This is a genomic window from Streptomyces sp. SM18 (genome assembly GCF_002910775.2).
Taxonomy (GTDB): Bacteria; Actinomycetota; Actinomycetes; order Streptomycetales; family Streptomycetaceae; genus Streptomyces; species Streptomyces halstedii.
Window position 1 is genome coordinate 2,746,788 of sequence record NZ_CP029342.1, and the last position, 115,343, is coordinate 2,862,130.

Sequence of the window (115,343 nt, forward strand, 5' to 3'; positions counted from 1 at the left end):
TGACCGGCGAGCGCAACGTCGTCCTGGGCGGGCTGGCCATGGGGATGACCCGCGCGCAGATCCGGGAGCGCTACCAGGACATCGTGGACTTCTCCGGGATCAACGAGAAGGGCGACTTCATCACGCTGCCCATGCGCACCTACTCCTCCGGCATGGGGGCCCGGCTGCGGTTCTCCATCGCCGCCGCCAAGAGCCACGACGTCCTGCTGATCGACGAGGCGCTCTCCACGGGCGACGCGAGGTTCCAGCGGCGCAGCAAGGACCGGATCATGGAGCTGCGCGAGCAGGCCGGCACGGTCTTCCTGGTCAGCCACAGCAACAGGTCGATCACCGACACCTGCGACCGGGCGCTGTGGCTGGAGGCGGGGACACTGCGGATGGACGGCCCGGCCAAGGAGGTCGTCGCGGCGTACGAGGAGTTCACCGGACCGGTGAAGAAGCCCAAGAAGAAGTGACCGCGAGGAAGTGACCCCGCCGCGGGCCGGTCCGGCTCCGTCCCCGCAGCGGACACGACGAAGCCGCCGGACCGATGGGGGCACCATCGGTCTGGCGGCCGGGAGCGGCGGTGGCCCGCCGCTCCCCGATCACGCGGGCAGGGGCCGCGCGATCCGACCCGCCGTCACGCGTGCGTACGCAGCAGGGTCCGCATCGTCCGCATCGCCACCGACAGGTTCGCCAGGTCGAAGGACTCCGAACTCTGGATCTCCTCCAGGGTGGAGCGCGACCGCGTCAGGATGGCCGCGTTCTTCTCCTCCCAGGCGGCGAACCGGTCCTGCGGCGTCGAGGTGCCGTTGCCGACGGACAGCACGTCCGACGTCAGGGCCGCGTGCGCCGCGTACAGGTCCTCGCGGATGGAGGCGCGGGCCATGGACTGCCAGCGGTCCGCCCTCGGCAGGTCGATGACCCGGTCCATCAGCTGCGCGATGCCCAGTCGGTCACCCAGGTCGTAGTAGACCTCGGCGACCGCCAGCGGCTCCTTGCCCGTACGGTCGGCGATGGCGACGATGTCCAGCGCCGGGAAGGCCGAGGAGAACCCGGCCACCCGCGACGCGAGCTCCTCCGGGACACCCGCCGTGGTCAGCTCGTCGAGGATCGAGCCGTACCACTCCAGGTCGGCACCCTTGAGCAGCTTGGGCAGTTCGCCCCAGACCCGCTCCACACCGGACCGGAAGAAGTCCACGGTCTCCCCGATCGCGACCGGCTGCGGGCGGTTGCCGAGCAGCCAGCGCGAACCGCGCTCCACCAGCCGGCGCGAGTGCAGCCTGATGCGGGTCTGCACATCGGCGGCCACCTGGTTGTCGAGCGCCTCGACGGCGTCCCACACCGCGGACAGGCCGAAGATCTCGCGGGCCGCGTACTGCGCCCGCACGATCTCGTCCAGCGACGCCCCGGTCTCCTCCCGCAGCCGGTGCAGGAAGGTCGAACCACCGCTGTTCACGGTGTCGTTGACCAGCACCGTCGTGATGATCTCGCGGCGCAGGGCGTGCCCGGCGACCGCCTCGGGGAAGCGCTCGGTGAGCAGCGCGGGGAAGTAGGAGTGCACCAGCTTCTGCAGGTACGGGTCGTCCGGCAGGCTGGTGGTGATCAGCTCCTCGGCCGCGGTGATCTTGGTGTAGGCGAGCAGCACGGCCAGCTCCGGCTGGCTGAGCCCCTTGCCGTGGTTGAGGAGCTCGCGGATCTGCCGGTCGTTGGGCAGGAACTCCAGCGCCCGGTTCAGCTGTCCGTCACGGCCCAGCCGGCGCATGAAGCGCTGGTGGGCGTGGAGGAGGGACGGCGCCTGCGCGCAGGCGTTGGCCAGGGCGACGTTCTGCGCGTAGTTGGTGCGCAGCACGAGGCGTCCAACCTCGTCCGTCATCTCGGCGAGCACCTTGTTGCGCTGCTTGACGGTCATGTCGCTGTCCCGGACCAGCCCGTTGAGCAGGATCTTGATGTTCACCTCGTGGTCGGAGGTGTCCACACCGGCGCTGTTGTCGATCGCGTCGGTGTTGATCCGGCCGCCGGTACGCGCGAACTCGATCCGCCCCAGCTGGGTGGCGCCGAGGTTGCCGCCCTCGCCGACCACCCGGGCCCGCAGGTCCTCGCCGTTGACCCGGATCGCGTCGTTGCCCTTGTCGCCGACGTCGGCGTTCGACTCGGCCGACGACTTGATGTAGGTGCCGATGCCGCCGTTCCACACGAGGTCGACCCGTGCCTTGAGGATGTTCTGCATCAGCTCGGCGGGCGTCATCTTGGTGACGTCGGCGTCGAGGCCGAGCGCCTCTCGGACGTGGGCGTTGACCGGGATCGACTTGGCGTTGCGCGGGTGGACCCCGCCGCCCGGCGAGAGCAGGTCCTTGTCGTAGTCGGCCCAGGAGCTGCGGGGCAGGTCGAACAGCCGGCGCCGCTCCGCGTACGAGGCGGCGGCGTCCGGGGTCGGGTCGAGGAAGATGTGCCGGTGGTCGAAGGCCGCGACCAGCCGGATGTGCTCGGACAGCAGCATGCCGTTGCCGAAGACGTCACCGGACATGTCCCCGACGCCGACGACCGTGAAGTCCTCGGTCTGCGTGTCGTGTCCCAGCTCGCGGAAGTGCCGCTTCACGGACTCCCAGGCACCCCGCGCGGTGATGCCCATGCCCTTGTGGTCGTAGCCCGCGGAACCGCCGGACGCGAAGGCGTCCCCGAGCCAGAAGCCGTACGACACGGCGACGTCGTTGGCGATGTCGGAGAACTTCGCGGTGCCCTTGTCGGCGGCGACGACGAGATAGGTGTCGTCCTCGTCGTGCCGGACCACGTCGGCGGGCGGCACGACCTCGCCCATCACCAGGTTGTCGGTGATGTCCAGGAGCGCCGAGATGAACGTCTTGTAGCAGGCGACCCCCTCGGCGAGCCAGGCGTCACGGTCCACGGCCGGATCCGGGAGCTGCTTGGCGACGAACCCGCCCTTGGCCCCGACCGGCACGATCACGGTGTTCTTGACCATCTGCGCCTTGACCAGGCCGAGGATCTCCGTACGGAAGTCCTCCCGCCGGTCCGACCAGCGCAGCCCGCCGCGGGCGACCTTGCCGAAGCGCAGGTGGACGCCCTCGACGCGCGGCGAGTACACCCAGATCTCGAACGCCGGGCGGGGCGCCGGGAGATCGGGGATGGCCTGCGGGTCGAACTTCATGGAGACGTAGTTGTGCGGCTCCTGGTCGTCGCCCGGCTGGAAGAAGTTGGTCCGCAGGGTGGCCTTGATGACGGTGAGGAAGGACCGCAGGATCCGGTCCTCGTCCAGCGAGGCGACCTGGTCCAGGGCCCCGTCCAGCTCCTCCAGGATCCCGTCGGTCAGCTCCGTGCCCGCCTTCTGCCGGTTCGGCGCCATCCGGGCCTCGAAGAGGGAGACGAGCAGCCGGGTGGTGTGGACGTTGTTACGGAGGGTGTCCTCCATGTAGTCCTGGCTGAACGTGGCCCCGGCCTGGCGCAGGTACTTCGCGTAGGCGCGCAGCACCATGGCCTGACGCCAGTCGAGCCCGGCGCCCAGCACCAGCGAGTTGAAGCCGTCGTTCTCCGCCTCACCGGTCCAGACGGCCGCGAACGCCTCCTGGAAGCGGTCCCGGGTGTCGTCGCCCAGGTGGTCCACGCCGCCGCTCGCCTTCGGCATGCGCAGCCCGAAGTCGTAGATCCAGGCGTGCGCCCGGTCGGCGCAGCGCAGCTCGTAGGGCCGTTCGTCGACGACCTCGACGCCGAGGCGCTGGAGCGCGGGCAGGACGGCGGAGAGGGAGACCTGCTCGCCCGTCCGGTAGATCTTGAAGCGGCGCTCGCCGGGACCGACGCCCACCGGTTCGTACAGGCTGAGGGCGAAGTCCTTGTCGTCCTGCTCAAGCGCCTCCAGGTGCACCAGGTCGGCCACGGCCGCGCGGGGCGAGTGGTCGGCCTTGTAGCCCTCGGGGAACGACTGGCCGTACCGGCGCAGCAGTTCGGCGGCGCGCTCCTCGCCGCACTCGGCGTTCAGCGCCTCGTGGAAACCGTCGGCCCAGGAGCGGGCGGCCTCGACGAGACGGGCCTCGATGCGGTCCGCCTCCCCGTCGGTCAGGTGCGGCAGCTCGGTGCCCTGCGGGACGCGGACGACGAAGTGCAGCCGGGAGAGGATCGACTCGGTGTTCCACGCCGTGAAGTCGACGCTGGTGCCGCCCAGCTCCTCCTTGAGGATGTCGATCAGGCGGAGCCGGACCCCGGTGGTGTAGCGGTCGCGCGGCAGGTAGACGAGGGCGGAGTAGTAGCGCCCGTACTCGTCCTGGCGCAGGTACAGCCGCAGCCGGCGGCGCTCCTGGAGGTACAGCACGGACGTGGCGATGGACCGCAGTTGGTCGACGGGCGTCTGGAACAGCTCGTCGCGCGGGTACGTCTCCAGGATCTGGAGCAGGTCGCGGCCGTCGTGGCTGTTGGGCGTGAAGCCTGCGCCCTCCAGCACCTCGGCGACCTTCTGCCGGACGACGGGCACCCGGCGCACCGACTCGGTGTACGCCGCGGACGAGAACAGGCCGAGGAAGCGCCGCTCACCGACGACGTTGCCGTCGGCGTCGAACTTCTTCACCCCGACGTAGTCGAGGTAGCCGGGCCGGTGGACGGTCGCCCTGCTGTTCGCCTTCGTCAGGACGAGCAGCCGGTGCTCGCGTGCCTTGGCGCGGGCGTCGGCGGGCAGCCGGTCGAAGGACGGGCTGACGGGGTGGGCCTCGTCGGCGGCGTGCTTGGGGTCGGAGCGCAGGATGCCCAGGCCGGTGCCGGGGACGGCCGTCAGCGCGTCGCTGTCGCGCAGCTCGTACTCGCGGTAGCCGAGGAAGGTGAAGTGGTCGGCGGCCAGCCAGCGCAGCAGCTCGCGGGCCTCCTCCACCTCGACGTCACCGAGGTCGTCCAGGGGCTCGGAGGGGAGGTCGTCGGCGATCCGCAGGGCGGAGTCGCGCATCTTCCCCCAGTCCTCGACGGCCTCGCGCACATCGGACAGCACACGGAGCAGATCGGTGTTGATCTGCTTCAGGTCGGCGCGGTCCGACTCCCGGTCGATCTCGACGTGGATCCACGACTCGACGACCGCGTCGTGCGGCAGTTCGGCGCGGACCTCCTTGCGGCCCTTGGAGCGGCGCGGCACGTCGCCGTGCGGCCGGTCGTCGGCGAGCACCTCGATCAGCCGGCCGGCGACGTCACGGCGGACGACGACCTGCGGGTGGATGACGAGGTGGATGCCGCGGCCCTGCCGGGACAGCTCGTTGGTCACCGAGTCGACCAGGAACGGCATGTCGTCGGTGACGACCTCGACCACGGAGTGGCTGCACGTCCAGCCGTTCTCCTCGACGGTCGGGGTGTGCACCCGGACGTTGGCCGTGCCCTGGGGGCGCTCCTCGGCGAGGCGGTAGTGGGAAGCCGCCGCACCGAAGACGTCGACCGGATCCCGGCCCGCGACGTCCTCCGGAGCGGTGTGCAGGTAGTAACGCTGGAGGTAGGCGAGCATCTGGTCCTCGACCGGCCGCTCTTCCCCGTCGCTCCCGGCCCCGGTGTCCTCCGCGAGGCGGACCCGTGGGGCCCCGCCCGGGCCATCGACACCACCGCCCGGACTGTTGTCAGCTACCCGTGCCGCCCGTGCGAGCAGCTCGGCCTTGGCTTCGTCCAGCTTGGTCTGCATGTCCTCTGGCTCCTGTCGCGCGCCGTTGCGTGACGTAGGTGTAAAAGGCGACGTACCGCCACGGCACGGAGTATCCGGTCCGGTCCGACGCTGTGCCGCCTCGGAAGACCCCCGGGACCGTACGGGCCGTTTCCGGCGGACGGTCCGGGAGGTGGACAGCGCTGATCGCCCGGGTGCGGTGGCACTCCGGGCCGGTGCCGGGGGCTTCGCTGCCCCCGAGGCGTATCGCGCTGATCACAGCACCAGGCTATCTCTCCCGCACCCACAACCGTCATGAGCCGCATATGTACAAAAGAACGGCCCGAACTTTGACACTCTGGACATCGCCACGGGTCGCTCCCGGCACGTAACGGGACAGGGCCGGTCACTCCCCGCCGACCCGTCGCGCCGCGGGCGGGCCGTCCATCGACTCGGCCAGCGCGACCGCCTCCGCCAGGGTGTCCACCACGGGCACCCCCACGGCCTCCAGGCTGTCCCGGCTGTGCGAACCACCGGTGTAGAGCACGGCGCGCGCCCCGACGTGGGCGGCGGCCACCGCGTCGTCCACCGCGTCCCCGATGACCACCGAGCGTTCGGGGTCCACCCCCTCCCCCTCCAGCTCCGCGAAGTGCCGCTCCATGTGCAGGGCCTTGCTGCCCCCGGAGGGACCGGTGCGGCCGTCCACCCGCACGAAGTGCGGCTCGATGCCGTAGCCCCGCACGGTGGGAACCAGCTGTTCGTGCCCGTACATGCTGAGCAGGGACTGGCTGCGGCCCGCCCCCGTCCACCGGGCCAGCAGCTCCTCGACGCCCTCGGTCAGCCCGCAGGCCGCCCGCCGCTCGGTGTAGTGGCGGTGGAAGAGGCCGTCCATCCGCTCCCACTCGGCGTCCGTGGGCAGCCGGCCGAGCAGCCGCTCGTAGAACCGGGGTATCGGCACGCAGTACGTCTCCCGGTACCGCTCCAGCGTGAGCGGTGGCAGGTCCACCTCCGCGAACGCCGCGTTCGTCGCGCCGACGACCGCGCCGATGTCGTCGAGCAGTGTGCCGTTCCAGTCCCAGACCAGATGCGTGGTGCCGTGCTTCCCCCGATTCGCCATACCGGAAACGGTACGCGCCGGGTACGACAACGGCACCGGCCCGGCCGCCGGGGCCCGTGGAGCTGGCCGGGATGGTGAGGTGCTCGGAGGCGCCCGTGGGGCTCTGGGGGCCTTGTGGGGCCTTGTGGGGCCTTGTGGGGCCTTGTGGGGCCTCAGCCGATGAGGCCGGGGATCTCCTGGACCCCGAACCACAGCAGCTCGTGGTCCTCCGCGCCGTCCACGGTGAACCGCGCGTCGTCGTCGCCGAGATCCGCCGCGCCCAGTGCCGCCGCTGCCGCCGTGACGTCCTTCTCCGCGTCGTCGGCGTCCACGTGCACCGCGGCGGCCTTCGCCAGGGCCACGGCCCGCGCGATCCGCACCTCTCCGAGCGACGAGGCGTCCAGGATCTGGTCCGGGTCGGCCACCGCCTCCCCGTCCGGCACGTCCACGGCGACGACGACGCGCCGCCGGGCCTCGTCCGGCCTGCCGGCGATCAGCCGCAGCGAGGCGGAGGCGGCCCGGTTGAGCGCCGCGTACTCCAGCTCCTCGATGTCGTCGGACACGTACCACTCACGCAGTGAGGGGGTCACCGCGTAGGCCGTGAGCGGGCCCGGCCCGATCTCGCCCGCGCCATGAGCCGTGGCGAGGCCGGAGAGGGTCAGAGGGACGTACACACGCATGGCTGACCGCTTTCGTCGTCGACAACGCCCCTCAGGATACGTGGGGCGTCCCCGATCGGGGCCCGTGAGCCACCCCCGGCCGTCCACCCCGCACCGCCCGTCACCCCCGTCGGAGCCCTTGCGGGGTGGGGCCCGCCACCCGGATAGGTGATCCTTCCCGGCCGCCCCTACCGGCCCCGTACCGGCTTGCGGCGCCCTCGGCCGCCCCCGTAGAAGATCACCGACGCGCGGATACCGCCCGGCACGCGCACGGGCAGACGACATCAGCCACGGGGGCCAGCACATGAACACGGACAGGACGAGGCCGGCCGGACGACGCGACCGTACGCGGCCCGGCACCGTGCCGACGCGGCGGACACCGCACCGGCCCCGGCCGCCGCTGCGGCCGCACCAGTGGTTCGCCGAGCGCCTGCTCGCGGTGCTCAGCGGCCAGCGCCCGGTGCACTGGATGCTGGGGCACACGATCGGCGAGGCCTACGACCAGCTGGCGGAGCTCGCCCCGGCCTCCCCGCTCGGCGCGGGATGCCGCCGCCCCGTCGTCCGCGCCTGCCACGGCACCCAGCCCGCCACCGGGGTGGTCGAGGCCTTCGCCAGCATCGCCACGGGCGAACGGGTACGCGCGATGGCCTTCCGCCTGGAACAGGGCCCGGACCTGCGCTGGCGCTGCGCCGCCGTGGACCTCGGCGGCGAACGCCTCCCGGCCGTCCGCTGACCACGCGGCGGTCGGGGCCGGGGGCGACGCGCCCACGGGACCGTGAACAGGAGGGCCGGTCCCGGACGAGGGCCCGCCATCAGGCGCCCCAGAACCTCCGCCGGGCCACCTGCCGGGTCCCTTCACGGAACCGTCCGCACCGGGCCGCCCACCGCACCGCACGCGGCCGCGCGGCCCCGGACCCCACGGACACGCCTGGGCCGGACACCCCACGGTGTCCGGCCCAGGCACGACGCGTCGGCGCCGACTCCTTCTCGCCGCGGCTACTTCCCGCCGCGGCTACTTCTTACGGCGGTCACTTCTTGCGGCGGCGGCCGCCGCCCTTCTGCGCCTTGCGCCGCTCGGCCCGGGTCATCCCGTCACCCGAGGAACGCCCGCCGTCACCGTCCTCGTTGGAGAAGTCGCCCTCGACGACCCCGCCCTCACCGTCCACCGTGGGCGCGGAGAAGTGCAGCCGGTCGGGCCGCTGCGGCGCGTCCAGGCCCTTGGCCCGGATCTCCGGACGCCCGGACCCCGCGGCCACGGGGGCGTCCTCCTTGGCCGGCGACGGCCGCTCCGCCTCCTCCGGGAGCGGCACCTCCTCGACCTGCTGCTCGACCTGGACCTCCAGGTTGAACAGGTAGCCGACGGACTCCTCCTTGATGCCCTCCATCATGGCGTTGAACATGTCGAAGCCCTCACGCTGGTACTCGACCAGCGGGTCCTTCTGCGCCATGGCACGGAGGCCGATGCCCTCCTGGAGGTAGTCCATCTCGTAGAGGTGCTCACGCCACTTGCGGTCCAGGACCGACAGCACCACACGCCGCTCCAGCTCGCGCATGATGTCCGAGCCGAGCGTCTTCTCGCGCTCCTCGTACTGCTCGTGGATGTCGTCCTTGACCGACTCCGCGATGAAGTCGGCGGTGACCCCGGCGAGATCGCCCGCGGCCTCCTCCAGCTCGGCGACCGTGACCTTCACCGGGTAGAGCTGCTTGAACGCGCCCCACAGCCGGTCGAGGTCCCACTCCTCGGAGAAGCCCTCGGCCGTCTCCTGGCGGATGTAGTCGTCGATCGTGTCGTCCATGAAGTGCCGGATCTGGTCCTGGAGGTCCTCGCCCTCCAGGACGCGGCGGCGCTCGCCGTAGATGACCTCGCGCTGCCGGTTGAGCACCTCGTCGTACTTCAGGACGTTCTTACGCGTCTCGAAGTTCTGCTGCTCCACCTGCGACTGCGCGGACGCGATCGCCCGGGTCACCATCTTGTTCTCGATCGGCACGTCGTCGGGGACGTTCGCCATGGACATCACACGCTCGACCATCTGCGCCTTGAACAGCCGCATCAGGTCGTCGCCCAGCGACAGGTAGAACCGGGACTCGCCCGGGTCGCCCTGACGGCCGGAACGACCACGCAGCTGGTTGTCGATGCGCCGCGACTCGTGCCGCTCGGTGCCCAGCACGTACAGCCCGCCGAGGTCCTTGACCTCCTCGAACTCCGCGCGTACGGCCTCCTCGGCCTTCTCCAGCGCGGCGGGCAGGGCGGCGGCCCACTCCTCGACGTGCTCGACGGGGTCCAGACCCCGCTGGCGCAGCTCCGCCTCGGCGAGATCGTCCGGGTTGCCGCCGAGCTTGATGTCGGTGCCTCGGCCGGCCATGTTCGTGGCGACCGTGACGGCGCCCTTGCGGCCGGCCTGGGCGACGATCGTCGCCTCACGGTCGTGCTGCTTGGCGTTGAGCACCTCGTGCTGGACACCGCGCTTGGAGAGCTGCTGCGAGAGGTACTCGGACTTCTCGACCGAGGTCGTACCGACGAGGATCGGCTGACCCTTCTCGTGCTTCTCCGCGATGTCGTCGACGACGGCGGCGAACTTGGCGACCTCGGTGCGGTAGATCAGGTCCGACTGGTCGGCGCGCTGCATCGGCCGGTTCGTCGGGATCGGCACGACGCCCAGCTTGTAGATCTGGTGGAACTCGGCGGCCTCGGTCATCGCCGTACCGGTCATGCCGGAGAGCTTGCTGTACAGGCGGAAGAAGTTCTGGAGGGTGATCGTGGCGAGGGTCTGGTTCTCGTCCTTGATGTCCACCCCTTCCTTCGCCTCGATGGCCTGGTGCATGCCCTCGTTGTAACGGCGGCCGGCGAGGATACGGCCGGTGTGCTCGTCGACGATCATGACTTCGCCGTCGATGACGACGTAGTCCTTGTCCTTCTTGAAGAGTTCCTTGGCCTTGATCGCGTTGTTGAGGTACCCGACGAGCGGTGTGTTGACCGACTCGTAGAGGTTGTCGATCCCGAGCCAGTCCTCGACCTTGGAGACACCGGGCTCGTGGATGGCCACGGTCCGCTTCTTCTCGTCGACCTCGTAGTCGCCGGTCTCCTCGACGCCCTTCAGCGGGTTGCCCGCCTCGCCCCTGGTCAGGCGGGTGACCAGCTTGGCGAAGTCGCCGTACCACTTGGTGGCCTGGTCGGCCGGGCCGGAGATGATCAGCGGTGTACGGGCCTCGTCCACGAGGATCGAGTCGACCTCGTCCACGATGGCGAAGTTGTGTCCGCGCTGGACGAGCTCCTCCTGCGACCACGCCATGTTGTCGCGGAGGTAGTCGAAGCCGAACTCGTTGTTCGTGCCGTAGGTGATGTCGTGGGCGTACTGCTCGCGGCGCTGCGCCGGCGTCATGTTGGCGACGATGCAGCCGACCTCCAGCCCGAGGAACTTGTGTACGCGGCCCATCATCTCGGAGTCACGCGAGGCCAGGTAGTCGTTCACCGTGATCAGGTGGACGCCCTTGCCGGAGAGCGCGTTGAGGTAGGCGGGCAGCGTACCGACGAGGGTCTTGCCCTCACCGGTCTTCATCTCGGCCACATAACCGAGGTGAAGCGCGGCACCGCCCATGATCTGGACGTCGTAGTGGCGCTGTCCCAGGACGCGCTTGGCGGCCTCACGGACGGTCGCGAACGCTTCGGGAAGCAGGTCGTCCAGGCTCTCGCCGTCCGCGTACCGTTCCTTGTACTCGTCGGTGAGCGCCCGCAGCTCGGCGTCGGAGAGGTTGACGAAGTCCTCTTCGATGGAGCTGACCTGGTCCGCGATGCGGTGCAGTTTGCGCAGGATCTTGCCTTCGCCTGCACGCATGAGCTTGTTGAAGACGGACACTGAGGCTGGTCTCCTTGCCGGTCGGGCCTGGGCACTGGGTCGTGTGATGGACTCTGGCGCGGGCACGGCAGGTGGGCCCCACCGCATCGGCCATCGTAAGCGAGGACCACGCCGCGCCGGGAGGGCTGCTGCCGCGTTGAACCGCGGCACCCTCCTCGGAACAACGGCCGGAAGGTACGGAAGGTGCCGGGAAGCCGGAAAAAGTGCTCGCCCCGGGAGCCCTGGATCACCACAATCCCTTCATGGAGCCCCTCACACTGACCACCGAACGCCTGCTCCTGCGCCCGTTCGGGCCGCAGGACGCGGAGGACACCCACGCCGCCTGCCAGGACCCCGGGATACAGCGCTGGACGGTCGTTCCCTCGCCGTACACCCGCGCCGACGCGGAACTCTTCACCGGGACGCTGTCCCCGCGGGGATGGGCGGACGACAGCATGTACAACTTCGCGGTGGTGCTGCGGGAGGGCGGCGCGCTGGTCGGCGCGCTCGGCGTGAACAGCCGCCTCCTGACCGGCACCTACGAGGTCGGCTTCTGGACGGCCAGGGAGCACCGCGGCCGCGGCTACACCACCGAGGCCCTGCGCGAGGCGGCGCGCTGGTCGTTCACGGACCTCGCCGCGGACCGTCTGGAATGGCGGGCCGAGGTCGGCAACGTCCCGTCGCGGGCCGTGGCGCTGAAGGCGGGGTTCCGCATGGAGGGCGACCAGCGCTCGGCCCTGCTCAACAAGGGGACGCGGCGGGACACCTGGGTCGGCGCCCTGATCCCCGCCGACCTGGGGCTGGCGGGCACCCATCCCTATCTTCCCGCACCCGGTGTCAGTGCGACGCCCTAAGGTTCCACGCATGACGCCCGTGCCGCCGCCCGTTCTGGAAATCTCCGCCGACCAGGCCCGCCGGATCGCCCTGCGCGCCCAGGGACTCCTGGGCGCGCCGGACCGCCGCGGCGGAGTCGCGGGAGTGCTCCGCCACCTCGGGGCCGTCCAGCTCGACACGATCTCGGTCCTGGCCCGCTCGCACGAACTCGTCCCGTACGCACGGCTCGGCGCCGTCGGCCGCCGCACGGTCGAGGAGGCGTACTGGTCGGGCGGGCGCTCGTTCGAGTACTGGTCGCACGCCGCGTGCGTCCTGCCGGTCGAGGAGTGGCCGCACTTCGCCTTCCGCCGCCGGGCCTTCCGCACCCGCCCGCACTGGAACCACACGCTCCCCGACGGGGCGTACGACACGGTGATCAAGCAGTTGCGCGCGGAGGGGCCGCTGACGGCCACGGAGCTGGGCGGCGCGAAGAACGGCGGCGAGTGGTGGGACTGGTCGGCGTCCAAGGTCGCCGTCGAACGGGCCCTGATGTACGGCGAAGTGGTCTGCACCGAGCGGCGCGGCTGGAAGCGCGTCTACGACCTGGCCGAGCGCGCCATCCCCGACGCCCTGCTCCACGACGACCTGGACGACGCGGAGTGCCTGCGCCGGCTGGTCGCCCTCGCGGGCGGTTCGCTGGGGATCGGCACCCGGGCGGACATCGCCGACTACCACCGCCTCAAGGCGGAGGAGTTCGACGCCGTGGTGGCGGACTCCGGGCTCGTCCCGGTGGCCGTGCGCGGCTGGGCGAAGCCGGCCTGGGCCGACCCGCGGGCGTTGGCGTCGGAGCCGCGCGGACGCCACCGTACGACGCTGCTGTCCCCGTTCGACTCGCTGGTCTGGGAACGCGCCCGCACCGAGCGGATCTTCGGCTTCACCCACCGCCTGGAGGCGTATGTGCCCCGGCTCAAGCGGGTCCACGGCTACTTCGCGATGCCCCTGCTGGCGGGCGGGCGGCTCCAGGGCCGGGTGGACCCCGCCAGGGAAGGCACCACGCTGGTGGCCCGGCAGGTGTCGCTGGACGGCGGGAAGGCTGTGACGCCGATGGCCGAGGCGCTGGTGGAGGCGGCCTCCTGGGTCGGCTGCACGGCGGTACGGCTGGAGAAGGTGGACGCCCCGGAGCTGCGCGAGCCGCTCATGGCGGAGATCGCCCGCGCCCTCTCCTGAGCCCCGCTCACGGCCGCGAGGCGCCTGGCGCACTGCGGCGGGAGGCGCGGGGGCGTGGGGCGGGGTGCGTGGGGCGGGGTGCGTGCCGCCTCGCGGCGATGTGCGGGGCGCCGCGCCCGCCGCGATCCGCTCCGGCGGTTCGACCGGGCGCCCGGGGCCGTCACGCGGCGCCGGGGACCGCGGGCCTCATCTCACCGGATCTCCAGAATCTTTTCCCGCATGGCATAGACGACGGCTTCCATGCGGGAGTGCAGCTGGAGTTTCTCCAGAATATTGCGGACGTGGTTCTTCACCGTGTTCTCGGAGATGAACAATTCCTTGGCGATGTCCCGGTTGTTCATCCCGGTGGCGACGAGCTTGAGCACTTCCAGCTCCCGTTCCGTGAGACGCGGGGCGGGAACGAGCCGGCGTTCGTCGGTGCGCTGGATCATCGACTTGAACTCGGTGAGGAGTTTCGAGGCCATCGACGGACTGATCTGGGACTGGCCGTCCGCCACCGCGCGAATGGCCGTGGCCACCTCGTCGGTGGAGATCTCCTTCAGGAGATAGCCCGTCGCACCCGCCTTGATCGCCTCGTAGAGGTCCGCCTCCTCGTCGCTGATCGTCAGCATGATGATCTTCGCGCTGGGCGCCACTTCCTTGATCGAGGTGCATGCCTCGATGCCGCCCCTCCTGGGCATCCGGACATCCATCAGCACGATGTCGGGCAGCAGGTCCGCGGCCTTGTCCACCGCCTCCGCGCCGTCCCCCGCCTCGCCGATGACCTGGATGTCCTCCTCCTGGGCGAGGACGATCTCCAGGCCTCTGCGGAAGAGCGCGTGGTCGTCGACGACGAGGACCCTGATGGGCTCCTCGCGGGAACCGCCGTCGTCGGTCCCGCGCTCCGCCACCGCGGCGTCATGGGCACCGTTCGTCCTGCGCACCGGTCCGAAGGTGTCCGCCATCGTTCCTCCCCCTGAAGGCCACGGCCTGAGCTCACAGGCTGTCCGCCAACGGCAGTTCTCGGAACGCCGGTTGGCTTGGGACACCATGCTTTCATGCCTGGAGGCCGAAACGGTGTTCCCGCCGCGGCGCACGCGGTGCCCCCGGGGCGCACAGACGCTTCCGGGGGCACCGCGCGTACGGGCTAAGTGGACGGCGTCAGCCCCCGAGCGCACCGCCCGCACCGCCCGCCTCGTCGGCGGCCAGGGGGTCGGTCCTCAGGTGGATCACGCCGTAGTCGTACGCGTGCCGTCGGTAGACGACACTCGGTTCCTTGGTCTCGGAGTCGACGAACAGGTAGAAGTCGTGCCCGACCAGCTCCATCTCGTAGAGCGCCTGGTCGAGCGTCATCGGTGCTGCGACGTGCGTCTTCTCGCGCACCACGAGCGGCCCGTCGCCCTGTACGTCGAGCGAACCGGCCTTGGTGGCGGGTACCGGCGGCGGCGTCTGGGCGCCGACCAGCTCGCCGTCCCCGTTGAACGAAGCGGCGTCCGGCACGACTTCGCCCACCGCGGCGGCGGACAGCCTGCCGTTGCCCCGGCGGCTGTACCGCTTGTCGTGTTCCTTGCGCAGCCGTGCGTCCAGCTTGTCGGTGGCCAGGTCCAGCGCTGCGTACGGGTCGCCTGCTGCCGCCTCCGCCCTGATGACCGGTCCACGCGAGCGGAGCGTGATCTCCACCCGTGCCGCACGGTCGGCCTGACGGGGGTTCAGCTCCTTGGACACCTCGACGTCCAGGCTCATCACCTTGCCGTCGAACTTCTGGATCTTGTCCAGCTTCAACTTCTCGGCCACGTGCTTGCGGAACCGCTCGGGCACCTCGGTCTTGCGGCCCTTGACGACGATGTCCACGCAGAACTCCGTTCCCGGATCGCCCCGCTCAGAGACGGAGCATCTCCTTTTTCGCACCAGGCTCCGATGATCACCGGAGCCGCGGACTCGGTGACTTTCACCTCCTCCCCCTGCGGCGAGATCTGCGCCCCACCGCTTTCCGTGCTTCTGGCCTACTGGTGGGTTACCTGCCCGAAACCTGGTGGTGCATTCATCGAGGTCCGGCATTCACCGTGCCTCACAACCGAACATAGCCTGCTCGGCCCCCTGTCGGCACCCGCTACTCGTGCGTACCTCCGATCAGGGCCCTGTACCCCCTCCCCACCTGCAACAACGAAACATTTCTGTCAGTTCCGGTTTAATTCGAAAGCGGAGGGGGATGCCGAGACCACAGCGGCGCTCAGGGGCACCGCCCGGTCCCCGGCCGGCCGTGCCGTGCGCACGGCACGTGCCGCCTCGGCGAGGGTGGCTCCGGTCGTCAGGAGGTCGTCCACCAGCACCACCCGGCCGCCGCTCAGCAAGCGCCCGCCCCGGACGTCCACCTCCAGGGCCCCCGCCAGGTTCTCCTGCCGCTCCCTGGCGCCCAGCCCCGCCTGGTCCGCCACCGCGCGCCGCTGCCGCAGCACGGCGGTCACCCGGGCCGTCAGACCCCCGCGCCGTAACTCCGCCGCCGCGGCGAAGGCGATCCGGCGGGCCGGATCGTGCCCCCGCGCCGCCGTGGCCACCCGCGACGACGGCATCGGCACCAGCAACAGCGGCCCCTCACCCCCCATCCACCCCGTCCCGGCCCGTACGGCGCCCGCCAGCGCCCCGCCGAGGGCCCCCGCGAGGCCGAGTGCGCCTCGCTCCTTGTGGGCCAGCAGCACCGCGCGTACCGCGTTCTCGTACGGGGCGGCGGCGTGCACCACCGGGAGCCCGGCGGGCTCCGGCATCGGCCGCACCCGCTCCGGCGCCACCGCCAGCTCCGCCGCGCACCCGCCGCACAGCTCCGTCCGGGGCCTGCCGCAGCCGCCGCAGGCCGCCGGCAGCACCAGCCCGGTGATCTCCCGCCACCATCCGCGCACAGCCCCACTGTGCCCGTACGGCAGGAACCGGACCACCCCTGTGGACAACGCCCTGTGGACAACTCCGGCCGCGCCCACGCCCCCGTTCCGGCAGGCCAGGGCCGGCCGCCCGTACGGTCAGCCGGGATAGACCAGCGAGGAGCCCTCCTTGAGGACCGTCTGCCAGTTGTCCCCGGGCGACAGCTTCACTATCCCGTCGCTCTCGGTGTCCGCCATCAACGGCAACTGCTCGTCGTCCGCAGCCGCGACGGCCGTCACCTGGTTGACGCCGGGCAGCACACCGGAGGACGACGTGGACCCGTCGGCCTGCACGTACCGCACCTGCTGGACCCCGCCCTCCTCCTTGCCGACCACCACCAGGCGGCTGCGGCCCGACCAGGACACCGCGGTGACATCGGTCAGCTGCGGCGCGGCGGTACGCAGGTCCTCCACCGAGACCCGCTCCGCGTCACCCGAGCCGTGGCGCTCCACCCGCCCGATCCGCAACGTCGTGTGCTCGCCCTCGGCCACCCGCAGGGCGACCCGCACCCCGTCGGCCGACAGCCGCAGGGCCTCGATACGGCCCTTGCCCAGGTCGGGGACCGTGACCTCCTGCGGCTCGCCCTCGCCGCCGACCAGCCGCAGCAGCCGGGGCCCGGACGGATTCCGGTCGGCGACCCACAGATCGCCCCGGCCGTCCCAGCTCGGCGCCGAGAGCCCGTCCTCGGCCTTCTTGGCGTGGCTGGTCACCACGGGGGCGGCCGCCTCGTCCTCCGACACCACGGACGACACGTACAGATCGCGCTGGTCCGCCGAGACCGCGGCGCCCTGCTGCTCGTCCCGGGACACGCCGACCGCGCCCATGGCCACGTGTCCGGCGCCCAGCGGGCCCGCCACCGGCTGCGGATCGCCGAGGCCCTTGCTGCCCGAGGGAATCCGCTGTACCCGGCCCTTGTCGTCCACGAAGTACTGGCTGTCGGGGGTGGAGGAGCCCCGGTCCCCCTCGAACTCCTCCGACTCGTCGGCCGCCAGGGAGCACAGCGGACCGTGCTCGCCCTGGAGCTCCACCTGCCCCACCCGGGCGGACGTCAGGTCCCGCAGGGTGAAGAGCACCTGGGCCGCCATCATCCGGCACTCCGCCGGCCCCGCCTTGTCCGCCTGCTTGCTGAGCCGCACCTTCAGCACGTTCTGGTCGTCGGGTGCCAGGGTGACGTCTCCCTTCCTGAGCGTCGTCCCGGCGGGGAAGCTGGACTCGACCACCGGCCGCAGCCAGTTCGAGGGGCCCTCCAGGAGCGTCCGCACGGTCTGCGTGGCGGTGTCCATCCGGGTGACCGGGTCCGTCCGGTTGCGCACGTAGACGGGGTCGGCGACGAGCGAGGGCTCGCTCCCCGCCCGTGCCGCCGCGAAGTAGTACTTGTTCACGGGCCGGTACAGCCGCTTGAAGTCGGACTGCCCCAGCACCAGGCCGTCCGGCACGACGTCGATGCGCCACTCCTGCTTGCCGTCGGGGCCCTTCTCCAGGACCAGGTGCAGGGCCTGGGAGTAGTCCGTGGGCGCCAGCGGCCGGTAGGAGCTCTGCGCGTCGACCGCCGCCACCTGTTCACCGGTCAGCGTGTACGTGGTCTCGGTGGCCTTGCGCTCCTTGTCGTGGAACGAGGGCCCGTTGCGGTTGGGCGCCTTCGCGAGCACCGTGGTGCCCTCGCTCGGCTTCCAGGAACGCCCCGCCTGCTGGGTCAGATAGGTGCGGGTCGTCGCGAAGCCCGGGTCGTCACTCGTCATCGACTCCAGGAAACCGTCGACGATCTCCAGGGGGGCGGCGCCCTCCCTCGGCGGCACCGCGTACACCTGCACCTGGGCGTCACCGGCCCGCGAGGCCTCGACCGCCTTCACATCACCGGTCTCCGGCATCGCTCCGCAACCGGCCAGCACCAGGACGGCGCAGCCGAGCGGCACGGACACCCGCGCCGCCCGCCCGCGGCCGCCTCGCCGACGCTCAGTGTCCACGGGTCCTGTCCTCCTGCTCCGGATCCTGCGTCCTGGTGTCCGTGTGGCTCTCCGGCCGCTCCCCGGCCGGACGCGGCACCACACGCGCGCCGTTGCCCGGCAGGGCCGCCGGGTCGACCGAGGCCGGAGCCGAAGGCCGTGCCAGGGGCCCTTGGGACGGCACGGGCAGTTGCTTCCGTGTGGTGGCCCCGCTCTGGCTCGGCAGGGACACCAGCTGATGCTCGGCGGTCACCGAGGCAGCCTCGGAGCGCTCGCGGGCCTCCCGGTTGCGCCGCGAGTCCTCCGGCTCCAGCGGTATCGGAGACCCGCGCAGCGGCTCGTCCGCCGTACGCGGCAGAGTCAGCCGGAACTGCGAACCGCCACCGGGCTCGCCCCAGGCCTGCAACCAGCCCCCGTGCAGCCGGGCGTCCTCGACCGCGATCGACAGCCCGAGCCCGGTCCCACCGGTGGTACGGGCCCGCGCCGGATCGGCACGCCAGAAGCGGTTGAAGACCCGGGTCGCCTCGCCGGGCTTGAGGCCCACGCCGTAGTCCCGGACCGCCACCGCCACCGCGCCCTGGGCCACGCCCATCCGTACGACGACGTCCCGGCCCTCACCGTGCTCCACGGCGTTGACGACCAGGTTGCGCAGGACCCGCTCGACGCGGCGCGGGTCGGCCTCGGCGACCACGGGCTGTTCGTCGCCCACGACGAGGATCCGGCTCCCCTTGCGCTCCGCCAGCGGCTCGGCACCGCCGATCACCCGCCGGACGACCGTCCTCAGGTCGATCGGCTCGGCGTCCAGCGCCGCGGCCCCCGCGTCGAACCTGCTGATCTCCAGCAGGTCGGACAGGAGGGACTCGAAACGGTCGAGCTGGTCACCGAGCAGTTCGGCGGAACGCGCGGTCACCGGGTCGAAGTCGACGCGTGCCTCATGGATGACGTCGGCGGCCATCCGTACGGTCGTCAGCGGTGTCCGCAGCTCGTGGCTGACGTCCGAGACGAACCGCCGCTGCATCCGCGAGAGCTCTTCGAGCTGCTGGATCTTCAGCTGGAGGTTCTGCGCCATCTTGTTGAAGGCCTCACCGAGGCGGGCGATGTCGTCCTCGCCGGTGACCTTCATCCGCTCCTGGAGCTTCCCCGCCGACAGCCGTTCCGCGATCCCCGCGGCCATCCGCACGGGCGTGACGACCTGGCGTACGACGAACCAGGCGATGGCGCCCAGCAGGACGACCACGAAGAGGCCCGCCGTCGCCAGCGTCGTCGTGACCAGGGTCAGCGACTTCTCCTCCTGGGTGAGCGGGAAGAGGTAGTACAGCTCGTACGGGTTGTGGTCGATGTCGTAGAGCCGCTTGCCCACGACGAGCCCGGCCTGGGGCTCCTTCCCGTACGAGTACTTGATCAGGGAGTACGTCTGGAACGCCCCGGGACCCTTGTCCACGGCTTCCCGCAGCCTCTGCGGCACGCTGGACGCCTCGACGCTGCCCGACCCCCGGGGGGCGCGGCTGGTGGCGCCCTGCTCCACGGAGTCGGCGCTCAGGGCCACCACGTTGAACGCGCTCGTACCGCCGCTGGCGAGCTGGTCAACCAGCTCGGTACGCCAGGAGGTGTTCGCCGTCATACCATCGGCGCCCTCCTCCTCGCCCTGGTCGCCCGGGGCGGCCGGCGCGTTCGCGTTGGCCTGGGCCGCCGCGAAACCACCGGCCGCCTGCGTCTGCGCGGCCTTCGCCTTCGCGTCGAGCAGGCCGTTCTTGACCTGCCCGATCACGACGAAGCCCAACAGCAGGACCACGGCGATCGACATGAGCAGCGTGCCCGCGACGACGCGCAGCTGCAGATTGCGGCGCCACAGACGCACAGCGGGCAGCAACGGCCGCCGGACCCACCGCATCAGCAGCCGGAGCACGGGAACGCCCGGCGCCCGGTCGGTGAACACCCGGCCGTCCCGCAGGATCCGGCCGAACCGGGAAGACCTCCGTGCCGACCCGGCAGCCCCCTCCGCACGGACTCCCGGGCCCCCGGGTTTCGGAGCAGAGCTGCCCAGGGTCATGTCAGCTCGGTCCGGCCTTGTAACCGACACCGCGGACGGTCACGACGATCTCCGGCCGCTCCGGGTCCTTCTCGACCTTGGAGCGGAGCCGCTGGACGTGCACGTTCACCAGACGGGTGTCGGCGGCGTGGCGGTAACCCCAGACCTGTTCGAGGAGCACCTCACGGGTGAAGACCTGCCACGGCTTACGGGCCAGGGCGACCAGCAGGTCGAACTCCAGCGGGGTGAGCGCGATGGACTGGCCCTCCCGCTTCACCGAATGACCGGCCACATCGATGACCAGGTCACCGATCGCCAGCTGCTCCGGCGCCGGCTCCTCGGACCTCCGCAGACGTGCCCTGATCCGGGCGACCAACTCCTTCGGTTTGAACGGCTTGACGATGTAGTCGTCGGCCCCTGACTCCAGGCCCACCACCACGTCGACCGTGTCGCTCTTGGCGGTGAGCATGACGATCGGCACACCCGACTCGGCCCGGATCAGCCGGCAGACCTCGATGCCGTCCCGTCCGGGCAGCATGAGGTCCAGCAGCACCAGATCCGGCTTGGCCTCACGAAATGCGGCCAGTGCCTTGTCGCCGTCCGCTACGAACGACGGCTCGAAACCTTCTCCACGCAGCACAATGCCGAGCATCTCGGCCAGCGCGGTGTCGTCGTCGACGACAAGGACGCGTCCCTTCATAAACGACATCATCCCATTAGCTAATCGTTACCTGCGATGATCTGGCACACAGCTCTGCCAGTCCGACCCCCGTGACCGGGGAAACCACACCCTCCTCCGTGACGATCGCCGTGACCAGTTCGGGCGGCGTGATATCGAATGCCGGGTTGTACGCCTGGGCTCCCACCGCCGCCGAGGCCTCCCCGTCCTTTTCCGCCCCGGCCGGAACAGGCCGGGGAAATGTGAACTCCGTCACTTCACTCGCGGAGCGCTGCTCCACGACGACGGCCGCCCCGTCCGGCGTCCCCGGATCGACGGTCGAGGTCGGCGCCACCACGACGAAGGGCACATGGTGGTACTTCGCCAGCACCGCCAACGGATAACTCCCCACCTTGTTGGCCACCGAGCCGTCCGCCGCGATGCGGTCCGCACCGATGAGTACGGCATCGACCTCCCCGGCGGCAAACAGGGAGCCCGCCGCGCTGTCCGTGAGCACCCGGTAGGGCAGCCCGTTCCGCGCGGCCTCGTACGCCGTGAGCCGGGCGCCCTGGAGCAGCGGACGGGTCTCGTCCACCCACAGCTGCCGCAGCCTGCCCTCGCGGTGCGCCCGCAGCGCGACCGCGAACGCGGTCCCCTCGCCACCGGACACCAACGCCCCGGTGTTGCAGTGGGTCAGCAGCCGGTGCGCACCCTCCGGGAGAAGCTCCGCCAGCAGCTGGGACCCGTACCGAGCCATCCGGGCACTGGCCGCGGCGTCCTCCCGGTGCAGCGCCCGAGCCTCGGCCAGCGCCGCACCGGCGGCCCGCTCCCGGTCCGCCCCCTTCGCCTCGGCGCTCCGGTAGGCCTCCGCCACCCGCCGCGCACCGTATCCGAGGTTCACCGCGGTGGGCCTCGCCCCCTCCAGCAGCTCCACGGCCCGCCCGACGTCCTCGCCTCGCGCCGCGGCCAGGGCCACTCCGTAACCGCCGGCGATCCCCAGCAGGGGCGCGCCGCGCACCGCCAGCGTCCGGATCGCCCCCACCAGCGCGGGAACGTCCCCGCACACCAGCTCGACCTCCTGCGACGGCAGCCGCGTCTGGTCGAGGAGCACCACCACGGGGCCTCCCGGCGGCTCGTCCCAGCGAAGTACGGAAAGGGCCGGAGGTTCGATACCCACCGGCGAACGCGCGTCCTGATCAGCCATCCGCCCAGTCTGCCCGCTGAACGGCCCCGGCCAGAAGACACGAAGGACACAGAGCGCCCGGTCCGCGCCGGGGCGGCGCGTGACACGATGGCTGCCAACCTGCCGCCCCGACGAGCGGTCAGGACCGTGAAGGAGCGACGATGAACGACTCTCCGGGCTGGGCTTCGCCCGGATCCGCCCCCTCCGACGACCAGGACGGGACGGCCGGCATCCCCCGGCCCTCCACACCGGCCGACGGGGACCGCCCGGACGGTCGGTGGTCCCCCGCCCAGCCCCCGGCCGGGCAGTGGTCCCCGCCGAGCGCACCGGGCCGCGGGCCCGGCACCGGACCCGGCTTGCCTCCGACCCCGCCGGGCTGGGGCGGCGCCCCGGGACCGGGCTGGGGCGGTCCGCCCCCGGCGGCGAAGCCCGGAGTCATCCCGCTCCGCCCGCTGGGCGTCGGCGAGATCCTCGACGGCGCCGTCTCGACGATGCGCACCCACTGGCGCACCGTGCTCGGCGTCAGCCTCACCGTCTCCGTGGTCACCGAGATCCTGGTCATCCTCCTCCAGCGCTACGTCCTGCCGGAGCCGGCCTCGATCGACCCGAACGCCGTCGGGGCCGAGGCCGTGCGACAGGCCGGCGACTCGCTCCGCTCGGAACTCTTCTCCACCGTGCCGGCCTCGGTCATCGCCATGATCGCCACCCTGCTCACCACCTCCGTCCTCACCGTCGTCATCAGCCGCTCGGTACTGGGGCGGAGCGTGACCCTGCGCGAAGCGTGGTCCGAGGCCCGCCCCAGGCTCCTGCCACTGCTCGGACTGACCGTGCTGCTCAGCGCCATGGTCGTGGCGATCATGGCGGTCGGGCTGACCCCCGGACTGCTCCTGCCCGGCGGCCTGGGTGCCGCGCTGGCCTTCCTCGGCTTCGTCGCCGCCTGCGTCGTCGCGGTGTGGCTCTGGGTCCGCTTCACACTCGCCGCACCCGCCCTGATGCTGGAGCGGCAGCCGATCCTCACCTCGCTGCGCCGCTCCGCGAAGCTGGTCAAGGGCAGTTGGTGGCGGATGTTCGGGATGCTGCTCCTGACCGGCGTGCTGATCTTCGTCCTCACCTTGATCATCGCCATTCCGTTCGGCATCATCGCCGTGACCGTGGACAGCAACGGGCTGAGCGAATTCCTCAACAGCGACGCCACCGACTTCGGCTGGCCCTTCCTCATCATCACGGGCATCGGCGAAGTGATCGTCTCGACACTCGCCTACCCCTTCACCGCGGGAGTGATGGCGCTGCTCTACGTCGACCAGCGCATCCGGCGCGAAGCACTCGACCTGGACCTCGCCAGGGCCGCCGGAGTGCCCGGATACGACACCCCTAGGAGCTGATGCGGTGTTGGCAGCGGGGGGCGCCACAACGGCGGCACGGTTCGTCGGCGCGGGGGACGGGACACCCCTCGACGTCCCGCGCCTTCCCGCCCGGGAGGCGGCCGAGGACGAGCTGTCCGACCCGATGTACCACCAACACGACCCGAACCTCCTCGAACGCGCCATCGACCGCTTCTGGTCCTGGGTGGGTGACCTCTTCGACGGAGCTGCGGGGGCCGCACCCGGTGGCGCGCTCGGGCTCGTGGTGATCGTCCTCGTCGTCCTCGGCCTGGTCGCCGCCCTCTGGTGGCGGCTGGGAACGCCGCGGCGCGTCCACCGTCCCACGAAGACGCTCCTCGGCGGCACCGCCCGCAGCGCGACCGACCACCGCGAGGCGGCACAGGCGCACGCCGACGCCCACCGGTGGACGGAAGCCGTCCAGGAACGCATGCGCGCCCTCGTCCGCTCGCTGGAGGACCGGGCCGTACTCGACGCCCGCCCGGGCCGCACCGCGGACGAGGCGGCCGCCGAAGCCGGCCGGGTCCTGCCCGAGCAGGCCGCCCGGCTCCGCACCGCCGCCCGGGTCTTCGACGACGTCACGTACGGAGGACGCACGGCCGACCAGGCCGCGTACCAGAGCATGTGCGCACTCGACCGCGACATCGAGACCGCCAAGCCCCTGCTCGGCACCGGCCCGACCGGAGCCGCCCGATGACCGAGACCTCCGTGCCCGCCCCCGCGCCCGCCACCCCCCTGGGTCCGGAAACGCCGTCTCCCGCGACGTCGGTCTCCCGCGCCCCCCACCAGATCTGGCGGAGGGTACGCGGACTGCTGCTCGCCGCACTGCTCCTCGCGGTCGCCGGCATCACCTTCGCCGCCCTCACCTCCGGTGGAGCCCACGGGCGTCTCGACCCCCGCTCCCCCGACCCGTCCGGCAGCCGCGCCGTCGCCGAACTCCTCAAGGACCGAGGCGTCACGGTCGACGTCGCCACCACGCTCGACGAGGCCACCGCCGCCGCCGGCCCCGACACCACGCTCCTCGTCGCCGGCCCCAACGTGCTCACCGCCTACCAGCGGCACGTCCTCCGGGCGGCCACCGGCGACTCCTCGGGACGCACGGTCCTCGTGGCACCCGGACGCTCGTCCGTCGGGGCACTCGCCCCCGGTACCCACGCCGACTCCGCGGGCCCCGTGGCGTCCCGGCCGGCCGACTGCGACCTGCCCGCCGCGCGTTCCGCGGGCACCGCCGACACAGGGGGCTTCCGCTACCGCACGGACGCCCACGACGCCATCGCCTGCTACCCCGCCGACGGCCTCCCCACCTTCCTCGTGCTCCCCGAGCACGGAACCGGCGACACCGTGCTCCTCGGCTCCCCCGACCTCCTCCACAACGACCGTCTCGACCAGCAGGGGAACGCGTCGCTCGCCCTGCAGACCCTCGGTTCCCGCCCTCATCTCGTCTGGTACCTCCCCTCTCTCTCGGACCCGTCCGCCATGGGCTCCGGCGACGGAAGCGGCAGTGGTGACGACGGCACGGCGGGCGAGAGCGGGTTCCTCGACCTCGTCCCCTCCGGCTGGCTCTGGGGCACCCTCCAACTCGCCCTCGCGGCAGTCCTCGCCGCGATCTGGCGCGCCCGCCGTCTCGGCCCGCTGGTCACCGAACGACTCCCCGTGGCCGTCCGGGCCTCCGAATCCACCGAAGGCCGGGCCCGCCTCTACCGCAAGACCAACGCCCGCGACCGGGCCGCCGAAACCCTGCGCTCCGCCACCCGCGACCGCCTCGCTCCCCTCGTCGGAGTGGCGGTCCGCGACGCCCAGTCCCCCGAGGTCCTGCTCCCCGCCGTCTCCGTCTGCCTCGGCACCTCCTCGGACAGCAACGCCGCCGCACTGCTCTTCGGCCCGGCTCCGGCCGACGACGCCACTCTCGTTCTCCTGACCGACCAACTCGACGCCCTCGAAAGAGAGGTACGCACCTCATGAGCGCCCCGACCCCGGAGCCCACCGAGCACGTGGACACCGAAGGGAACCCGACGGCACCCGTCTCGTCCGACCGGGCCCGCGCCTCCCTGGAATCCTTGCGCTCGGAGATCGCCAAGGCCGTGGTCGGCCAGGACCCCGCCGTGACGGGCCTGGTCGTCGCCCTGCTCTGCCGGGGCCATGTGCTGCTCGAAGGCGTCCCGGGCGTGGCCAAGACGCTCCTTGTCCGCGCCCTCGCGGCTGCCCTCGAACTGGACACCAAGCGCGTCCAGTTCACGCCCGACCTGATGCCGAGCGATGTCACGGGCTCACTCGTCTACGACGCCCGTACCGCCGAATTCTCCTTCCAGCCGGGGCCGGTGTTCACCAACCTCCTGCTCGCGGACGAAATCAACCGGACCCCTCCGAAGACACAGTCCTCCCTCCTGGAGGCCATGGAGGAACACCAGGTCACCGTCGACGGTGACCCCCGTGCCCTGCCCGAGCCGTTCCTGGTCGCGGCCACCCAGAACCCCGTCGAGTACGAGGGGACCTATCCGCTCCCCGAGGCCCAGTTGGACCGCTTCCTTCTCAAGCTGACGGTGCCGCTGCCGTCCCGCGAGGACGAGATCGCGGTCCTGACCCGCCACGCAAGCGGTTTCGATCCGCGGGACCTCGACGCCGCGGGCATACGGCCGGTGGCCGGCCCCGCCGACCTGGCGGCCGCACGGGAAGCGGTGGCCAAGACCCAGGTGTCCGCCGAAATCGCCGCCTACGTCGTGGATATCTGCCGTGCCACGCGTGAATCCCCCTCACTCACTCTCGGCGCGTCCCCTCGCGGCGCGACCGCCCTGCTGTCCACCGCACGTGCCTGGGCCTGGCTCACCGGCCGGGACTACGTCATCCCGGACGACGTGAAGGCCCTGGCGCTCCCCACACTTCGTCATCGCGTCCAACTGCGGCCGGAAGCCGAGATGGAGGGAGTCACCGCTGACTCCGTCATCACCGCTGTCCTCGCCCATGTGCCCGTCCCCCGATGAGGCGGTGACCATGGCCCTCACCGGACGAACCGCACTGCTGGCCGCCTTGGGATCACTCCCCGTAGGCATTCTGGCCCCGAGCTGGGCAGGCCTGCTCGCGGTCAATGTGCCGCTCTCGTTGGCAATTCTGTGCGACTACGCCCTGGCAGCGCCAGTACGTACGCTGCGGTTCACCCGAACTGGTGATACATCTGTTCGACTCGGTGACACGGCGAACGTGCGACTCACCGTAACCAACCCCTCGGGCCGTCGCCTTCGCGCCCAGCTCCGCGACGCCTGGCCGCCCAGCAGTTGGTCGTCCGAGGCCGAACAGGCCGCGTCCCACCACCGATTCACGGTCCCCGCCGGAGAACGCGGCCGCCTCACCACACTCCTCCGCCCCTCCCGGCGGGGGGACCGCCAGGCGCAGCGGGTCACCGTCCGCTCGTTCGGCCCCCTGGGGCTCGCCGCCCGCCAGGGGCGCCACGACGTCCCGTGGACGGTCAGGGTCCTACCGCCGTTCACGAGCCGCAAGCATCTCCCCTCCCGTCTCGCCAGGCTCCGCGAACTGGACGGCCGTACCAGCGTGCTGACCCGGGGAGAGGGCACCGAGTTCGACAGCCTCCGTGCCTACGTCCCGGGGGACGACACCCGCTCCATCGACTGGCGGGCCACCGCACGCCAGTCGTCGGTGGCCGTGCGTACCTGGCGCCCGGAACGGGACCGCCACATCCTCGTCGTCCTCGACACCGGCCGTACGTCCGCCGGCCGGGTCGGGGACGTACCGCGACTGGACGCGGCCATGGACGCCGCCCTGCTCCTCACCGCGCTGGCCACCCGTGCGGGTGACCGGGTGAACCTCCTCGCCTACGACCGGCGGGTGCGAGCCCGTGTCCGTGGCGGGGCGGCCGGGGGCGATGTCCTGTCGGCCGTCGTCGCCGCCATGGCCCCTCTGGAACCGGAGCTCGTGGAGACGGACGCCCGGGGCCTGAGCACCACCGCCCTGGCCCACGCGCCCCGGCGTTCCCTGCTCGTGCTGCTCACGAGCCTGGACGCCGCTCCGGTGGAAGAGGGCCTGCTGCCGGTCCTCCCCCAACTCACCCGCCGTCACACGGTGCTGGTGGCCTCCGTCGCGGACCCTCACGTCGAGGCCATGGCCCGGGGCCGGGGGTCGATCGAGGCGGTGTACGAGGCCGCGGCGGGCACACGGACGGCCGAGCAGCGCCGCCGGACCGCCGATCAGCTCCGCCGACACGGTGTGACCGTGGTCGACGCCACTCCCGACGCGCTCGCTCCCGCGCTGGCCGATGCCTATCTGGCTCTGAAGGCCGCCGGCCGCCTCTGACGGCCCCTCCCGCACCTCCGGGCCGTCGCCGTTCGCGAGAGGGTCGTCACACGGCACGACGTTGACCTTCGAGTGGGTTGAAGCCCAATGATGGCGGCGTGCCACATTCCGACTTGATGCCCATCGGGCTCTTCGCCCGCCGCAGTGGTCTGACCGCCAGCGCGTTGCGCTTCTACGCGGACTCAGGACTGCTGCGCCCTTCCGAGACCGACCCGGTGACGGGATACCGCTACTACGGCTCCGCCCAACTCACCCGCGCGACCACGCTGCGTCGGCTCCGCGAACTGGAGATGTCTCTCCCCGCCGTCGAGACGGTTCTCGACTCCGGCGCCGAGGAGGCGTCGCGGCTCATCGACGCGCACGTGGCGAAGGTCGCCGGGGACGCGATGGCGGTGCGGCACAGAGCGGGCAGGCTCAAGGCGTCGTTGGCCGGTGCGCCCGGTCTGCCGATCGGTGTCCTGAACGGGCCCGTGCTGGCCGACGCGGTCGAGCAGATCCTGACGGCGACGACGCGGGACCCGGGGATGCCCGTACTCGGTGGTCTGCGTATCGAGACCGGCCCCGAAGCGGTCACACTCACCGCCACCGACCGGTACCGGCTTTCCACCCGCACGCTGGTTCCGGCCGAAACCCCGGCACAGACCGAGACACCGCCACAGACCTGGGCTGCCACGGTCAGGGGTGACGAACTGCGGGCGGCGGCCGCCGAGATCCGCCGCAGCGCGTCCGTCCGCATCGAGGCGACGCCGTACGGGGTTCTGCTCCGCACCGCCGACCGCGAAGACCAGTTCTGCGGGTTGCTGACCGAGGAGTTCCCCGACTACCGGCTGATGCTCGCGTCGCTGGGCGACGTCACGACCCGGGTGACGGTCGCGAAGGGGCTGCTCCTGCGATCCCTGGAGAACCACTCCACCGACCGCGTCGCGCTGGATGTTACCGACGGCCGCCTGGGCGTGCTGTCGACCGGCGGGGGCGCATGTGAAGCCTCGCTTGCCTCCACCGTGACCGGGCAGAGCCTTCGGGTCTGGTTCGAACTGACCACGCTCTATCCGGCCGTCAGTACCGCCATCGGCCCGGACGTGATGCTCGATCTCCGGGGCCCGCGGCGCCCTGCCACGGTCCGCTCCGCCGGCCGAGGCGATCTCACCACCCTGGCCATGCCCGTCAAGCCCGACCACCCCGCCGGAATGCCACATGACAAGGACCGCCTCCATGACCACTGCCCCCACCAGCGCTGATCCGACCATGACCGCCATCGGCGAAGCCGTCCTCGAAGGCCGGGCCGGGGACCATACTTCCGCTCGCCGGAAGCTCCTGGCCCTCTGGTCCGCGTGCGGCGCCGGCGGCGACCCACTGCACCGCTGCACCCTCGCGCACTACTTGGCTGATCTGCACGAGGATCCTGCCCAAGCCCTGGCCTGGGACATTCGCGCCCTGGACGCGGCGAACGCCCTGACCGAGCAACGCGTCCAGGAGCATCACGCGGGTCTGCACATCGCGGGGTTCTACCCGTCCCTGCACCTGAATCTCGCCGACAACTACCGTCGGCTGGGCTCCTTCGAGGCTGCCGCCGAGCACATCACCGCGGCGGCGGCCCATGTCCCTGATCTGCCCCAGAGCCCTTACGGCGATCTTCTCCGCGCTGCCATTCCTGAGGTGGCCGAAGCCATCGCCCGTCGGGAGACCGCCCCTCGTGCGTCCGCGCCCGGCGCCGGTCCGAAAGACACGGCACCAAGCGGGACTAACAGCGGCTAACACAATGAGGTGGATCGGGCCTGTTGGCCGTGTCCGTGTCCGGAGTTGGGCGTTGTCTGGGCATGGGGGCTTCGCCGTGGATCGTGTCGGATGCTCTGTGGGAGCGGATAGAGCCGCTGCTGCCGCGCAAGGAACGCCGGTTTCGGCACCCTGGACGGAAGCCGCTGCCGGATCGGCAAGTGCTGTGCGGCATCCTGTTCGTGCTGCACACCGGCATCCAGTGGGAGTACCTGCCGCAGGAGTTGGGCTTCGGTTCGGGCATGACGTGCTGGCGGAGGTTGCGGGACTGGAACGAGGCCGGCGTCTGGCAGCAGCTGCACGAGGTGCTGCTGGCCGAGCTCAACGCGGCGGCCCGTCTCGACTGGTCGCGTGCCGTGGTCGACTCCAGCCACGTACGGGCCATAAAAGGGGGAGCCTCACGGGACCGAGTCCGGTCGATCGTGGCCGAAGCGGATCGAAACACCACCTGATCACCGACGGACAAGGCACACCGCTCGCCGTGATCCTCACGGGCGGCAATCGCAACGACGTCACCCAGCTCCTGCCCCTGCTCGACGCCGTCCCACCCGTCAGAGGCCGGATCGGGCACCCGCGACGCAAGCCAGACTCACTCTTCGCCGACCGCGGGTACGACCACGACATCTACCGCGACCAGGTCCGCCAGCGCCGCATCGTCCCTGCCATCGCCCGCCGCGGCACCCTCCACGGCACCGGACTGGGAACCTACCGCTGGGTCGTCGAACGCAGCTTCGCCTGGCTCCACGGCTTCAAACGCCTCCGCATCCGCTGGGAACGACGGGCCGACATCCACGAAGCCTTCCTCAAACTCGCCTGCTGCCTCATCACCCACCGACAGATCAACTCATTGTGTTAGCCGCTGTAAAAGCCTCTGAAACGCAGAAAAGCCCCGTGCCACAAGGGCACGGGGCTTTCCCGGAATAATAGTTCGGCGGCGTCCTACTCTCCCACAGGGTCCCCCCTGCAGTACCATCGGCGCTGAAAGGCTTAGCTTCCGGGTTCGGAATGTAACCGGGCGTTTCCCTAACGCAATGACCACCGAAACACTATGAAATTAACCAACACCGGACAACAACACGGCAGTTCGTTATTTCAGAACCAACACAGTGGACGCGAGCAACTGAGGACAAGCCCTCGGCCTATTAGTACCAGTCAGCTCCACCCGTTACCGGGCTTCCACATCTGGCCTATCAACCCAGTCGTCTACTGGGAGCCTTAACCACTCAAGGTGGTGGGAACACTCATCTCGAAGCAGGCTTCCCGCTTAGATGCTTTCAGCGGTTATCCTTTCCGAACGTAGCCAACCAGCCATGCCCTTGGCAGAACAACTGGCACACCAGAGGTTCGTCCGTCCCGGTCCTCTCGTACTAGGGACAGCCCTTCTCAATATTCCTACGCGCACAGCGGATAGGGACCGAACTGTCTCACGACGTTCTAAACCCAGCTCGCGTACCGCTTTAATGGGCGAACAGCCCAACCCTTGGGACCGACTCCAGCCCCAGGATGCGACGAGCCGACATCGAGGTGCCAAACCATCCCGTCGATATGGACTCTTGGGGAAGATCAGCCTGTTATCCCCGGGGTACCTTTTATCCGTTGAGCGACAGCGCTTCCACAAGCCACTGCCGGATCACTAGTCCCGACTTTCGTCCCTGCTCGACCCGTCGGTCTCACAGTCAAGCTCCCTTGTGCACTTACACTCAACACCTGATTGCCAACCAGGCTGAGGGAACCTTTGGGCGCCTCCGTTACTCTTTAGGAGGCAACCGCCCCAGTTAAACTACCCATCAGACACTGTCCCTGATCCGGATCACGGACCCAGGTTAGACATCCAGCACGACCAGAGTGGTATTTCAACGACGACTCCACAACCACTGGCGTGGCCGCTTCAAAGTCTCCCACCTATCCTACACAAGCCGAACCGAACACCAATATCAAACTATAGTAAAGGTCCCGGGGTCTTTCCGTCCTGCTGCGCGAAACGAGCATCTTTACTCGTAGTGCAATTTCACCGGGCCTATGGTTGAGACAGTCGAGAAGTCGTTACGCCATTCGTGCAGGTCGGAACTTACCCGACAAGGAATTTCGCTACCTTAGGATGGTTATAGTTACCACCGCCGTTTACTGGCGCTTAAGTTCTCAGCTTCGCACACCCGAAAGTGCACTAACCGGTCCCCTTAACGTTCCAGCACCGGGCAGGCGTCAGTCCGTATACATCGCCTTACGGCTTCGCACGGACCTGTGTTTTTAGTAAACAGTCGCTTCTCGCTGGTCTCTGCGGCCACCCCCAGCTCAGGAAGCAAGTTCCCTCACCAGAGATGGCCCCCCTTCTCCCGAAGTTACGGGGGCATTTTGCCGAGTTCCTTAACCATAGTTCACCCGAACGCCTCGGTATTCTCTACCTGACTACCTGAGTCGGTTTAGGGTACGGGCCGCCATGAAACTCGCTAGAGGCTTTTCTCGACAGCATAGGATCATCCACTTCACCACAATCGGCTCGGCATCAGGTCTCAGACTATATGCACGACGGATTTGCCTACCGTGCGTCCTACACCCTTACCCCGGGACAACCACCGCCCGGGCTGGACTACCTTCCTGCGTCACCCCATCGCTTACCTACTACAAGTCTGGTTCATCGGCTCCACCACTACCCTCAACTCCGAAGAGATCAGGCCGGCTTCACGGACTTAGCATCGCCTGATTCAGTACTGGGCGTTTCAAAGCGGGTACCGGAATATCAACCGGTTGTCCATCGACTACGCCTGTCGGCCTCGCCTTAGGTCCCGACTTACCCTGGGCAGATCAGCTTGACCCAGGAACCCTTAGTCAATCGGCGCACACGTTTCTCACGTGTGTATCGCTACTCATGCCTGCATTCTCACTCGTGAACCGTCCACAACTCGCTTCCGCGGCTGCTTCACCCGGCACACGACGCTCCCCTACCCATCCACACAGGCGTTAGCCCTATACGTATGAATGACACGACTTCGGCGGTACGCTTGAGCCCCGCTACATTGTCGGCGCGGAATCACTTGACCAGTGAGCTATTACGCACTCTTTCAAGGGTGGCTGCTTCTAAGCCAACCTCCTGGTTGTCTCTGCGACTCCACATCCTTTCCCACTTAGCGTACGCTTAGGGGCCTTAGTCGATGCTCTGGGCTGTTTCCCTCTCGACCATGGAGCTTATCCCCCACAGTCTCACTGCCGCGCTCTCACTTACCGGCATTCGGAGTTTGGCTAAGGTCAGTAACCCGGTAGGGCCCATCGCCTATCCAGTGCTCTACCTCCGGCAAGAAACACACGACGCTGCACCTAAATGCATTTCGGGGAGAACCAGCTATCACGGAGTTTGATTGGCCTTTCACCCCTAACCACAGGTCATCCCCCAGGTTTTCAACCCTGGTGGGTTCGGTCCTCCACGAAGTCTTACCTCCGCTTCAACCTGCCCATGGCTAGATCACTCCGCTTCGGGTCTAGAGCGTGCAACTCAAACGCCCTATTCGGACTCGCTTTCGCTACGGCTTCCCCACACGGGTTAACCTCGCTACACACCGCTAACTCGCAGGCTCATTCTTCAAAAGGCACGCAGTCACGACTGACAGCACAAGTGCTGCCAGCGACGCTCCCACGGCTTGTAGGCACACGGTTTCAGGTACTATTTCACTCCGCTCCCGCGGTACTTTTCACCATTCCCTCACGGTACTATCCGCTATCGGTCACCAGGGAATATTTAGGCTTAGCGGGTGGTCCCGCCAGATTCACACGGGATTTCTCGGGCCCCGTGCTACTTGGGTGTCTCTCAAACGAGCCGTCAATGTTTCAGCTACGGGGGTCTTACCCTCTACGCCGGACCTTTCGCATGTCCTTCGCCTACATCAACGGTTTCTGACTCGCCTCACAGCCGGCAGACTGTGAAAGAGAGATCCCACAACCCCGCATGCGCAACCCCTGCCGGGTATCACACGCATACGGTTTGGCCTCATCCAGTTTCGCTCGCCACTACTCCCGGAATCACGGTTGTTTTCTCTTCCTGAGGGTACTGAGATGTTTCACTTCCCCTCGTTCCCTCCACACTGCCTATGTGTTCAGCAGCGGGTGACAGCCCATGACGACTGCCGGGTTTCCCCATTCGGAAACCCCCGGATCAAAGCTTGGTTGACAGCTCCCCGGGGACTATCGTGGCCTCCCACGTCCTTCATCGGTTCCTGGTGCCAAGGCATCCACCGTGCGCCCTTAAAAACTTGGCCACAGATGCTCGCGTCCACTGTGCAGTTCTCAAACAACGACCAGCCACCCATCACCCCGTCCTCACGGACGAGTGCACTGGGGCCGGCAACCGAAGGCGACCATACGGCCGTACCTTCAGATACCCAACAGCGTGCCCGACCCGACCTGTCCCTCACCACGTTCCACGCCGAAGCAGTACTAGCAGTAATGAACCTGTCGTGCCGAGTAGTCAACGTTCCACCCATGAGCAACCAGCACCGAACATTCGCCGGTGTACTGGCCTCTGACCCAACCGAAGCCGGGTAAGAAATGCTCCTTAGAAAGGAGGTGATCCAGCCGCACCTTCCGGTACGGCTACCTTGTTACGACTTCGTCCCAATCGCCAGTCCCACCTTCGACAGCTCCCTCCCACAAGGGGTTGGGCCACCGGCTTCGGGTGTTACCGACTTTCGTGACGTGACGGGCGGTGTGTACAAGGCCCGGGAACGTATTCACCGCAGCAATGCTGATCTGCGATTACTAGCAACTCCGACTTCATGGGGTCGAGTTGCAGACCCCAATCCGAACTGAGACCGGCTTTTTGAGATTCGCTCCGCCTTGCGACATCGCAGCTCATTGTACCGGCCATTGTAGCACGTGTGCAGCCCAAGACATAAGGGGCATGATGACTTGACGTCGTCCCCACCTTCCTCCGAGTTGACCCCGGCAGTCTCCTGTGAGTCCCCATCACCCCGAAGGGCATGCTGGCAACACAGAACAAGGGTTGCGCTCGTTGCGGGACTTAACCCAACATCTCACGACACGAGCTGACGACAGCCATGCACCACCTGTATACCGACCACAAGGGGGGCACCATCTCTGATGCTTTCCGGTATATGTCAAGCCTTGGTAAGGTTCTTCGCGTTGCGTCGAATTAAGCCACATGCTCCGCTGCTTGTGCGGGCCCCCGTCAATTCCTTTGAGTTTTAGCCTTGCGGCCGTACTCCCCAGGCGGGGAACTTAATGCGTTAGCTGCGGCACCGACGACGTGGAATGTCGCCAACACCTAGTTCCCAACGTTTACGGCGTGGACTACCAGGGTATCTAATCCTGTTCGCTCCCCACGCTTTCGCTCCTCAGCGTCAGTAATGGCCCAGAGATCCGCCTTCGCCACCGGTGTTCCTCCTGATATCTGCGCATTTCACCGCTACACCAGGAATTCCGATCTCCCCTACCACACTCTAGCTAGCCCGTATCGAATGCAGACCCGGGGTTAAGCCCCGGGCTTTCACATCCGACGTGACAAGCCGCCTACGAGCTCTTTACGCCCAATAATTCCGGACAACGCTTGCGCCCTACGTATTACCGCGGCTGCTGGCACGTAGTTAGCCGGCGCTTCTTCTGCAGGTACCGTCACTTTCGCTTCTTCCCTGCTGAAAGAGGTTTACAACCCGAAGGCCGTCATCCCTCACGCGGCGTCGCTGCATCAGGCTTTCGCCCATTGTGCAATATTCCCCACTGCTGCCTCCCGTAGGAGTCTGGGCCGTGTCTCAGTCCCAGTGTGGCCGGTCGCCCTCTCAGGCCGGCTACCCGTCGTCGCCTTGGTAGGCCATCACCCCACCAACAAGCTGATAGGCCGCGGGCTCATCCTTCACCGCCGGAGCTTTTAACCCCGTCCCATGCGGGACAGAGTGTTATCCGGTATTAGACCCCGTTTCCAGGGCTTGTCCCAGAGTGAAGGGCAGATTGCCCACGTGTTACTCACCCGTTCGCCACTAATCCACCCCGAAAGGCTTCATCGTTCGACTTGCATGTGTTAAGCACGCCGCCAGCGTTCGTCCTGAGCCAGGATCAAACTCTCCGTGAATGTTTTCCCGTAATCGGGATGAACACCACGAGAGCGGAACAACCAGGTCGGAATAAGACCGGTCGTTCACAGCGTCCTCGCTGTGTTTCGCCTACCCGCACCCCCGAAGGGATCGGGCAGGTCTTTTCAAAGGAACCACCAACCTGCCGAAGCAGGCCGGGGTATCAACATATCTGGCGTTGACTTTTGGCACGCTGTTGAGTTCTCAAGGAACGGACGCTTCCTTCGGTCCCGTTTTACCGGGGCCCTCCGGGCGCTTCCCTTCGTTCTTGCGTTTCCGACTCTATCAGACTCTTTCGTGTCCGATTCCCGGTCGAAGCGGGTTCCGCGTCTTCCGCTTTCCAGTTCTTCGCTTTCGCGTTTCCCTTTCCGGCGGCTCCAACCTTACCAGACTCTTTATCCGTTCCGTTTCCGGTTCGCATACTGAATCCAATGGCCATGGAAGGGCCTTCGCCTTTCGGCTGACTCGACTTTATCAGAAGCAATTCGGCCGAAGTTAATCAGCCTGGCTGCTCGGAAGAGAAGAATCGATCGGCTCTGCGGGAGAACATGTCTCCGGCTTGAGCGAGATGAACTTTAGTTGGCTGCTACCGGACTTGTCCAGTCCCTCGCAACCGTTAAAACCTACCTCCCCGCAGCAGCCGTGTCAACAGCTCTGGTGGGCGAGGATGAGACTAGCAGGCCGACACAGGCCGGCGCACATCGGGGCCGTCATGCCGCGGAGGGCAGCTCGGCACTCCGTCCGTCGGCCTCCAGGTCGCCGGTGTCGCCGGCCCGGGACGCTCGGCCGCCGAGGATGTACACGTAGGCCAGAAAGGCCAGTTCGGCCACCACCCCGATGGTGATCCGCGCCCAGGTGGGCAAGCCGGACGGGGTCACGAAGCCCTCGATGACACCGGAGACGAACAGGATCAGGGCCAGCCCGACCGCCATGCCCAGTGCGGCGCGGCCTTGTTGCGCCAAGGCGGCACGTCTCGTGCGGGGCCCCGGGTCGATCACGGTCCAGCCGAGGCGCAGCCCCGTTCCGGCTGCGACGAACACCGCGGTGAGTTCGAGCAGGCCGTGCGGGAGTACGAGTCCCAGAAAGGTGTCCAGGCGCCCCGCCGAGGACATCAGACCGATGCCGACGCCGAGGTTGAGCACGTTGAGGAAGAGGATCCACACGACCGGGACGCACAGGAACGCGCCCAGCACCAGGCACATCGCCGCGGCCTGAGCGTTGTTCGTCCAGACCTGGGCGGCGAAGGACGCGGCCGGGTGGCTGGAGTAGTACGTCTCGTACTCACCGCCGGGCCGGGTCAGGCTGCGCAAGTCGTCGGGGGCGGCGATCGACGCCTGGACCTCAGGATGGGTGCCGATCCACCAGCCGATGACCGCCGCCAGAACGGTGGACAGCACCGCCGTGGGTATCCACCAGTGCCGCGAGCGGTAAACGGCTGCCGGAAAGCCCGCGGTCAGGAAGCCCACGGCGTCCCGCCACGAGGCCCGCCGGGTCCCGGTCACGGTGGAGCGGGCACGGGCGACGAGCTGGGTGAGGCGAGCGGTCAGCTGGGGATCAGGCGCACTGGACTGGATCAGCGAGAGATGGGTGGCCGTGCGTTGGTACAGGGCGACGAGTTCGTCGGCCTCCGCGCCTGTCAGGCCGCGCCCTCGGTGCAGAAGGTGGTCCAGGCGGTCCCACTCGGCGCGGTGGGCCGTCACGAAGACGTCGAGATCCATGGTCGACTGCTGCTCCAGGCGTGGGTGCGTACGGGTCCGTACTACTGCGGCGCGCTGCGGGTCAGCTTGGCAGACTGAGCTGCCGAGGGGCGGACAAGGGCGGCGGAGGGCAGGCGGCGATGAGTGAGCTCGTGACCGGAGACGCGGTCGTACTGGGATTGCGGCCGGCGAAGTTGCCGAGCCGGGCATTGGCGATCGCGATCGATCTCGCTGTCGTTCTGACTGTATTCATGCTGGTATCGATCGGCCTTGCCGTGGCGACCGTGTCGCTGGACGAGGCGGCCCGCGCCGCTGTCGCGGTCGGCGTCTTCCTGCTGGTGCTGGTGGGCGGGCCGATCGCGGTCGAGACGCTCAGCCACGGCCGGTCGCTCGGAAAGCTGGCCTGTGGGCTGCGCGTCGTACGGGACGACGGCGGTCCGATCCGTTTCCGGCACGCCTTGGTGCGGGGGGCGATGGGCATGGTCGAGCTCCTCGGGACGTTCGGCGTCGTCGCCTGCGTCTCGTCGTCGGTGTCGGAGCGGGGCCGGCGGCTCGGCGACGTGTTCGCGGGCACCCTCGTCGTACGTGAACGGGTGCCGGCCGGTCGCGGCCTCGCGGTACCGCCGCCCCCGCCCTGGCTCGTGGGGCGCTTCACCCAGCTGGACCTCTCCGCCGTGCCGGACGAACTCTGGCTGGCCGTACGGCAGTACCTCACGCGAATGCATCAGCTCGACGCGGCCGTGGGGTGGTCGATCGCCGAGCGCCTCTCGGCTGATCTCGTCGCCTGTACGGGGACTCCGGCGCCGCAAGGGGTGCCCGCGGCGGCGTACTTGGCGGCGGTGGTCAACGAGCGGCAGACACGCGATGTCCGCCGGGTCGTCGCCACATCGGCCGGAGGTGCCCAGCTGTACACGCCGACCGGGCATCCGCAGCAGGGGTTTGGGGTGCGGGACGCCCGGCCGACAGGCTCCTACGCGCCCACGGGAACTCACTCGACCGCGCCTGCGGGAACCCATGGGGCGGGAGGGCCCGTAGGCCCAGCCGGCACAGGTCCCTCAAGCGCCGCAGGCCCCACCGGTCCTGCGGACAGCACCGGCTCCGTGGACCCCGCCGGGCCGGGGGGATCCGGCGCCCCGGCCACGAAGGGTTTCGCGCCGCCCGCGTAGCCACTTTCCCCGCACCGGTCCGGTCGGCCTGCTCACCCCGCCTCGCGGGGCGCCGGGGAGGGCGGCGACTCCAGTTCCTCCAGCTCGATGCCGGGGGCCGCGAGAACCACGTCACCGGCCAGGTGGACGGTGTGCCGTTCACCGGTGTCCAGTGCGCTGACCTGGTATTCGTCCACGATCAGGGGCCCGTTGTCAGTGGCGTGCGCTTCACTGTTCACCAGGGCCCAGGACTGATCGACGGTACGGGGCGCGAGGACCGGGTCCGTGAAGGTGACCACGCGGACACGGGTCTCGGGGGAATCGGGGGTGAGGCGCAGGAGTCGGCTGGTGGCGACCAGAAACGCGGGGGAGGTTCCGGAGAAGGTGTGGGCGCGGACATTGCCTTCGGTCGCGTACGCGCCCGTCGGGTCCGTCCGTACCCAGGTGACGCCTTCGAGTGCGGCGCCGCGCACCTGCCAGCTCGCGGCGTGCAGTTCGAGGCGGATCGGACGGCCGAGCTCGTCCAGGGCCAGATCGACCGAGCCCAGATGGGCGCCGGAGGGCGCCGTGGTCTGGGAGACGTAGCGCCAGCCGGACGGTCCGGGGGCGCAGTGGAAGTGTTCTTCGCCGAGGGGGGTGTGGTCGTGGAGATCGTGGAGCGAATATCGGCCGCGGGGCATGGGGTCCTTCGAGTCCTCGGGGTTCCTCGGGCCGTGCGCGTGCGGTGACGAGCCGGACCGTCAGACGCGGGTGTCGGGCCGGCACGCACGGGCGCCGGGCGTCGGACCAACGGGCACAGGGCTGCCGGTCGGGCCCCGTCGCCGAGCCGGCAGGCACGGGTGCCGGGCCGAGCCGTCGGACAGGGTGCCGAGCCGGGCCGCCGGACGCGGGGGTCGCGCAGTCGGGCACACGGGTCGGGCATACGGGTCGGGCACAGGGCCGACCAGGTGCACGAGACGGGGCAGGCCCCCGGCACGGGGGTGCGGGGGCCTGCGCTCGGATCGCTGCCAAGGACGGCTGCCGGACCGGGACCGACAGGGCGCTCGGGCTCGGGTGACACACCCTCACCCGGCCGCCAGCCGCTCGGCCGGCAGGTGGTACCCAGCCGCTCGGCCGGTGGTACCCGGCCGCCGGCCGCTCGGCCGGCAGGTCGTCCGGTCGGCGGGTGGCTCAGTAGCGGTAGAGGTCGGACTTGTAGGGGCCCTCGACCGGTACGCCGATGTAGTCGGCCTGCTCGGGGCGCAGGGTCGTGAGCTTCACGCCCAGCGCGTCCAGGTGCAGGCGGGCGACCTTCTCGTCCAGGTGCTTGGGCAGCACGTAGACGTCGGTCGGGTACTCCTCGGGCTTGGTGAACAGCTCGATCTGGGCCAGGGTCTGGTCCGCGAACGAGTTGGACATGACGAACGAGGGGTGGCCGGTGGCGTTGCCCAGGTTCAGCAGGCGGCCCTCGGAGAGCACGATCAGGACCTTGCCGTCCGAGAACGTCCAGGTGTGGACCTGCGGCTTGACCTCGTCCTTGACGATGCCGTCGATCTTCGCCAGACCGGCCATGTCGATCTCGTTGTCGAAGTGGCCGATGTTCCCGACGATGGCCTGGTGCTTCATCCGGGCCATGTCACCGGCCATGATGATGTCCTTGTTGCCGGTCGTCGTGACGAAGATGTCCGCGGTCTCCACGACGTCGTCGAGGGTGGCGACCTGGTACCCGTCCATCGCCGCCTGCAGGGCGCAGATCGGGTCGATCTCGGTGATGATCACGCGGGCGCCCTGACCGCGCAGGGACTCCGCGCAGCCCTTGCCCACGTCGCCGTAACCGCAGACGACGGCGGTCTTGCCGCCGATCAGTACGTCGGTGGCGCGGTTGATGCCGTCGATCAGCGAGTGGCGGCAGCCGTACTTGTTGTCGAACTTCGACTTGGTGACCGCGTCGTTGACGTTGATCGCCGGGAAAAGGAGGGTGCCGTCGCGGTGCATCTCGTACAGCCGGTGCACACCGGTCGTGGTCTCCTCGGTGACACCGCGAATCTCGGACGCCAGCTGGGTCCACTTCTGGGGGGACTCGCCGAGGGTCCGGTTCAGCACCGTGAGGATGCAGGCGTACTCCTCGCTGTCCGCGGTCGCCGGGTCCGGGGCCGCGCCGGCCTTCTCGAACTCGACACCCTTGTGCACGAGGAGGGTGGCGTCACCACCGTCGTCGAGGATCATGTTCGGGCCGCCGGTGGGGGTGTCCGGCCAGGTCAGTGCCTGCTCGGTGCACCACCAGTACTCCTCCAGGCTCTCGCCCTTCCAGGCGAAGACCGGGATGCCGGCGGGGGCGTCGGGGGTGCCCCCGGGGCCGACCGCGATGGCCGCGGCGGCGTGGTCCTGGGTGGAGAAGATGTTGCAGGAGGCCCAGCGGACGTCGGCGCCGAGGGCGACGAGGGTCTCGATGAGCACCGCGGTCTGCACCGTCATGTGCAGCGAACCGGTGATACGGGCGCCGGCCAGCGGCTGCGCGGCGGCGTACTCCTTGCGGATCGACATCAGGCCGGGCATCTCGTGCTCGGCGAGGGTGATCTCCTTGCGCCCGAACGGGGCGAGGGAAAGGTCGGCGACCTTGAAGTCCTGGTGCTGGGCGGCCGTCGTCATAACGGGCTGCTCCTCGTGATGGGTCGAGGGTGGGCTGGCTGGCTCTGCGGTGGCGGCGGGCACACGAATGCCCGGGTCATCACAGTGCAGTCCGTCGGAGGCCCTCTCTCCCTCGGCCGGCCCGCGACCGCGGGCCGATCGACCGCCATCAGCAGCGACGTCTGGTACTGCGACGAATCTACACCGATCGGCCCGGCGGGCCCCAGCCCACCCGGGGATCCGGGTGGGACGCGGAGCCGATCCGGGCCGAAGGTCAACGGTTCAGTGGCCGGAATCGTCCGGCGGGGCCGAGGCCTCGGAAGCGGCCGAGGACGGCGAGGAATCACTCGCCTCCGAAGAGGCCCCGGCACCCGACGCCGTACCACCGCCCATACCGCCGCCCGTACCGGTCCCGCCGGGCGCGTCCGAGGTGGCGGGCACATCCGGGGCGTCCGGAGTAGCGGGCGCGTCCGGGGCGTCGGGCGCCTCCGGGGCCTTGCCCGGGTTGGTTCCGGCCGCGGCCGCCCGCTCGTTGTAGATGTCGGGTTCGAGGTAGATCACCCGCGCGATCGGGACGGCCGCGCGGATCCGGGACTCGGCGGCGTTGATGGCGTCGGCGATCTCCGCGGCGGACTCGTCGTGCCGTACGGCGATCTTCGCGGCGACCAGCAGTTCCTCCGGGCCGAGGTGGAGCGTACGCATGTGGATGATGCGGGTGACGGTGTCACCGTCGACCACGGATGCCTTGATCTTCTCGACGTCCTCCACCCCGGCCGACTCACCGAGCAGCAGCGACTTCGTCTCCGCGGCGAGGACGATCGCGATGGCGATGAGCAGGACGCCGATGCAGAGGGTGCCGATGCCGTCCCAGACTCCGTTGCCGGTGCCCAGCGCCAGACCGACGCCGCCGAGGGCCAGGACGAGACCGACGAGCGCGCCGAAGTCCTCCAGGAGGACGACGGGCAGCTCGGGCGCCTTCGCCCTGCGGATGAACTCCGTCCAGGAGAGCTTCCCGCGGGTCTGGTTGGACTCCGCGATGGCCGTCCGGAACGAGTAGCCCTCGGCGATGATCGCGAACACCAGCACGCCGACGGGCCAGTACCAGGCCTCGATCTCGTGCGGGTGCTTGATCTTCTCGTAGCCCTCGTAGATCGCGAACATGCCACCGACCGAGAACAGCACGATGGAGACGAGGAAGGCGTAGATGTAGCGCTCGCGCCCGTACCCGAAGGGGTGCTCGGGGGTGGCCTGCCGCTTCGCCCTCTTGCCGCCGAGCAGCAGCAGGCCCTGGTTGCCCGAGTCCGCGACCGAGTGGACGCTTTCCGCGAGCATCGACGACGAGCCACTGAAGAGGAACGCCACGAATTTGGCCACTGCGATCGCGAGGTTGGCGGACAGTGCCGCCACGATCGCCTTGGTTCCGCCTGACGCGCTCATGGGTGGGTGGTGTCCCTTCCTCAGTGCTGCGGCTCGGTCGCCGCGGTTCGGCGGGACATTCTTGCAGCCGCTGTCGGGGACGGTGTGTCAGATGACCACGGTCGCGCGGAACAGCGTGCCCGTACCGGTCACTTCGACCGTTTCGTCTGCCGGGACGAAGACGGCCTCGCCGGGAGCGAGGGTGAGTTCACCGGTCTGCGGGCCGCCCGCCGTGCACAGGAGGATCTGCGGGGCGGCCGTCGTCAGGTCCACGGGCGTTCCACCGGTCGGCAGGACGTAGCGCGACAGACGGAATTCGTCGACCGGGGTGTCGTAGAGCTCCTCGCCGGTGGGCGAGGCCTCGGGGCGCAGGATGTCGGGATCGGTGGCCTCGAAGCGGACGATGCGCAGCAGTTCGGGTACGTCGACGTGCTTGGGGGTCAGTCCGCACCGCAGGACGTTGTCGGAGTTGGCCATGACCTCGACGCCGAGCCCGTCGAGGTAGGCGTGCGGCACACCGGCGCCGAGGAACATGGCCTCGCCGGGCTGGAGCCGCACGTGGTTCAGGAGCATGGCGGCGATGACGCCCGGGTCGCCGGGGTAGTGGCGGGCGATCTGGGCGTACGGGGCGTGGGCACCGCCGAGCCGTTCGGCCGCCTCCGCCGCCTCCTCGACGGTACGGGCCATCGCGTCCGGTTCCGCCGAGAGGATCGCCGTGAGGACCTCGCGCAGGGCAGCCTCTTCGGGGTGGGCCCGGAGGAGGTCAACGTACGGCTTGAGGGAGTCGACGCCGAGGGCTCCCATCAGCGCGGCCGTCTCCGCGGGCCGGCGGAAGCCGCACAGGCCTTCGAAGGGGGTGAGCGCGCAGACCAGTTCGGGTTTGTGGTTGGCGTCCTTGTAGGTGCGGTGCGGTGCGTCGACCGGGATGCCGCGGCTCTCCTCGTCGGCGTACCCCTGGCGTGCCTGCGTCAGGTCGGGGTGGACCTGGAGGGAGAGGGGGGCGCCGGCCGCGAGCAGCTTGAGCAGGAAGGGGAGCCGGGGGCCGAAGGCGCGGACGGCCGCCGGGCCCAGCTCGCGTTCGGGGTCCGCGGCGATGATGTCGGAGAGCGCCTGTTCGGTGCCGGTACCAAGTCCGTTGCCGGTGGGGCGGGTGAGGCGGGAGGGGGCTCCGGGGTGGGCTCCCATCCACATCTCGGCCTGGGGTTCGCCGGTGGGTGCGGTGCCGAGCAGTTCGGGGATCGCTGTCGTGGAGCCCCAGGCGTAGGGGCGCACGGTGTTGGAGAGCCGGTCCATGGAATGTCGTCCTCGTGGGGTGCGCGGGGGCGGGTGGTGCGGGAAGGGGAAGCCGGATCGTTCGTCGGAGGAAGGGAGCCGAAGCCGGAGCCGAAGTCGGAGCCGGAGTCAGAGGCCGAGTCGGAGGCCGAAGCGGGAACCGGAACCACCGGACCGGAACCTCCGGACCCGAGCCACCGGACCGGAACCGGCCACCGGGCCCGTCGGCCCCGGACCCGGGGGAACCGGACCCGTCGGAACCGGAATCCTCAGCTCTGATGCTCGGAGGCGGAGGCCAGGGAGAGGTACACAGCGGCGAAGTCGGTGATCGCCAGGAGTTCGGCGAGTGCCTCCAGTTCGCCGCCCTCCTGTGGTTCGAGTTCGCTGATGGCCGTGTCATGGCTGAGGGCGAGTTCACGGGCGGCCGGTGCCGCGCTGAGACCGCCCGTCGGCCGGTCGCGGAGGAGGACCACCCTGGCGCGCATCGCCTCGGGCTCGTCCACACGGTCGCGGAAGAAGTCGTCGGGGTCGGCCGCGGCGGCGAACGCCCCGGCGAGCAGCCCCCCGTGGGCGGGCAGCGCCTGTGGAAGCTCGGCCACGAGCGCCGGGCGTCCGGCGAGTTCGGCCAGGACGGCGGCGAACCGGCGCCCGACGGGTCCCGCCGCCTCGCCCTCCGTCCAGACCAGGGGCAGGCTGCCGGCGAGCTCGGCCGCGAGGGTCTTCGCCGGGTTGCTGTACGTGGCGATGGCGGGTCCGCACCGCTGGGCGGCTGCGTCCAGGCGGTCCGCGACCTTGTGGAGGACGTCGGGCGGCGCCTCGACCAGGCCGACCCGGTCCAGCAGGGCCAGCAGCGGCGTCAGCAGGGCCCAGAGCGTGCCGGGACCGGCGGCCGCGGTCTCGGCGTCGTACTCGCCGTACGGGGCCGCCGCCATCGGTACGACGAGTCCGTGCACCCCGTCGACCGTCTCGCGCAGCGGCGAGCGTACGGGGGCGACCGCGACGACCGTGCAGCCGCGCCGGTACGCCTGCTCGGCGAGCAGCGCGAGGCCGGGTTCCGAACCGTCCGCGGTGGCGATGAGCAGCAGGTCCACGGACCCCGCCCAGCCCGGCAGGGCCCAGCGCAGCGCCCCGGCGGCCGCCGCCACCCCGGTGGGCCGGATCGGCGTGACGGGCGCGGCGGCGCCCGCGAGCGCGCCGATCAGGTCGGCGACGCCGGTCGCCGCCGTACCGGGGCCCGCGACGAGGACGGCGCGTGGCCGGCCCTCGGGGGCCAGCGCGCCGATGCCCGCCTCGTCGGCGTGCCGGGCGGCGGTGCGGACGCGCGCCCCGGCCTCGGCGGCTCCGCGGAGCAGTCCGCGCCGATCGGCTCGGGCCAGGTCTTCCGGGGCGTCGAGCAACGACTCGTCGAGCATGGCGGTGGGCCTCCGATCACCGTGCTGATCAGGGTGCGGGATACGTGTGCCGGGGGTCAGGCGGGGCGGCGGGCCTCGTCGACGAGGAGGACGGGGATGCCGTCGCGCACCGGGTAGGCGAGCGCGCAGTCCGTGTTCGTGCAGACCAGCTCGGGGTTCTCGGCGGCGGACCGGTCGTCGAGCGCGGCGTGGCAGGCCGGGCAGGCGAGGATGTCCAGGAGACCGGCTTCGAGCGGCATGGGGTGGGTCCCTTCGAGCATGGCGTACGGATCAGGTCGGGCACGGGGCGCGGATCGGGTGTGAACCGGTGCGATCCGCGGCCCCCGGGGCCTGGTCAGCCTACCGCCGGGCCGACACCGGCGCGGCGCGGCGGGCCCACGGGCCCCGGTCCCGCCTCTCTACGCGCGCACCAGGGCCAGTACCTCGTCGCGCACCGCGGTCATCGTCGCCGCGTCCCGGGCCTCCACGTTCAGGCGCAGCAGCGGCTCGGTGTTGGACGGGCGGAGGTTGAACCACCAGTCGGTGCTCGTCGCCGTCAGTCCGTCCAGCTCGTCCAGGGTCACGTCGTCCCGGCTCGCGTACCGTGCCCGGACCGCCGCCAGCCGGTCCGTCTGGTCGGCGACGGTGGAGTTGATCTCGCCGGAGCCCGCATAGCGGTCGTACCGGCCGACGAGCCCGGAGAGCGGGCCTTCCTGGCCTCCGAGGGCGGCCAGGACGTGGAGGGCGGCGAGCATGCCGGTGTCGGCGTTCCAGAACTCGCGGAAGTAGTAGTGCGCGGAGTGCTCGCCGCCGAAGATCGCCCCGTGCCGGGCCATCTCCGCCTTGATGAAGGAGTGTCCGACGCGCGTACGGACCGGGGTTCCGCCGTTCTCGCGGACGACCTCGGGGACCGACCAGGAGGTGATCAGGTTGTGGATGACGGTGCCCTCGCCGCCGTTGCGGGCCAGTTCACGGGCGGCCACCAGGGCCGTGATCGCGGACGGGGAGACGCCTTCGCCCCGCTCGTCCACGACGAAGCACCGGTCGGCGTCGCCGTCGAAGGCGAGGCCGAGGTCGGCCCCCTCCGCCACGACGCGTGCCTGGAGGTCCAGCAGGTTCTTCGGGTCCAGGGGGTTGGCCTCGTGGTTGGGGAAGGTGCCGTCGAGTTCGAAGTACAGGGGGACGAGGTCGAGGGGCAGGCCCTCGAAGACGGTCGGGACGGTGTGCCCGCCCATGCCGTTGCCCGCGTCCACGACGACCTTGAGCGGGCGCCCCGCGCTGACGTCGACCAGGCCCCGCAGATGGGCCGCGTAGTCGGTGAGGACGTCACGCTCGGTGACCGTGCCCGGTACGGTGCCGGGGGCCGGGGCCGGGGCGCCGTGCTCCGACCACCGCTCGACCAGGGTGCGGATCTCGGTGAGGCCGGTGTCCTGGCCCACGGGCGCGGCACCGGCCCGGCACAGCTTGATGCCGTTGTAGCGTGCAGGGTTGTGCGAGGCCGTGAACATCGCGCCGGGCAGGTCGAGGGCGCCGGAGGCGTAGTACAGCTGGTCCGTCGAGCAGAGCCCGATCAGGGTGACGTCGGCGCCGCGTGCGGTCGCCCCGCGGGCGAAGGCCCCGGCCAGCGCGGGCGAGGAGGGCCGCATGTCGTGGCCGATCACGATCGCGTCCGCGTCGGTGACCTGGACGAAGGCGGCGCCGAAGAGTTCGGCCAGCGATTCGTCCCACTGGTCGGGCACGACGCCGCGTACGTCGTACGCCTTCACGAGCTGCGACAGGTCAGCAACCACGGCCAGTCCTCCTGGGATCTCTACGGACCGCCCAAACTACCCGCCGCGCTCCGGGAGACGGGCAGGGGAGCGTCCGGCCGCGGACTTCCTGTACACGCCCGGCCGCGGACCCCCCGTACCCGCGTGCGGGCCCGGACGGATGCCGTCGCCCGAGTGCCCGTCAAACCCGCTGCGGGGACGGCGCGTTGGGCCGCACGAAGCCAAAGGCCCCGCACCCACCCCAAAACCAGGCGTCGCGGAACGGCGGCCTGACGCACAGGGAACAGCGGCCAGGAGCGGGAACGGCGGATCAGGACTCGGGGGAACGCAGCACGCGCAGGTGGCCCCGGCGCGCGACCTCCACCGGATCCGCGGTGCGGGCCCCGCGGCCCCGGCCCTCGGCCTCGCGGCTCGGCGGCCGGGCCGCCTCGCGGACGGCGTTGGCCAGTGCTTCGAGGTCGTCACCGCTGGGACGCGTGGGCGCCGAGGGATCGGCGAGCCTGACGACCTCCCAGCCGCGCGGGGCCGTGAGCCGTTCGCCGTGCTCGGCGCAGAGGTCGTAGCAGTGGGGCTCGGCATAGGTGGCGAGCGGGCCGAGGACCGCGGTCGAGTCGGCATAGACGTACGTCAGTGTCGCGACGGCGGGACGGCCGCACGCGGTTCGCGAACAGCGACGTACAGGGCTCACGATGTTGGACGGTACCGCACTCTTGAGCGGGCTGCGACGACTGTCCCCGGGGTCACGCCTCGTGTCGTCCGCCGGACGGCTCCCGTGAAGCCTTGGGCGCGACCGCGCTGACCTGCGTCGCAGCCCGTTCCGTACGGGTGCGGGCGGGACGGGTACGGGGCGTCGGCGGGCAGGTGAGGGGGCGTCCGGCGCCGGGCCGGCCGTCGCGGTCGGGGCCGGATCCGGACCCCCTGTGGCCGGAATCCTCGCCCCCGGGCACCGGGTCCGCCGGGGTCCGGCCGGCGAGGTGGGACTGGTGTCCGGCCACCGAGGGGAGACATCCGGCGACCTGCGCGGGAAGCCGTGATCGTCCCGGCCACCGGAGGGTTACGCTGCGTCGGTGATGGACAGTCCCGTACCGCCCCGCCCGTCCGAGCCACGGCCCCGCCACCGCGACCGGCACGGCCGCGGTATGCGCGGACCGGTCGCGCCACCCCAGGTGCCGCTGTCGGTCAGCAGGGCGGACACGTTCCGCGATCTCGTCCAGGACTCGGTGGAGCGGCTGGAACGGCGCTGGCCGCAACTGGCCGACGTCGACTTCCTGGTCCTCGACGTCCCGGTGGCGGCGGAGGAGACCGTACCGCTCGGCAGTTCGCTGTCGGCGGCCAAGGGCCGTCCCGCGCAGATCGTCGTCTACCGGCGCCCCGTGGAGATCCGTACGAAGAGCCGGGACGAGCGCGCCCTGCTGGTGCACGAGGTCGTGGTGGAGCAGGTCGCCGAACTGCTCGGCCTCTCCCCGGAGTCGGTCGATCCGCGCTACGGCCAGGACTGAACGGGCGGCCCGGCGGCGCACCGGCGAACGGGCCGGGCACCGCCGAGCCCGGAGAGCCGCCGCACCCGGCAGCCGGGACGGAGCACACACGGCGCCCCGTCCCCGGGTCCGCCGGGAGGGCGGGCGGCTCAGTCCTCCAGGACCGACAGGTCCTGGGTCACCCTGGGGACGTCCACCGTGCCCCCGTCGTCCGGAAGCGTCTGGACGGTGAACATCTTGATGCCGCCCTCGGTGACCGTGAGCGTGCGGGCCGCGTGGACCGGGCCGCCGGACTCCGTCTCCACCGTCAGCGCGTACGCGCCCTTGAGCCCGGACGGCACCTCCGGGGTGACCTCCAGTGTCGTCCCCGCCTTGACCGTGTAGGTCTTGACGGTCTGTTCGCCGCCCTCGCTCCCGGCGGACGTGGTCACCTTGACCTTGGCGTCGGCGGCCGGAGCGGTCAGGGACAGCACCGAGCCCTTCGCCCGGTTGTCGGCCACGGTCGCCCGGCCGCCGACCGGCTCCGTCGCCGGGATGTACGCGATCTCCTGCTTGTCCCCGCTGCCGCGCGCCACCCGCAGCGCCGCGACGATCGGGGTCGCCCCGCTGCCCACCGGGGTGAGCCGGACCGATCCGGGCTCGCCGCCGGTGACGTCCTTGAGGTCGACGCTCGCGGTCATCTGCGACTTGATGTGCAGGGTGTCGTTGCCGGCCGGTGAGAACGGCGCGTTCTTCCCCAGGAGTTGCACCTTCACGTCGGCGTCGTCCTCCCCCGGCGCGAAGGCCACCAGATGCACGGAGGTGGCATCGGCCGGGATGCCGGGCAGGACCAGGGACCCCGAGGGGTCGGTGGAGGCCGCCAGCCAGTCCGTGCCCGCCTCGTCCTCGGCCACCTTGATCGCTGCGCCGATCCGGCCGCCCCGCGTGGTGACGTGAACGGTCACGTCCTCGACGGCGTCGGTGGTCAGCGTGGAGAGCAGCAGCGGGACACTGGACCGGCCCGGGACGGTGACGCCGTCGCCGATGTCGGACGCGAGGGGGCCCTCCGGGCCGTACAGCTCGATGTCAGCGACGAGGGCGGAGTCGTCCGGGTTGGTGAGGTGGATGTAGTCCTGCCGGGTCTTGGCCGTGCTCGCGCCGGGGAACCAGAAGTCGGTGTCCGGCGCGCCGCAGCTGAGGCCGAGCAGGCCCCGGGCGCTGCCCGCGGGGCTCACGGTGGTCTGCTGGGCGGCCCAGCCGGGGGCCAGCCGGCCGGTGGCGGTGCCGATCAGCGCGGGGGCGTCCTCGTCGGAGGTCTCGGCGGTGACCGGCTTCCCGGCCTCCTTGAGCGTGACGACCGGCTTCTCCTTCTTCGCGTCCGCCTTGTCGTCCTTGCCGTCCTTGCCGTCCTTGTCGCCCTTCTTGTCGTCGTCCTTCGTGTCGTCGTCCGTCACGGGGGCGGCGGGCTTCAGTTCGGCGGTCCCCGCCTCGCCGCCGCCCTCTCCGGCCGGGGTGAGGGAGGTGTACGTCGTCTCCGCCAGCTCGACCCCGCCGGGCGAGGGGCAGAGCAGGCTGGTGCGCTCGACGGGGAGCCTGGCCGCCGCCGTCGCCTCCGGGGCTCCCACCTCGCCGGGCGCGGTGAGCGCGGCGAAGCCGGTGACGGCGGCGAGGGCGACGGTGCCCGCGATCAGGGACAGAGGGGTGGACTTCACTCGGACTCGCCTCGCGATGCGTTGCCGGTCTGCCACGGGGCCTGGCCCGGAGCAGCGTTCTCTTCGTGCCCGTCGTGCCCGCCGTACGGGGCGGCCTCGCCCGTCCCCGTTCCGTAGGGCTGCTGCTGGGCGTATCCGTACGGGTCGTACGCGTCCTGCTGCGGGTGCACGTCCTGCTGCTGGTACGGATCGGGCTGCTGGTACGGATCGGGCTGGTAGTACTGGCCCGCGTCCTGCCCCTGCGGGTACGGGCCGTAGTCGGCGCCCTGGTACTGCTGCTGGGCCTCCCACTCCCCGTAGCCCTGCTGCTGCGGCACGGCCGCGTACCCGCCGGTCTCCTCCTGGCCGTCCTGGACATGGGGCTCGCCCTGGAGGTGGGCGTACGCGCCGGTGTCCTGCTGGGCCGGGATGTAGCCCGGGTACCCCGCTGCCTCGGCGCCGTCCGGATGTCCCACCGGCTCGGCGGCGTCCGGGTAGCCCGGGTACCCCGCCGGCTCGGCGGCGTCCGGGGAGCCCCCGGGGGCCGCCGCGCCGTCCTGGGCCGGGCCGCCGTCCTCGGCGTACGGCTCGAAGGCCTCCGGGGCGTCCTGCCCGGCCTCGCCCGTGGCCGCCGCCTCCGCCTGGGCCGCGCGCAGCCTGCGGGCCCGGCGTCCCTCCCCTTCGACCGGCTCGGCCGGAACGGTCTCGACCTCCTCGGGCAGGTCGTCGTCGATCTCCTTGCGCCGGCCCGGCAGGGCCATTACCACCAAGACCACACCCAGCGCGACCTGCGCCCAGACCCACACGGTGTGCGTGAACGGCGCGTCGTACGTCAGGTCGAGCCTGCCGCCCTTCGCGGGCAGTTCGAAGCCCTGCGCCCAGCCGTCCAGGGTCTTCGGGGTCAGCGCCCGGCCGTCCAGCGTGGCCGTCCAGCCCGGGTCCGCCGTGTCGGCGATCCGCAGCACCCGTCCGGCGTCGCCGTCCGGGAGGTCGGTGTGCGCCTCGACGGGGCCGGAGCCGACCGGCACGTGCTCGGTGCTCTCGTCGCCCTCACCGTCGGGGACGACCATCACACGGGAGACCTGCCGGGTGACGGCCCACAGGGCGCTGCCGTCCAGCTGGCTGCGGCGGCTCAGGCCCGGGGTGGCGTCCAGCACGCGGCTCATCTGGCGGGGCGCGCCGTCCCGGACGAGGACGTAGCGGATCGCGAAGCCGCGCAGCTGGCTGCCCTGGTCGGCGCCGGAGCCGGCCACCAGGTTGGCGACGACCTTGTCGAGCTGCGGGTTGCCGTCGCCCGCCGCGGTGAGTTCGGCGTCGCCGAGGCGGACACCGGAGCCGCGGACCAGGCTGTACGAGACGTCGGCCGGGGAGGAACCGCCGAGCACCAGGGTGCGCGGCTGGTCCCGGGTGCCGCTCTCCTCCGCGACGAACGCGGGCACCTGCACCGGGTCGCGGCGTTCCAGCGGTCCGGCCGCTCCCCCGATCATCCAGCCGGCCGCCGCCACGACGGGTGCCAGCCCGGCGGCCAGGGCGATCAGCGCGGCGACCGGCTGACGCCAGCCGAAGCTGAGCGCCGCGACCCGGACCCGTGCGCCGTCGGCGCCGAGCAGGGCGGCGGCGATCAGCGCGCTGCCGTAGACGAGGGTGGCGGGGCCCGCCCAGGCGGAACCGTTGGTGAACCCGGCGAAGGCCAGGCCCACGAGCGCGACGGCCCAGGCGGTACGGATCGCGAACTGCCGCTCCCCGCGCAGCAGCGCGGCCAGCGCCGCCAGCACGACGCCGAGCAGCAGGACGCCGCCCGCGGCCTTGGGCCCGCCGGGGCTGATGCCGAGCAGGTCGAGGGCGGAGGCGGAGCCGGCGCCCAGGTCGAGGCCGGCCTCCTTGAGGAAGCCGGACGGGCTGGTCAGCAGCGACAGCGACCACGGCGCGAGGGCCAGCAGCGGCGTGCCCACCGCGGCCAGGACGCGCAGCCCGTACGCCATCAGGTCGCGTCGGCGCAGCGCCAGCACCGCGATGCCGAGGACCACGGCCAGCGGCCACACGACGGGGGTGAACGCCATCGTGACGGTGAGCAGCAGGGTGTACGCCCAGGTGGCGCGCCAGCTGCCGCGTACGGTGCCGTCTCCGCGCAGCCCGTACGCCGAGACGCCCGCGCGGGCCATCAGCGGCAGCAGGACGGCCAGCAGTGCCGTGCCCAGGCGGCCGGTGGCCAGTGCCCCGGTCGCGGCGGGCAGGAAGGCGTACGCGACGCTCGCCCAGGCCCGCAGCAGCCGGGATTCGAGCAGCGGCCGGGAGACGAAGTAGGCGGTGAGCCCGGCGAGCGGGACGGAGCAGACGAGCAGCAGCGTCAGCGCGAAGCCGGTGGAGCCGAAGAACAGGGCCGACAGGGCGGCGAGCATCCCGAGGTACGGCGGCGCGGTCTGGGTGCCGCCGGTACCGATCGGGTGCCAGCCGTCCGCGTACCGTCCCCAGAGGCCGGAGACGTCCTCGGGCGCGGGCAGCAGGGCGCCGCCCGCGAGGGAGCCGCCGCCGAGCAGGCCGCGGCAGGCGACCAGGGAGACGAGGAGCAGGAGGGCGAAGAGCACCGGACCGGGCTTGCGTCCGATCCGCTTGAGCCGCGCGAACTGGTCGATCTCCAGGAAGTCCGCGTCGTCACCGCCGGGCCCGGACTCCACGGCACCGTGGCGTGAGCCGCCGGCCGCGTCGGAGTCGGTGCGGTTGCCGAAGTTCCCGGCGAACTGCTCGACGGTCGCGCGGACGGTGGCGCCGGCCGGCGGGAAGAGCGACCGCAGATCGGCGGCGTCCACGACGCCCTTGCCGCGGGCCCGGCGCCCGGCGAGGATCCGCCCCGGCCGCAGCAGGGTGCCGAAGAGTCCGGCCACCTCGTCGAGCGCCTGGCCGGGTGCCTTGCCGACGAGGTAGGCCAGGGTGCGCAGCAGGGTGCCGAGGACGAGCCGGAGCATCGCCCAGGGGAGCTGCTTGCCGCGGGCGTTGACGAGCATCGTGTAGACCGCGCCCGCCTTGTCGACGCGGTGCGGGCTGGCGACGGAGCGTCCGGCGCAGTCGATGGGACGGCGTTCCCTGGCCGAGGCCTCGGCGTGCCGCAGGACGGCGTCGGGGGCCACCAGCACCCGGTGGCCGGCCATGTGGGCACGCCAGCAGAGGTCCACGTCGTCGCGCATGAGCGGGAGGCGCCGGTCGAAGCCGCCGAGCTCCTCCCAGACGTCCCGGCGGATCAGCATGCCGGCGGAGGAGACGGACAGCACGGTACGGACCTGGTCGTGCTGGCCCTGGTCCTGTTCACGCCGGTCGAGCCCGGTCCAGCGGCGTCCGCTGTTCGCGATGGAGACGCCCGCTTCGAGCAGTTGCTTGCGGTCGTACCAGCCGCGCAGCTTGGGTCCGACGATCACGGCGTGCGGGTCGTTGTCCACGACGCGCAGCAGTCCGGCGAGCGCGTCCGGCGCGGGCGCGCTGTCGTCGTGCAGCAGCCAGAGCCACTGGACGGGTTCGCCGTGGGGGAGTTCGGGAAGGTCGTAGGCGTCGTCGCGCCAGGCGCGGGTGACCGGATCCCATCCGCTGGGGCGCTTGAGGTACGGCAGTTCGTCGGGGGTCAGGACGCCGGCCGTGCGGGCCGCCTCGTCGACGGCGGTGCCGAAGTTCGTACGGCGGGCCAGGTGCAGCACCCGCTCGTCGCCCAGCGCCTCGGTGACCAGGCGGGCCGAGTCGTCGGCGCTTCCGGTGTCCGCGGCGACGGCGTTCTGGACGGGGCGCTCCTGCCCGAGCAGTCCCGCGAGGACGTCGGGCAGCCAGCGTGCGCCGTCATGGGAGACGAGCACGGCGGTGACGACGTGCCGGGGGAATTCTGGGGCGGCGGCCGCGTTCGGCTCCGCCGAATGGCTGCTGTGCACGGACATCGAGGTACGGGCCCTCCGGCCGGATCCGGAGGGGTGTCCCCCCGGGGGCTGCTCGGTGTACACGCGCGCCCTGGCGGGGCGTTGGCGCGTCTCGGACGGGGCCCCACACTAACGGTAAGGGCTGTCCCGTAATCCCTGGTGGATCAGCGCACGGCGTCAGATGCGGTACATCGCAAGGCGGAGGGACGTCCGCATACTGGATGTATTCGGGCGTCCCGACAACGCGGCGAGGTGCCGTAGCTGTCGTCGTGCGCCCGCCAGGGATGACGGGACAGCCCTTAGGGATGTCCGCCCCGCGCCGAGCGTGTTGACCGACCGCGGGCCGACGCGGCCCGACGCGGCGTCGGGCCGGGCTCCGGGCCCGTGCGCGGAGTCCGGACGGCGGGCCGACGGGCGGCCGTGCGCGTCCGGGTGCGCCGGTCTTCAGATGGCGGCCTTCTTCAGGCGTCGCCGCTCGCGCTCCGAGAGGCCGCCCCAGATGCCGAAGCGCTCGTCGTTGGCGAGGGCGTACTCAAGGCACTCGGAGCGGACCTCGCAGGCGAGACAGACCTTCTTGGCCTCGCGGGTGGACCCGCCCTTCTCGGGGAAGAAGGACTCTGGGTCGGTCTGGGCGCACAGTGCGCGCTCCTGCCAGCCGAGTTCCTCGTCCGCGTCCTCGACCAGCAGTTGCTGGAACAGCTCGGTCATGTGCGCCCCTCGTCTGTCTCTTGCGTCCCGTGATGCGGCCGTTATCGACGCGACCGAACAACACGAGTGAAATTACAGGTGTGTAGCTCTGGGCCAGTCAAGCGAAGATCTGCTATTGGCCTCTGTATTCACTCTGCGGAACCAAACGTATACAGAAAGTGTTCAAATCACCAAAAACCTGACATATGCCAGCGCCTCTACCGCTCGGCACTTCTCACCGGGTGAGACGAACGGGGCCGCCCCGATGTTTCGATTCGATCACCGAGGCGACCAAGATCACAGCCAGGTCACGGCCCGTCAGTCGTCTCCACCGGCACGGTTGATGCGCCACCTTGCCCCTGCGACCGCCACCCAAACCTCCCCCTCGGCACAGCAACCGCTTGGGGTGAAACATTGCCGCCAAATCGGGCATTGAGTTGACAGGGGACAGACCGAGCCGGTCTCCTTGACCGCATGCCAGCGACCGCAGCGACGTACCCGGCCCACACCCGTGGGTTCCGTACGGCTGTCCAGGCCCGCTGTTGCTGTTCCAGCTGTCACAGCTGTTGAAGCCCCCCGCGCTCCGGCTCTGACCCGGCGCCCCCGCGCCTCCGCTCGTCCTCTCCGCGTCTCTTCCCGCCTGCTCCGTCGCAGTCCGGCTCCCCGCGACGCGCCCCGCACGTGTATCCCCCTGCCGAGGAACCACCGCACCCATGAACAGCGACAGCGACCTCTCGATCGCCGGCGACATCCTGGAGGTCCAGCACCTCCTGCGGCCCGCCGACCCGCACCCCTCCACCGTGGCCGAGTTCGCCGGACTGGCCCGCGCGGTCGCGGCCGACCGCGCCCTCTGGGCCCCCCTCGTCCGGTACGACACCACCACCCGCTGGTACCACCGGCTCCGCGCCGTCCCCCCGGCCACCGGCCCCGGCCGGGACGGGACGACCCGGCCCGGCTACGAGATCTGGCTGCTCAGCTGGGCACCCGGCCAGGGCAGCGGGCGCCACGACCACGGCCCGTCGTCCGGCGTCCTCACCGTCCTGGAAGGCGAGTTGACGGAGCACACCGGACGCGGGACACGCACCCTGGGCGCGGGCGCCCAGCGCGTCTTCGCCCCCGGATACGTCCACGAGGTCGTCAACGACTCCCTCGACGGCGCGGTCAGCCTGCACCTCTACCACCCGGGCCTCACCGACATGCCGATGCACACCCCCCGGTGCTCCCCCACGACCCGCACCCCGGCCACCACCTGACGGCCACCCCACAAATCATCAGGCTTCGCCCGACAGCCCCACCCGCCGCCCACCACCACCCCACAAAAGATCAGGCTCCGCCTGACAGACTGTCTGTATGCGCATTGTGGTTCTGGCCGGCGGTATCGGTGGTGCTCGTTTCCTGCGTGGCCTCAAGCAGGCCTCCCCGGACGCGGACATCACGGTGATCGGCAACACCGGTGACGACATCCATCTGTTCGGGCTGAAGGTCTGCCCCGACCTGGACACCGTGATGTACACCCTCGGCGGTGGCATCAACGAGGAGCAGGGCTGGGGGCGTACGGACGAGAGCTTCCACGTCAAGGAGGAGCTCGCCGCCTACGGGGTCGGCCCGGACTGGTTCGGCCTCGGCGACCGGGACTTCGCGACCCACATCGTCCGGACCCAGATGCTCGCCGCGGGCTACCCGCTGAGCGCCGTCACCGAAGCGCTCTGCGCCCGCTGGAAGCCCGGCGTCCGGCTGATCCCGATGTCCGACGACCGCGTCGAGACGCATGTGGCGGTCGAGGCCGACGGCGAGAGCAAGGCCGTGCACTTCCAGGAGTACTGGGTGAGGCTGCGGGCCTCCGTCCCCGCCCAGGCGATCGTGCCGGTCGGCGCCGAGCAGGCCAAGCCCGCGCCGGGCGTGCTGGAGGCCATCGCCGAGGCCGACGTCATCGTCTTCCCCCCGTCCAACCCGGTCGTCTCGGTGGGCACCATCCTCGCGGTCCCCGGCATCCGGGAGGCGATCGCCGAGGCCGGGGTGCCGGTCGTCGGCCTCTCCCCCATCGTCGGGGACGCCCCGGTGCGCGGCATGGCCGACAAGGTGCTGGCCGCGGTGGGCGTCGAGTCGACGGCCTCGGCGGTCGCCCGCCACTACGGTTCGGGGCTGCTCGACGGCTGGCTGGTGGACACCGTGGACGCCGGGTCCGTGGACGAGGTGGAGGCCGCCGGCATCCGCTGCCGCGCGGTGCCGCTCATGATGACGGACGTGGACGCCACCGCCGAGATGGCCCGTCAGGCGCTCACCCTGGCCGAGGAGGTACGGGCATGAGCGGGGCGGAGACCACCGGGACCCCCGCCTACCGGGTCTGGGCCCTGCCCGGTATCCCCGAGGTACGGGCCGGGGACAACCTGGCGAAGCTGATCGCGGCCACCGGACCCGGGCTCGTGGACGGTGACGTCCTGCTCGTCACCTCGAAGATCGTCTCCAAGGCGGAGGGCCGGATCGTCGAGGCCACCGACCGGGAGGCGGCGATCGACGCCGAGACCGTCCGGGTGGTGGCCCGGCGCGGGACGCTGCGGATCGTGGAGAACCGCCAGGGACTCGTCATGGCCGCCGCCGGTGTGGACGCCTCGAACACCCCGGCGGGCACGGTGCTGCTGCTGCCCGAGGACCCGGACGCCTCGGCCCTGGCGATCCGCGACGGACTGCGGGACGCGCTCGGGGTGGAGGTCGGCGTCCTCGTCACGGACACCTTCGGGCGGCCCTGGCGCAACGGACTGACCGACGTCGCGATCGGCGCCGCGGGGGTCCGGGTCCTGGACGACCTGCGCGGCGGCACGGACGGTTACGGCAATCCGCTCGGCGCCACCGTGGTCGCCACGGCCGACGAGCTGGCCTCGGCCGGTGACCTGGTCAAGGGCAAGGCCTCCGGTCTGCCCGTCGCCGTGGTCCGGGGGCTCGCCCATGTGGTGGCCCCCGCCGGGGAGACCGAGGCGGCGGGCGGGGCGCGGGCCATGGTGCGGGTCGCGGCGGACGACATGTTCCGGCTGGGCACCTCCGAGGCCGTACGGGAGGCGCTGAACCTGCGGCGCACGGTGCGGGAGTTCACCGCCGAACCGGTGGACCCCGGTGCCGTACGGCGGGCGGTCGCGGCGGCCGTGACGGCACCGGCCCCGCACCACACCACACCGTGGCGCTTCGTCCTGCTGGAGTCCGCGGAGTCCCGCACCCGGCTGCTGGACGCCATGCGCGACGCGTGGATCGCGGACCTGCGCCGCGACGGCCGCGACGAGGAATCGATCGCCAGGCGGGTGCGGCGCGGCGACGTCCTGCGCAATGCCCCCTATCTCGCCGTGCCCTGCCTGGTGGCGGACGGCTCCCACTCCTACGGCGACGAGCGCCGGGACACGGCCGAACGCGAGATGTTCGTGGTGGCGGCCGGCGCCGGGGTGCAGAACTTCCTGGTGGCGCTCGCGGGTGAGCGGCTGGGATCGGCGTGGGTGTCCTCGACGATGTTCTGCCGGGACGTGGTGCGCGAGGTGCTGGACCTGCCGGACGACTGGGACCCGCTGGGCGCGGTGGCCGTGGGCCACGCGGCCGGGGAACCCCGGGAGCGCGCGGCGCGGGACCCGGAGGCGTACCTCACCGTACGGTGACGGGCCCCCCGGAAGGACACGGGGACAGGGTGGCCGGAGCGCGCCGCCGTCACAGCGAGGCGATGTCGCGCGGGCTGAAGCGCGGGGCCCGGCGCGGCGGGGTGTGACCCGAGAGCATGATCAGGCGGGTCGCCCGGTGGCGCTGCCCCGCGTAGGGGGCCAGCAGCTCCAGCATCTCCTCGTCGTCGGCGTTCCGGTTGCCCGCCAGCGCGTGGCCGACGATGCCGGGCAGATGCAGGTCCCCGACGGTGACCGCGTCCGCCGCCCCGTTCGAACGCTGGAGGGTCTCCGCCGCGGTCCACGGGCCGATGCCCGGAATCACCTGGAGCCGGGCCATCGCCTCGGGCAGTTCCATCGCGGCGGCCTCCTCCATGCGCCGGGCCACCCGCACCGCGCGCAGGATCGTGGCCGAGCGCTTCGCGTCCACGCCCGCCCGGTGCCATTCCCAGGACGGGATCAGCGACCAGGTCCGCGCGTCCGGCATGACGTGGAGCCCGTAGCGGCCGAACAGCGGTTCCACGGGGCCCGGCGCCGGTGTGCCGTAGGTACGGAGCAGCAGCCGCCAGGCGCGGTAGGCCTCGTCCGTGGTGACCTTCTGCTCCAGGATCGACGGGATCAGGGACTCCATGACCAGCCCGGTACGCAGCAGACGCAGCCCCGGCCGCAGGTGGCGGGTCGTGGCGAGAAGGCGGTGGCGGGGGCGGAAGGCGTCAGGGTCGTCGTCGGCGCCCAGCAGGGCGGGCAGCCGGTCCAGCATCCACCGCGCGCCCGGCCCCCAGGCCGCCGCCGCGATCCGGCCGCCCGGAGCCGCCGAGATCCGCAGGGTGCCGGGGCCGGCCGGGGTGCGGGTGGCCCGCCAGAACGTGCCGTCGGGCAGCGCCCGGTACGCGGGGTCCGCCGGGCCGCGCCGCAGGGGGCCGAGGACCAGGCGCAGGTCGAGGGGGCCCGGCGGCGTCCAGAGCCGGGTCAGCGCGGCGGACGTGTCCGGGGCGGCGGGGCGCTGCCGGGGCACGGCGGTGGTGCGGGGTGCGAAGCGTCCTGCCACGGGTGAGGGTCCTCGGTCGTCGGGGTGCCTTTCGAGGGTACGGCCCGCGCGGACCGGCCCCCGGACCGCCCTGCCGAGCCGGCCCCTCAACCCCCCGGTACGCCGCCCCGGCCCGCCCCCGCCTACTGGTCGGACGAGAAGCGCACCGAGCCGTCCGGCAGGACGGCCCCGCACCAGACACGGATGCCGTCGCGCAGTTCGTTGTCGGCGCCGACCTGGGCACCGTCACCGATGACGGCACCCGCGAGGACCGTACGGCCGCCGATCCTCGCCCCGGCCCCGATCAGCGAGTCGGTGATCACGGCGCCCGGTTCGACGACCGCGTCCTGGAGCACGGTGGAGCCCGTGATCCGGGCGCCCTCCCCGATCAGCGCCCGCTCGCCGACGACCGTGCCGCCGGTGAGCTTGGCGTCGGCCGCCACGGTCGCCGAGGGCAGCACCAGCCGGTCGCCGCAGCGCCCGGGAACCGCCGGGGACGGGGCGCGGCCCAGGACCAGGTCGGCCGATCCGCGCACGAACGCCTGCGGGGTGCCCAGGTCCAGCCAGTAGGTGGAGTCCACCATGCCCTGGAGGTGGGCGCCGGCGGCGAGGAGCCCGGGGAACGTCTCGCGCTCCACGGAGACCGGCCGGCCGGCCGGGATGGTGTCGATGACCGACCGGCGGAAGATGTACGCCCCCGCGTTGATCTGGTCGGTGACGATCTCCTGGGGTGTCTGCGGCTTCTCCAGGAAGGCCGTCACCCTGCCCGTGGGGTCGGTCGGCACGAGACCGAAGGCGCGCGGGTCCTCGACCCGGGTGAGGTGCAGCGAGACGTCCGCGCCCGACGTGGCGTGCGACGCGACCAGGGCCCGGATGTCGAGACCGGTGAGGATGTCCCCGTTGAAGACGAGGACGGGTTCGTCCGGACCCGAGGTCAGTCGCGACGCCACGTTGCGGATCGCCCCGCCGGTGCCGAGCGGTTCGCGCTCGGTGACGTATTCGAGGGAGAGACCGAGCGACGAACCGTCACCGAAGTACGGTTCGAACACCTCCGCCAGATAGGACGTCGCGAGCACGATGTGCTCCACCCCGGCGGCCCGCGCACGCGCCAGTTGGTGCGTGAGGAACGGGACGCCCGCCGCCGGAACCATCGGCTTCGGGGTGTGCACCGTGAGCGGACGCAGCCGGGTGCCCTTGCCCCCGACCAGGAGGATCGCTTCTCTTGCCTCTGTCACAGCACCGTCTCTGCTTCCTGCTGGGGCCGGGCCTCGTATCGGCTGGCCAGTGTATGCAGACCGTTCGAAGCCCTCCCGGTCAGCGGCCCTGCAGAGCGGCCGCGGTGGTGCGGACCGTGCCGAGCTTGTTGTAGAGACGGATTCCAGGGCATTCGGTTGCGAAACCGTCGCGGTGGCCGGCGATGACGTTCAGTTTGACGCTGGTTCCCTTCGCGTACTTGCCGCTGCCGCCCGAGACGAGGGTCACCTTCCCCTTGGGGTTGCGGCCGAAGAGGCCGAGCTTCCAGGCGGTGAGCTTGGAGATCGCGTTCACCGCGGCGGTGGGCGGGTTCGTCGAGGTGAACGTGCCGAGAACGACGATGCCCATGGTGTTGGTGTTGAAGCCGAGGGTGTGGGCGCCGAGGACGGCCTTGGTCACGCCTCCCGCACGGCCCTCGTAGATGTTCCCGCACTTGTCGATCGCGAAGTTGTAGCCGAAGTCGCGCCACCCGCTGCTCTTGACGTGGTAGCGGTAGATGCTCCGCAGGACCGACGGGGCCTCGGCGCAGGTGTAGTTGTTGCCGGTGGCGCTGTGGTGGACGAACGCCGCCTTCACCGTCGAGGTGTACGCGAACGTCCGCTCGCGCAGGCTCTCGTCCGCGCCCCACCCCTTGCGGGTGACGATGCCCGGACGCGGACCGACGTACGACGCGGCGCCGGCCTGGCCCTCCGGCTCCGCCTTGTCCAGCGCGGGGATCTCGGTGGCGCCGGGCGGGGCGAGGCCGGCGTTGACCGCGGAACTCTCCGCCTCCGCCGTGCCGACCGCCGCGCCGGTCGGGGAGCCGGCGGTCTCCGGGAGGGTGCCGGGCTTCGGGGACGAGGACACGGGGGTGACGGTGGCGGAGGCGCCCGTGACGGACGTGCCGCCGCCGGGCCGGTCCGGGCCGTCGCCCGGATCGACGAGCTCCACCCGCAGCCCCTCGGGGAGCGGGACGGCGTCGGCTCCGTCGCGCGAGGCGGTGTCCTCGGACCGTACGCGGACATCGATGCCGTCCGAATCACCCACCCAGAGAGGGGCGGTGGAGCCGTGCACCGTGCCCGACCCGCGCTCGGCGCTGCCCGCGTCGGCGGCGTGGTCGGCGTTGTGCGTCTCCAGGTCCTGCCAGCCGGACCACCGGCCGGTGGCGGTCGCGCGGGTGCGGACCTGGACGGTGCCGTGGAGCTCGGTGTCCACGTCGTCCCACACCACACCGACGAGCGAGAACCGGTGCGCGTCGCGGGGAGCCAGTCCTCGCGCGGTGGCGGAGGACGCGTGCGCGGACCGGGGGGCGGTGGGTTCTGCGGAGGTCCGGGGCGCCGCGTCGGTGAGCGGCCGCAGGGGCAGGGACTGGGTCGACCCCCGCGGTTCGGCGGCGGGGGCCTGGGCCGCCGCCGCGGCGGGGGCCGGTGCGGGAGCGGGGGCCGGGTCGGGGACGGAGGTGGCGGAACCGGACACGGCGAGCGGCAGGGTGAGTGCCGCCGCGCAGGTGACGCCGAGGGATGTCACGAGAAGTGCACGCATACAGGAAATCCTTGGCAGATACCGGCATCTCCTGCGACTGGAGGGCGGAGGGCCTGACCTGACGGCCCGTCTGCCGACCGGTGGACGGCCCCCGGCGCGGCCCCCGGCCGCCCTCGCCCGCCGCGTACCCTTGCGCGGATGAACGCCAGTGACCGTACCCCCGCCGACCTGCTGCGATCCGCGCTCGCCGCGGACCCGGCCCGTCCTCTCGTCACTTTCTACGACGACGCAACCGGAGAACGCGTCGAACTGTCGGTGGCCACCTTCGCCAATTGGGTGGCCAAGACCGCCAATCTGCTCCAGGGCGACCTGGCCGCGGAGCCGGGCGACCGGCTGGCTCTGCTGCTCCCGGCCCACTGGCAGTCCGCGGTCTGGCTGCTCGCCTGCTCCTCGGTCGGCGTCGTCGCCGACGTACAGGGCGACCCCGCCTCGGCCGACCTGGTGGTCAGCGGGCCGGACACCCTGGAGCGGGCCCGTGCCTGCCGTGGTGAGCGGGTCGCGCTGGCCCTGCGCCCGCTCGGTGGCCGCTTCCCCCAGCCGCCGGAGGGCTTCGCGGACTACGCGGTGGAGGTGCCGGGCCAGGGCGACCGGTTCGCCCCGTACGCGCCGGTGGACCCGGACGCCCCGGCGCTGACCGTGGGCGGCGTCGGCCGGACGGCCGCCCAGGTGGTCGCGCGGGCCCGCGAGGACGCGGCGGAGCTCGGACTCGTGCCCGGCTCCCGGCTCCTGACGGGGCGTACGTACGACACCTGGGAGGGGCTGTCCGCCGGGCTCCTCGCCCCGCTGGCCGCCGGCGCGTCCGTGGTGCTCTGCCGTCACCTGGACCGGCTGGACGAGAACGCCCTGGCCAGCCGGATCGAGAGCGAGCGGGTCACCGGTACGGCGGTATGACAAGCCGCCCGAGGGCCACCCGTCCGGCCCTGGACGGGCCGAGCCCCCGGGACTGGGCACCGGCGGCGGTACATGATCGGGCGGTACAGACCACTCGGCCCCTGAGACACAACCAAGCGTGAGGTTCAGCCGTCTACTCCTGCGACCGGCGGCCCATCGCGCCGCCGAACGTGAAGGATGGACGCATACGTGAGCGACAGCGCCGGCCCCCCGGCCGATCCGGACCGCCCGGAGGACCCGGCCGGGGACGGGCCAAGGAACGGATCGCAGGACGACCCCGCGGCCCTCGGACGGGACGCGCCCTCGGGGCGGGACGGCGGTACGCGGGACGAGCCGGGCTCCACGCAGGCCCCCGGCCCTGACGGCGGGACGGACGGCGGGAACGGCGGGACGGGCGCCGAGGCCGAGGCCGACACCCCTGGCACCGACGACAGCACCGGCAACAGCAGCGACGGCAAGGATCCGAGCGGCGACGCCGACGCGGGTGCGAGATCCGACGCCGCCCCGGACTCGGGATCCGACGCGGACCCGGACGCCGACGCGGCCCGCGGTCGTTTCGGGAGCTGGGGCGCCCGCCCCGAGGGCTCCCCCGACAAGCGCCGCTGGCTGCGCTGGGCCGCCCTCGGTGCCTCGTTCGTCGTCCTCGTCGCCGCCGGGGCCGGCTGGTGGGTGTACCGGAAGCTCGACGGCAACATCACCACCGACACGAGCGCCGCCGCCGAGCTGAAGGCGTACGAGAAGGAACGGCCCACGCCGGTCGCCCAGGGCGACGCGCAGAACATCCTGCTCATCGGCTCCGACAGCCGGTCCGGCGAGAACCGGAAGTACGGCCGTGACGACGGCGGCAGCCAGCGCTCGGACACCACGATCCTGCTGCACCTCGCGGCCGACCGTAAGAGCGCGACGGCGGTCTCGCTGCCGCGTGACCTCATGGCGCGGATCCCCAGCTGCCACAAGGGCGACGGCACCTCGACCGGGGAGCGGTTCGCCCAGTTCAACTCGGCGTTCGAGACGGGCGGGACCGCCTGCACGATCCGCACCGTCGAGAAGATGACCGGGGTGCGGATCGACCACCACATGGTGATCGACTTCAACGGCTTCAAGGACATGGTGGACGCCGTGGACGGCGTCGAGGTCTGCCTCAAGGAACCGGTCGACGACAAGGACGCCCACCTCACGCTGCCCGCGGGCCGCCAGAAGCTCGACGGTGAGCAGGCCCTCGGATACGTACGGGCCCGCAAGTCGATCGGCAACGGCAGCGACACCGAACGCATGGACCGCCAGCAGAAGTTCCTGGGTGCCCTCGTCAACAAGATGCAGAGCAACGGGGTCCTGCTGAACCCGACCCGGCTGTACCCGGTGCTGGACGCGGCGACCAAGTCGCTGACCACGGACGCCGGACTGGACTCGCTGAAGGACCTGTACGACCTGGTACGCGGGATGCGGAACGTCCCCACCGACCAGGTCCAGTTCCTGACCGTGCCCCGTCAGGCCTACCACGCGGACGCGAACCGCGACGAACTCGTCCAGCCGGATGCCGATCAACTGTTCGAAAAGCTGCGCAAGGACGAACTCGTCACCGTGCTGCCGGCCGACCAGATCAACGGCGACGAGAACAACGGCGACGATTCACAGGAAGTTCACAGCTCTCCCGGTGAATCCCCGGACGGCAAGCCAGGCGATACGGGCGTGAGCCCGACCCCGGCGCCGACCTATTCGGGATCGAGTGCGGCCGACGATCCCTGCGGCACGTAAAGCAATTGCCAAACCGTGGACGACAAACCGAGTGGAATAGGCGAAATGCCCGAATGTAAAGGGCGTGGAATATCTCACGCGCGTCGCCTCTGCCCGAATGGGCCGGATAGTGTGACGCGATCCGGTGCTTACGGCGACCTTGCCACGCACAGCCGGAGCGAAAGACCGAGCGCCCTTCAGGGGGAGGCGCCTCGCGTGGCACCGACGGAGGATTCAGGCAACCGTGGATGCGCATAGCCGTGGGCAGGCGGACGAAATAGATCCTGCCGACCAGTGGGTGCTCAACCCGCAGACCGGCGATTACGAATTGCGACTGAACCACTCCGGAAGAGAGTCGTCCGGTGATTCCCTCGCGCCGGACCGTCCCGATTCCCCCGCCCGTGGCAAGGGTGAATCCAGGACCGGCGCCCCGGAAGTCCCCGCCCAGCGCAGCCGCCGCTCGGCGCGTAACGCCCCGCCCGAGCCGCCGTCGGCCGGACGCCGCAAGCGCAGGCCCGCGAAGTCGCGGCGGAAGAAGGTCCTGCTGTGGACCGGCGGGGTGATGGCCTTCGTGGTCGTCGCCGGGTCGGCGGGGGCGTACGCGCTCTACCAGAAGTTCAACGGCAACCTCTCCACCATCGACGTCGGTGACGCGGGCAGCAAGAACGTCGCCTCGGACGGCCCGCTCAACATCCTGATCATCGGTACGGACAAGCGCACCGGCGCCGGCAACGAGGGCTACGGCGACAAGGACAGCCCCGGCCACGCCGACACGAACATCCTCTTCCACGTCTCCGAGGACCGGACCAACGCCACGGCGATGAGCATCCCCCGGGACCTGATCACGGACATCCCGGACTGCACCACCAAGCAGCCGGACGGCTCGGAGAAGGTCGTACCCGGCACCCAGAACGTGCGGTTCAACGTGAGCCTCGGTCAGGAGGGCCGGGACCCGGGCTGCACGATGCGAACGGTCAAGGAGATCACCGGCCTGTCCGTCGACCACTTCATGATGGTCGACTTCAACGCCGTCAAGACGCTCTCCACGGCCGTCGGCGGTGTCAAGGTCTGCCTGGACAAGGCCGTCAAGGACCGTGACTCGCATCTGGACCTGCCGGCCGGCGAGTCCACCATCGAGGGCGAGGACGCGCTCGCGTTCGTCCGCACCCGGCACAGCTTCGGCAACCAGAGCGACCTCGACCGGATCAAGATCCAGCAGCAGTTCATCGGCTCGATGATCCGGCAGATGAAGTCGGACGACACCCTGACCAACCCGTCCAAGCTCTTCGGCCTCGCGGACGCCGCGACCAAGGCGCTCACCGTCGACTCCGGCATCGGGTCGATCAAGAAGCTGACCTCGCTCGCCCAGGAACTCGGCAAGATCGACACGAAGAACATCACCTTCGTGACCATGCCGGTGATCGACAACCCGGCCGAGCCGACGCCCGTCACCGTGGTCGAGCACCCGACCAAGGCCGAGCAGCTCTTCGCCACGATGCGCTCCGACACCTCCCTGACCGAGGTGAAGGCGCAGGAGAAGAAGGCCAAGAGCAAGCAGGAGGCCCTGCTCAAGGGCGACCGGGCCGACCCCGCCGACGTACGGGTGGACGTCTTCAACGGCGGCGACACGGCCGGCGCGGCCCAGGCGACGGTCACCTGGCTGCAGAACGACGAGGGCGTACTCAAGTCCGCCAACAAGGCCAACGCCCCCGAGAAGACCGCGAAGACGACACTGGCGTACGCGCCGAACCAGGCGGACCAGGCCCGCGCGCTGGCGGACATGATGGGCCTGCCCGCCACCGCGCTGAAGCAGGGCACCACCGACGCCGAGGGCCTTCAGGCGATGGTGCTGACCCTGGGAGCCGACTTCAAGGGCGCGGGGGTGCCCGTCACCGGTCCGGTGAAGGCACCCGAGGACATCCAGAAGGCCAGCGCCGACAAGGCGGAATGCGCGAAGTGACCACCGGTCGCCGCGCTCCAGCGAAAGTCTGAACAGCAGGGGGTCTGGTGGGACGGAGCAGTACGCGCGGGGAGGGGGCACGGCCTCGTGTCCGGCACAGCCGCCGGGACGAGACGGGTCCGCAGGTCGGCCACGGCCCGCGGGGCGACGGGTCCGCGACGCGGGGACACGACCGGCGTGAGCGGGGTCCCGCCCCGCCGGAGGGCGGGCATCGCCAGGGTGGGCCGAACCGCCGTACCCGGCGGGCCTCCAGAGGGGGCAAGCGGCACGTCCTGCGCTGGATAGCCTCCGTGACCGCCCTGCTGATACTCGGCACCGGCGGCGCCGGTTACCTCTACTACAGGCACCTCAACGGCAACATCAAGAAAGAGGACCTGACGCTCGGCGACAAGCAGATGGCCGACCACAAGGCCAACGCCGCCGGGCAGACCCCGCTGAACATCCTGATCATCGGCTCCGACGCCCGGGACTCCAAGGAGAACCAGAAGCTCGGCGGTGCCAAGGAGACCTTCGGGGCCCCTCCGCTCGCGGACGTGCAGATGCTCCTCCACCTCTCCGCCGACCGCAGCAACATCTCGGTCGTGAGCATGCCGCGCGACACCATGCTGACGATGCCGAAGTGCACCGACCCCAAGACCGGGACCGTCTACCCGGCCAGCAGCGGGCCCGTCCAGACCAACGAGAGCCTGGGGCGCGGCGGACCGGGCTGCACGGTGGCCGCCTGGTACGAACTGACCGGCATCACCATCGACCACTTCATGATGATCGACTTCGCGGGTGTGGTCTCCATGGCCGACGCCGTCGGCGGCGTCCCGGTCTGCGTCAACGCCAACATCTACTCGCACACCAGCGACGGCAAGGGCTCCGGGCTGAAGCTCGAAAAGGGCACCACGTCCGTCAAGGGCAAGCAGGCCTTGCAGTGGCTGCGCACCCGGTACGGCTTCGAGGACAACACGGACCTGGGCCGGGCCAAGGCCCAGCACCAGTACCTCAACTCGATGGTGCGTGAGCTGCGCAAGGGCACCAAGCTCACCGACCCCGGAAAGCTGATGGACCTCGCGGAGGCGGCCACCAACGCGCTCACCGTCGACAAGGGCCTCGGGACGGTCAAGAAGCTGTACGACCTGGCGGAGGAGCTCAAGAAGGCCCCGACCGACCGCATGACCATGACGACGATGCCGAACGTCTACGGCACGGGCGGTCTCAGCGGGCGGGTGTTCCCCAAGCCCGGTGAGGCCGAGCAGCTGTTCCGGATGGTCCGCGAGGACATCCCGCTGGACGGCAAGGCGTCCAAGCGCAAGACGCCGGTCCCCAAGGACGCGGCGGCGCCCGTGGGGGAGATCGCGGTCAGCGTGCGCAACGCGACCGGCACCGACGCGCTCGGCCCGGCGCGGGGCCGGGCGGGCACGGTCAAGGACCTGCTGACGGACGCGGGCTTCGCCAGGGCGTCGGTCGACTCCCAGAACGTCGCACCGGCCGCCCGGACCGGCCTGCTCTATCCCAGCGCGGACCTGGAGGGCGACGCCCAGGCGGTCGCCAAGGCCCTGGGGATCCCCGTGTCGCAGGTGAAGAAGTCGACCGACGTCTCGGGCATCGTCCTGGCCGTCGGCGCCGACTGGCGCGAGGACGGGGCCTATCCCGCCAAGGCGGGCGAGGAGGAGAAGACGCCGGAGTCGGCGGGTGCCCTGAACGGCGCCGACGAGGAGGCGTGCATGGACGTCAACCCCGGCTTCACCTGGTGAGACGCCGGAGGGGAGGGGCCGGTCGCCGTGGCGGCCGGCCCCTCCCCTCCGCGGGTACGGCGGTCAGGCCGTCCGCTCCCGCACGGCCGGCCGGCGGCCGGCGATGACCTTCCTCGCCAGTGAGCGGGGGCTGGTCAGGAAGCCGTACCCCCACGACATGTGCATGGTGGCCAGCGCCACCGGGATCCACGCCCGTGCCTTCGGCGACAGGCCCTTGCCCGCCGGCAGTGAACCGGCGACGATCGCCGCCAGATAGCCGGCCGGCACGACGAAGGCCCACGGGGTGACGGCCGCGCCGACGACGAGTCCGGCCGCGATGGCGCAGACGGCGGCCGGCGGGGCCAGGTAGCGCAGGTTGATCGAGCCGGCGTGGTAGCGGGCCACGACGTGGCGCCAGCGTCCGTAGTCCTTGTACTGCTTGGCGAGCGCGCGGACGCTGGGGCGCGGGCGGTAGCGCACCTTCAGCTCCGGTGAGAACCAGACCAGGCCGCCCGCCTCGCGGATGCGGAAGTTCAGCTCCCAGTCCTGGGCGCGGATGAACTCGACGTTGTAGCCCTCGGCCCGCTCCAGCGCCTCGCGGCGGAAGACCCCCAGATACACCGTCTCGGCCGGGCCCGCCTGTCCACCGGTGTGGAACGCCGCGTTGCCGACGCCGATCTTCGACGTCATCGCGGCGGCGACGGCGTCCTCCCAGGCGTTCTCGCCCTCGGCGTGCATGATGCCGCCCACGTTCTGCGCGCCGGTCTCCTCCAGCAGCCGGACGGCGGTCGCGATGTAGTCGGGGGAGAGCATGCCGTGGCCGTCGACCCGTACCACGATCGGGTGGTGCGATGCCTTGATCGCGGCGTTCAGCGCGGCCGGGGTGCGGCCCGTCGGGTTGGCGACGGTGTGCACCCTGGAGTCCTCCCGTACCAGCTCAGCGGCTATCTCGTCGGTGCGGTCGGTGGACGGGCCGAGGGCGATCACCACCTCCGTCTCACCGGCGTACTCCTGCTCCAGGATGTGCCGGACCGCGTCCCTGAGATGGCGTTCCTCGTTGAGCACCGGCATGATCACGGAGACGGCGGGGCACTGCGCGGCAGACATGTGGTCCTCGGGAGTCCTTGGGGGAGCCGGGCGTTCCGGGGGTGTCTCGCACCCCGGGAAGCGGCGTGATTCCGCCGCCACGTTACCGCGAACGGGGGACACGGGCGCGCGCCGCCGAGGTCTGCCTCCGGTCCGCAGATCGTATGGACCTACCGTGCGAAAGTCCCACTAACACCCGCGGAGGTGTCCCTCGTGCCCACGCCGCACCGATCGCCCCGTCCACCGCACCCCCGCACCGCTCCCCCGCAGCGCAGGCCCGCCCGGCAGCCCGTCGCCGGGCAGCGCTCCGCGGACCGGGGCCGCAACCGCGCCCGCGGCCGTAAGACGCCTCCCCGGTGGGGCATGCGCGTGGCGACCGGGCTGTCCGTGCTGGTGCTCGGTGCCAGCGGTATCGGTCACGCGGTGGTGACCGGCCTGGAGGGCGGGATCGACCGGGTCGACCCGTTCAAGGACATGAAGAACCGGCCGTCGGGCGGTCACGGTCTGAACCTCCTGCTCGTCGGCACCGACGGCCGCGACAAGATCACGGCCCAGGAGAAGGAGAAGTACAAGCTGGGCGGCGCCCCCTGCCACTGCACCGACACGCTGATGCTGGTGCACCTCTCCGCCGACCGGCAGCGGGCCAGCGTCGTCAGCCTGCCGCGCGACAGCTACGCGGAGATCCCCGCGCACACCGACCTGACCACCGGCAAGGAGCACGACGCCCACCCGGTGAAGCTGAACGCCGCGTACGCCGAGGGCGGTCCGCATCTGACGGTGCGGACCGTCGAGCAGATGACCGGGGTCAAGATCGACCACTATCTGGAGGCCGACTTCACCAGCTTCATGAAGACGGTCGACGCCGTCGGCGGGGTGGAGATCTGCACCGCCGCCCCGCTCAAGGACTCCTACACCGGCCTCGACCTGTCCGCCGGCACCCACAAGCTGGACGGGGGGCAGGCCTTGCAGTACGTGCGCTCGCGGCACATCGACGGGGCCGCCGACCTCGGCCGGATGCAGCGCCAGCAGAGGTTCATGGCCGCGCTGTTCGGCCAGGCCACCAGCAGCGGGGTCCTGACCAACCCGGTGAAGTTCCAGGAGGTCGCCTCGACGGTGCTCGCCGCGATCCGCGCGGACAAGGGGTTCGGTACGGAGCAGATGGTGGCGCTCGGCAAGGCGATGCACGGGTTCACCCCGGCGTCCTCCGAATTCACCTCCGTACCGCTGGCCGAGGACAGTTTCCAGGTCAAGGGCCTCGGCTCCACGGTGAAGTGGGACGAGGAGAAGGCCAGGAAGATGTTCCGGTCCCTGCGCGAGGACAAGCCGCTCGCCCCGGTGCTGCCCGAGCAGCCCAAGGCGACCCCCGTCGAGGTGGCGCCCGAGCAGATCAAGGTGCAGGTCTACAACGGGACGACGAAGGACGGCCTCGGCCAGGAGGTGGACAAGGCGCTGCGCTCCACCGGCTTCGACACCACCCGGGCCCCCCGGGGCAGCGGTGGTCCGGGCGATCTGGCGCACACGCTGATCACCTACGACCCCCGCTGGGACCGGTCGGCGAAGGCGCTGGCCACCGCGCTGCCGGGGAGCGAACTGAAGGCGGTGAAGGGACAGGGCGGCACGCTGAACGTGACGGCGGGCTCCGACTTCACCCAGGTGAAGCGGGTGAAGGCCGAGAATCCGGAGCGGGGCGAGTTCGGAGCGGTCACCGGCGACCAGGTGGTCTGCCCGTAGTCCGGGGGCACCGGCGACCGGGCGGGCCGCCCTTCCTTCCTGGCGACGTGCGGCGGCGCGCGGCGGCCACGTCAGTCCGCGATCCCCTCGGCGATCCGCTGCTCCCGCAGTTCCTTGATCGCCCGGCGCCGGGCGAGGCGGTGCGTGCGCCGGATCTGTGCCTCCTGGTAGCGGCGCCGATCGCGCTCCGTCTCGGGCACGACCCGCGGCACGGGACGAGGACGTCCGGCCTCGTCGACCGCCGCGAACACCAGATAGGCGCTGCCCACCTGCTGGGCGGGCGTCGACTCGTTCCACCGCTCGGCCATGACGCGGACGCCGACCTCCATCGAGGAGCGGCCGGTCCAGTTCACCTGGGCCCGGACGTGAACAAGGTCACCGACGCGGACCGGCTCCAGGAAGACCATCTCGTCCATCGAGGCCGTGACCGCCGGACCGCCCGAGTGCCGGCCGGCGACCGCGCCCGCCGCGTCGTCGACCAGCTTCATGATCACGCCCCCATGCACCGTACCCAGGAGATTGGTGTCGCTGCCGGTCATGATGTGGCTGAGGGTGGTCCGGGAGGCCGAGGTCGGCTTGGCCGGAATCTCACCCTCCGGGGTCTGGGCCTGATCTGTCATGCCCTCCACCTTATGCGGGGGCTTGCCCACGGTTGCATTGCATCAGCTTCGCAACAGCCCCGGCCCGATTTCCCGGACACCCTGTAAGACGCACAGGAGCAAGCGGCACACTGTCTCCATGAGCGATTGGCCCGAGGGGCGCAACGGCGGACCCGGCGAGCGGTACGGGCAGGGCAGTGCGAGCCCGCGGCCCGAGTCCGCCCGTGCCATGCCGCATGTCCGGCGGCGCCCCGCGCCGCAGCCGCAGTCACCGGCGAGGATCCCGCCGCAGCCGGGCGGCCGGGGTCATGGCGACGCCTCCGGGTACGACAGCGGGTACAACACGGGCCAGGTCTACGGCGGCGGGCACGGGCCCGGTGGCGGACAGGGCGGCGGACACCGCGGTGGCGGCGGCTCCCGGGGCGGCGACAGCGGATACGTCCAGCCCCGACCGGCGCCGGACTGGGGCCGTCGCCTCAAGATCGGCGCGCTGACCCTGGTCGTGGTGGTGCTGGCCGTCTCCGTCGGCACGTACTTCTGGGCCGACGGCAAGCTCAAGCGGGAGGTGGACCTCTCCAAGGTCATCGACCGCCCCGCCGAGGGCAAGGGCACCAACTACCTGATCGTCGGTTCCGACAGCCGTGAGGGCATGACGGACGAGGACAAGAAGAAGCTCCACACCGGTTCCGCCGAGGGCAAGCGGACCGACTCCATGATGATCCTGCACGACGGCTCCGGCGGCCCGACGCTGATCTCCCTGCCCCGCGACTCGAACGTCGAGATCCCCTCGTTCGTCGGCTCGGAGTCCGGCAAGAAGTACGAGGGCACCGGCCGGACGGTGAAGCTGAACGCGGCGTACGCCGAGGACGGCCCGGAGCTGCTGGTCCGCACGGTCGAGTTCAACACCGGGCTGCGCATCGACCACTACGTCGAGATCGGCTTCGGCGGCTTCGCCCAGATCGTGGACGCGATCGGCGGCGTGGAGCTGGACATCCCCAAGGCCTTCAAGGACAAGAAGTCCGGCGCCGATTTCCAGGCCGGTACGCAGACGCTGAACGGCGAGCAGTCCCTCGCCTTCGTCCGCACCCGGTACGCCTTCGCGGGCAGCGACCTGGACCGTACGAAGAACCAGCAGAAGTTCCTCGCGGCCCTGGCCTCCCAGACGGCGACCCCGTCCACGATCCTCAACCCGTTCAAGCTCTACCCGACGATGGGCGCGGGCCTGGACACGCTGATCGTCGACAAGGACATGTCGCTCTGGTCGCTGGGGAAGATGTTCTTCGCGATGAAGGGCGTCACCGGCGGCGACGGCACGTCGATGAACATCCCGCTCACGGGCCAGAGCGTGAACGGCAACCTGATCTGGGACAAGGACAAGGTCAAGCAGCTCATGGAGCAGCTGAAGAACGACGACACGGTCACCGTCAAGGGCAACTGACGGCGGGCACGCGAGGAGGTCCGGGCGGCGAGCCGCCCGGACCTCCTGTGTTCCCCGGTGCGGCCGCCCTTGCCGGAGACGGCCGCGCTCAGCTACTTCCGTGCCGTCACCAGGAAGACGATCAGCGCGGCGAGGGCCAGCCCGCACACCACCGCCGCCGCGATCTTGGCCTTGCTGTACGGACGTTCGCCGATGACCTCGGCGGTGCGGGCGTTCACCATGACCTGCCAGCTGGTGCCCGCGTACAGATAGGTCAGGAACCACACGGGCAGCAGCATCAGCTTGAACGTGAGGGCCGAGTACCGCGTGTCCAGCTCCGTCACCCGCTGCTCGTCACCACCGATGTCGGCCCGGCAGTCGGACGTGATGACGCCGGCCATCCGTTCCTTGGCCGTCACCAGCCCGTCCTCGGGCTCCACGTCGTACCGCACGGTCTGGAATCCGGCCAGGTACTCCGCCTGGAACGGCTTGGCCTCCTCCAGCGGCCACGGCGTGAGCTTGTCCAGCTGTTCGTGGTCGACATGGGTGGTCCCGGCGACGAGGACGTCGTCGAAGGCGCGGCTGACCCTTCCGGAGACGGGGGTCCAGCGGGTGTGGCGCACCTGGCGGGTCTTGGTGACGCTCTCGCCGTTCTCGGTGGTGGTGTACGTCTCGGTGACGTAGTAGTAGTCGCCACGCCGGCCCTGGTAGCGGGAGTCCGTCTGCGCGTCGTAGGTCCAGTGCGGCAGGTAGCTGCCTTTGAACGCCTCCGCCTCACTGACCTTCTTCAGCCGGGAGGGCGCGAACCAGCGGGACGACGTCCAGGCGCGCAGCGCCTCCCGGGCGGCGTCCCGGTCCAGGCCGAAGGGGACCACGGCCTCCGGCCGTACCCGCTCGGTGGGGTCGGACTCGGCGACCAGCGCGGTGGCGCAGAACTGGCAGCGCGCGGACAGGTCGTCGCTCTCGGTGTGGGCACCGCAGCCCGGACAGACGTAGGTGCGTACCCCCTCGGCCACGGAGCTCCGCGGTTTGACGGGCAGGGCGGCCAGTTCGTCGAAGCTGTGCTCACGGACCTCGCGCGACACCGGGGCCACCGCCTGCTCATGACCGCAGTACGGGCAGCGCATGGCGTCGGAACCCGGCGCGAACACCACCGTGGCACCGCACGCCGGGCAGGGGTAGGAACGGGGTCCCGTTCCGGGGGCCCCGGCGTTCTGCTCTTCGGTGTTCAACGTCGCCCCTCCCTCAGGCCTGTGGCGGGAGCGGCGGGGGTACGGCCCCGAAGAGCCCGCTGACGTCCGGTACCTGACCGGCGGACAGCCAGCCGGACATCCCTTCCTTCCAGATGAGTGTCGTCCGGGCCACGGTGCCCGCGCTCACCAGACCGGCCAGCGCCGCCCGGTCGTACGGCCCCTGCTGGGTGCCGTCGACGCCGATGAACCACTGCTCCTCCACGGGCAGCGGCGGCGGGCCCGCCGAGGGTGCGGGAGAGGCGGCGGGAGCGGTGGGCTGCGGCTGCGGGGTGAGTCCGGCGGCCATCCGCTGCCCCGCGGCCATCCCGAGCCCCAGCCCCATGCCTTCGCCGACGCCGCTGCCGGGCGTGCTCGCGCCGGCGGCGAGCGCGTCGGCCGCCTGGAACTGGGTGTACTGGTCGAGATTGCCCGCGATACCCATCCGGGAACGGGTGTCGATGGCCTGCTCCACCTCCGGGGGCAGCGAGATGTTCTCGATGACGAAGGTGGGGACGGCGATGCCGACCGGCTTCAGCTCCTCGGTGAGCACACCCGCGAGCCGGACGCCGATGGCCTCCTGCTGGGTCGCCAGGTCCAGCATCGGTACGCCCGAGGTGGCGAGCGCGCCGCCCAGTTTGCCGACGATCATCCGGCGCAGGTACTCCTGCACCTCCTCGGTGCGGAACTGCGGGTCGGTGCCCGCCAGTTCCCGCAGCAGCGCGGCGGGGTCGACCACCCGCGCCGCGTACGCGCCGAAGGCACGCAGCCGCACCATGCCGAACTCGGGGTCACGGACGATGACGGGGTTCTGCGTGCCCCACTTCATGTCGGTGAACTGACGGGTGGTGACGAAGTAGACCTCGGCCTTGAACGGCGAGTCGAAGCCGTACTTCCAGCCCTTCAGCGTGGACAGCAAGGGCATGTTCTGGGTCTGGAGGGTGTACGTACCCGGCTGGAAGACGTCCGCTATTCGGCCCTCGTTGACGAAGACCGCCGTCTGCGACTCGCGCACGACGAGCTTGGCGCCCATCTTGATCTCGTTGTCGTGGCGCGGGAACCGCCAGACGATGGTGTCCCGGCTGTCGTCGGTCCATTCGATGATGTCGATGAATTCCCCGCGGATGCTGTCGAACAGCCCCATGGAAACCTCCCCCGCTCGGTGACGCGCCCCACTCCGGATCCGCGGGGGAACGATAGCAACCGGCGGTGACAGGCCCCGGGCCGTCTCGGCGTCCTCGGCGACGGGGCCGGGGACGCCGAAACACCTGGAACACCGCCTGGGGCGCGGCCGGGGACGGAGCCTGGGGCGCGGGTCCGGTCCGGTCACCGTGCCGGGGGCTCGGCGCGCGCCGGCCGGCAGGCCGGGGTGTTCGCCGCCGACCGTCGCGTCATCCCGTCGGGCGGGACCGACCGCACCGGCCCGGAGGCGACGCGCGCCCCGCGCCCGTCCGGATGGACCCTCCGGCAGGCGTCACGCGCTGCCCGGTGCCGGCTGGTAGAGGTCGTTCAGCTCGTCGGCGTGGTCTTCCTCTTCCTTGAGGATGTGCTCGATGAGGCGCCGGGACGTGGGGTCGCTCTCGCCGATCCAGCGCACGATCTCGGTGTAGGTCTCGATGACGATGCGCTCGGCGACGAAGTTCTCACGGATCATCCCCTGGAGGTCGGTGTCCGGGGGCGTCTCGTACTCGGTGTGGGAGCGGGCGACGAGGGTGGCCGGGTCCATGTCCGGGCTGCCGCCCAGCTGGTTGATCCGGTCCGACACGCGCTGGAAGTGGTCCAGCTCCTCGCCCGCGTGCTCGCGGAACATGTCCGCGACCTGCTCACGGTGGATGCCCTGCGCGACGATCGCGTTCTGCGTGTAGCGCAGGTAGCAGACCATCTCGGTGGCGACGACCTGGTTGAGCACGTCGATGAGGCGTTCCAGATCGGCGGTGTTCGCGGGGGTGACGGGGCCCTGGGTGATGTTCCGCCGGGCCTCTTCGCGGATCTTGGTGACGTCGATGGCGAACTGATTCGGCACTGTGATTCCCATCTGTCCGTGTTTGATCCCTTATCGGCAACGGAATCGTACGGGGCGGGCGGTACCAGGGTCCGCGTCCGACTCGCCCATCACCTGGCGGGGGCACCGGCCGGTGCGTGCGGCAGGGCGCGGGGTGCGGCCGTTTCGGTGGCCCAGTCAGCGGTTTCCCGTTCCGTCAACCATGATCGCTTGACCCACGCACCCGGTCCTCGGGAGCATCGACCCAGACGCGAGGCACTGACAGCGGCGCGGGAGGGGAACCCGGACCATGAAGGTCACCAAGCTGGTCAGCACGTGCGACATCAAGGACTGCCCCACGATCTACACGACGGATCGCGGCACCTTCTTGGTGCAGGGCGAAACACCGATGGACCACGGGCTTCAGATTCCCGCTCATGAAAACCTGGTCGAGATCCCGATGGAACTGCTTGAGAAGGCCGTCCGTGAAAAGCTCATCTAAGACCCTCGGAGACCTCTTCGACTCCTTCGAACGTGAGGCCTTCCGCCTGGAGACCCTGGACGACTACAGCAGATCCGGGAACGTCGACGCGTATCACGCCTTTCTGGCCGGGCAGCCGCAGCCGGACAGCTACAACGCCGGATGGGTGGAAGAGCTGCGCTCACACACCGGAAAGGGGAAGCGGGTCTATCGGGTACACATTCTGTCGCGCCCACTCACGGACTACCTTCGCTTCGAACTCGGGTGGGGCTACCGGAAGAACAGGACCGGGGGCGAAGAGTTCTTCATCCTCGACGTCACCGACAAGCCCAATCCACTGGCCGGCGTCCCTGACTTCTGGTGCTTCGATTCCGAGTCCGTGGCCGTGATGAACTACGACGAGGCCGGGAAGTACACCGGATCGGCGGTGCTGGCGCCTGAACGCTCGGCAGAATTCACTGGGTACCGTGACACGGCCCTCGCCCAGGCGGAACCCTTCACCGAATGGTGGGACACGTACGGAGCGTGAACAGAGCACAGCTTGGGGCCGCGCTGCGGGCGCTGCGCAAGGCATCCGGGAAGGAAGCCAAAGCAGTGGCACGCAGCGCCCTCATGTCTCCGTCCAAGCTGTCCAAGATCGAAAATGCGAAGCTCGCGCCGAGCGCCACGGACGTGGAACGCATCCTGGCCGCCATTGGGGTCTCGGACGAAGTCAAGGCCGAGTACGCGGAGGCTGCCAGAGCGTCGGCGACGGAAGCGACGGCATGGCGACTACTGAAGCGTATCGGCGTCCACAAGGGGCAGCAGGCCACCAGGGCACTGGAAGCCCAGATGTCGACGCTGCGCCTTTTCCAACCGGCATTGGTGCCCGGCCTGCTCCAAACCCCTGAGTACATCCGAGCCATTCTGCACAGGCACAACCTGAGCGAAGAAAACCCTCACGCGGACCATCAACGGAAGACTAGAACGTCAAGCAGTTCTCTATGAGAGCACGAAGTCGCTCCATTTCATCGTCACGGAAACCGTACTGAGGTGGAGAATCGTCCCACCCCAGATGATGGCCGCACAGCTGGACCGTATCGTCTCCCTTTCACGCCTGCCGCATGTGGACATCAGAGTGGTGCCGCTGGCGATTAAGCAGCACGACATCGCCAATCACGCGTTCGTCATCCGCGACGACCACATGGTCACGATAGAGACAGCGCATGCAGAAGTGGTCGTGACGGACCCGAGGGACGTAGGACTGTACGTCGACAAATTCGACGGGTTCGCGCGCACCGCACTGTTGGGCGACACAATGCGCAGCCTGCTCGAAGGAATCCGTAATGACTTCTTGCGGGAACAGGAAACAGACTAGAGAGTCACCCACAGCCGACCGAAGATAGCGGCATGGGGAGCGAAGAGAGAACTTCCGACGCAGAGACGACCACAACGGCCATCAGCCTCTTGGAGGGGGCGGGCGAGCCATCACCCCAGCCCGGTTGCCGGGCTTGCCTCTCCTTGTCCGTCTCTCGCGAAAACGCGCGATCCACAGGGAACTACAGCGGGGTCTCGGACTGCAACGTGAGGCTTCGTCGCCACCAGGCGGAGGCACACGCGTGACGCGCGAAGGGGCGGCCCGAGAGCTCTTCGACGTACCCGCAGTGCGTGTGCACGCGGTGCGGTTCCGCGCATGGGCCACCCCCGGAAGCCGAGGCACCCGTTGAGGACTTCCGCCCGTCGCGGGCGGGGGACGGCCGGTTCGCCCGGCCGTACGGACAATCAGGAAGGGCACGACGATGACCGACCTGTACGGGCTCCCCATCGAAGGAGCCACGTTCTCGAAAGCGTGCGGCGGCAGCACGCACCCGGACGGCGAGGCGTGCGTGACGCTCGCCAGGATCGGCCCGGACGCGTGGGCCGTGGGTGACAGCAAGCGGCCCGGGGCCGAGCCGCTGCGGTTCACCAGGGCGGAGCTGGACGCGGCGGGCATCGACCCCGCGCGGTTCGACCTCTCCGCCTGATCCCTGGCACCACCTACTGACGGCCCGCCCACACGCCGGGGGTGGGCCGTCGCGCTTCCTCGAAACGGAGCGGCAGTGCACCACCACGGTTACGCATGGGTCGGAGAGAAGAAGGCGTTCGACAACGAGAGCGTCCGGCGCCCTCCGCCGGGGCACACCCCGCCCGTGGGAATCAAGGAGGCGTTGAGGGAGCGCTACCGCAACGCGGTGGCCGACTTCCCGGCGACGGGCGTTCCTCCGGTCCAGACAGCTCATTGGCTGGTGAAACCGGCCTCCATGGTGCGGGGCACCTGGGAGGAGCCGAAAGAGGCCGGGGAATGGCTCGGTCTCCAGCTGGCCGAGTTCGCGCCCCGGTTCGTGGGGGAAGCGGACAGGGAAGTGACTCGGCTGGTCCTTCTGGTGAAGGCCGCCGTGGAAAGGCTGACCTGGGGCGGGGACGTTTCCCTGGGGCACTACCTGAACGGAACCCTCTTCCACTCGGTCGCCCTCGTCACGTGTTCCCCGAACCGTTCCGGTCCGGACCAGGTCTGTCCCGTGGGGGAGGCCGCGTCCGGGCGCCCCGGGTGAACGGGAGCGGCCCGGAGGGACCGGAGGCGGATCACCGCCGGCCGGTCCGTCCGGGCCGTTGACCTGCGAAACCCGCTACGGCAGATTGCGGGCCATGACGATCCGCTGGACCTGGTTCGTACCCTCGTAGATCTGCGTGATCTTGGCGTCGCGCATCATGCGCTCGACCGGGTAGTCACGGGTGTAGCCGTAGCCGCCGAGCAGCTGGACCGCGTCCGTGGTGATCTCCATGGCGGCGTCGGAGGCGAAGCACTTGGCCGCGGCGCCGAAGAAGGTCAGGTCGCCGTCGACGCGCTCGGACCTGGCGGCGGCCGCGTAGGTGAGCTGGCGGGCCGCCTCCAGCTTCATCGCCATGTCGGCCAGCATGAACTGGATGCCCTGGAAGTCGGCGATCGGCTTGCCGAACTGCTTGCGCTCCTTGACGTAGCCCTTGGCGTAGTCGAGGGCGCCCTGGGCGATGCCGAGGGCCTGGGCCGCGATGGTGATGCGGGTGTGGTCCAGGGTCTTCATCGCCGTGGCGAAGCCGGTGCCCTCCTCGCCGATCATGCGGTCGGCGGGGATACGGACGTTGTCGAGGTAGACCTCGCGCGTCGGGGAGCCCTTGATGCCGAGCTTCTTCTCCGGGGCGCCGAAGGAGACGCCCTCGTCCGACTTCTCCACGACGAACGCCGAGATGCCCTTGGAGCGCTTGTCCGGGTCGGTGACGGCCATCACCGTGTAGTAGTCGGAGACGCCCGCGTTGGTGATCCAGCGCTTCACGCCGTTGAGCACCCAGAAGTCACCGTCCCGTACGGCCTTGGTCTTCATGCCGGCCGCGTCGGAGCCGGCGTCCGGCTCGGAGAGGGCGTACGAGAACATCGCGTCGCCCTTGGCGAGCGGGCCCAGGTACTTCTTCTTGAGCGCCTCGGAGCCGGACAGGATCACCGGCAGCGAGCCCAGCTTGTTCACGGCCGGGATCAGGGAGGAGGACGCGCAGACACGGGCCACCTCCTCGATCACGATGACCATGGCGAGCGCGTCAGCGCCCGCGCCGCCGTACTCCTCCGGGACGTGGACCGCGTGCAGGTCCGAGGCGACCAGCGCGTCCAGGGCTTCCTGCGGGAAGCGCGCCTCCTCGTCCACCGCGGCGGCGTACGGGGCGATCTTCGCCTCGGCGAGCGAACGGATCGTCTCGCGGAGCATGTCGTGCTCCTCGGCCGGACGGTACAGGTCGAAATCGGTCGAACCCGCCAAGACGTTCACTCCCCAACGATGCTAACTACTGTTAAGTAACCCGATTTTAGTGGCCGGGTCTCACGGTGGCATACAGCCCGGACGCGTGAGCTTGCCGACAGACTCGCCGGGACCGTGCACGCCTGCTCGGCGGCCGCCGCGGAAAGGGACACACGCGCCCCGGATATGCTCGGCCCCGCACGTTTGTCCGCACTGTTCAGGAGTACCTCATGGCCCTCAGGATCACTGTGATCGGCACCGGCTACCTCGGCGCCACCCACGCCGCGGCCATGGCGGAACTGGGGTTCGAGGTCCTGGGTCTGGACGTGGTGGCCGAGAAGGTCGAGATGCTCTCGGCGGGCCGGGTGCCGATGTACGAGCCGGGTCTCGAGCAGTTGCTGCGCAAGCACGTCGCCGGGATCGAGGGCTCCACCGGACGGCTGCGGTTCACCACCTCCTGGGAAGAGGTCGGCGAATTCGGCGACGTCCACTTCGTCTGCGTGAACACCCCGCAGAAGCACGGCGAGTACGCCTGCGACATGAGCTATGTGGACAGCGCCTTCGAGTCGCTGGCCCCACGGCTGACCCGGGGCGCGCTGGTGGTCGGCAAGTCCACCGTGCCGGTGGGCTCCGCCGCCAGGCTCGCGGACCGGCTGGCCGAGCTGGCCCCGGCGGACGCCGACGTGGAGCTGGCCTGGAACCCGGAGTTCCTCCGCGAGGGCTTCGCGGTGGACGACACCCTGCACCCGGACCGGATCGTGGTCGGTGTGCGGAGCGAGCGGGCCGAGAAGCTGCTGCGCGAGGTCTACGCGAAGCCGCTGGGTGAGGGCTCGCCCTTCGTGGTGACGGACTTCCCGACGGCGGAGCTGGTGAAGACCTCCGCCAACTCCTTCCTGGCGACCAAGATCTCCTTCATCAACGCCATGGCGGAGGTCTGCGAGGCCGCCGACGGCGATGTGGTGAAGCTGGCGGAGGCGCTGGGCCACGACGAGCGCATCGGGAAGAAGTTCCTGCGGGCCGGGGTCGGCTTCGGCGGGGGCTGCCTGCCCAAGGACATCCGGGCGTTCATGGCGCGGGCCGGGGAGCTGGGCGCCGACCAGGCGCTGACCTTCCTGCGCGAGGTCGACTCGATCAACATGCGCCGGCGCGGGCACATGGTGGAGCTGGCCCGCGAGGCCGTGGGCGGCGGGTCCTTCCTCGGCAAGCGGGTGGCGGTGCTGGGCGCATCCTTCAAACCGGACTCGGACGACGTACGCGACTCGCCGGCGCTGAACGTGGCCGGCCAGATCCACCTCCAGGGCGCCCAGGTCACCGTCTTCGACCCGAAGGGCATGGACAACGCCCGGCGGCTCTTCCCGACCCTCGGCTACGCGGAGAGCGCCCTGGACGCGGTGCGCGGGGCGGACGTGGTGCTGCACCTGACGGAGTGGCGGGAGTTCCGCGAGCTGGACGTGGAGGCCCTGGGCGAGGCCGCCGGGCGCCGGATCGTCCTGGACGGCCGCAACGCGCTGGACCCGGCGGTGTGGCGGGCGGCGGGCTGGACCTACCGGGCGATGGGCCGCCCGAAGGCCTGAGCGCGCCGCCCGGGACACGGCCGGGGCGGCCTCGCTCAGGCCTTGGGCGAGGCCGCGCCACCGGGGCCGCGTCCCGGGGAGCCGGTCCGCCCCCGGCGGGGCAGACCGCCGCACCGCCCCGGAGGGTCAGACCGCCGGACCGTCCAGCGCCTCGATCGTGGCGTGCGACGGCCCCCGTACGGCACTCAGCTCCCGGGAGACCGCTTCCGCGTCGCGCAGCACCCGTACCGCGTTCTGCCAGGTCAGCTTGGCCAGGTCGGCGTCCGACCAGCCGCGTGAGAGCAGTTCCGCGATCAGGTTCGGATAGCCCGAGACGTCCTCCAGACCGGCCGGGAGGAACGCGGTGCCGTCGTAGTCGCCGCCGATGCCGATGTGGTCGATACCGGCCATCTCGCGCAGGTGGCCGAGGTGGTCGGCGATCGTCGCGACGGTGGCGACCGGACGCGGGTGGGCGGCCTCGAAGTCGGCGTGGACGCGCATCGCGGCCGGTGTGGTGTCGAGGTGGTGCAGACCGTGCTCGCGCATGTTGCGGTCGGCGGCCAGGGTCCATTCGACCGCCTCCGGCAGCACGAACTTCGGTACGAAGGTCGCCATGGCCACCCCGCCGTTGGCCGCGAGCATCCGCAGCACGTCGTCGGGGATGTTGCGCGGGTGGTCGCAGACCGCGCGGGCCGAGGAGTGCGAGAAGATCACCGGCGCGACGGAGGTGGCGAGCGCGTCGCGCATCGTGGTGGCCGCCACATGGGACAGGTCCACCAGCATGCCGACGCGGTTCATCTCGCGAACGACCTCACGGCCGAACTCCGAGAGGCCGCCGACGCCCGGGGCGTCGGTCGCCGAGTCCGCCCAGTCGGTGTTGTCGTTGTGCGTCAGCGTCATGTAGCGCACGCCGAGGGTGTACAGGGCCCGCAGGGTGCCCAGCGAGTTGTTGATGGAGTGGCCGCCCTCGGCCCCCATCAGGGAGGCGATCCGGCCCTCGGCGCGGGCCCGCTCCATGTCGTCGGCGGTCAGGGCGCGCCGCAGGTCCGCCGGGTGGCGGGCCAGCAGTTCGGCGACCACGTCGATCTGCTCCAGCGTGGCGCTGACCGCGGCGTCACCGGTCAGTTCGGTCGAGACGTACACGGACCAGAACTGCGCCCCCACACCACCGGCCCGCAGCCGCGGGATGTCGGTGTGCAGGGCGGTGCTCTGGTCCACGGCGATGTCGCGGGCGTCGAGGTCGTACCCGACCTGCTCGCGCAGCGCCCAGGGGAGGTCGTTGTGGCCGTCCACGACGGGGTGGTCGGCCAGGAGCAGTCGGGCGCGGTCCAGGTTGTCCATGGGGGCCTACTTCCCGAATCCGAAGGAGTCCGCGCCCTGGGCCTTGGCGCGCAGTCGCTTGCCCTTCTCCGTCGCCTGGTCGTTCAGCTCCTGCTGGAACTCCTTCATCCGCTCCAGCAGGGCGCCGTCGTGGGCGGCGAGCATCCGGGCGGCGAGCAGGCCCGCGTTGCGCGCGCCGCCGACCGAGACGGTGGCCACGGGCACCCCGGCCGGCATCTGGACGATGGAGAGCAGACTGTCCATGCCGTCCAGGTACTTCAGCGGCACCGGGACACCGATGACGGGCAGCGGGGTGACCGAGGCGAGCATGCCGGGCAGGTGGGCCGCGCCCCCCGCCCCCGCGATGACCGCCTTGAGACCGCGGCCGGCCGCCTCCTCGCCGTACGCGATCATCTCGTGCGGCATGCGGTGGGCGGAGACGACGTCCACCTCGTAGGGGATCTCGAACTCGTCGAGGGCCTTGGCGGCCGCTTCCATCACGGGCCAGTCGGAGTCCGAGCCCATGACGATGCCGATGACGGGGGCGGAGCCGGGTGCGGTCATTCGGTGATCGTTCCTCGCAGGTAGTCGGCCGCGTGCCGGGCGCGCTCCCGCACGTCCGCCAGGTCGTCGCCGTAGGTGTTGACGTGGCCGACCTTGCGGCCGGGCTTCACGTCCTTTCCGTACATGTGGATCTTGAGCTGCGGGTCGCGGGCCATGCAGTGCAGATAGGCCTGGTACATGTCCGGGAAGTCGCCGCCCAGGACGTTGCACATGACCGTCCAGGGGGCGCGGGGGCGCGGGTCGCCGAGCGGGAGGTCCAGGACCGCCCGTACGTGGTTGGCGAACTGCGAGGTGATCGCGCCGTCCTGGGTCCAGTGCCCGGAGTTGTGCGGGCGCATGGCCAGCTCGTTGACCAGGATGCGGCCGTCCCGGGTCTCGAACAGCTCGACGGCGAGGTGTCCGACCACGCCCAGCTCGGCGGCGATCCGCAGGGCGAGCTGCTGGGCCTCGCCGGCGAGCTGCTCGTCCAGCTCAGGGGCCGGGGCGATGACCGTGTCGCAGACGCCGTCGACCTGGATCGACTCGACGACGGGGTAGGCGACGGCCTGGCCGTGCGGGGAGCGGACGATGTTCGCCGCCAGCTCCCGTACGAAGTCGACCTTCTCCTCGGCCAGCACCGGCACACCGGCCCGGAAGGGCTCGGCCGCGTCCGCCTCGGAGCGGACCACCCAGACGCCCTTGCCGTCGTAGCCGCCCCGGACCGTCTTGAGGACGACGGGGAAGCCCCCCACCTCCTCGGCGAAGGCGGCGGCGTCTGCCGGGTCGGCGACGACGCGGTGGCGGGGGCAGGGGGCGCCGATCGCGGTGAGCCTGGCGCGCATCACCCCCTTGTCCTGGGCGTGCACCAGGGCGTCGGGGCCCGGACGGACGGGGATGCCCTCCGCCTCCAGGGCGCGCAGGTGCTCGGTGGGCACGTGCTCGTGGTCGAAGGTGATCACGTCGCAGCCGCGCGCGAAGTCGCGCAGCGTGTCCAGGTCGCGGTAGTCGCCGACGACGACTTCGCTCACCACCTGGGCCGCCGAGTCCTGCGGGGTGTCACTGAGGAGCTTGAACCTGAGGCCGAGGGGGATACCCGCCTCGTGGGTCATACGGGCGAGCTGACCCCCGCCGACCATGCCGACTACCGGAAACGTCACCGTTCCAGGGTATCGGGCCCGCGGCCGCTCCCCGGACGGACTCTCCCGCCGCCCACGCGCACCGCGGATCACGGGCATCACACGTGTGGGCTGGTTAGCATGGGCGGGTTGACGACACCGAGCGGACGGGGCGAGCGATCACCATGAGCGAACGGGGCGCGTTGCGGGCCCGGCTTGATCTGCTGGCCCGGGAGGTCGCCAAGTTCGGCGCGGTCGGCGCCCTCGGCCTGGTCGTGAACATCGCCGTCTCCAACCTGATCTGGCGCACCACGGACATCCCGGTGGTGCGGGCCGGGCTGATGGGGACGGTCGTCGCGATCCTCTTCAACTACGTCGGCTTCCGCTACTGGACCTACCGGGACCGCGACAAGAGCGGCCGGACCCGTGAGCTGACGCTCTTCCTGCTGTTCAGCGCGGCGGGCGCGGTGATCGAGACGGGCGTGCTGTACCTGGCGACGTACGGCTTCGGGTGGAACAGCCCGGTCCAGAGCAACGTCTTCAAGGTCGTCGGCATCTCGGTGGCGACCCTCTTCCGCTTCTGGTCGTACCGCACCTGGGTCTTCAAGACGCTGCCCGCCCAGGAGGCCGTGCTCAGCACGGAACGGTTTCTGGAGCCGCGACGACCCGCCGACGACGTGACCGCCCCGGGGCCCGTGCCGCGCTGAGCAGCAGGCGCGTGCCGGGCGGCCCGTACGTGCCGTGCCGCGCTGAGCGTCCGGTGGCCCGCCCCCGGTACGGCGGCCGGTGGCCGTGCCTCAGCGCACCGGCCGGTCCGGTTCCTTGCGGGCCGGTGCGATCCGGCTGAGGAAGAGGGCGAAGACCGGGGGCTGCTGCTGGAGCAGTTCGAGCCGTCCGCCGTCCGCCTCGGCGAGGTCCCGGGCGACGGCGAGGCCGATGCCGGTGGAGTTGCGGCCGCTGATGGTCCGCTCGAAGATCCGCGCCCCGAGGTCGGCGGGCACGCCGGGCCCCTCGTCCGTCACCTCGACGACCACCTGGTTGCCGGTGACCCTGGTGCGCAGGGCGACCGTGCCACCGCCGTGCATCAGGGAGTTCTCGATCAGCGCGGCGAGCACCTGGGCGACCGCGCCGGGCGTACCGACGGCCTGGAGCCCCTGTTTGCCGGAGCACACCACGGCACGGCCCGCGCTGCGGTAGGCCGGGCGCCACTCCTCCAGCTGCTGTTTGACCACCTCGTCGAGGTCGAAGACGACGGCGGAGCCGGTGCGGGCGTCCCGGGCGTTGGTCAGCAGGCGCTCCACCACGTCGGTGAGCCGCTCGACCTGGGTGAGCGCGATGCTCGCCTCCTCCTTCACCGTCTCCGGGTCGTCGGTGACGGAGATCTCCTCGATCCGCATGGAGAGCGCGGTCAGCGGGGTGCGGAGCTGGTGCGAGGCGTCCGCGGCGAGGCGGCGTTCGGCGGTCAGCATCCGGGCGATCCGCTCGGCGGAGGCGTCCAGCACGTCGGCGACCCGGTCCAGCTCGGTCACCCCGTACCGCTTGTGCCGGGGGCGGGGGTCGCCGGAGCCCAGGCGTTCGGCGGTCTCGGCGAGGTCGATGAGGGGCGAGGTGAGCCGGTTGGCCTGGCGTACGGCCAGGAGGACGGCGGAGATGATGGCCAGCAGGGCCACCGCCCCGATGATCAGCAGGGTCCGGCCGACCTCGCGGGTGACGGCGGAGCCGGACTCCTCGACGGTGACCCGCTCGTTCTGCTCCCCCACCTCCGTACTGCGGATGACGCTGTCCGTGGGGCGCTCGCCGACCTCGATGGGGGGCCGGCCGGGGATCTCGACCCGTGCGTAGCGGTTGTCGTCCACCTGCTCGGCCAGCACGTCGGGGGTGATCCGCTCGGCGCCGAGCAGCCGGCTCTCCACGACGCTGATCAGGCGCAGCGCTTCCGAGTCGACGCTCTCCTGGGCGCTGTTGCTGATGGTGCGGGACTCCACGATGACGAGGGAGACGCCGAAGACGGCGATCACCACGAGCACCACGGCGAGCGTGGAATTGATCAGTCGGCGGCGCATGGCGGTCTCTGTACGTCAGCTCGTCCCGGTCAGCTCTTCTCGGTCAGCTCTTCTCGAACCGGAAGCCGACGCCCCGGACGGTGGCGATGTAGCGGGGGTTGGCCGCGTCGTCGCCGAGCTTCTTGCGGAGCCAGGAGATGTGCATGTCCAGGGTCTTGGTGGACGACCACCAGGTGGTGTCCCAGACCTCGCGCATCAGCTGGTCGCGGGTGACCACCCGCCCGGCGTCCCGCACGAGCACCCGCAGCAGGTCGAACTCCTTGGCCGTGAGCTGGAGTTCCTCGTCGCCCATCCAGGCCCGGTGCGACTCGACGTCGATCCTGACGCCGTGCGTGGCGGGCTGCGGGACGGGCTCGGCGGCACCGCGGCGCAGCAGGGCCCGCACCCGGGCGAGCAGTTCGGCGAGGCGGAAGGGCTTGGTGACGTAGTCGTCGGCGCCGGCGTCCAGCCCGACCACCGTGTCCACCTCGTCGGCCCGCGCGGTCAGCACCAGGATCGGTACGGCGAGGCCCTCGCCGCGCAGCCGCCGGGCGACCTCCAGGCCGTCCATGCCGGGCAGCCCCAGATCGAGTACGACCAGGTCGACGCCGCCCTGGAGTCCGGCGTCGAGCGCGGTCGGGCCGTCCTCGCGGACCTCGACCTCGTACCCCTCACGCCGCAGGGCGCGAGCCAGTGGCTCCGAAATGGATGCGTCGTCCTCGGCGAGCAGTACACGGGTCATGGAGTGATGGTAGTCCGCGCGAGGCGCCTCGGGTGAGGGGCTGAGAAGGCCCTGCGACTCAGCGACACGAACCGGTCATTCACCTTCGAATATGAGAGCGTGGTTCCACGGTGACCTGTGATCCATGTCTCAAGTCCTTCCATATCGACGCGTGTCATGCCGTATGGTGACTCGACGCCTGTTGCACAACCGAGGACCTTTGGGCAGCGTTCCGCGCGCCAGAGGTCCTTTTGCGTACGAGCCGGTTTCCGCCGGCTCCCCCACCAGTGAATGACCTGTGGGCCGGGCCCGGAGCGCGAGGACGCGTACCGGGCGTGGATCCCGGTGCGGACTGTCCCCGATGGCCTCGCGGCTCCCCCACGGAGCCGGCGGCCTGATCGAGAACCCCCTGAGGCGTCGGGGGCGGGGCGACGCCGTACCGGTGCCGGCCACCCCCCACCGGGCGCGTGACGCTCACGCGGCAGCGCGTCCCGACCAGCAAGGATCGACCATGGCGTCAAGCCTGACGAAGGACTCGGCCGGTACGGCCGGCCCCCAGAAGACCTTCTTCGGCCACCCCCGCGGCCTGGCCACTCTCTTCATGACGGAGATGTGGGAGCGCTTCAGCTACTACGGCATGCGTGCCCTTCTCCCGCTCTACCTGATCGCGCCCAACGGGCTCCACATGAACCCGGCCACGGCCACGGCGATCTACTCGGTCTACCTGTCGCTGGTGTACCTGCTCGCCATGCCCGGCGGCTGGTTCGGCGACCGGGTCTGGGGCCCCCGCAAGACGGTCGCCGTCGCCGGTGGCGTGATCATGCTCGGCCATCTGACGCTGGCCCTTCCGTCCCAGGGCACGTTCTTCGCGGGCCTCGGCCTCGTGGCGATCGGCTCCGGACTGCTGAAGTCGAACATCTCCACGATGGTCGGCCACCTCTACGACGGCCCGGACGACCCGCGCCGCGACGGTGGCTTCACGATCTTCTACATGGGCATCAACGTCGGTGCCTTCGCCGCGCCGCTGGTCATCGGCACCATCGGTGAGAGCGTCAACTGGCACCTGGGCTTCGCGCTGGCCGCGGTCGGCATGGGGCTGGGTGTGGCCCAGTTCCTCATCGGCACCCGGCACCTGAACCCGCGCAGCCTGGTCGTCCCCAAGCCGCTGTCCGCCGACGAGCGCGCCTCCACGCTGCGCAAGGCGATGATCTGGCTGGGCGTCGCGGCCGTCTTCTACGTCGGCGCGGTCGCCACCGGCGTCTACACGCTGAACTGGCTGCTGGTCCCGATCACGATCGCCGGCCTGGTCATCCCGGTGATGGTCCTGACGCGCATCAAGCGCGACAAGGAGCTGAGCGACACCGAGCAGGCCAAGATGTCCGGCTACATCTGGTTCTTCGTGGCCGCCGCGCTGTTCTGGATGATCTACGACCAGGGCGGTTCGACCCTGGCGATCTTCGCGGACACCTCCGCGAAGAACTCGGTCCTCGGCTGGGACTTCCCGGTCTCCTGGTACCAGTCGGTCAACCCGGTCCTGATCATGGCGCTCGCCCCGCTCTTCGCCGCCTTCTGGCTGGCGCTCAACCGGCGGGGCAAGGAGCCCAGCACGATCGTGAAGTTCAGTTCCGGTCTGGTCCTGGTCGGAGCGTCGTTCTTCCTCTTCCTGGCACCGCTGACCATCGCGGGCGACGGCCACAAGGCCGCCGCGATGTGGCTGGTGGCGATCTACTTCGTGCAGACCGTGGCCGAGCTGACGCTCTCCCCGGTCGGCCTCTCGGTCACCACGAAGATGGCCCCGGCCAAGTACGCGAGCCAGATGATGGGTGTCTGGTTCCTGGCGGTCACCGCCGGCGACTGCACCACGGGGCTGCTCTCCATCGCGGGCGTCGAGCTCAACGGCACCGGGGTGGTGGCGCTCCAGGCGACCCTCGCCGTCCTCGCCGGTGTCGCGATCTTCGTGTACCGCGGCAAGGTCAAGGCCCTCATGGGCAACGTCCGCTGACGCGGGCGACGTACGGGCGAAGGGGCCGCCGCACCGATCCGGTGCGGCGGCCCCTTCGCCGGTGACGGGCGGGCCCGGAACGCCTAAGGGGCGCGCCGGTGGTGTACCGGCGCGCCCCTTCCTGGCGTCCTTGCTTCCGCGCGCCCCTCGACGGCCGCGCGGACGACGGCTACGCGGGTGCCGCGAGCTCCGCCCAGACGGTCTTGCCCGGCGCGTCCGGGGTACGGGTGACCCCCCAGTCCAGGCAGAGCCGCTGCACGATGAACATGCCGTGCCCGCCGGGCCGCCCCGCGCGGTGCGGCGTACGGGGCGCGGGCTGCCCGGCACCGCGGTCGACGACCTCGACCCGCAGCACCTTGGGCGAGCAGGCGATACGGAGCTCTTCGGGTCCGTCCGCGTGCAGACAGGCGTTCGTGACGAGCTCGGAGACGACCAGCAGCACGTCCTCGGCCGCCGCCCTGCGGTCGGCGCCCACGGCGGGCAGCCAGCCCCAGTCGTGCAGCGCCTGCCGGGCGAAGTCCCGCGCCGTCGGCACGATGCCGGTGGCCTGTCGCAGCGAGAGGGTGCGCCACCGCCGGTCCGCAGGTACGGCGGAGGCGGTGCCCCCACCGTCCGGCTCGCGGCCGAGGCCGCCCGGCGGATGCTGCCGGGTGGTGCTCATCAGCGCTTCACCTCACCGATTCACCGTGTTGCCACGAACAGATAATGGTCAGATACAGAGTGTGCGGGTTCCGTGACCCCGACGAGGTGTCTTCTGCCCGAGCGGATCAGGACGACACGTATCTCGTCTACGCCGAGAGCGTGACGCGAGCGACGCGCGGGGCGTCCGGGTCCCGTGGGCACGGATCCCCCCGTCAGTCGCTCAGAGCGTCTTCGAGTGAGGCATGGACGGTGAAGACCGCCTCCGCCCCCGTGATCTCGAAGACACGAGCCACCACGGGCTGCATTCCGGCCAAATGAACCCCTCCCCCGGCCGCCTCCGCCTTGAGGCGGGCACCGAGCAGCACGTTGAGCCCGGTGGAATCACAGAATTCGAGTCGCGAGCAGTCGACCACCAGGCGCGCGCGCCCCTGCTCGACCGCGCTCTCCAGGGGTTCCCGCAGGAGATCGGCGGTGTGGTGGTCCAGCTCACCCACCGGCGTCACGACCTCGCTGCGCCCCTCGGTCCGGACCTCGACCTGAAGCCGACCCCGGTTCGCACTGCCGACCGTCCCGCGGTCCATGCCCGTCCCTCTTCGCCGTCCGTCACTGTCCGCAGCACCCTGTGCACGGTTGTCCGCGCGGCTTTTGCCGACGTCCGTGAAACATTACGCGTTTCCCTCGCCACACGGTAGTCGGAGAACTCAACAAAGCGGACATATAGGCGTAATTGGCGCTTGTAACTCGTGGCTGGAACCGGGTATGGGTAGAAGGGTCATCTCTCATCGGAAACTCGACCGGCTTCGGAGGCGCCGCTTCACCGCAGGAACACGTATGGGCATCGGCAGCCATATGCCGAGAACGATGGAGGAGAACCATGTCACCCCGGCTCGACGTATCGCGTACCCACGTCGCGACGTCGGCATGTCCTCAGGGACCGACCGATTCCGACTCCCCCGCCGCGAGCGCCGTCCCCGGCCCGCGCACCGGTGTCGCCCCCGGCGACGCCTACGGCCTTCCCCTTCCGGGTGAGGGCCTTGAGGGTCTCCCCGAGATCCCTCCCTACGACGAGATCGGCGCCATCGACGCGCGGGCTCTGTCGAAGACCCTCTTCGCACGGCTCGAAGTCCTCGAAGAGGGCACCCACGAATACGCCTACGTCCGCAACACCCTGGTCGAGCTCAACCTCGCCCTGGTCAAGTTCGCGGCCGCCAGGTTCCGTTCGCGCAGCGAACCCATGGAGGACATCGTCCAGGTCGGCACGATCGGCCTGATCAAGGCCATCGACCGCTTCGAGCTCAGCCGCGGCGTCGAGTTCCCGACCTTCGCGATGCCCACGATCATCGGCGAGATCAAGCGCTTCTTCCGGGACACCAGCTGGTCCGTGCGCGTCCCGCGCCGCCTCCAGGAGCTGCGCCTCGACCTCGCCAAGGCGGGCGACGAGCTGGCCCAGCGGCTGGACCGCGCCCCCACCGTGGTGGAGCTGGCCGAGCGCCTCGGCATCACGCACGAGGAGGTCGTCGAGGGCATGACCGCGAGCAACGCGTACACCGCGAGCTCGCTGGACGCCAAGCCCGAGGAGGACGACGCCGAGGGCGCGCTGGCGGACCGCCTCGGCTACGAGGACAACGGGCTCGAGGGCATCGAGTACGTGGAGTCCCTGAAGCCGCTGATCGCCTCGCTGCCGCCGCGCGACCGCATGATCCTCTCGCTGCGGTTCGTCGCCAACATGACGCAGTCCGAGATCGGCGAGGAGCTCGGCATCTCGCAGATGCATGTGTCCCGGCTGCTCTCCCGCACCCTGGTCAAGCTCAGGAAGGGCCTGACCGTCGAGGAGTGAGCGCCGACGCGTGAACGGCCGCCCATGGCACGGTCGTCACGGCTTTGCGGAAGGACCCGCCCCCGCCGGGCGGGTCCTTCCGCATGTCCGGGGCGGCGCGGTCCTCCGGCGGGTCCGGGGCGGCGGCGGGATCCGGAGGGTCACCTCACCCGTTCCCCGCCCCTCCAGACCGCGTGGGTCAGCGGCACACCCGGGCGGTAGGCCAGGTGGACGTGGCTCGGGGCGTCGAGCAGCACGAGGTCGGCGCGGGCGCCCGATGTGACGCGTCCGACGTCGGTGCGGCGCAGCGCGGCGGCGCCGCCGGCCGTGGCGGACCAGAGCGCCTCGTCCGGGGTCATGCCCATGTCCCGTACGGCCAGGGCGACGCAGAACGCCATGGACGAGGTGAACGAGGAACCCGGATTGCAGTCGGTGGACAGGGCGACGGTGGCGCCCGCGTCCAGCAGCCGCCGGGCGTCGGGCCAGGCGGCACGGGTGGAGAACTCCGCGCCCGGCAGCAGGGTGGCGACGGTGTCACCCTGGCCGAGCGCGTCGAGGTCGTCGTCCGTGAGGTGGGTGCAGTGGTCGGCCGAGGCGGCGCCGAGCTCGACGGCGAGCTGGACACCGGGGCCGGGGCCGAGCTGGTTGGCGTGGACACGGGCGCGCAGTCCCCTGGCCAGGCCGGCGGTGAGCACCGCGCGGGCCTGGTCGCCGTCGAAGGCGCCCCGCTCGCAGAAGACGTCGATCCAACGGGCGTACGGGGCACAGGCGTCCAGCATCGGCCCGGTGACCAGGTCCACGTAACCGGCGGGGTCGTCGGCGTACTCGGGGGCGACGATGTGGGCGCCGAGGTAGGTGACCTCGTCGGTGTGGGCGGCGGCGATCCGCAGGGCCCGCGCCTCGTCCCGCACGGTCAGGCCGTAACCGGACTTGGTCTCCAGGGTGGTGGTGCCCTGGTGGAGCGCCTCGGCGAGGTAGCGGGCGACGTTGGCGGACAGCTCCTCGTCGGACGCGGCGCGGGTGGCGGCCACGGTGGTGCGGATGCCGCCCGCGGAGTAGGGCCGGCCCGACATCCGGGCGTGGAACTCCTGGGTGCGGTCGCCGGAGAAGACCAGGTGGGAGTGGGAGTCCACGAAGCCGGGGACCATGGCCCGGCCGCCCGCGTCGACGGCGTTGTCAGTGGCGGGTGCTTTGCTCGTCTCACCGGTCCACACGACACGGTCGCCGTCGATGACGACGGCCGCGTCCTGGATCAGGCCCAGGGGGGTCCCGTCTCCGAGGGAGGGGTCGTTGGTGACCAGAGTGGCGATGTGGGTGACGGCTGTCGTCGTCATCGGGGGGCAGCTTTCGTCGGGTGCGGCGAGGTGGTGTGCGGTCGTGGGCGGGGCCGTCCGCGGCCTCGTCCGTGCGGGTGGCCCGCGGGTCAGCCGTACACGGCGGCGACGGCCGAGGCGAGGGCCTGCGGCACGTCCGGGATCCGGGTGTGCTCCCCGTCCCGGACGATGTGCCGGCCCGCCACGACCGTGTGCCGTACATCGGCGGCGGAGGCGGCGAATACGGCGACCTGGGCGGCCATCCTGGGCACCGGCCCCGCTGTTCTGACGGAGTCCAGCGCGATGGTGGTGAGGTCGGCCGCCGCACCCGGTTCCAGCCTGCCCGCGTCGGGGCGGCCGAGCGCGGCGTGCCCGTCCGCGGACGCGGCCCGCAGCAGGGCGGCCGCGGTCCAGTGGCCGCGGGCGCGGGTGCGCAGCCGTTCGTCGAGCTCCATCGCGCGGGCCTCCTCGAAGAGGTCGATCACCGCGTGGCTGTCGCTGCCGAGCGACAGCGGGGAGCCGGCGCGCTGGAGGGCTGCGGCGGGGCCGATGCCGTCGGCGAGGTCGCGCTCGGTCGTGGGGCACATGCAGGTGCCGGTCCCGGAGGAGCCGAGCAGGTCGATGTCCTCGGCCGTCAGATGGGTGCTGTGGACGGCGGTGGTGCGCGGGCCGAGCACCCCGTGGTCGGCGAGGAGGCGGGTGGGCGTGCACCCGTGGGCGGCGGCGCAGGCGTCGTTCTCCGCGGTCTGCTCGGACAGGTGGACGTGGAGGGGTGCCTCGCGCTCCCGGGCCCAGGCTGCGACGGTCGCGAGCTGCCCGGCCGGGACGGCGCGCACGGAGTGCACGGCGGCGCCGATCAGGGCGTGGCCGCCGCCCTTGAGGAGGGAGGCGCGTTCGGCCCAGGCCTCGGCGGTGGTGTCGGAGAAGCGGAGCTGATGGTGGTTCGGCTTCTCACCGAACCCGGCGGCGAGGTAGGCGGTGTCCAGCAGGGTGATGCGGATGCCCGCCTCGTCCGCCGCCGCGATGAGCGCCTCGCCCATCGCGTTCGGGTGGTCGTAGGGCGTGCCTCCGGGCCCGTGGTGCAGATAGTGGAACTCACCGACGGAGGTGATGCCGGCCAGGGCCATTTCGGCGTACGTGGCGCGGGCCAGGTCGTAGTAGGTGTCGGGGGTGAGCAGGGCGGCCACCCGGTACATCAGCTCACGCCAGGTCCAGAAGGTGCCGGCGCCCGCCTGGGTGGTGGAGCGCAGGGCGCGGTGGAACGCGTGCGAGTGCGTGTTGGCCAGCCCCGGGAGGGTCAGTCCGCGCAGGGCGGTGGCACCGGGCGGCGGCGCGTGGACGCCCGTGCGGACGGCGGCGATGCGGCCGCCCGCGACGTCCAGGACGACACCCGGCTCGACATGGGTGCCGAGCCAGGCGTGGGAGGCCCAGTAGGTGGCGGTGACCGGGGCGCCGCCCGTCGGCGGTGGTGTCAGCTGCACGCGAGACCTTCCAGTACGTCGGCGAGCGCGGTTACCCCGGCCGCGCAGTCGTCCTCGTCGGCGTGCTCGGCCGGCGAGTGGGAGACGCCGGTGGGGTTCCGTACGAACAGCATGGCCGTAGGCACGGAGGCGGACAAAATACCCGCGTCGTGGCCCGCTCCGGTGCCGAGTACGGGCACGGCGCGGCCCGTGTCGCCCGGATCGCGGCCGTCCAGCAGCCGGCGGATCTCGTCCCGCAGCGCGTGCCGGAACTCCACGACGGGCGTGAAGGACTCCCGGACGACGTCGAGGTCGATACCGGCCGTGGCGGCGTGCTCCCGGGCGGCCCGCTCGACGGCGCCGACGAGGGTGTCGAGGGTGTCCTGGTCGGCGGCCCGGGAGTCGAGCCAGCCGCGCACGAGGGAGGGGATCGCGTTGACCCCGTTGGGTTCGACGGCGACCTTGCCGAACGTGGCGAGACCTCCGGCGAGTTCGGCCTCCCGCCGGGCGGCCAGCACCGTCTCGGCGTACGTGAGCATCGGGTCGCGCCGGTCCGCGAGGCGGGTGGTGCCCGCGTGGTTGGCCTCGCCCCGGAAGTCGAACCGCCAGCGGCCGTGCGGCCAGATGGCGGAGGCGACGCCGACCGGGTCCCCGCCGATGTCGAGGGCGCGCCCCTGCTCCACGTGGAGTTCGACGAACGCGCCGACGCGGGCGAGCCGTTCGGGGTCGGGGCCGATGGTCCCGGGGTCGTGTCCGGCCGCCTCCATGGCTTCGGGCAGCGAGACGCCGTCCTGGTCACGGAGGCGCCACGCCGCCTCGGGGGTGAGCTGCCCGGCGGCGAGCCGGGAGCCCACACAGGCGAGGCCGAAGCGGGCCCCCTCCTCGTCACCGAAGTTGGTGACGGCGAAGGGCCTGACGAACTCCGCCCCCCTGCGGCGGAGTTCGTCGAAGGCGGCGAAGGAGGAGACCACGCCGAGCGGCCCGTCGAAGGCGCCGCCGTCCGGTACCGAGTCCAGGTGGGACCCGGTGACGACGGCGTCCCCGGCCGAGGGGTCGCCGTACCAGGCCCACTGGTTGCCGTTCCGGTCGGTCTCGTGGGTGAGCCCGCGCGCCTCGGCCTGCTCGCGGAACCAGGTCCGGCACTCGGTGTCGGCGGCGGTCCAGGCGTACCGGCGGTACCCGCCGCTGCCCCGGTGGCGGCCGATCGGGGCGAGATCCCGCCACATCGCCTGGAACGAGGCCCCGGCCCCACCGGAACGGCCACCCGTGCCGCCGCCGGCCCCGTTGCCCGCCCCCGCGCCGCCCGGACGAGCGGGCGCGTTCCCCGTACGCCCGCCCGTGCCGTCCGCCGCGCCGCTGTCCGCCCCGCCGGCCGGACGGGCGGGCGTGCTCCCTGTGCGTCCGCCCGGACGGGCGGGCGCGCCCTCCGGGGGCGTCACGACTGCTCCCCCTCGGTCATCGGCACGCGTACGCCCTTCGCCTCCGCGACGGACCCGGCGGTGTCGTACCCGGCGTCGACGTGCCGGATGACTCCCATGCCGGGGTCGTTCGTGAGCACCCGGCGGATCTTCTCGCCGGCCAGCTTCGTGCCGTCGGCGACCGTGACCTGTCCCGCGTGGATGGAGCGGCCCATGCCGACCCCGCCGCCGTGGTGCAGGGACACCCAGGACGCCCCCGACGCCACGTTGACCATGGCGTTCAGCAGCGGCCAGTCCGCGATGGCGTCGGAGCCGTCGAGCATCGCCTCGGTCTCCCGGTACGGCGAGGCGACCGAGCCGCAGTCCAGGTGGTCGCGCCCGATGGCCAGCGGGGCGGCCAGTTCCCCGCTCGCCACCATGTCGTTGAACCGCTCCCCCGCCCGGTCGCGCTCCCCGTAGCCCAGCCAGCAGATCCGTGCCGGCAGCCCCTGGAAGTGGACCCGCTCGCCGGCCATCCTGATCCAGCGGTGCAGCGACTCGTTCTCCGGGAAGAGCTCCAGCATCGCCCGGTCCGTCTTGTGGATGTCCGACGCCTCACCGGAGAGCGCCGCCCACCGGAACGGCCCCTTCCCCTCGCAGAAGAGGGGCCGGATGTACGCCGGTACGAAGCCCGGGAAGTCGAACGCCCGCGTGTACCCGGCGAGCTGGGCCTCGCCCCGGATGGAGTTGCCGTAGTCGAAGACCTCGGCCCCGGCGTCCATGAAGCCCACCATCGCCTCGACGTGCGCCGCCATCGACTCACGGGCCCGCCGGGTGAAGTCGGCGGGCTTCTCGGCCGCGTACGCCGCCATGTCGTCGAAGTCGACCCCCACCGGCAGATAGGCGAGCGGGTCGTGGGCGCTGGTCTGGTCGGTGACGATGTCCACCGGCGCGCCCTCGGCGAGCATCCGGGGCAGCAGCTCGGCGGCGTTGCCCAGCAGGCCGATGGAGAGCGGGCGTCGCGCGTCCCGTGCCTCGACCGCCAGGTGGAGCGCGTGTTCCAGGGAGTCGGCCCGGACGTCCAGGAAGCGGTGCTCGATGCGGCGTTCGATGGCGCGCGGATCGCAGTCGACGCAGAGCGCGACGCCGTCGTTCATGGTCACGGCGAGCGGCTGGGCCCCGCCCATGCCGCCGAGCCCGGCTGTCAGCGTGATGGTCCCGGCCAGAGTCCCGCCGAACCTCTTCGCGGCGACGGCGGCGAACGTCTCGTAGGTGCCCTGGAGGATGCCCTGGGTCCCGATGTAGATCCAGGAACCGGCGGTCATCTGGCCGTACATGGTGAGCCCGAGCGCCTCCAGCCTGCGGAACTCCTCCCAGTTCGCCCAGTCGCCCACCAGGTTGGAGTTGGCGATGAGGACGCGCGGCGCCCACTCGTGGGTCTGCATCACGCCGACCGGCCGCCCCGACTGGACGAGCATCGTCTCGTCCTGCTTCAGCGTCCGCAGCGTACGGACCATGGCGTCGAAGGAGCGCCAGTCGCGGGCCGCCTTGCCCGTGCCGCCGTACACGACCAGCTTGTCCGGGTGCTCGGCGACCTCGGGGTCGAGGTTGTTCTGGAGCATGCGCAGGGCGGCCTCCTGCTGCCATCCCAGGGCGCTCAGTTCCGTACCGCGCGGTGCCCGTACGGGGCGGGGTCCTGACATGGGAGGTGCCTCCTCGCGACTGTGACTGGACTATTCACATCCTGATGCCATGAATACTCCTAGTCAACAAGGCGGCTCTCCCCCGCCCACCTGCCCGGCCTTTACACGACCTATCGCATGTACCTGTGGAAAATGCCAGAACTCCCGCCGGGCGCGAGCACGTTGCGTAGCCTCTCCAACACAGCCGGACGCCACGTCGGGAGGGGAGACAGCCGTGCCAGGAATCGACGAGTGCCTGCTCGACGTCATGAGGCTGCCGGGTGCCCGCGGCGCCGCGGTCGTCGACTGGACCAGCGGCCTCGCCCTCGGCACCATCGGCGAATCACCCAACGGCGACCACGAGGCGACGGCCGCGGAGACCGCCGAGGTGGCGCGGATGGCCGCCGAGCAGCCGGTGTTCGCCCAGGACCCGGGCCCGCACGACCCCGCCGCGCCACCCGTGCCCGCCGTCGAGGACGTCATCGTGACCACCGCGCTCGGCTACCACATCCTGCGCTTCGTGGAGACGGCGTTCGACAGCAGCGTCTTCCTCCATCTGTGGCTGGACCGCTCGGAGGGCAACCTCGCCCTCGCCCGCATCAAGCTCGGCGAGATCGCGGAGCGGCTGGTCCTGGCATGAGACCCACCGCGACCGCCCGCCCGGAGACACCCGGGCAGACCGTCCTCTCCCCGATGCTCCAGCGGCTCGCGGCGGAGCGTGCCACCGGCGCCCTGACCCGCGACCACGGCATCCTCTACCTCGCCGACGGCCAGGTGGTGCACGCCGAGAGCCCCGCCACCCCCGGCATCGACGTCCTGCTCACCACCGGCGGCGCGTTACGCAGCGACGGCTGGTGGGACGCGGTCGCCCAGGCCGGCGCCGGGCAGCGGGTCGGCCGCTACCTCGTGGACAGCGGGCGGATACCGGGCGGCGCACTGGAGCTGTGCCACCTGGGCGCCTTGTACGACGCGGCCTTCTTCGCCCTCGCCCCCACGAGCGCCCCGGCCCGCTTCCGGTACGGCGTACGCCACTGGATCGGCCCCGTCCGCCCCGTCCCCGTGGACGCCGTGCAGCGCGAGACGCTCCGGCGCCGGGAGCTGCTGGACCGGATCTGGCCCGACGCGCGCACCGACAGCGCCCCTCTCGCCCCCACCGCCGGGCCCGTCGACACACCGGTGCCCCCGCGCCAGCGCCGTGTACTGGACCTGGTGGACGGCGTACGCACGGCCACCGACATCGCCCAGGAGCTGGGCCGCTCCGCCTTCCACATCCTGGTCGACCTGCGACGGCTCGCGGCGGCCGGGCTGGTCGAAACGATTCGCCCCGCCTCGTCCGGGCCGGGCCACCCGGCAGGCCGGATCGACTTCCCCGAGGTCACGGCCGATCCCGACGTCGCCCTGCTGCGCCGGCTCCGAGACGCATTGGAGGCCTTGTGATACGCGCGCTCAGACAGCGTGCCGGGAGGAGACAGCTGATGGTGCCCGAACCCGATGTGCGGGACGTCCTCGACGAACTCATGCGGTTACGGGCACGGGTACCGCTCCTGACCGGCGCCCTGGCCGCCAGCACCGACGGGCTGATCGTCGCCCAGGACACCCCGGGCATCGAGGCCGAGGGCGTCGCCGCCCTCACCGCCGCCGCCCTCGGGGTCGCGGTCCGCATGACGGACGCCACCGGCCGCGGCGGCTTCCGGGAGCTGCTGATCCGAGGCGGCAGCGGCTACATCGCCACCTACGCGGCGGGCTCCTCCGCCGTGCTGACCCTCCTCGCCGAGGACCGCATCAACGTCGGCCGGCTCCATCTGGAGGGCCGCCGCTCCGGGGCCCGGATCGGGGAGGTCGTCGACGCCACCCTGGAACGCGCCGAACGCGCCGCGCCCCCGCAGCCCCCCGCCCGGCCCGGTGCACTGCCCCGGCGCCCCGCGCCCGACACCACCTGACCTCCGTGACGCCACCCGGCACACATCGGCAGACCGGCACCTCAGCCGGAAAACGACCGGCCGCCCGGCCGGCCAGGGAAAGGAAACGAGTACTCATGGCCAACACCGAAACGGCACTGAAGGACGCGATGACGTCGATCGAGGGCGCCACCGGTGTCGCCCTCGTCGACTACACCAGCGGCATGGCCCTGGGCACCCTCGGCGGCGGCAAGGACTTCAACCTGGAGATCGCCGCCGCGGGCAACACCGATGTGGTCCGTGCCAAGCTCCGCACGATGGAGCACCTGGGGCTCAAGGACGAGATCGAGGACATCCTGATCACCCTGGGCACCCAGTACCACATGATCCGGCTGCTCAAGGCCCGCGGCGGCAACGGCCTGTTCCTCTACCTGGTGCTGGACTCCGGCCGGGCCAACCTGGCGATGGCCCGTCACCAGCTGAAGAAGATCGAGGCCGACCTGGAGGTCTGACCCGCCCGGCCGTCCGGGCTGACCGACCGTCGGGCCTGCCGGCCCAGCGGCCCAGCGGCCCAGCAGCTCGACGGCTCGACGGCTCGACGGCTCGACGGCTCGACGGCTCAGCGACGCCGCGCCCCACCCGGCGCGGCGTCCCCCGCCATCGGCCCGGTCGTCCGGTACGCCTCGATCCGGCGGCCCGCGGGCCGCCCCCGCCCGGCCGGGTTGGCGCGCACCCAGTACAGGACGTCGTCGCGGACCTCCCGCCGCCCGAGGCGCACCGCCTTCAGCCAGAGCCCGGCCCCCGCCCCGGCCAGCACCAGTCCCCCGGCGGCGGGCAGGACGAACGCGCTCGCCACGGCCGCGAGGAACGCCCCGAGCAGCCACCACCGGTGCGCCCGCCGCCACAGACGTACGGTCACGTCCCGGTCCTGGAGGAAGTCCCCGCGCCCGGCCCGCGTGGCCGCCCCGGCGAGCTCCCCGTACCGCCGTGTCCGGACGGACGCGACCACCGCGGCCGTCACCAGGAACAGCGCCGCACCGGCCAGCAGCCCGATCCGGCGCCCGGTCAGGCCCGGTACGCACGCCCCCACGGCCGCCGCCAGTACCCCGGGCCACCACATCGGCGCGGCCCCGGCCCGTACGACCACGGCCACCCTCGCCAACGACTCCGCTCCGCGCCCCACGTCCCGTACCCCATCTCTCCGGCTGTCTGTGGACCTCTGGGCGCGGAGGTTAACGGGCGCAGATGAGCGCTCTCTGAGAACCCCGCTCCCCGGGAAACGCGGAGATCCGGCCTTCACCCGGGGGTACGGACCCCGGCCCGGAGCCCCGACCCCCTACCCGGCGAACAGCCCGCGCGCCGCGGCCCGTGCGTCGAACTCCTCCAGCCGGGCCTGCGCCTGTGGCAGCCCGTCGCACATCGCCTCCAGCAGGACCCGCCCCAGCAGCATCGGGGCGCACGCCGTGTCGAAGGCCAGACCCGTGCCGACGGCGGCCGGGATGAGCAGATCGCTGTGCTCGGCGACCGGGGCGAACGCCGAATCGGCCACCGTCACGGTGGTGAGGCCCTGCTCCCGCGCGTAGCCGAGGGCGTCCACGACCTCCCGGGGATGCCGGGGCAGCGCGAAACACATCAGCGCGCTCGCCCCGGCCCGCCGGGCGGCGTCGATGCGGTCGTGCAGCATGCTGCCGCCCTCGTCGAGCACCCGTACGTCGGGGTGCACCTTGGCGGCGAAGTAACCGAAGCCCCGCGCCTGCGAGGACGCGGCCCGCAGCCCGAGCACGGGCAGCGGACGCGAACCGGCCAGCAGCCGCCCCGCGCGCTCCACCGGTCCGGTGTCGGCGAGCAGCCCGGCGAGCTGGCGGAGATTTTCGATCTCGGCGAGGACGGCCTGCTGGTACTCGTTGTACGCGGGCTCGGCGGTGTCCGGCTCCCCCTCGGCGGGCGCCACCTCACGCAGGTGCTTGCGCAGCGCCGGATACCCGTCGAAGCCGAGCGCCACCGCGAACCGGGTGACCGAGGGCTGGCTGACCCCGGCCAGCTCGGCCAGTTCCACACTGGACAGGAAGGGGGCGTCGGCGGCCCTCCGCACCAGGGAGTGCGCGATCCGGCGCTGGGTGGGCGTGAGCCTGCGCCCCTCGAAAAGCCCCTGCAACCGCGCGGCCGGGCTGCTCCCGCTCATGCCGTCCCTCTCCCCAGATCCCCGCACCACGCCGATGCCGACCGCTTCCATTCAGCCAGCACACGGACTGCATGTCCATATACAGCGGGCCGGGCTCGCATTGCGGGACGGCTCCGCCCTGCCGACCCTGGGACCATGATCCCAGCCAACACGACAGGCCCCGGCGGCGTCATCATCCGCTACGGGGACGACGACGCCACCCATGTACTGAGCGTCTACGCCGATCTGCGCTGCCCCTACTGCAAGCGCATGGAGCTCGGCCTGGGCGCCGTGATGGAGCAGGCCGCGGACGAGGACAGGTTCGCCGTGGACCACCACTTCGGCACCTTCCTCGACTCCGCCGCCGGCGGCACCGGCTCCCTGGAGGCACTGGCCGCGCTGGGGGCCGCCGTGGACGTGGGCCGGCAGCCGTTCATGCACTATCTGCGCGCCCTGTACGCCGATCAGCCCAACGAGGACGAGGACTCCTTCGCCGACCGGAACAACCTGCTGCGGATCGCCGACGAGGTCGAGGACCTCCGGACGGGCGACTTCCGCCAGAACGTGCTGGAGGGGAAGTACCTGCCCTGGGCGGCCCAGGTCTCGCTGGCCTTCGAGAACAGCGGCGTCCGCTCCACCCCGACGGTCCTCTTCGACCGCACCCCGGTCGCGGTGATCAACGCCATGGGCTACGCGGTCACCCCGGAGGCGTTCCTCGCGGAGGCGGCGCCGGACTGAGCGGACGGGCGGGCCGGACGCCGCGCTCCGGGAGGCGGGCCGGACCATGTGATCCCAGCAGGCCGAACGAGCGCCGGGTCGGGCTCCCCCGAACACGGCCCCGGCCACCTCGCCGGGATGCCGTGAAGGCTTCGCCGCTCAACTACCGGAGGCGTACGCCACGAACTCCGCCCAGGCATCCGGTGCGAACCCGAGCTGCGGACCGGCGACGTGCTTGGAGTCACGCACGCGGACTGCGGTGAGTTCGGTGGCGACTTCGACGCATTCCGGTCCGTCGTTGCTGCTGTAACTGCTCTTCACCCACTCCGGCTCGAAGTGGTCTCCACCCGACGTCTTGACGGTCATGTCTCTCCCAGCACTTTCTCGATGGGCGTGCCGTGAAGAATTCGCCGCTCAGCTACCGGAGGCGTACGCCACGAACTCCGCCCAGGCACCCGGTGCGAACCCGAGCTGCGGACCGGCGACGTGCTTGGAGTCACGCACGCGGATCGCAGTGAGGACGGCGGCGACTTCGACGCACGCGGGTCCGTCGTTGCTGCTGTAACTGCTCTTCACCCACTCCGGCTCGAAGTGGTCTCCACCCGACGTCTTGACGGTCATGTCTCTCCCAGCACTTTCTCGATGAAGGCCAGCGACTCCCGTGGAGTGAGCGCCTGAGCCCGAAGAATGCCGTACCGCAGCTCGACGATCCGAATCTCCTTGGGATCAGAGATCAGACGGCTGTACAGCTGCCCTTCCCAGTGTCCCACCGCCGTACCGTCCTCGAACTTCAGCAGTTGGAGTTGTCCACCCATGCCCGCGTGGTCTTCACAGACTGTCGGCATCACCTGGATCTCGACATTGCGCAACTGCCCGGCTTCCAGGAGTCGTTCGAGCTGGCGGCGGGCGACAGCCCGCCCCCCGAGAGGGCGCCTGATCGTCACCTCCTCCTGAACGAAGGTGAGCATGGTCAGCGGCTGGCGCTCGAAGATCTCCTGCCGCGCCATCCGAGCCGCCACATAGCGCTCGATCTGCTCCGGAGCGAAGGACGGACGGCGCATCTCGTACAGTGCGCGGGCGTACTCCTCCGTCTGCAACAGGCCGTTCATGTTGTGGTTGTCGTAAGCCCCGATCTCAACCGCCCCCGCCTCCAGCTTCGCCAAGTCACGGACTTTCTTGGGGTACCGCGCCTCCGCCACGTCCTTCTTCATCGCGGCGAGCTTCCCGCCCGCGCCCAGCACCTCGTCGGCCTTCTCCAGGAACTCCGGCTTCGGGATGCGCTTTCCGGCCTCGACCTTGTAGACCTGGTTCTCGCCGTACCCGATGGCCGCGCCCAGCTCACCGGCGCGCAGCCCTGCGGATTCACGCCAGAGGCGGATCTGTCGACCGACCGCCGCGATCACGGCTCCTGAGTCGTCCTCCGGGTCGATGTCGCGATCCGGTTCGTCCACACCCGCCGCCACGCGGCCTTCAACACCCTCTCCAGTCATGCGACACCTACCTCTCAGCCGTACCGATCGCCCTTGACGCCGTACGCGGTGGACAGGCGTGGACACCCCCTGGCCAGTCACTGTCCGTACACACGTCGATACTGTTCAGAATAGTCGCGGACGGCCACGCTGAGTGATGTGAGCCGAGAAATCACCCGAACCGAAAATTCCGCTCCCGCCCGGGAGTTCACCGTGCTGCTCTCTCCCACCCGGCGCGGAGCACGCCTGGCCCGGCTGCTGGCCACGGCCCATTTGGCCGACTGGGGCCTCTCCTCCGAACCGGCGGCGCACATCGTCGCCGAGCTGGCCGCCAACGCCACGCTCCACGGGCGCGTGCCGGGACGGGACTTCCGGCTGAGTCTGGCGGTCCGTGACGAGAAGCTGCTGCGGATCGAAGTCACCGACACACGGAGTGAACAGCTACCCACCCCGGTGGCGTCCGCCGACGACGCGGAGTCCGGGCGCGGTCTGCTGATCGTCGAAGCGCTCGCGGACCGCTGGGGTGTGGAACGAGGCCCCGTGCCACGCAAGACGGTGTGGGCCGAACTCGACCTTCCGCCGGTCGCGCCCCCGAGACCGTCCGGCCCGAACGCCCGCCGCGCGGGTGTAGGTTCCGCTTGACCATTAGCAGTGGATCCTGCGGAAACGTCGCAATCCGGGTTTCGTGAGCAGTAGCAGTGTCGGCTTTCTGTGAGCAACCTGGAGCTGACAGACCGCGAGGTTGACTACTTTCCGTGAACACATCCGGCCGTCACCTCGGCCGGATGCCCCGCAGAGCCCGCAGCAGGGTGTCGAGGTGGTTCAGCAGAGTGGTCAGGGTGCGGTGTGCGGCGGCTCGGCGATATGGGCGGCGGGACCATACGGCCGGCAGGATCACTCCGGCGTAGAGGAGCAGGAACAGGACCAAGGCGGTGGTGCCGATTGGCCCGAGGAACCTGGTGGTGTAGGTGCTGATCTCGTGCAGAGCGTTGGCGATCGTCATGGCAGGCCCCTCCCAGGAATCGTGTCGTCTCCGGCCGACTGCCGGGGGCGATGGCCTTGACGGTTCCTGTCCAGGGGGGAGTCCATCAGCCTTCCGCGAGGCCTTGGACGATTCCGGCGCGGACGTGCTGGTCGACGCCTAGGCTGCTGAGGTGTCCAGGGCGGGCGTTCTGGACAGTGGGCACCCGGGGGCGGCGTGGCGGGCGGACAGCACGACGGCGTGGAGCAGGAGTTCCTCACGGACCTCAGTCGGCTCGGAGCGCTCCACCAGGCGCATCTGGCCAGGAAGTGGTCGCTGCGTGCCGTGGCCCGCGTGATCGGGCTCTCGGCGACCACAGTGAGTGAGTGGCTGAAGGGCAGCCGCTTCCCCCAGCAGCCGGATGCTTTCACCAACCTGATCACGCTGCTGCGAGCAGCTCTTGCCGAGGCCGGAATCGACCTGCCGCCCGGCGACCGCCACCTGCTGGACCCTGACGCCTGGCGCGCCCGGCATCAGGCCGTCGCCCGGCAGCGTGCCGAGGCCGTCAGCGCGGGGACACGGCGCGCCCAGGCAGCGGCCGCACTGGCTGACGCTGAGGTTCGGGCGCGATTCGCCGCCCTGCCCGATAAACCACGCCCGGTCGCGGCCTGGACCGCGCAGCAGCTCGGCGTCCACCCCGCCATCCACGGCACTACCGATGGCGCCGACAGCGCCTTCGTGCTGCCCGACTACATCGAACGTGACCACGACCGGCAGCTGCGCACGCGCCTGGACAAGGCCGCCGCCAGCCCGCAGACCGTGATGGTGGTCGTGCGGGGAGAGTCCTGCACAGGCAAGACACGGACCGCCTACGAGGCAGTCCGTGCGTGCCTGGGCGGCTGGCAGCTCGTCTTCCCCAAAGACGCTGACAGCCTGCTCGCCCTGCTGGCCACCGACGCTCTCATGCCGCGCAGCGTCCTGTGGCTGAACGAGGTCCAGGACTTCCTCGCCGGCCCGGTTGGCGAGGCCGCGTCAGCGGCTCTGCGCCGTCGGTTGGAGGAGCCCGGACCGGGGGTGGTCCTCGCGACCCTGTGGCCGGCCTACCACCGCGCCTTGACCACCACCCCGGAGCCCGGAAATGACAAGCGCCCACATGCCCGGGCTCTGCTCGGCCCGGTCGTCCCGGTCGATATTCCCGGGCTTTTCACCGCAAAAGACCTGGAGAACCTGCGTGCCGGCGCCCACAGCTCGCTGACCGTCGCCGACCGGACAAGCCCGGGCGGAACGATCACCCAGACCCTGGCGGCCGGCCCCCAGCTGGCCGACCACTACGAGCAGGCCGTTTTACCCTACGGGCCCTACGGGAAGGCGATCATCACCGTAGCCATGGACGCCCGCCGCCTCGGCCACACCTCGCCCCTGCCGGCTGCACTTCTCAAGGCCGGCGCCCCTGGCTATCTGACCGAGCAACAGTGTGCCGCAGCGGACCCCGACACATGGTTCGCCCACGCTCTCGACTATGCACGGACCAAGGTGAAGGGAGTGGCCGCGGCCCTGGAACCTGTCGCCGACCCGAACGGCATGGGCGCGCTCCCGGACGTATACCGCCTGAGCGACTACCTCGACCACCACGCACGCACCATCCGCTGCAACGCCTTCCCGCCGGACTCCTTCTGGACTGCGGCCCGGGACCACGCGGCCAGCACAGCAGACCTGGAAGCCCTGGCCGAAGCGGCCGATCAGCGGGGCCGTTACGGCATCGCGGCAGACTTGTACCAGCGGGCCGCCGACGCCGGGGGCACCGGCGCCCTGGCGGAGCTGGCCTGGCGCCACGGGCGGGCCGGGGATCTCGGCGGTGCGGAACAGCTGTACCAGCGGCTAATCGACGCCGGAGACACGGGCGCCCTGGCGGAGCTGGCGAATTTGCGCCAGCGGGCTGGGGATCTCGACGGCGCGGAGACACTCGCCCAATGGGCCGCCGACGCCGGAGACACGGGCCCCCTGGTGGAGCTGGCGTGGCGGCGCGGGGAGGCGGGGGATCTCGACGGCGCAGAACGACTCGCCCTGCGGGCCGCCGCCACGGGAAACATCAACGCCCTGGTGCGTCTGGCGCGGCGGTACGAGGAGGCGGGGGATCTCGACGGCGCAGAACGACTCGCCCAGCAGGCCGCCCATATCGGAGGCAGGGACGCCGTGATACGGCTGGCGCGGGCGCGCGAGCGGGCCGGAGACGCCGAAGGCGGGAAGCGGTGGCGGCAATTCGGGCTGTAGCCTCAGCAACGTCCCAGGCCAGGTTCAAGCGCTCTCGTAGCTCAGCATCGTCACAAATCAGGCTCTACTTCGTTTTCGGCGAGTACTACCGGAACCCCCGCTACACACCGTAGCTAGTGCTCATGATCGTCCGGATCTGCTCGGGCAGTGCTCATGATCCGCCGACACTGCTCACGCAGCTGCGGATCCTAGAGCGGGCTGTCCGGTGGGCGAAGAGGGGTGCTAACCCCACTGTCACGGCCGCCCCGGCTCCGTACCGTGAACGTATGGACGCCCGTGACCCCGAGCTCAGGCGAGAGCTCGACGCCACCCTGAAGGCCCGCGCCGAGTTGGGGCCGGAGTACGAGACCGCGCTCGTCGACTCGTTCCTGGAGAAGGTCGAACAGCGGCTCGACGGCACACTCGACCGCCGTATGCGACGACACCTCGCGGAACAGCAGATGGTCGTCGCCCGAGGCTCCGCCCAGCCCGCCGGGGCGCCCAGCGGGAACTTCGGGGAGCGGTTCGGCTTCGCCGCCGTCTCCCTGGTGCTGGCGATCCCGCTGTCCGCGATCGGTGTCGCCAACGCCGGGATGGGCGGGCTGGTCGTGGCCTGGCTGGGCATCTTCGGGGTGAACGCCGTTCACGCCGCCCGGACATGGCCGTGGTCGCGGTCCCGCTCGCGGACCGGGCGCGACGAGTCGGACTGGACCGACTGAGGAGACTGGGGAGACTGGGGGCTGAGGGGGGCTCAGGCGCGGCCCGCAGCCCGGGGCCCGGGGGCTGCGCTCCGGGCACGTGGGCCACCCGCCCCGTGCTCCGGAAACCGGGGAACCGGGGAACCGGGGAACCGGGGAACCGGGGAACCGGGGAACCGGGGAACCGGGGAACCGGGGAACCGGGGAACCGGGGAACCGGGGAACCGGGGAACCGGGGAAAAAGGTATGTCGCGGGGACCGCCGCACCCCCGGTTGCCCGGGGGGCGGGACGACGGCGGTCCCCGCGAAGGACGCTGGTCCCGGGTCAGGGCCGGGTGCCGCGTCCGGGCGACGGTGGAGGTCCGGGAGCCGCTCCGTAGTCCAGGTCGCCGTATCGGGTGGCGGCGGGTTCCCCCGCCGACACCCCTTACTGTGCCGAATCCGTGTTAAGCGGGTGCTGCGCGTACGTGTCGTGCGCGTACCGTTTCCGCGAAGCCCGGAAATCCGGCGGACCCCGGTCCGGGGCCCACGGCCCGCGTCACTGCTTGGGGGCGGCGCCCTTCGCGAGGAAGGCCAGCAGGTCCTGCCTGCTGACGACGCCCTTCGGCTTCCCCTCGACGAGGACGATCGCCGCGTCCGCGCCGTCCGACCCGCTGAGTACCGCCATCAGGTCCTCGACGGGTTCGCCGGAGCCGACCTGCGGCAGCGGGGCCGACATGTGCTTCTCCAGGGGGTCGGAGAGCGAGGCCCGCTGGGTGAACAACGCGTCCAGGAGCTGCCGCTCCACGACCGAGCCGATGACCTCGGCGGCCATCACGTCGGGGTGGCCGGCGCCGGGCTTCACGATCGGCATCTGCGAGACGCCGTACTCGCGGAGCACCTCGATGGCCTCGCCGACCGTCTCCTCCGGGTGCATGTGGACCAGCGAGGGGAGCGGGCCCTCCTTGAAGTCGAGGACGGCACCGACGCGGGCCGACGGGCCGCTGTCCTCCAGGAAGCCGTAGTCGGCCATCCACTCGTCGTTGAAGATCTTGCTCATGTAGCCGCGTCCGCTGTCGGGGAGCAGGACGACCACCACGTCGTCGGGGCCGAGCCGCCTGGCCACCTCCAGGGCGGCGACGACCGCCATCCCGCAGGAGCCGCCGACGAGCAGGCCCTCCTCCTTGGCGAGGCGGCGGGTCATCTGGAAGGAGTCCTTGTCCGAGACCGCCACGATCTCGTCCGTCACCGTGCGGTCGTAGGCGCTCGGCCAGAAGTCCTCACCGACGCCCTCCACCAGGTACGGACGGCCGGAACCACCGGAGTAGACGGAGCCCTCCGGGTCGGCGCCGACGACCTGGACGCGGTTCTCGCTGACTTCCTTGAGGTAGCGGCCGGTACCGGAGATGGTGCCGCCCGTCCCCACACCGGCGATGAAGTGGGTGATCTTCCCCTCCGTCTGCTCCCACAGCTCGGGACCCGTCGTCTCGTAGTGCGACCTCGGGTTGTTCGGGTTGGAGTACTGGTCCGGCTTCCACGCCCCCGGCGTCTCACGGACCAGCCGGTCGGAGACGTTGTAGTAGGAGTCCGGGTGCTCGGGATCGACGGCCGTCGGGCAGACGACGACCTCGGCGCCGTACGCGCGCAGCACGTTGATCTTGTCGGTGGACACCTTGTCGGGGCAGACGAAGATGCAGCGGTACCCCTTCTGCTGGGCCACGATCGCCAGGCCCACGCCCGTGTTGCCGCTGGTCGGCTCGACGATCGTGCCGCCGGGCTTCAGCTCGCCGCTCTGCTCGGCGGCCTCGATCATGCGCAGGGCGATGCGGTCCTTCACCGACCCGCCGGGGTTGAAGTACTCGACCTTGGCCAGGACCGTCGCCTGAATGCCTGCCGATACATTGCGCAGCCTCACCAGCGGGGTGTTGCCGACAAGACTGATCATCGAATCGTGGAATTGCACCGTGTACTCCGGGATCTCCGAGATGGTCAGCCAAGACTATGCGCAAGAGCACGCGGGATCAGGCGAAGCGATTGGGCCGGTACCTCCGCGGGGCAGGTAGTGCGTGTACGGCTGTACGGCAAGAGGAGGTGGACCGGACTGTGTCGAGAGCGAGGGTGGCACGGCGGATCGCGGCGGGCGCGGCCTACGGCGGAGGAAGCGTCGGGCTGATCGGGGCGGCGACGGTGGGCCTGGTGCTGGCCGAGGTGCAGCTGGCGAAACGGCGCGTGGGCGGGGGCACGGCACCCGTCCCGCCCAGCGCGGACGGCCGGTACGGGGTGGCGTTCGCGGGGCCCGCCGACCCCCTGCGCTTCGTGATCATGGGCGACTCGACGGCCGCCGGTCAGGGGGTGCGCCGGGCGGGTCAGACCCCGGGGGCGCTCCTGGCGTCCGGGCTCGCGGCGGTGGCGGAGCGCCCGGTGGACCTGCGGAACGTGGCCCTGCCGGGCGCGCGCTCGGACGATCTGGAGCGTCAGGTCTCGCTGGTGCTGACGGATCCCACGGGTCTGCCCGACGTCTGCGCGATCATGATCGGGGCGAACGATGTGACGCATCGCATCCCGGCGACGGAGTCGGTGCGCTGTCTGGGCACGGCCGTCCGCAGGCTGCGTACCGCCGGTGCGGAGGTGATCGTCGGCACCTGCCCGGACCTGGGCACGATCGAACCGGTCTACCAGCCCTTGCGGTGGCTGGCCCGCCGGGTGAGCAGGCAGCTGGCTGCGGCGCAGACGATCGGCGCGGTGGAGCAGGGCGGCCGGACGGTGTCGCTGGGCGACCTGCTCGGCCCGGAGTTCGAGGCCAACCCGCGAGAGCTGTTCGGGCCGGACAACTACCACCCCTCCGCCGAGGGGTACGCGACCGCGGCGATGGCGATGCTGCCGACCCTCTGCGCGGTGCTGGGGCTGTGGCCGGAGTCGGACCGTCTGGACGCGGGGCGGCGCGAGGGGATGCTGCCGGTCGCCAAGGCGGCGTCCCGGGCGGCCCGGGAGGCGGGCACGGAGGTCACCGGAGCGCGGGCCCCGTGGGCTCTGCTCAAGCACCGGCGCCGGCGGACGCTGCCCGCGCACACCGAGCCGCTACGGCACGAGGAGGAAGGCGAGGGCCCGCCGCCCCCGCCTCCCTCCGGGACGACATGGCGGCCCGCCTGAGGGCGGGCGGCCCGTGGGAGCCCGCTTGAGGACGGGCGGCGGTACCGGGCCCGATACCCCGCCCGGTACCGGGCCCGGTGCTCCGCGCAGAGGGCCGGCAGCCTCCCCGGTACCGGACGCGAAGCCTCCGAAGGGGCACCTGAGCGGTTGCTTAGAAAAGAGGCCCGCATCACACACCCCGTCGGGTGACCCCGGCCATACGTACGGGTAACTTCCAAGTCAGCCCACCCTTCCTGCCTTCCAGCCACGATGGAGCCGCGTGATGCCCGAAGCCGTGATCGTCTCTGCTGCCCGTTCGCCGATCGGCCGGGCGTTCAAGGGGTCCCTGAAGGACCTGCGCGCGGACGACCTGACCGCGACCGTCATCCGTACCGCGCTGGCCAAGGTCCCCGAGCTGGACCCGAAGGACATCGACGACCTGATGCTCGGCTGCGGGCTGCCCGGCGGCGAGCAGGGCAACAACCTGGGCCGCATCGTCGCCGTACAGATGGGGATGGACCACCTGCCCGGCTGTACGGTCACGCGCTACTGCTCCTCCTCGCTCCAGACGAGCCGCATGGCGCTGCACGCGATCAAGGCGGGCGAGGGCGACGTCTTCATCTCCGCCGGTGTCGAGATGGTCTCCCGTTTCAGCAAGGGCAACTCCGACAGCCTGCCCGACACGCACAACCCGCTCTTCGCGGAGGCCGAGGCCCGTACGGCGGCGCGCGCCGAGCAGTCCGGCACGGGCTGGACCGACCCGCGCGAGGAGGGCCTGGTCCCGGACGCCTACATCGCCATGGGCCAGACCGCGGAGAACCTGGCCCGGCTCAAGGGCATCACCCGCGAGGAGATGGACGAGTTCGGCGTACGGTCGCAGAACCTCGCCGAGGAAGCCCTCAAGAACGGCTTCTGGGAGCGGGAGATCACCCCCGTGACCACCCCGGACGGCACGGTCGTCTCGGCGGACGACGGCCCGCGCGCCGGCGTCACCCTGGAGGGCGTGCGGGGCCTCAAGCCCGCGTTCCGCCCCGACGGACGGGTCACCGCGGCCAACTGCTGCCCCCTCAACGACGGCGCCGCCGCCCTCGTGATCATGTCGGACACCAAGGCGCGGGAGCTGGGCCTGACCCCGCTCGCCCGGATCGTGTCGACCGGCGTCTCCGGACTGTCCCCCGAGATCATGGGGTACGGCCCGGTCGAGGCCAGCAAGCAGGCGTTGAGGCGCGCCGGGCTGGGCGTCGGCGACATCGACCTGGCCGAGATCAACGAGGCGTTCGCCGCCCAGGTCATCCCCTCCTACCGGGACCTCGGCCTCCCGCTGGAGAAGGTCAATGTCAACGGTGGCGCCATCGCGGTCGGCCACCCCTTCGGCATGACCGGCGCCCGGATCACCGGCACACTGATCAACAGCCTCCAGTTCCACGACAAGCAGTTCGGTCTGGAGACCATGTGCGTCGGCGGGGGCCAGGGCATGGCCATGGTCATCGAGCGGCTGAGCTGAACCGGGGCCGCCCGTCCCGGAACCCGGCGGGAGGGTCCGCCCCGTTCCTCGTGAACACCGGTTCGAACCGACCCGAGCCCCGAACGTGACCGAATCTCCCCCAGGATGTGACCTGCGTCCCGGGGGAGATTCGTTTGTGCAGGTCAGAGCCTTTAGGGCCGCCAGCGGGGGGCCGAAAGACCTGTCCAATTCGTGACGTAATGCACTGACAGCGGGCACGCGAACAGGCCAAGCTGATGTAGGAAGTCGGGGGTGTCGATCAAAACCGGGAGTACGTCAGTGAGCGCCATGCCCTTTGCCCTGTTGCTGACCACCGCCGCCGCCACGGCCGTCGGCGCCGCCGCACTCCACGCCGCTCACGGTCTCCGTAAGCAGGTCGTCGCCCTGCGTACGGAACTCGCGGAGTCGAGGGTTGCTTCCGCTTCCGCTTCCGTGCCCGAGCAGCAGAACCGGGACACCGCCGCCTCCGCCGAGGAGATACGCGCGGCCGTGGCCGACGCGCTGGCCGAGGAGCGCGAGCGTGAGCTCGCGGAGGCCCGCGCCTTCTGGGCCGCCCAGGAGGCCCGCGACGCCGCCGACGCCCCCTCCCTGCTGGGCGGGCTCTCCGGTCTCGGCGAGGACGCCCCCTTCTTCATGCCCCGTCAGGCCGACTTCGCCGGTCTTGAGGCGATGGACCTCGACGCCCCGGAGACGATGGACGAGCTGGTGGAGCTGACGGACCTGCCCGAGGTCGCGGAGTCGGTGGAGTTCGCCGAGGACTCGCCCGAGCTGGCAGCGGCCCGCCGCCGCCACCCCTCGCACCCGGACTTCGTCCCCGTACAGACCCCGGTGGTCGCCGACCACGAGCGCACCGTGGACCGCCTGGAGCAGCTCGCCGTCACCGGTACGGAACTGACGGACGTGCGCCCCGGCCCGCTGGGCACGCTCGACGTGTACGTCTTCGCGGACGGCACCACCCTCTGTCTGACGCCGGGTCACCGGGAGACCGCCGAACGGCTCGCGGACTCCCTGCGGGCCGGGGAGACGCCGGTCCTGCTGGGCGGCTCGGGGGTGTCGGGCGCGTACGCCCTGACCTTCTCGTGCGGCGAGGAGAACGTCTACATCCTCGCGGACCGCGTCATCGCCTCGTTCTGAGCCGTCGCCGGGACCAGGGCTCCCCGGCGCCACGACCTCAGCGGGCGAAGGCCCGCTCCGCCGCCTCCTCGACACATCGCACGGCCTCGTCCAGCTCCTGGGGCGAGGCCGTTTCCAGTGCCATGGCCAGGTCGCGCCCCGCGACGGCGAGCTGGTCGCCCACCGCGAACATCCCGGCGTCCGGCAGGACACGCGGTTCCCGGTCCGGCGCCTCGATCCGCTGGGCGCGGGCGGCCAGCTCCCGGGCGGTCGCCAGGGCTTCGGCGGCCAGGCCGCGGCTCAGCCGGCTCTGGGGGGCGCTGCGCAGCCGGTCGGCGAACCGCTCCACGGCGGTGATCAGGGGCGTCGTATCGAGCACCCCGCGACCCTACGCGCCCGTACCGGACGGTCGCCAGCCGGTGCCGGGGAGGGCGCGGGGAGTGGGTGGGGAGCGCGCCGGGTGCCGCGGGCGCCGGGCGTGGCACGCTCCGGACACGCGGACGGCCCGCAGGCTCGGTGCCTGCGGGCCGTTCCGTGTCACGCGCCCTCTACGAGTCAGTCGTCCCCGTCGGGTCAGTCGTCCCCGTTGAGGATGGAGAGCAGGCGCAGCATCTCCAGGTAGATCCACACCAGGGTCATGGTGAGGCCGAAGGCGGCCAGCCAGGCCTCCTCGCGCGGCGCGCCGAAGTTGACGCCGTCCTCGACCTGCTTGAAGTCGAGGGCGAGGAAGCAGGCGCCGAGGATGATGCCGATGACGCCGAAGAGGATGCCGAGGCCGCCGCTGCGGAAGCCCAGGCCGTCACCGCCGCCGAACACGCTGAACAGCAGGTTGACCACCATCAGGAGCATGAAGCCCATGGCCGCGGCCATCACGAAGCCGTAGAAGCGGCGGGTGACGCGGATCCAGCGCATCTTGTACGCGATGAGCACACCGGCGAAGACACACATGGTGCCCATGACCGCCTGCATCACCGTGCCGGGGCCGATGTAGGTGCTGACCGCGCTGGAGATCACTCCGAGGAAGACACCCTCGAAGGCCGCGTAGGCGAGGATGATCGCCGGGGACGCCTTGCGCTTGAAGGACTGGACCATCGCCAGGACGAAGGCCACGAGCGCGGCGCCGAAGCCGATGCCGTACGACTTTCCGAGGTTGGCCGCGTCGACGGGCAGCAGGGCCCAGGCGAGCGCGGCGGTGAGCACCACAGTGCCCAGCGTCATGGCGGTGCGCGTGACGACGTCGTCGATCGTCATGGCTCCGGACCGGGCCGGCGCCTGCGGGGCGCCGTACTGGGTGTCCGGCTGGGCGTAGGGGTTGGTCGCGTACGGGTTGGCC

The 115,343-nt window shown here is 70.9% G+C and carries 93 protein-coding genes, 3 rRNA genes and 2 pseudogenes (2 of these 98 cut by a window edge); 43 read left to right on the plus strand and 55 right to left on the minus strand.

Going from position 1 to position 115,343, the window contains the following annotated elements:
• A protein-coding gene (locus B9S64_RS12090) for an ABC transporter ATP-binding protein (RefSeq protein ID WP_103491366.1) crosses the window boundary here: on the plus strand, positions 1 to 455 show its 3' portion. Its footprint begins 355 nt before the window's first position; the window shows 455 of its 810 coding nt (coding positions 356-810); the start codon falls outside the window, past its left edge; its stop codon occupies positions 453 to 455.
• A gap of 164 nt (positions 456 to 619) precedes the next feature.
• Here the strand turns inward: B9S64_RS12090 and B9S64_RS12095 are convergent, their stop codons facing one another.
• The 3 genes from B9S64_RS12095 to B9S64_RS12105 form a co-directional block, all read right to left on the minus strand.
• Positions 620 to 5,635, minus strand: coding sequence for an NAD-glutamate dehydrogenase (locus tag B9S64_RS12095; protein WP_103491365.1), 5,016 nt, complete (start codon positions 5,633 to 5,635; stop codon positions 620 to 622).
• 364 nt (positions 5,636 to 5,999) lie between these two features.
• Positions 6,000 to 6,710: an HAD family hydrolase gene (locus tag B9S64_RS12100; protein ID WP_103491364.1), complete on the minus strand. Its 711-nt coding sequence runs from the start codon at positions 6,708 to 6,710 to the stop codon at positions 6,000 to 6,002.
• A gap of 152 nt (positions 6,711 to 6,862) precedes the next feature.
• Entirely contained in the window at positions 6,863 to 7,369 is a 507-nt protein-coding gene (locus B9S64_RS12105) for a DUF6912 family protein (protein WP_103491363.1), read from the minus strand.
• A gap of 283 nt (positions 7,370 to 7,652) precedes the next feature.
• On the opposite strand from B9S64_RS12105, the gene B9S64_RS12110 reads away from it, so the two are divergent.
• Complete coding sequence (locus B9S64_RS12110; RefSeq protein ID WP_030626631.1) at positions 7,653 to 8,081, plus strand: Rv3235 family protein; 429 nt, start codon at positions 7,653 to 7,655, stop codon at positions 8,079 to 8,081.
• Positions 8,082 to 8,376: 295 nt separating this feature from the next.
• Here the strand turns inward: B9S64_RS12110 and secA are convergent, their stop codons facing one another.
• Entirely contained in the window at positions 8,377 to 11,202 is a 2,826-nt protein-coding gene (gene secA / locus B9S64_RS12115) for a preprotein translocase subunit SecA (protein ID WP_103491362.1), read from the minus strand.
• A 242-nt stretch (positions 11,203 to 11,444) separates the two neighbouring features.
• Between secA and B9S64_RS12120 the strand changes: the two genes are divergently transcribed.
• Together B9S64_RS12120 and B9S64_RS12125 are read left to right on the plus strand one after the other, a co-directional pair.
• Positions 11,445 to 12,035, plus strand: coding sequence for a GNAT family N-acetyltransferase (locus tag B9S64_RS12120; RefSeq protein WP_103491375.1), 591 nt, complete (start codon positions 11,445 to 11,447; stop codon positions 12,033 to 12,035).
• 10 nt (positions 12,036 to 12,045) lie between these two features.
• Positions 12,046 to 13,221 (plus strand): winged helix-turn-helix domain-containing protein, encoded by a 1,176-nt coding sequence (locus B9S64_RS12125; RefSeq protein ID WP_103491361.1) that lies wholly within the window; start codon positions 12,046 to 12,048, stop codon positions 13,219 to 13,221.
• A 191-nt stretch (positions 13,222 to 13,412) separates the two neighbouring features.
• On the opposite strand, the gene B9S64_RS12130 is transcribed toward B9S64_RS12125, so the two are convergent.
• From B9S64_RS12130 to mtnA, 7 genes are all read right to left on the minus strand, one after another.
• On the minus strand, positions 13,413 to 14,165 hold the full coding sequence (locus B9S64_RS12130) for a response regulator transcription factor (protein ID WP_028442856.1): 753 nt from the start codon (positions 14,163 to 14,165) through the stop codon (positions 13,413 to 13,415).
• 196 nt (positions 14,166 to 14,361) lie between these two features.
• Positions 14,362 to 15,051, minus strand: coding sequence for a ribosome hibernation-promoting factor, HPF/YfiA family (gene hpf / locus B9S64_RS12135; protein ID WP_028442857.1), 690 nt, complete (start codon positions 15,049 to 15,051; stop codon positions 14,362 to 14,364).
• 326 nt (positions 15,052 to 15,377) lie between these two features.
• Positions 15,378 to 16,094: a ComF family protein gene (locus B9S64_RS12140; RefSeq protein WP_103505101.1), complete on the minus strand. Its 717-nt coding sequence runs from the start codon at positions 16,092 to 16,094 to the stop codon at positions 15,378 to 15,380.
• Between the two features lie 117 nt (positions 16,095 to 16,211).
• Positions 16,212 to 18,077 carry an LpqB family beta-propeller domain-containing protein gene (locus B9S64_RS12145; RefSeq protein ID WP_103491187.1) on the minus strand — a complete coding sequence of 622 codons (1,866 nt, stop codon included), beginning with the start codon at positions 18,075 to 18,077 and terminating at the stop codon, positions 16,212 to 16,214.
• Positions 18,067 to 20,106 (minus strand): MtrAB system histidine kinase MtrB, encoded by a 2,040-nt coding sequence (gene mtrB / locus B9S64_RS12150; protein WP_103491188.1) that lies wholly within the window; start codon positions 20,104 to 20,106, stop codon positions 18,067 to 18,069. The genes B9S64_RS12145 and mtrB overlap by 11 nt, the downstream gene beginning before the upstream one ends.
• Before the next feature lies 1 nt (position 20,107).
• Positions 20,108 to 20,797, minus strand: coding sequence for a two-component system response regulator MtrA (mtrA, locus tag B9S64_RS12155; protein WP_187281934.1), 690 nt, complete (start codon positions 20,795 to 20,797; stop codon positions 20,108 to 20,110).
• A gap of 4 nt (positions 20,798 to 20,801) precedes the next feature.
• The gene (gene mtnA / locus B9S64_RS12160; RefSeq protein WP_103491189.1) at positions 20,802 to 21,947 is read right to left on the minus strand and encodes an S-methyl-5-thioribose-1-phosphate isomerase; all 1,146 of its coding nucleotides are present in this window, start codon (positions 21,945 to 21,947) and stop codon (positions 20,802 to 20,804) included.
• A gap of 140 nt (positions 21,948 to 22,087) precedes the next feature.
• On the opposite strand from mtnA, the gene B9S64_RS12165 reads away from it, so the two are divergent.
• From B9S64_RS12165 to B9S64_RS12200, 8 genes and pseudogenes are all read left to right on the plus strand, one after another.
• The gene (locus tag B9S64_RS12165) at positions 22,088 to 23,308 is read left to right on the plus strand and encodes a glycerophosphoryl diester phosphodiesterase membrane domain-containing protein (protein ID WP_103491190.1); all 1,221 of its coding nucleotides are present in this window, start codon (positions 22,088 to 22,090) and stop codon (positions 23,306 to 23,308) included.
• 4 nt (positions 23,309 to 23,312) lie between these two features.
• The gene (locus tag B9S64_RS12170; protein WP_181012275.1) at positions 23,313 to 24,002 is read left to right on the plus strand and encodes a DUF4129 domain-containing protein; all 690 of its coding nucleotides are present in this window, start codon (positions 23,313 to 23,315) and stop codon (positions 24,000 to 24,002) included.
• Entirely contained in the window at positions 23,999 to 25,267 is a 1,269-nt protein-coding gene (locus tag B9S64_RS12175; protein ID WP_103491191.1) for a DUF4350 domain-containing protein, read from the plus strand. Before B9S64_RS12170 ends, B9S64_RS12175 begins: the two co-directional genes overlap by 4 nt.
• Complete coding sequence (locus B9S64_RS12180; protein WP_228867591.1) at positions 25,264 to 26,283, plus strand: MoxR family ATPase; 1,020 nt, start codon at positions 25,264 to 25,266, stop codon at positions 26,281 to 26,283. The genes B9S64_RS12175 and B9S64_RS12180 overlap by 4 nt, the downstream gene beginning before the upstream one ends.
• Before the next feature lie 10 nt (positions 26,284 to 26,293).
• The gene (locus B9S64_RS12185; protein WP_103491192.1) at positions 26,294 to 27,607 is read left to right on the plus strand and encodes a DUF58 domain-containing protein; all 1,314 of its coding nucleotides are present in this window, start codon (positions 26,294 to 26,296) and stop codon (positions 27,605 to 27,607) included.
• 98 nt (positions 27,608 to 27,705) lie between these two features.
• Positions 27,706 to 28,845, plus strand: a complete 1,140-nt coding sequence (locus tag B9S64_RS12190) for a MerR family transcriptional regulator (RefSeq protein WP_103491193.1) — start codon at positions 27,706 to 27,708, stop codon at positions 28,843 to 28,845.
• Positions 28,820 to 29,362, plus strand: coding sequence for a hypothetical protein (locus B9S64_RS12195; protein ID WP_181012276.1), 543 nt, complete (start codon positions 28,820 to 28,822; stop codon positions 29,360 to 29,362). Before B9S64_RS12190 ends, B9S64_RS12195 begins: the two co-directional genes overlap by 26 nt.
• Before the next feature lie 45 nt (positions 29,363 to 29,407).
• Positions 29,408 to 30,236 (plus strand): annotated as a pseudogene (locus tag B9S64_RS12200) (IS5 family transposase).
• 70 nt (positions 30,237 to 30,306) lie between these two features.
• On the opposite strand, the gene rrf reads toward B9S64_RS12200, so the two are convergent.
• From rrf to B9S64_RS12225, 4 genes are all read right to left on the minus strand, one after another.
• Positions 30,307 to 30,423 (minus strand): 5S ribosomal RNA (gene rrf / locus B9S64_RS12205).
• A 79-nt stretch (positions 30,424 to 30,502) separates the two neighbouring features.
• A 23S ribosomal RNA gene (locus B9S64_RS12210) occupies positions 30,503 to 33,627 on the minus strand.
• Positions 33,628 to 33,927: 300 nt separating this feature from the next.
• Positions 33,928 to 35,453, minus strand: a 16S ribosomal RNA gene (locus tag B9S64_RS12215).
• Together the 16S, 23S and 5S rRNA genes form the textbook arrangement of a ribosomal RNA operon.
• Before the next feature lie 711 nt (positions 35,454 to 36,164).
• Positions 36,165 to 37,172 (minus strand): stage II sporulation protein M, encoded by a 1,008-nt coding sequence (locus B9S64_RS12225; RefSeq protein ID WP_103492756.1) that lies wholly within the window; start codon positions 37,170 to 37,172, stop codon positions 36,165 to 36,167.
• Positions 37,173 to 37,291: 119 nt separating this feature from the next.
• On the opposite strand from B9S64_RS12225, the gene B9S64_RS12230 reads away from it, so the two are divergent.
• Positions 37,292 to 38,317 (plus strand): RDD family protein, encoded by a 1,026-nt coding sequence (locus tag B9S64_RS12230; RefSeq protein WP_103492755.1) that lies wholly within the window; start codon positions 37,292 to 37,294, stop codon positions 38,315 to 38,317.
• A gap of 32 nt (positions 38,318 to 38,349) precedes the next feature.
• Here the strand turns inward: B9S64_RS12230 and B9S64_RS12235 are convergent, their stop codons facing one another.
• The 8 genes from B9S64_RS12235 to B9S64_RS12270 all read right to left on the minus strand — a co-directional run bounded on the left by B9S64_RS12235 (position 38,350) and on the right by B9S64_RS12270 (position 47,442).
• Positions 38,350 to 38,976 (minus strand): hypothetical protein, encoded by a 627-nt coding sequence (locus tag B9S64_RS12235; protein WP_028441205.1) that lies wholly within the window; start codon positions 38,974 to 38,976, stop codon positions 38,350 to 38,352.
• A gap of 490 nt (positions 38,977 to 39,466) precedes the next feature.
• Complete coding sequence (ahcY, locus tag B9S64_RS12240) at positions 39,467 to 40,924, minus strand: adenosylhomocysteinase (protein ID WP_103492754.1); 1,458 nt, start codon at positions 40,922 to 40,924, stop codon at positions 39,467 to 39,469.
• A 261-nt stretch (positions 40,925 to 41,185) separates the two neighbouring features.
• Positions 41,186 to 42,340, minus strand: a complete 1,155-nt coding sequence (locus B9S64_RS12245; protein WP_103492753.1) for a cation diffusion facilitator family transporter — start codon at positions 42,338 to 42,340, stop codon at positions 41,186 to 41,188.
• Positions 42,341 to 42,427: 87 nt separating this feature from the next.
• Positions 42,428 to 43,612, minus strand: coding sequence for a mannose-6-phosphate isomerase, class I (gene manA / locus B9S64_RS12250; RefSeq protein ID WP_103492752.1), 1,185 nt, complete (start codon positions 43,610 to 43,612; stop codon positions 42,428 to 42,430).
• A 248-nt stretch (positions 43,613 to 43,860) separates the two neighbouring features.
• On the minus strand, positions 43,861 to 45,003 hold the full coding sequence (locus tag B9S64_RS12255; RefSeq protein ID WP_109492042.1) for an SIS domain-containing protein: 1,143 nt from the start codon (positions 45,001 to 45,003) through the stop codon (positions 43,861 to 43,863).
• Between the two features lie 56 nt (positions 45,004 to 45,059).
• Complete coding sequence (locus B9S64_RS12260; RefSeq protein ID WP_028441210.1) at positions 45,060 to 45,242, minus strand: Trm112 family protein; 183 nt, start codon at positions 45,240 to 45,242, stop codon at positions 45,060 to 45,062.
• Positions 45,243 to 45,401: 159 nt separating this feature from the next.
• The gene (locus B9S64_RS12265) at positions 45,402 to 46,772 is read right to left on the minus strand and encodes a phosphomannomutase/phosphoglucomutase (protein ID WP_103493193.1); all 1,371 of its coding nucleotides are present in this window, start codon (positions 46,770 to 46,772) and stop codon (positions 45,402 to 45,404) included.
• 289 nt (positions 46,773 to 47,061) lie between these two features.
• Positions 47,062 to 47,442 carry a DUF3499 domain-containing protein gene (locus B9S64_RS12270; protein WP_078552000.1) on the minus strand — a complete coding sequence of 127 codons (381 nt, stop codon included), beginning with the start codon at positions 47,440 to 47,442 and terminating at the stop codon, positions 47,062 to 47,064.
• 379 nt (positions 47,443 to 47,821) lie between these two features.
• Here B9S64_RS12270 and B9S64_RS12275 point away from each other — a divergent pair, with 379 nt between their 5' ends.
• Positions 47,822 to 48,250, plus strand: coding sequence for a metallopeptidase family protein (locus B9S64_RS12275; RefSeq protein WP_103493194.1), 429 nt, complete (start codon positions 47,822 to 47,824; stop codon positions 48,248 to 48,250).
• A gap of 128 nt (positions 48,251 to 48,378) precedes the next feature.
• On the opposite strand, the gene B9S64_RS12280 is transcribed toward B9S64_RS12275, so the two are convergent.
• The 3 genes from B9S64_RS12280 to B9S64_RS12290 all read right to left on the minus strand — a co-directional run bounded on the left by B9S64_RS12280 (position 48,379) and on the right by B9S64_RS12290 (position 54,500).
• Positions 48,379 to 49,920 (minus strand): DUF5719 family protein, encoded by a 1,542-nt coding sequence (locus tag B9S64_RS12280; RefSeq protein ID WP_103493195.1) that lies wholly within the window; start codon positions 49,918 to 49,920, stop codon positions 48,379 to 48,381.
• Positions 49,917 to 53,813 carry a glycosyltransferase gene (locus B9S64_RS12285; RefSeq protein ID WP_103493196.1) on the minus strand — a complete coding sequence of 1,299 codons (3,897 nt, stop codon included), beginning with the start codon at positions 53,811 to 53,813 and terminating at the stop codon, positions 49,917 to 49,919. The genes B9S64_RS12280 and B9S64_RS12285 overlap by 4 nt, the downstream gene beginning before the upstream one ends.
• A 423-nt stretch (positions 53,814 to 54,236) precedes the next feature.
• Positions 54,237 to 54,500 carry a WhiB family transcriptional regulator gene (locus B9S64_RS12290; RefSeq protein WP_014046372.1) on the minus strand — a complete coding sequence of 88 codons (264 nt, stop codon included), beginning with the start codon at positions 54,498 to 54,500 and terminating at the stop codon, positions 54,237 to 54,239.
• Between the two features lie 692 nt (positions 54,501 to 55,192).
• Between B9S64_RS12290 and B9S64_RS12300 the strand changes: the two genes are divergently transcribed.
• The 3 genes from B9S64_RS12300 to B9S64_RS12310 all read left to right on the plus strand — a co-directional run bounded on the left by B9S64_RS12300 (position 55,193) and on the right by B9S64_RS12310 (position 58,114).
• On the plus strand, positions 55,193 to 55,732 hold the full coding sequence (locus B9S64_RS12300) for a cysteine dioxygenase family protein (protein WP_103493197.1): 540 nt from the start codon (positions 55,193 to 55,195) through the stop codon (positions 55,730 to 55,732).
• A 97-nt stretch (positions 55,733 to 55,829) separates the two neighbouring features.
• On the plus strand, positions 55,830 to 56,786 hold the full coding sequence (gene cofD, locus B9S64_RS12305; RefSeq protein ID WP_103493198.1) for a 2-phospho-L-lactate transferase: 957 nt from the start codon (positions 55,830 to 55,832) through the stop codon (positions 56,784 to 56,786).
• Positions 56,783 to 58,114, plus strand: coding sequence for a coenzyme F420-0:L-glutamate ligase (locus tag B9S64_RS12310; RefSeq protein ID WP_103493199.1), 1,332 nt, complete (start codon positions 56,783 to 56,785; stop codon positions 58,112 to 58,114). Before cofD ends, B9S64_RS12310 begins: the two co-directional genes overlap by 4 nt.
• 49 nt (positions 58,115 to 58,163) lie before the next feature.
• Here the strand turns inward: B9S64_RS12310 and B9S64_RS12315 are convergent, their stop codons facing one another.
• The 3 genes from B9S64_RS12315 to B9S64_RS12325 form a co-directional block, all read right to left on the minus strand.
• Positions 58,164 to 59,159 (minus strand): DNA-3-methyladenine glycosylase, encoded by a 996-nt coding sequence (locus B9S64_RS12315; protein ID WP_109492043.1) that lies wholly within the window; start codon positions 59,157 to 59,159, stop codon positions 58,164 to 58,166.
• Positions 59,160 to 59,281: 122 nt separating this feature from the next.
• Entirely contained in the window at positions 59,282 to 60,373 is a 1,092-nt protein-coding gene (locus tag B9S64_RS12320) for a sugar phosphate nucleotidyltransferase (protein ID WP_103493524.1), read from the minus strand.
• A gap of 79 nt (positions 60,374 to 60,452) precedes the next feature.
• Entirely contained in the window at positions 60,453 to 61,913 is a 1,461-nt protein-coding gene (locus tag B9S64_RS12325; RefSeq protein ID WP_103493523.1) for an N-acetylmuramoyl-L-alanine amidase, read from the minus strand.
• Between the two features lie 138 nt (positions 61,914 to 62,051).
• Here B9S64_RS12325 and B9S64_RS12330 point away from each other — a divergent pair, with 138 nt between their 5' ends.
• The 4 genes from B9S64_RS12330 (at position 62,052) to B9S64_RS12345 (ending at position 68,240) form a co-directional block, all read left to right on the plus strand.
• Positions 62,052 to 62,804: a TIGR03089 family protein gene (locus B9S64_RS12330; protein ID WP_103493522.1), complete on the plus strand. Its 753-nt coding sequence runs from the start codon at positions 62,052 to 62,054 to the stop codon at positions 62,802 to 62,804.
• 177 nt (positions 62,805 to 62,981) lie between these two features.
• A complete protein-coding gene (locus tag B9S64_RS12335; protein WP_103493521.1) occupies positions 62,982 to 64,559 on the plus strand; it encodes an LCP family protein in 1,578 nt (525 codons plus the stop codon).
• Positions 64,560 to 64,782: 223 nt separating this feature from the next.
• The gene (locus tag B9S64_RS12340) at positions 64,783 to 66,498 is read left to right on the plus strand and encodes an LCP family protein (RefSeq protein ID WP_103493520.1); all 1,716 of its coding nucleotides are present in this window, start codon (positions 64,783 to 64,785) and stop codon (positions 66,496 to 66,498) included.
• 47 nt (positions 66,499 to 66,545) lie between these two features.
• The gene (locus B9S64_RS12345) at positions 66,546 to 68,240 is read left to right on the plus strand and encodes an LCP family protein (RefSeq protein WP_103493519.1); all 1,695 of its coding nucleotides are present in this window, start codon (positions 66,546 to 66,548) and stop codon (positions 68,238 to 68,240) included.
• Between the two features lie 63 nt (positions 68,241 to 68,303).
• Here B9S64_RS12345 and B9S64_RS12350 read toward each other — a convergent pair whose 3' ends face one another.
• Positions 68,304 to 69,326, minus strand: a complete 1,023-nt coding sequence (locus tag B9S64_RS12350; RefSeq protein ID WP_103493518.1) for a glycosyltransferase family 2 protein — start codon at positions 69,324 to 69,326, stop codon at positions 68,304 to 68,306.
• Between the two features lie 342 nt (positions 69,327 to 69,668).
• On the opposite strand from B9S64_RS12350, the gene B9S64_RS12355 reads away from it, so the two are divergent.
• A complete protein-coding gene (locus B9S64_RS12355; RefSeq protein WP_103493517.1) occupies positions 69,669 to 71,036 on the plus strand; it encodes an LCP family protein in 1,368 nt (455 codons plus the stop codon).
• Between the two features lie 71 nt (positions 71,037 to 71,107).
• Here the strand turns inward: B9S64_RS12355 and B9S64_RS12360 are convergent, their stop codons facing one another.
• Positions 71,108 to 71,656, minus strand: a complete 549-nt coding sequence (locus B9S64_RS12360; protein ID WP_103493516.1) for an acyl-CoA thioesterase — start codon at positions 71,654 to 71,656, stop codon at positions 71,108 to 71,110.
• Between the two features lie 118 nt (positions 71,657 to 71,774).
• On the opposite strand from B9S64_RS12360, the gene B9S64_RS12365 reads away from it, so the two are divergent.
• A complete protein-coding gene (locus tag B9S64_RS12365) occupies positions 71,775 to 73,073 on the plus strand; it encodes an LCP family protein (protein WP_103493515.1) in 1,299 nt (432 codons plus the stop codon).
• Between the two features lie 92 nt (positions 73,074 to 73,165).
• On the opposite strand, the gene B9S64_RS12370 is transcribed toward B9S64_RS12365, so the two are convergent.
• The 3 genes from B9S64_RS12370 to B9S64_RS12380 all read right to left on the minus strand — a co-directional run bounded on the left by B9S64_RS12370 (position 73,166) and on the right by B9S64_RS12380 (position 76,316).
• Complete coding sequence (locus tag B9S64_RS12370; RefSeq protein WP_103493514.1) at positions 73,166 to 74,284, minus strand: hypothetical protein; 1,119 nt, start codon at positions 74,282 to 74,284, stop codon at positions 73,166 to 73,168.
• 13 nt (positions 74,285 to 74,297) lie between these two features.
• Complete coding sequence (locus B9S64_RS12375; protein ID WP_103493513.1) at positions 74,298 to 75,425, minus strand: SPFH domain-containing protein; 1,128 nt, start codon at positions 75,423 to 75,425, stop codon at positions 74,298 to 74,300.
• Between the two features lie 330 nt (positions 75,426 to 75,755).
• Positions 75,756 to 76,316 carry a ferritin-like fold-containing protein gene (locus B9S64_RS12380; RefSeq protein WP_203633027.1) on the minus strand — a complete coding sequence of 187 codons (561 nt, stop codon included), beginning with the start codon at positions 76,314 to 76,316 and terminating at the stop codon, positions 75,756 to 75,758.
• A gap of 256 nt (positions 76,317 to 76,572) precedes the next feature.
• Here B9S64_RS12380 and B9S64_RS12385 point away from each other — a divergent pair, with 256 nt between their 5' ends.
• The 5 genes and pseudogenes from B9S64_RS12385 (at position 76,573) to B9S64_RS12410 (ending at position 79,313) form a co-directional block, all read left to right on the plus strand.
• Positions 76,573 to 76,764, plus strand: coding sequence for a hypothetical protein (locus B9S64_RS12385; protein ID WP_030623526.1), 192 nt, complete (start codon positions 76,573 to 76,575; stop codon positions 76,762 to 76,764).
• Positions 76,748 to 77,272, plus strand: coding sequence for a DUF6879 family protein (locus tag B9S64_RS12390; RefSeq protein WP_103493512.1), 525 nt, complete (start codon positions 76,748 to 76,750; stop codon positions 77,270 to 77,272). Before B9S64_RS12385 ends, B9S64_RS12390 begins: the two co-directional genes overlap by 17 nt.
• Positions 77,269 to 78,100 (plus strand): annotated as a pseudogene (locus tag B9S64_RS12395) (helix-turn-helix domain-containing protein). The gene B9S64_RS12390 and the pseudogene B9S64_RS12395 overlap by 4 nt, the downstream one beginning before the upstream one ends.
• A 421-nt stretch (positions 78,101 to 78,521) precedes the next feature.
• Positions 78,522 to 78,746: a DUF397 domain-containing protein gene (locus B9S64_RS12405; RefSeq protein WP_103493510.1), complete on the plus strand. Its 225-nt coding sequence runs from the start codon at positions 78,522 to 78,524 to the stop codon at positions 78,744 to 78,746.
• Between the two features lie 75 nt (positions 78,747 to 78,821).
• On the plus strand, positions 78,822 to 79,313 hold the full coding sequence (locus B9S64_RS12410; RefSeq protein ID WP_103493509.1) for a hypothetical protein: 492 nt from the start codon (positions 78,822 to 78,824) through the stop codon (positions 79,311 to 79,313).
• Between the two features lie 75 nt (positions 79,314 to 79,388).
• On the opposite strand, the gene B9S64_RS12415 is transcribed toward B9S64_RS12410, so the two are convergent.
• Complete coding sequence (locus tag B9S64_RS12415; RefSeq protein ID WP_103493508.1) at positions 79,389 to 80,546, minus strand: acyl-CoA dehydrogenase family protein; 1,158 nt, start codon at positions 80,544 to 80,546, stop codon at positions 79,389 to 79,391.
• A gap of 209 nt (positions 80,547 to 80,755) precedes the next feature.
• Between B9S64_RS12415 and B9S64_RS12420 the strand changes: the two genes are divergently transcribed.
• Positions 80,756 to 82,099, plus strand: a complete 1,344-nt coding sequence (locus B9S64_RS12420) for a UDP-glucose/GDP-mannose dehydrogenase family protein (protein WP_103493507.1) — start codon at positions 80,756 to 80,758, stop codon at positions 82,097 to 82,099.
• 126 nt (positions 82,100 to 82,225) lie between these two features.
• Here B9S64_RS12420 and B9S64_RS12425 read toward each other — a convergent pair whose 3' ends face one another.
• From B9S64_RS12425 to B9S64_RS12435, 3 genes are read right to left on the minus strand one after another with little or no spacing between them, the layout of a single operon-like run.
• Positions 82,226 to 83,419: a dipeptidase gene (locus B9S64_RS12425; protein ID WP_103493506.1), complete on the minus strand. Its 1,194-nt coding sequence runs from the start codon at positions 83,417 to 83,419 to the stop codon at positions 82,226 to 82,228.
• A 6-nt stretch (positions 83,420 to 83,425) separates the two neighbouring features.
• On the minus strand, positions 83,426 to 83,962 hold the full coding sequence (purE, locus tag B9S64_RS12430; RefSeq protein WP_103493505.1) for a 5-(carboxyamino)imidazole ribonucleotide mutase: 537 nt from the start codon (positions 83,960 to 83,962) through the stop codon (positions 83,426 to 83,428).
• A complete protein-coding gene (locus B9S64_RS12435; protein ID WP_078551944.1) occupies positions 83,959 to 85,098 on the minus strand; it encodes a 5-(carboxyamino)imidazole ribonucleotide synthase in 1,140 nt (379 codons plus the stop codon). The genes purE and B9S64_RS12435 overlap by 4 nt, the downstream gene beginning before the upstream one ends.
• Before the next feature lie 143 nt (positions 85,099 to 85,241).
• Here B9S64_RS12435 and B9S64_RS12440 point away from each other — a divergent pair, with 143 nt between their 5' ends.
• Entirely contained in the window at positions 85,242 to 85,763 is a 522-nt protein-coding gene (locus B9S64_RS12440; protein WP_028441244.1) for a GtrA family protein, read from the plus strand.
• A 90-nt stretch (positions 85,764 to 85,853) separates the two neighbouring features.
• On the opposite strand, the gene B9S64_RS12445 is transcribed toward B9S64_RS12440, so the two are convergent.
• Positions 85,854 to 87,119 (minus strand): ATP-binding protein, encoded by a 1,266-nt coding sequence (locus B9S64_RS12445; protein WP_103493504.1) that lies wholly within the window; start codon positions 87,117 to 87,119, stop codon positions 85,854 to 85,856.
• Between the two features lie 43 nt (positions 87,120 to 87,162).
• On the minus strand, positions 87,163 to 87,840 hold the full coding sequence (locus tag B9S64_RS12450; RefSeq protein ID WP_028441246.1) for a response regulator transcription factor: 678 nt from the start codon (positions 87,838 to 87,840) through the stop codon (positions 87,163 to 87,165).
• 490 nt (positions 87,841 to 88,330) lie between these two features.
• On the opposite strand from B9S64_RS12450, the gene B9S64_RS12455 reads away from it, so the two are divergent.
• Entirely contained in the window at positions 88,331 to 89,821 is a 1,491-nt protein-coding gene (locus tag B9S64_RS12455; protein ID WP_103493503.1) for an oligopeptide:H+ symporter, read from the plus strand.
• A 169-nt stretch (positions 89,822 to 89,990) separates the two neighbouring features.
• Here B9S64_RS12455 and B9S64_RS12460 read toward each other — a convergent pair whose 3' ends face one another.
• Together B9S64_RS12460 and B9S64_RS12465 are read right to left on the minus strand one after the other, a co-directional pair.
• Positions 89,991 to 90,482 (minus strand): ATP-binding protein, encoded by a 492-nt coding sequence (locus tag B9S64_RS12460; RefSeq protein ID WP_103493502.1) that lies wholly within the window; start codon positions 90,480 to 90,482, stop codon positions 89,991 to 89,993.
• A gap of 193 nt (positions 90,483 to 90,675) precedes the next feature.
• Positions 90,676 to 91,044: an STAS domain-containing protein gene (locus B9S64_RS12465; protein ID WP_028441249.1), complete on the minus strand. Its 369-nt coding sequence runs from the start codon at positions 91,042 to 91,044 to the stop codon at positions 90,676 to 90,678.
• A gap of 293 nt (positions 91,045 to 91,337) precedes the next feature.
• Here B9S64_RS12465 and B9S64_RS12470 point away from each other — a divergent pair, with 293 nt between their 5' ends.
• Complete coding sequence (locus B9S64_RS12470; RefSeq protein ID WP_103493501.1) at positions 91,338 to 92,300, plus strand: RNA polymerase sigma factor SigF; 963 nt, start codon at positions 91,338 to 91,340, stop codon at positions 92,298 to 92,300.
• Positions 92,301 to 92,440: 140 nt separating this feature from the next.
• On the opposite strand, the gene hutI is transcribed toward B9S64_RS12470, so the two are convergent.
• The 4 genes from hutI to hutU all read right to left on the minus strand — a co-directional run bounded on the left by hutI (position 92,441) and on the right by hutU (position 98,152).
• Positions 92,441 to 93,613 (minus strand): imidazolonepropionase, encoded by a 1,173-nt coding sequence (gene hutI, locus B9S64_RS12475; protein ID WP_103493500.1) that lies wholly within the window; start codon positions 93,611 to 93,613, stop codon positions 92,441 to 92,443.
• Between the two features lie 89 nt (positions 93,614 to 93,702).
• On the minus strand, positions 93,703 to 95,073 hold the full coding sequence (locus B9S64_RS12480) for a formimidoylglutamate deiminase (RefSeq protein ID WP_103493499.1): 1,371 nt from the start codon (positions 95,071 to 95,073) through the stop codon (positions 93,703 to 93,705).
• The gene (locus B9S64_RS12485) at positions 95,064 to 96,278 is read right to left on the minus strand and encodes an allantoate amidohydrolase (protein ID WP_103493498.1); all 1,215 of its coding nucleotides are present in this window, start codon (positions 96,276 to 96,278) and stop codon (positions 95,064 to 95,066) included. Before B9S64_RS12485 ends, B9S64_RS12480 begins: the two co-directional genes overlap by 10 nt.
• A 209-nt stretch (positions 96,279 to 96,487) precedes the next feature.
• Positions 96,488 to 98,152, minus strand: a complete 1,665-nt coding sequence (gene hutU / locus B9S64_RS12490; protein WP_103493497.1) for a urocanate hydratase — start codon at positions 98,150 to 98,152, stop codon at positions 96,488 to 96,490.
• Positions 98,153 to 98,366: 214 nt separating this feature from the next.
• Between hutU and B9S64_RS12495 the strand changes: the two genes are divergently transcribed.
• The 4 genes from B9S64_RS12495 to B9S64_RS12510 all read left to right on the plus strand — a co-directional run bounded on the left by B9S64_RS12495 (position 98,367) and on the right by B9S64_RS12510 (position 100,541).
• On the plus strand, positions 98,367 to 98,771 hold the full coding sequence (locus tag B9S64_RS12495) for a hypothetical protein (RefSeq protein WP_103493496.1): 405 nt from the start codon (positions 98,367 to 98,369) through the stop codon (positions 98,769 to 98,771).
• Positions 98,768 to 99,568: a helix-turn-helix domain-containing protein gene (locus B9S64_RS12500; RefSeq protein ID WP_103493495.1), complete on the plus strand. Its 801-nt coding sequence runs from the start codon at positions 98,768 to 98,770 to the stop codon at positions 99,566 to 99,568. Before B9S64_RS12495 ends, B9S64_RS12500 begins: the two co-directional genes overlap by 4 nt.
• A 38-nt stretch (positions 99,569 to 99,606) precedes the next feature.
• A complete protein-coding gene (locus tag B9S64_RS12505) occupies positions 99,607 to 100,071 on the plus strand; it encodes a roadblock/LC7 domain-containing protein (RefSeq protein ID WP_103493494.1) in 465 nt (154 codons plus the stop codon).
• A gap of 95 nt (positions 100,072 to 100,166) precedes the next feature.
• Positions 100,167 to 100,541 (plus strand): hypothetical protein, encoded by a 375-nt coding sequence (locus B9S64_RS12510; protein WP_093531744.1) that lies wholly within the window; start codon positions 100,167 to 100,169, stop codon positions 100,539 to 100,541.
• 107 nt (positions 100,542 to 100,648) lie between these two features.
• Here B9S64_RS12510 and B9S64_RS12515 read toward each other — a convergent pair whose 3' ends face one another.
• The gene (locus tag B9S64_RS12515) at positions 100,649 to 101,182 is read right to left on the minus strand and encodes a hypothetical protein (RefSeq protein ID WP_103493493.1); all 534 of its coding nucleotides are present in this window, start codon (positions 101,180 to 101,182) and stop codon (positions 100,649 to 100,651) included.
• Positions 101,183 to 101,365: 183 nt separating this feature from the next.
• Complete coding sequence (locus tag B9S64_RS12520; RefSeq protein WP_030623506.1) at positions 101,366 to 102,211, minus strand: MurR/RpiR family transcriptional regulator; 846 nt, start codon at positions 102,209 to 102,211, stop codon at positions 101,366 to 101,368.
• A 135-nt stretch (positions 102,212 to 102,346) separates the two neighbouring features.
• On the opposite strand from B9S64_RS12520, the gene B9S64_RS12525 reads away from it, so the two are divergent.
• Positions 102,347 to 102,928 (plus strand): thioredoxin domain-containing protein, encoded by a 582-nt coding sequence (locus B9S64_RS12525; RefSeq protein WP_103493492.1) that lies wholly within the window; start codon positions 102,347 to 102,349, stop codon positions 102,926 to 102,928.
• A 138-nt stretch (positions 102,929 to 103,066) separates the two neighbouring features.
• Here the strand turns inward: B9S64_RS12525 and B9S64_RS12530 are convergent, their stop codons facing one another.
• From B9S64_RS12530 to B9S64_RS12540, 3 genes are read right to left on the minus strand one after another with little or no spacing between them, the layout of a single operon-like run.
• Positions 103,067 to 103,273: a DUF397 domain-containing protein gene (locus B9S64_RS12530; protein WP_103493491.1), complete on the minus strand. Its 207-nt coding sequence runs from the start codon at positions 103,271 to 103,273 to the stop codon at positions 103,067 to 103,069.
• Positions 103,274 to 103,321: 48 nt separating this feature from the next.
• Positions 103,322 to 103,528 carry a DUF397 domain-containing protein gene (locus B9S64_RS12535; RefSeq protein ID WP_109492044.1) on the minus strand — a complete coding sequence of 69 codons (207 nt, stop codon included), beginning with the start codon at positions 103,526 to 103,528 and terminating at the stop codon, positions 103,322 to 103,324.
• Positions 103,525 to 104,397, minus strand: a complete 873-nt coding sequence (locus tag B9S64_RS12540) for a helix-turn-helix transcriptional regulator (RefSeq protein WP_103493489.1) — start codon at positions 104,395 to 104,397, stop codon at positions 103,525 to 103,527. Before B9S64_RS12540 ends, B9S64_RS12535 begins: the two co-directional genes overlap by 4 nt.
• A 138-nt stretch (positions 104,398 to 104,535) precedes the next feature.
• On the opposite strand from B9S64_RS12540, the gene B9S64_RS12545 reads away from it, so the two are divergent.
• Positions 104,536 to 105,018 (plus strand): ATP-binding protein, encoded by a 483-nt coding sequence (locus B9S64_RS12545; protein ID WP_103493488.1) that lies wholly within the window; start codon positions 104,536 to 104,538, stop codon positions 105,016 to 105,018.
• A gap of 130 nt (positions 105,019 to 105,148) precedes the next feature.
• Here B9S64_RS12545 and B9S64_RS12550 read toward each other — a convergent pair whose 3' ends face one another.
• Positions 105,149 to 105,379 carry a hypothetical protein gene (locus tag B9S64_RS12550; RefSeq protein WP_103493487.1) on the minus strand — a complete coding sequence of 77 codons (231 nt, stop codon included), beginning with the start codon at positions 105,377 to 105,379 and terminating at the stop codon, positions 105,149 to 105,151.
• Positions 105,380 to 105,598: 219 nt separating this feature from the next.
• On the opposite strand from B9S64_RS12550, the gene B9S64_RS12555 reads away from it, so the two are divergent.
• On the plus strand, positions 105,599 to 107,608 hold the full coding sequence (locus tag B9S64_RS12555) for a helix-turn-helix transcriptional regulator (protein ID WP_146060179.1): 2,010 nt from the start codon (positions 105,599 to 105,601) through the stop codon (positions 107,606 to 107,608).
• A 266-nt stretch (positions 107,609 to 107,874) separates the two neighbouring features.
• Positions 107,875 to 108,306 carry a hypothetical protein gene (locus B9S64_RS12560; RefSeq protein WP_103493485.1) on the plus strand — a complete coding sequence of 144 codons (432 nt, stop codon included), beginning with the start codon at positions 107,875 to 107,877 and terminating at the stop codon, positions 108,304 to 108,306.
• Between the two features lie 517 nt (positions 108,307 to 108,823).
• Here the strand turns inward: B9S64_RS12560 and B9S64_RS12565 are convergent.
• Positions 108,824 to 110,227, minus strand: a complete 1,404-nt coding sequence (locus tag B9S64_RS12565; RefSeq protein ID WP_103493484.1) for a cystathionine beta-synthase — start codon at positions 110,225 to 110,227, stop codon at positions 108,824 to 108,826.
• A 155-nt stretch (positions 110,228 to 110,382) separates the two neighbouring features.
• Between B9S64_RS12565 and B9S64_RS12570 the strand changes: the two genes are divergently transcribed.
• From B9S64_RS12570 to B9S64_RS12580, 3 genes are all read left to right on the plus strand, one after another.
• Positions 110,383 to 111,414 carry an SGNH/GDSL hydrolase family protein gene (locus tag B9S64_RS12570; protein WP_103493483.1) on the plus strand — a complete coding sequence of 344 codons (1,032 nt, stop codon included), beginning with the start codon at positions 110,383 to 110,385 and terminating at the stop codon, positions 111,412 to 111,414.
• 262 nt (positions 111,415 to 111,676) lie between these two features.
• On the plus strand, positions 111,677 to 112,897 hold the full coding sequence (locus B9S64_RS12575; protein WP_103493482.1) for an acetyl-CoA C-acetyltransferase: 1,221 nt from the start codon (positions 111,677 to 111,679) through the stop codon (positions 112,895 to 112,897).
• A 288-nt stretch (positions 112,898 to 113,185) separates the two neighbouring features.
• Entirely contained in the window at positions 113,186 to 114,031 is an 846-nt protein-coding gene (locus B9S64_RS12580; RefSeq protein ID WP_181012437.1) for a hypothetical protein, read from the plus strand.
• 37 nt (positions 114,032 to 114,068) lie between these two features.
• Here the strand turns inward: B9S64_RS12580 and B9S64_RS12585 are convergent, their stop codons facing one another.
• Both B9S64_RS12585 and B9S64_RS12590 read right to left on the minus strand, forming a co-directional pair.
• Positions 114,069 to 114,389: a hypothetical protein gene (locus tag B9S64_RS12585; protein ID WP_103493480.1), complete on the minus strand. Its 321-nt coding sequence runs from the start codon at positions 114,387 to 114,389 to the stop codon at positions 114,069 to 114,071.
• A 194-nt stretch (positions 114,390 to 114,583) separates the two neighbouring features.
• Positions 114,584 to 115,343, minus strand: partial view of a Bax inhibitor-1/YccA family protein gene (locus B9S64_RS12590; RefSeq protein ID WP_103493479.1) — the 3' portion only. Its footprint extends 101 nt past the window's final position; only the last 760 of its 861 coding nucleotides appear in the window; its start codon lies beyond the right edge, outside the window; the stop codon is at positions 114,584 to 114,586.

Coding starts and splice junctions, on each gene's coding strand:
- B9S64_RS12095 (WP_103491365.1), bottom strand. CDS start 5,635: ATGCAGACCAAGCTGGACGAAGCCAAGGCCGAGCTGCTCGCACGGGCG.
- B9S64_RS12100 (WP_103491364.1), bottom strand. CDS start 6,710: ATGGCGAATCGGGGGAAGCACGGCACCACGCATCTGGTCTGGGACTGG.
- B9S64_RS12105 (WP_103491363.1), bottom strand. CDS start 7,369: ATGCGTGTGTACGTCCCTCTGACCCTCTCCGGCCTCGCCACGGCTCAT.
- B9S64_RS12110 (WP_030626631.1), top strand. CDS start 7,653: ATGAACACGGACAGGACGAGGCCGGCCGGACGACGCGACCGTACGCGG.
- B9S64_RS12120 (WP_103491375.1), top strand. CDS start 11,445: ATGGAGCCCCTCACACTGACCACCGAACGCCTGCTCCTGCGCCCGTTC.
- B9S64_RS12125 (WP_103491361.1), top strand. CDS start 12,046: ATGACGCCCGTGCCGCCGCCCGTTCTGGAAATCTCCGCCGACCAGGCC.
- B9S64_RS12130 (WP_028442856.1), bottom strand. CDS start 14,165: ATGGCGGACACCTTCGGACCGGTGCGCAGGACGAACGGTGCCCATGAC.
- mtrB (WP_103491188.1), bottom strand. CDS start 20,106: ATGACCCTGGGCAGCTCTGCTCCGAAACCCGGGGGCCCGGGAGTCCGT.
- mtrA (WP_187281934.1), bottom strand. CDS start 20,797: ATGATGTCGTTTATGAAGGGACGCGTCCTTGTCGTCGACGACGACACC.
- mtnA (WP_103491189.1), bottom strand. CDS start 21,947: ATGGCTGATCAGGACGCGCGTTCGCCGGTGGGTATCGAACCTCCGGCC.
- B9S64_RS12165 (WP_103491190.1), top strand. CDS start 22,088: ATGAACGACTCTCCGGGCTGGGCTTCGCCCGGATCCGCCCCCTCCGAC.
- B9S64_RS12175 (WP_103491191.1), top strand. CDS start 23,999: ATGACCGAGACCTCCGTGCCCGCCCCCGCGCCCGCCACCCCCCTGGGT.
- B9S64_RS12180 (WP_228867591.1), top strand. CDS start 25,264: ATGAGCGCCCCGACCCCGGAGCCCACCGAGCACGTGGACACCGAAGGG.
- B9S64_RS12185 (WP_103491192.1), top strand. CDS start 26,294: ATGGCCCTCACCGGACGAACCGCACTGCTGGCCGCCTTGGGATCACTC.
- B9S64_RS12195 (WP_181012276.1), top strand. CDS start 28,820: ATGACCACTGCCCCCACCAGCGCTGATCCGACCATGACCGCCATCGGC.
- B9S64_RS12225 (WP_103492756.1), bottom strand. CDS start 37,172: ATGGATCTCGACGTCTTCGTGACGGCCCACCGCGCCGAGTGGGACCGC.
- B9S64_RS12230 (WP_103492755.1), top strand. CDS start 37,292: ATGAGTGAGCTCGTGACCGGAGACGCGGTCGTACTGGGATTGCGGCCG.
- B9S64_RS12235 (WP_028441205.1), bottom strand. CDS start 38,976: ATGCCCCGCGGCCGATATTCGCTCCACGATCTCCACGACCACACCCCC.
- ahcY (WP_103492754.1), bottom strand. CDS start 40,924: ATGACGACGGCCGCCCAGCACCAGGACTTCAAGGTCGCCGACCTTTCC.
- B9S64_RS12245 (WP_103492753.1), bottom strand. CDS start 42,340: ATGAGCGCGTCAGGCGGAACCAAGGCGATCGTGGCGGCACTGTCCGCC.
- manA (WP_103492752.1), bottom strand. CDS start 43,612: ATGGACCGGCTCTCCAACACCGTGCGCCCCTACGCCTGGGGCTCCACG.
- B9S64_RS12255 (WP_109492042.1), bottom strand. CDS start 45,003: ATGCTCGACGAGTCGTTGCTCGACGCCCCGGAAGACCTGGCCCGAGCC.
- B9S64_RS12260 (WP_028441210.1), bottom strand. CDS start 45,242: ATGCCGCTCGAAGCCGGTCTCCTGGACATCCTCGCCTGCCCGGCCTGC.
- B9S64_RS12275 (WP_103493194.1), top strand. CDS start 47,822: ATGGACAGTCCCGTACCGCCCCGCCCGTCCGAGCCACGGCCCCGCCAC.
- B9S64_RS12285 (WP_103493196.1), bottom strand. CDS start 53,813: ATGTCCGTGCACAGCAGCCATTCGGCGGAGCCGAACGCGGCCGCCGCC.
- B9S64_RS12290 (WP_014046372.1), bottom strand. CDS start 54,500: ATGACCGAGCTGTTCCAGCAACTGCTGGTCGAGGACGCGGACGAGGAA.
- B9S64_RS12300 (WP_103493197.1), top strand. CDS start 55,193: ATGAACAGCGACAGCGACCTCTCGATCGCCGGCGACATCCTGGAGGTC.
- cofD (WP_103493198.1), top strand. CDS start 55,830: ATGCGCATTGTGGTTCTGGCCGGCGGTATCGGTGGTGCTCGTTTCCTG.
- B9S64_RS12310 (WP_103493199.1), top strand. CDS start 56,783: ATGAGCGGGGCGGAGACCACCGGGACCCCCGCCTACCGGGTCTGGGCC.
- B9S64_RS12325 (WP_103493523.1), bottom strand. CDS start 61,913: ATGCGTGCACTTCTCGTGACATCCCTCGGCGTCACCTGCGCGGCGGCA.
- B9S64_RS12330 (WP_103493522.1), top strand. CDS start 62,052: ATGAACGCCAGTGACCGTACCCCCGCCGACCTGCTGCGATCCGCGCTC.
- B9S64_RS12335 (WP_103493521.1), top strand. CDS start 62,982: ATGGACGCATACGTGAGCGACAGCGCCGGCCCCCCGGCCGATCCGGAC.
- B9S64_RS12350 (WP_103493518.1), bottom strand. CDS start 69,326: ATGTCTGCCGCGCAGTGCCCCGCCGTCTCCGTGATCATGCCGGTGCTC.
- B9S64_RS12355 (WP_103493517.1), top strand. CDS start 69,669: ATGCGCGTGGCGACCGGGCTGTCCGTGCTGGTGCTCGGTGCCAGCGGT.
- B9S64_RS12360 (WP_103493516.1), bottom strand. CDS start 71,656: ATGACAGATCAGGCCCAGACCCCGGAGGGTGAGATTCCGGCCAAGCCG.
- B9S64_RS12365 (WP_103493515.1), top strand. CDS start 71,775: ATGAGCGATTGGCCCGAGGGGCGCAACGGCGGACCCGGCGAGCGGTAC.
- B9S64_RS12375 (WP_103493513.1), bottom strand. CDS start 75,425: ATGGGGCTGTTCGACAGCATCCGCGGGGAATTCATCGACATCATCGAA.
- B9S64_RS12380 (WP_203633027.1), bottom strand. CDS start 76,316: ATGGGAATCACAGTGCCGAATCAGTTCGCCATCGACGTCACCAAGATC.
- B9S64_RS12385 (WP_030623526.1), top strand. CDS start 76,573: ATGAAGGTCACCAAGCTGGTCAGCACGTGCGACATCAAGGACTGCCCC.
- B9S64_RS12405 (WP_103493510.1), top strand. CDS start 78,522: ATGACCGACCTGTACGGGCTCCCCATCGAAGGAGCCACGTTCTCGAAA.
- B9S64_RS12420 (WP_103493507.1), top strand. CDS start 80,756: ATGGCCCTCAGGATCACTGTGATCGGCACCGGCTACCTCGGCGCCACC.
- B9S64_RS12425 (WP_103493506.1), bottom strand. CDS start 83,419: ATGGACAACCTGGACCGCGCCCGACTGCTCCTGGCCGACCACCCCGTC.
- purE (WP_103493505.1), bottom strand. CDS start 83,962: ATGACCGCACCCGGCTCCGCCCCCGTCATCGGCATCGTCATGGGCTCG.
- B9S64_RS12440 (WP_028441244.1), top strand. CDS start 85,242: ATGAGCGAACGGGGCGCGTTGCGGGCCCGGCTTGATCTGCTGGCCCGG.
- B9S64_RS12445 (WP_103493504.1), bottom strand. CDS start 87,119: ATGCGCCGCCGACTGATCAATTCCACGCTCGCCGTGGTGCTCGTGGTG.
- B9S64_RS12450 (WP_028441246.1), bottom strand. CDS start 87,840: ATGACCCGTGTACTGCTCGCCGAGGACGACGCATCCATTTCGGAGCCA.
- B9S64_RS12455 (WP_103493503.1), top strand. CDS start 88,331: ATGGCGTCAAGCCTGACGAAGGACTCGGCCGGTACGGCCGGCCCCCAG.
- B9S64_RS12460 (WP_103493502.1), bottom strand. CDS start 90,482: ATGAGCACCACCCGGCAGCATCCGCCGGGCGGCCTCGGCCGCGAGCCG.
- B9S64_RS12465 (WP_028441249.1), bottom strand. CDS start 91,044: ATGGACCGCGGGACGGTCGGCAGTGCGAACCGGGGTCGGCTTCAGGTC.
- B9S64_RS12470 (WP_103493501.1), top strand. CDS start 91,338: ATGTCACCCCGGCTCGACGTATCGCGTACCCACGTCGCGACGTCGGCA.
- hutI (WP_103493500.1), bottom strand. CDS start 93,613: ATGACGACGACAGCCGTCACCCACATCGCCACTCTGGTCACCAACGAC.
- B9S64_RS12485 (WP_103493498.1), bottom strand. CDS start 96,278: ATGTGGCGGGATCTCGCCCCGATCGGCCGCCACCGGGGCAGCGGCGGG.
- hutU (WP_103493497.1), bottom strand. CDS start 98,152: ATGTCAGGACCCCGCCCCGTACGGGCACCGCGCGGTACGGAACTGAGC.
- B9S64_RS12500 (WP_103493495.1), top strand. CDS start 98,768: ATGAGACCCACCGCGACCGCCCGCCCGGAGACACCCGGGCAGACCGTC.
- B9S64_RS12505 (WP_103493494.1), top strand. CDS start 99,607: ATGGTGCCCGAACCCGATGTGCGGGACGTCCTCGACGAACTCATGCGG.
- B9S64_RS12510 (WP_093531744.1), top strand. CDS start 100,167: ATGGCCAACACCGAAACGGCACTGAAGGACGCGATGACGTCGATCGAG.
- B9S64_RS12520 (WP_030623506.1), bottom strand. CDS start 102,211: ATGAGCGGGAGCAGCCCGGCCGCGCGGTTGCAGGGGCTTTTCGAGGGG.
- B9S64_RS12525 (WP_103493492.1), top strand. CDS start 102,347: ATGATCCCAGCCAACACGACAGGCCCCGGCGGCGTCATCATCCGCTAC.
- B9S64_RS12530 (WP_103493491.1), bottom strand. CDS start 103,273: ATGACCGTCAAGACGTCGGGTGGAGACCACTTCGAGCCGGAGTGGGTG.
- B9S64_RS12535 (WP_109492044.1), bottom strand. CDS start 103,528: ATGACCGTCAAGACGTCGGGTGGAGACCACTTCGAGCCGGAGTGGGTG.
- B9S64_RS12540 (WP_103493489.1), bottom strand. CDS start 104,397: ATGACTGGAGAGGGTGTTGAAGGCCGCGTGGCGGCGGGTGTGGACGAA.
- B9S64_RS12550 (WP_103493487.1), bottom strand. CDS start 105,379: ATGACGATCGCCAACGCTCTGCACGAGATCAGCACCTACACCACCAGG.
- B9S64_RS12560 (WP_103493485.1), top strand. CDS start 107,875: ATGGACGCCCGTGACCCCGAGCTCAGGCGAGAGCTCGACGCCACCCTG.
- B9S64_RS12575 (WP_103493482.1), top strand. CDS start 111,677: ATGCCCGAAGCCGTGATCGTCTCTGCTGCCCGTTCGCCGATCGGCCGG.
- B9S64_RS12580 (WP_181012437.1), top strand. CDS start 113,186: ATGCCCTTTGCCCTGTTGCTGACCACCGCCGCCGCCACGGCCGTCGGC.